This window comes from Serratia sp. CoH_122_TC_1 (genome assembly GCF_058191755.1).
Map to the genome: position 1 here is coordinate 55,613 of NZ_JBXWLA010000012.1, position 115,343 is coordinate 170,955.

At 54.6% G+C, this 115,343-nt stretch carries 100 protein-coding genes and 1 other RNA gene; 71 read left to right on the plus strand and 30 right to left on the minus strand.

The annotated features are described in order from the left end of the window. Positions 1-77: 77 nt before the first annotated feature. Positions 78-977 carry a LysR family transcriptional regulator gene (locus AC2FC2_RS16340; RefSeq protein ID WP_404760686.1) on the minus strand — a complete coding sequence of 300 codons (900 nt, stop codon included), beginning with the start codon at positions 975-977 and terminating at the stop codon, positions 78-80. A 136-nt stretch (positions 978-1,113) separates the two neighbouring features. Here AC2FC2_RS16340 and AC2FC2_RS16345 point away from each other — a divergent pair, with 136 nt between their 5' ends. Further along, positions 1,114-2,034, plus strand: a complete 921-nt coding sequence (locus AC2FC2_RS16345; protein ID WP_490659546.1) for an alpha/beta hydrolase — start codon at positions 1,114-1,116, stop codon at positions 2,032-2,034. Further along, complete coding sequence (locus tag AC2FC2_RS16350; RefSeq protein ID WP_490659547.1) at positions 2,034-2,966, plus strand: alpha/beta hydrolase; 933 nt, start codon at positions 2,034-2,036, stop codon at positions 2,964-2,966. The genes AC2FC2_RS16345 and AC2FC2_RS16350 overlap by 1 nt, the downstream gene beginning before the upstream one ends. 291 nt (positions 2,967-3,257) lie before the next feature. Here AC2FC2_RS16350 and AC2FC2_RS16355 read toward each other — a convergent pair whose 3' ends face one another. From AC2FC2_RS16355 to AC2FC2_RS16370, 4 genes are all read right to left on the minus strand, one after another. After that, a complete protein-coding gene (locus AC2FC2_RS16355; RefSeq protein ID WP_490308303.1) occupies positions 3,258-3,890 on the minus strand; it encodes a LysE family translocator in 633 nt (210 codons plus the stop codon). Between the two features lie 68 nt (positions 3,891-3,958). Next, positions 3,959-4,753 carry an AraC family transcriptional regulator gene (locus tag AC2FC2_RS16360; protein WP_490659548.1) on the minus strand — a complete coding sequence of 265 codons (795 nt, stop codon included), beginning with the start codon at positions 4,751-4,753 and terminating at the stop codon, positions 3,959-3,961. A 188-nt stretch (positions 4,754-4,941) separates the two neighbouring features. Then, positions 4,942-5,892 carry an MBL fold metallo-hydrolase gene (locus tag AC2FC2_RS16365; protein WP_490659549.1) on the minus strand — a complete coding sequence of 317 codons (951 nt, stop codon included), beginning with the start codon at positions 5,890-5,892 and terminating at the stop codon, positions 4,942-4,944. An 84-nt stretch (positions 5,893-5,976) separates the two neighbouring features. Next, positions 5,977-6,720, minus strand: coding sequence for an SDR family oxidoreductase (locus AC2FC2_RS16370; RefSeq protein ID WP_490659550.1), 744 nt, complete (start codon positions 6,718-6,720; stop codon positions 5,977-5,979). A 107-nt stretch (positions 6,721-6,827) separates the two neighbouring features. On the opposite strand from AC2FC2_RS16370, the gene AC2FC2_RS16375 reads away from it, so the two are divergent. Both AC2FC2_RS16375 and AC2FC2_RS16380 read left to right on the plus strand, forming a co-directional pair. After that, positions 6,828-7,721: a LysR family transcriptional regulator gene (locus tag AC2FC2_RS16375; protein ID WP_490659592.1), complete on the plus strand. Its 894-nt coding sequence runs from the start codon at positions 6,828-6,830 to the stop codon at positions 7,719-7,721. A 199-nt stretch (positions 7,722-7,920) separates the two neighbouring features. Continuing rightward, the gene (locus AC2FC2_RS16380; protein ID WP_490659593.1) at positions 7,921-8,268 is read left to right on the plus strand and encodes a DUF6404 family protein; all 348 of its coding nucleotides are present in this window, start codon (positions 7,921-7,923) and stop codon (positions 8,266-8,268) included. Between the two features lie 537 nt (positions 8,269-8,805). On the opposite strand, the gene ssrA is transcribed toward AC2FC2_RS16380, so the two are convergent. Both ssrA and smpB read right to left on the minus strand, forming a co-directional pair. Beyond that, positions 8,806-9,169, minus strand: a transfer-messenger RNA (tmRNA) gene (ssrA, locus tag AC2FC2_RS16385). 49 nt (positions 9,170-9,218) lie between these two features. Beyond that, entirely contained in the window at positions 9,219-9,701 is a 483-nt protein-coding gene (gene smpB, locus AC2FC2_RS16390; protein ID WP_020828274.1) for an SsrA-binding protein SmpB, read from the minus strand. 161 nt (positions 9,702-9,862) lie between these two features. On the opposite strand from smpB, the gene AC2FC2_RS16395 reads away from it, so the two are divergent. Together AC2FC2_RS16395 and AC2FC2_RS16400 are read left to right on the plus strand one after the other, a co-directional pair. After that, positions 9,863-10,309, plus strand: a complete 447-nt coding sequence (locus tag AC2FC2_RS16395) for a type II toxin-antitoxin system RatA family toxin (RefSeq protein WP_037422140.1) — start codon at positions 9,863-9,865, stop codon at positions 10,307-10,309. Further along, positions 10,290-10,574: an RnfH family protein gene (locus tag AC2FC2_RS16400; protein ID WP_404760697.1), complete on the plus strand. Its 285-nt coding sequence runs from the start codon at positions 10,290-10,292 to the stop codon at positions 10,572-10,574. The genes AC2FC2_RS16395 and AC2FC2_RS16400 overlap by 20 nt, the downstream gene beginning before the upstream one ends. A 113-nt stretch (positions 10,575-10,687) precedes the next feature. Here AC2FC2_RS16400 and bamE read toward each other — a convergent pair whose 3' ends face one another. From bamE to nadK, 3 genes are all read right to left on the minus strand, one after another. Next, positions 10,688-11,026 (minus strand): outer membrane protein assembly factor BamE, encoded by a 339-nt coding sequence (bamE, locus tag AC2FC2_RS16405; RefSeq protein WP_037422134.1) that lies wholly within the window; start codon positions 11,024-11,026, stop codon positions 10,688-10,690. Between the two features lie 550 nt (positions 11,027-11,576). After that, the gene (gene recN / locus AC2FC2_RS16410) at positions 11,577-13,238 is read right to left on the minus strand and encodes a DNA repair protein RecN (protein WP_490659551.1); all 1,662 of its coding nucleotides are present in this window, start codon (positions 13,236-13,238) and stop codon (positions 11,577-11,579) included. Positions 13,239-13,324: 86 nt separating this feature from the next. Then, on the minus strand, positions 13,325-14,203 hold the full coding sequence (nadK, locus tag AC2FC2_RS16415; protein WP_209638573.1) for an NAD(+) kinase: 879 nt from the start codon (positions 14,201-14,203) through the stop codon (positions 13,325-13,327). Between the two features lie 124 nt (positions 14,204-14,327). On the opposite strand from nadK, the gene grpE reads away from it, so the two are divergent. Next, positions 14,328-14,900 (plus strand): nucleotide exchange factor GrpE, encoded by a 573-nt coding sequence (gene grpE, locus AC2FC2_RS16420; RefSeq protein ID WP_037422128.1) that lies wholly within the window; start codon positions 14,328-14,330, stop codon positions 14,898-14,900. Positions 14,901-14,952: 52 nt separating this feature from the next. On the opposite strand, the gene ung is transcribed toward grpE, so the two are convergent. Beyond that, positions 14,953-15,636, minus strand: a complete 684-nt coding sequence (gene ung / locus AC2FC2_RS16425; RefSeq protein WP_209638570.1) for a uracil-DNA glycosylase — start codon at positions 15,634-15,636, stop codon at positions 14,953-14,955. Positions 15,637-15,980: 344 nt separating this feature from the next. Here ung and grcA point away from each other — a divergent pair, with 344 nt between their 5' ends. From grcA to AC2FC2_RS16440, 3 genes are all read left to right on the plus strand, one after another. Next, the gene (gene grcA, locus AC2FC2_RS16430) at positions 15,981-16,364 is read left to right on the plus strand and encodes an autonomous glycyl radical cofactor GrcA (protein ID WP_020828267.1); all 384 of its coding nucleotides are present in this window, start codon (positions 15,981-15,983) and stop codon (positions 16,362-16,364) included. A gap of 192 nt (positions 16,365-16,556) precedes the next feature. Next, positions 16,557-17,519 (plus strand): Tle-like phospholipase domain-containing protein, encoded by a 963-nt coding sequence (locus AC2FC2_RS16435; protein ID WP_490659552.1) that lies wholly within the window; start codon positions 16,557-16,559, stop codon positions 17,517-17,519. Continuing rightward, entirely contained in the window at positions 17,512-18,270 is a 759-nt protein-coding gene (locus tag AC2FC2_RS16440) for an ankyrin repeat domain-containing protein (RefSeq protein WP_490659553.1), read from the plus strand. Before AC2FC2_RS16435 ends, AC2FC2_RS16440 begins: the two co-directional genes overlap by 8 nt. 60 nt (positions 18,271-18,330) lie before the next feature. Here the strand turns inward: AC2FC2_RS16440 and srmB are convergent, their stop codons facing one another. Then, positions 18,331-19,656 carry an ATP-dependent RNA helicase SrmB gene (gene srmB, locus AC2FC2_RS16445; RefSeq protein WP_037422118.1) on the minus strand — a complete coding sequence of 442 codons (1,326 nt, stop codon included), beginning with the start codon at positions 19,654-19,656 and terminating at the stop codon, positions 18,331-18,333. Positions 19,657-19,755: 99 nt separating this feature from the next. Between srmB and trmN the strand changes: the two genes are divergently transcribed. After that, the gene (gene trmN / locus AC2FC2_RS16450) at positions 19,756-20,538 is read left to right on the plus strand and encodes a tRNA(1)(Val) (adenine(37)-N(6))-methyltransferase TrmN (RefSeq protein WP_490659554.1); all 783 of its coding nucleotides are present in this window, start codon (positions 19,756-19,758) and stop codon (positions 20,536-20,538) included. A 39-nt stretch (positions 20,539-20,577) separates the two neighbouring features. On the opposite strand, the gene nadB is transcribed toward trmN, so the two are convergent. Beyond that, positions 20,578-22,179, minus strand: a complete 1,602-nt coding sequence (nadB, locus tag AC2FC2_RS16455) for an L-aspartate oxidase (RefSeq protein WP_209638563.1) — start codon at positions 22,177-22,179, stop codon at positions 20,578-20,580. Positions 22,180-22,392: 213 nt separating this feature from the next. Between nadB and rpoE the strand changes: the two genes are divergently transcribed. The 4 genes from rpoE to rseC are packed head-to-tail and all read left to right on the plus strand — an operon-like array spanning position 22,393 to position 25,084. Beyond that, positions 22,393-22,968 carry an RNA polymerase sigma factor RpoE gene (rpoE, locus tag AC2FC2_RS16460; RefSeq protein ID WP_012146382.1) on the plus strand — a complete coding sequence of 192 codons (576 nt, stop codon included), beginning with the start codon at positions 22,393-22,395 and terminating at the stop codon, positions 22,966-22,968. Positions 22,969-22,998: 30 nt separating this feature from the next. Beyond that, complete coding sequence (rseA, locus tag AC2FC2_RS16465; protein ID WP_037422105.1) at positions 22,999-23,652, plus strand: anti-sigma-E factor RseA; 654 nt, start codon at positions 22,999-23,001, stop codon at positions 23,650-23,652. Then, positions 23,652-24,608, plus strand: coding sequence for a sigma-E factor regulatory protein RseB (rseB, locus tag AC2FC2_RS16470; RefSeq protein WP_037422102.1), 957 nt, complete (start codon positions 23,652-23,654; stop codon positions 24,606-24,608). Before rseA ends, rseB begins: the two co-directional genes overlap by 1 nt. Beyond that, entirely contained in the window at positions 24,608-25,084 is a 477-nt protein-coding gene (gene rseC / locus AC2FC2_RS16475; protein WP_209638561.1) for a SoxR-reducing system protein RseC, read from the plus strand. The genes rseB and rseC overlap by 1 nt, the downstream gene beginning before the upstream one ends. On the opposite strand, the gene AC2FC2_RS16480 is transcribed toward rseC, so the two are convergent. Further along, a complete protein-coding gene (locus AC2FC2_RS16480; RefSeq protein WP_265556718.1) occupies positions 25,081-25,920 on the minus strand; it encodes a hypothetical protein in 840 nt (279 codons plus the stop codon). The genes rseC and AC2FC2_RS16480 overlap by 4 nt on opposite strands. A 542-nt stretch (positions 25,921-26,462) precedes the next feature. Here AC2FC2_RS16480 and lepA point away from each other — a divergent pair. The 7 genes from lepA to acpS all read left to right on the plus strand — a co-directional run bounded on the left by lepA (position 26,463) and on the right by acpS (position 32,966). Beyond that, positions 26,463-28,262, plus strand: coding sequence for a translation elongation factor 4 (gene lepA, locus AC2FC2_RS16485; RefSeq protein WP_209638458.1), 1,800 nt, complete (start codon positions 26,463-26,465; stop codon positions 28,260-28,262). A gap of 32 nt (positions 28,263-28,294) precedes the next feature. Next, positions 28,295-29,272, plus strand: a complete 978-nt coding sequence (gene lepB / locus AC2FC2_RS16490; RefSeq protein WP_209638456.1) for a signal peptidase I — start codon at positions 28,295-28,297, stop codon at positions 29,270-29,272. A 182-nt stretch (positions 29,273-29,454) separates the two neighbouring features. Then, the gene (rnc, locus tag AC2FC2_RS16495) at positions 29,455-30,135 is read left to right on the plus strand and encodes a ribonuclease III (protein ID WP_037422087.1); all 681 of its coding nucleotides are present in this window, start codon (positions 29,455-29,457) and stop codon (positions 30,133-30,135) included. Continuing rightward, complete coding sequence (gene era / locus AC2FC2_RS16500) at positions 30,132-31,040, plus strand: GTPase Era (protein ID WP_209638454.1); 909 nt, start codon at positions 30,132-30,134, stop codon at positions 31,038-31,040. Before rnc ends, era begins: the two co-directional genes overlap by 4 nt. An 8-nt stretch (positions 31,041-31,048) precedes the next feature. Next, positions 31,049-31,780: a DNA repair protein RecO gene (gene recO / locus AC2FC2_RS16505; protein WP_209638452.1), complete on the plus strand. Its 732-nt coding sequence runs from the start codon at positions 31,049-31,051 to the stop codon at positions 31,778-31,780. A gap of 74 nt (positions 31,781-31,854) precedes the next feature. Continuing rightward, positions 31,855-32,586 carry a pyridoxine 5'-phosphate synthase gene (gene pdxJ, locus AC2FC2_RS16510; RefSeq protein ID WP_265556717.1) on the plus strand — a complete coding sequence of 244 codons (732 nt, stop codon included), beginning with the start codon at positions 31,855-31,857 and terminating at the stop codon, positions 32,584-32,586. Further along, positions 32,586-32,966, plus strand: a complete 381-nt coding sequence (acpS, locus tag AC2FC2_RS16515) for a holo-ACP synthase (RefSeq protein ID WP_209638448.1) — start codon at positions 32,586-32,588, stop codon at positions 32,964-32,966. Before pdxJ ends, acpS begins: the two co-directional genes overlap by 1 nt. Positions 32,967-33,031: 65 nt before the next feature. Here the strand turns inward: acpS and AC2FC2_RS16520 are convergent, their stop codons facing one another. From AC2FC2_RS16520 to AC2FC2_RS16530, 3 genes are all read right to left on the minus strand, one after another. After that, positions 33,032-33,292 (minus strand): YfhL family 4Fe-4S dicluster ferredoxin, encoded by a 261-nt coding sequence (locus tag AC2FC2_RS16520; protein ID WP_490659555.1) that lies wholly within the window; start codon positions 33,290-33,292, stop codon positions 33,032-33,034. Between the two features lie 129 nt (positions 33,293-33,421). Continuing rightward, on the minus strand, positions 33,422-34,960 hold the full coding sequence (locus AC2FC2_RS16525; RefSeq protein ID WP_490659556.1) for a phosphoethanolamine transferase: 1,539 nt from the start codon (positions 34,958-34,960) through the stop codon (positions 33,422-33,424). Between the two features lie 133 nt (positions 34,961-35,093). Continuing rightward, entirely contained in the window at positions 35,094-35,942 is an 849-nt protein-coding gene (locus AC2FC2_RS16530) for a MurR/RpiR family transcriptional regulator (RefSeq protein ID WP_490659557.1), read from the minus strand. A 166-nt stretch (positions 35,943-36,108) separates the two neighbouring features. Here AC2FC2_RS16530 and murQ point away from each other — a divergent pair, with 166 nt between their 5' ends. From murQ to yfhb, 3 genes are read left to right on the plus strand one after another with little or no spacing between them, the layout of a single operon-like run. Then, positions 36,109-37,002 (plus strand): N-acetylmuramic acid 6-phosphate etherase, encoded by an 894-nt coding sequence (gene murQ / locus AC2FC2_RS16535; protein ID WP_209638441.1) that lies wholly within the window; start codon positions 36,109-36,111, stop codon positions 37,000-37,002. Positions 37,003-37,021: 19 nt separating this feature from the next. Then, positions 37,022-38,383, plus strand: coding sequence for a PTS transporter subunit EIIC (locus AC2FC2_RS16540; protein ID WP_490659558.1), 1,362 nt, complete (start codon positions 37,022-37,024; stop codon positions 38,381-38,383). Between the two features lie 3 nt (positions 38,384-38,386). After that, on the plus strand, positions 38,387-39,043 hold the full coding sequence (gene yfhb / locus AC2FC2_RS16545) for a phosphatidylglycerophosphatase C (RefSeq protein ID WP_209638437.1): 657 nt from the start codon (positions 38,387-38,389) through the stop codon (positions 39,041-39,043). A gap of 42 nt (positions 39,044-39,085) precedes the next feature. Here the strand turns inward: yfhb and yiaY are convergent, their stop codons facing one another. Further along, entirely contained in the window at positions 39,086-40,237 is a 1,152-nt protein-coding gene (yiaY, locus tag AC2FC2_RS16550) for an L-threonine dehydrogenase (RefSeq protein ID WP_209638435.1), read from the minus strand. A 198-nt stretch (positions 40,238-40,435) separates the two neighbouring features. Further along, positions 40,436-41,488 carry a DUF2157 domain-containing protein gene (locus AC2FC2_RS16555; RefSeq protein WP_490659559.1) on the minus strand — a complete coding sequence of 351 codons (1,053 nt, stop codon included), beginning with the start codon at positions 41,486-41,488 and terminating at the stop codon, positions 40,436-40,438. 183 nt (positions 41,489-41,671) lie between these two features. Here AC2FC2_RS16555 and tadA point away from each other — a divergent pair, with 183 nt between their 5' ends. Beyond that, positions 41,672-42,184: a tRNA adenosine(34) deaminase TadA gene (gene tadA, locus AC2FC2_RS16560; protein ID WP_209638432.1), complete on the plus strand. Its 513-nt coding sequence runs from the start codon at positions 41,672-41,674 to the stop codon at positions 42,182-42,184. On the opposite strand, the gene mltF is transcribed toward tadA, so the two are convergent. After that, positions 42,185-43,645: a membrane-bound lytic murein transglycosylase MltF gene (gene mltF, locus AC2FC2_RS16565; RefSeq protein ID WP_209638430.1), complete on the minus strand. Its 1,461-nt coding sequence runs from the start codon at positions 43,643-43,645 to the stop codon at positions 42,185-42,187. It abuts the gene before it with no gap. A gap of 276 nt (positions 43,646-43,921) precedes the next feature. Here mltF and purL point away from each other — a divergent pair, with 276 nt between their 5' ends. From purL to AC2FC2_RS16640, 15 genes are all read left to right on the plus strand, one after another. Then, positions 43,922-47,815, plus strand: coding sequence for a phosphoribosylformylglycinamidine synthase (purL, locus tag AC2FC2_RS16570; protein WP_209638588.1), 3,894 nt, complete (start codon positions 43,922-43,924; stop codon positions 47,813-47,815). 805 nt (positions 47,816-48,620) lie between these two features. Beyond that, positions 48,621-50,057 carry a sensor histidine kinase gene (locus AC2FC2_RS16575; RefSeq protein WP_209638428.1) on the plus strand — a complete coding sequence of 479 codons (1,437 nt, stop codon included), beginning with the start codon at positions 48,621-48,623 and terminating at the stop codon, positions 50,055-50,057. 2 nt (positions 50,058-50,059) lie between these two features. Then, positions 50,060-50,929, plus strand: a complete 870-nt coding sequence (gene qseG, locus AC2FC2_RS16580; RefSeq protein ID WP_265556709.1) for a two-component system QseEF-associated lipoprotein QseG — start codon at positions 50,060-50,062, stop codon at positions 50,927-50,929. After that, on the plus strand, positions 50,926-52,263 hold the full coding sequence (gene glrR, locus AC2FC2_RS16585; protein ID WP_209638424.1) for a two-component system response regulator GlrR: 1,338 nt from the start codon (positions 50,926-50,928) through the stop codon (positions 52,261-52,263). Before qseG ends, glrR begins: the two co-directional genes overlap by 4 nt. A 129-nt stretch (positions 52,264-52,392) precedes the next feature. After that, positions 52,393-54,015, plus strand: coding sequence for an NAD+ synthase (locus tag AC2FC2_RS16590; RefSeq protein WP_490659560.1), 1,623 nt, complete (start codon positions 52,393-52,395; stop codon positions 54,013-54,015). Positions 54,016-54,025: 10 nt separating this feature from the next. Then, positions 54,026-54,364 (plus strand): nitrogen regulatory protein P-II, encoded by a 339-nt coding sequence (gene glnB / locus AC2FC2_RS16595; RefSeq protein ID WP_004847623.1) that lies wholly within the window; start codon positions 54,026-54,028, stop codon positions 54,362-54,364. A 311-nt stretch (positions 54,365-54,675) separates the two neighbouring features. Beyond that, positions 54,676-55,599: a LysR substrate-binding domain-containing protein gene (locus AC2FC2_RS16600; RefSeq protein ID WP_265556707.1), complete on the plus strand. Its 924-nt coding sequence runs from the start codon at positions 54,676-54,678 to the stop codon at positions 55,597-55,599. A 116-nt stretch (positions 55,600-55,715) separates the two neighbouring features. Then, on the plus strand, positions 55,716-57,179 hold the full coding sequence (locus AC2FC2_RS16605) for a gamma-aminobutyraldehyde dehydrogenase (protein ID WP_209638402.1): 1,464 nt from the start codon (positions 55,716-55,718) through the stop codon (positions 57,177-57,179). 61 nt (positions 57,180-57,240) lie between these two features. Next, entirely contained in the window at positions 57,241-58,395 is a 1,155-nt protein-coding gene (ydcS, locus tag AC2FC2_RS16610) for a putative ABC transporter substrate-binding protein YdcS (RefSeq protein ID WP_209638400.1), read from the plus strand. A gap of 205 nt (positions 58,396-58,600) precedes the next feature. Beyond that, positions 58,601-59,629 (plus strand): ABC transporter ATP-binding protein, encoded by a 1,029-nt coding sequence (locus AC2FC2_RS16615; RefSeq protein ID WP_209638398.1) that lies wholly within the window; start codon positions 58,601-58,603, stop codon positions 59,627-59,629. Between the two features lies 1 nt (position 59,630). Further along, a complete protein-coding gene (locus AC2FC2_RS16620) occupies positions 59,631-60,575 on the plus strand; it encodes an ABC transporter permease (RefSeq protein ID WP_209638396.1) in 945 nt (314 codons plus the stop codon). Then, positions 60,565-61,371: an ABC transporter permease gene (locus tag AC2FC2_RS16625; RefSeq protein WP_012146350.1), complete on the plus strand. Its 807-nt coding sequence runs from the start codon at positions 60,565-60,567 to the stop codon at positions 61,369-61,371. Before AC2FC2_RS16620 ends, AC2FC2_RS16625 begins: the two co-directional genes overlap by 11 nt. A 181-nt stretch (positions 61,372-61,552) precedes the next feature. Continuing rightward, entirely contained in the window at positions 61,553-62,977 is a 1,425-nt protein-coding gene (patD, locus tag AC2FC2_RS16630) for an aminobutyraldehyde dehydrogenase (RefSeq protein WP_490659561.1), read from the plus strand. Between the two features lie 234 nt (positions 62,978-63,211). Then, positions 63,212-65,122 carry an NAD(P)-binding protein gene (locus tag AC2FC2_RS16635; RefSeq protein WP_490659562.1) on the plus strand — a complete coding sequence of 637 codons (1,911 nt, stop codon included), beginning with the start codon at positions 63,212-63,214 and terminating at the stop codon, positions 65,120-65,122. Continuing rightward, a complete protein-coding gene (locus AC2FC2_RS16640; RefSeq protein WP_490659563.1) occupies positions 65,119-66,306 on the plus strand; it encodes a c-type cytochrome in 1,188 nt (395 codons plus the stop codon). Before AC2FC2_RS16635 ends, AC2FC2_RS16640 begins: the two co-directional genes overlap by 4 nt. A gap of 161 nt (positions 66,307-66,467) precedes the next feature. Here AC2FC2_RS16640 and hmpA read toward each other — a convergent pair whose 3' ends face one another. Next, entirely contained in the window at positions 66,468-67,658 is a 1,191-nt protein-coding gene (gene hmpA / locus AC2FC2_RS16645; RefSeq protein WP_209638388.1) for an NO-inducible flavohemoprotein, read from the minus strand. A 365-nt stretch (positions 67,659-68,023) separates the two neighbouring features. Here hmpA and glyA point away from each other — a divergent pair, with 365 nt between their 5' ends. Both glyA and AC2FC2_RS16655 read left to right on the plus strand, forming a co-directional pair. After that, positions 68,024-69,277 (plus strand): serine hydroxymethyltransferase, encoded by a 1,254-nt coding sequence (gene glyA, locus AC2FC2_RS16650; protein ID WP_209638386.1) that lies wholly within the window; start codon positions 68,024-68,026, stop codon positions 69,275-69,277. A gap of 155 nt (positions 69,278-69,432) precedes the next feature. Then, entirely contained in the window at positions 69,433-70,584 is a 1,152-nt protein-coding gene (locus tag AC2FC2_RS16655; protein WP_209638384.1) for a 3-phenylpropionate MFS transporter, read from the plus strand. Here the strand turns inward: AC2FC2_RS16655 and csiE are convergent. Next, positions 70,581-71,846: a stationary phase inducible protein CsiE gene (gene csiE, locus AC2FC2_RS16660; protein WP_209638382.1), complete on the minus strand. Its 1,266-nt coding sequence runs from the start codon at positions 71,844-71,846 to the stop codon at positions 70,581-70,583. The genes AC2FC2_RS16655 and csiE overlap by 4 nt on opposite strands. A gap of 144 nt (positions 71,847-71,990) precedes the next feature. Here csiE and AC2FC2_RS16665 point away from each other — a divergent pair, with 144 nt between their 5' ends. Both AC2FC2_RS16665 and AC2FC2_RS16670 read left to right on the plus strand, forming a co-directional pair. Then, positions 71,991-72,659, plus strand: coding sequence for a DUF1007 family protein (locus AC2FC2_RS16665; protein WP_209638380.1), 669 nt, complete (start codon positions 71,991-71,993; stop codon positions 72,657-72,659). After that, positions 72,650-73,672: a nickel/cobalt transporter gene (locus AC2FC2_RS16670; RefSeq protein WP_490659564.1), complete on the plus strand. Its 1,023-nt coding sequence runs from the start codon at positions 72,650-72,652 to the stop codon at positions 73,670-73,672. The genes AC2FC2_RS16665 and AC2FC2_RS16670 overlap by 10 nt, the downstream gene beginning before the upstream one ends. A gap of 106 nt (positions 73,673-73,778) precedes the next feature. Here the strand turns inward: AC2FC2_RS16670 and suhB are convergent, their stop codons facing one another. Beyond that, positions 73,779-74,582, minus strand: a complete 804-nt coding sequence (suhB, locus tag AC2FC2_RS16675) for an inositol-1-monophosphatase (RefSeq protein WP_209638376.1) — start codon at positions 74,580-74,582, stop codon at positions 73,779-73,781. A gap of 119 nt (positions 74,583-74,701) precedes the next feature. Between suhB and trmJ the strand changes: the two genes are divergently transcribed. The 11 genes from trmJ to sseB all read left to right on the plus strand — a co-directional run bounded on the left by trmJ (position 74,702) and on the right by sseB (position 83,768). Further along, positions 74,702-75,436 carry a tRNA (cytosine(32)/uridine(32)-2'-O)-methyltransferase TrmJ gene (trmJ, locus tag AC2FC2_RS16680; RefSeq protein WP_037417502.1) on the plus strand — a complete coding sequence of 245 codons (735 nt, stop codon included), beginning with the start codon at positions 74,702-74,704 and terminating at the stop codon, positions 75,434-75,436. A 193-nt stretch (positions 75,437-75,629) separates the two neighbouring features. Next, complete coding sequence (gene iscR, locus AC2FC2_RS16685; RefSeq protein ID WP_006318200.1) at positions 75,630-76,124, plus strand: Fe-S cluster assembly transcriptional regulator IscR; 495 nt, start codon at positions 75,630-75,632, stop codon at positions 76,122-76,124. A 54-nt stretch (positions 76,125-76,178) separates the two neighbouring features. Next, positions 76,179-77,393, plus strand: coding sequence for an IscS subfamily cysteine desulfurase (locus AC2FC2_RS16690; RefSeq protein WP_209638374.1), 1,215 nt, complete (start codon positions 76,179-76,181; stop codon positions 77,391-77,393). A gap of 24 nt (positions 77,394-77,417) precedes the next feature. Further along, entirely contained in the window at positions 77,418-77,804 is a 387-nt protein-coding gene (gene iscU, locus AC2FC2_RS16695; protein ID WP_012146333.1) for a Fe-S cluster assembly scaffold IscU, read from the plus strand. Positions 77,805-77,928: 124 nt separating this feature from the next. Then, positions 77,929-78,252, plus strand: a complete 324-nt coding sequence (iscA, locus tag AC2FC2_RS16700) for an iron-sulfur cluster assembly protein IscA (RefSeq protein WP_037417508.1) — start codon at positions 77,929-77,931, stop codon at positions 78,250-78,252. Positions 78,253-78,315: 63 nt separating this feature from the next. Further along, positions 78,316-78,837, plus strand: a complete 522-nt coding sequence (gene hscB / locus AC2FC2_RS16705; protein ID WP_209638372.1) for a co-chaperone HscB — start codon at positions 78,316-78,318, stop codon at positions 78,835-78,837. Positions 78,838-78,987: 150 nt separating this feature from the next. Next, positions 78,988-80,838 (plus strand): Fe-S protein assembly chaperone HscA, encoded by a 1,851-nt coding sequence (gene hscA, locus AC2FC2_RS16710; RefSeq protein WP_490659565.1) that lies wholly within the window; start codon positions 78,988-78,990, stop codon positions 80,836-80,838. Positions 80,839-80,840: 2 nt separating this feature from the next. Continuing rightward, the gene (fdx, locus tag AC2FC2_RS16715; protein WP_061808324.1) at positions 80,841-81,176 is read left to right on the plus strand and encodes an ISC system 2Fe-2S type ferredoxin; all 336 of its coding nucleotides are present in this window, start codon (positions 80,841-80,843) and stop codon (positions 81,174-81,176) included. Positions 81,177-81,189: 13 nt separating this feature from the next. Beyond that, entirely contained in the window at positions 81,190-81,390 is a 201-nt protein-coding gene (gene iscX / locus AC2FC2_RS16720; RefSeq protein ID WP_209638368.1) for a Fe-S cluster assembly protein IscX, read from the plus strand. An 83-nt stretch (positions 81,391-81,473) separates the two neighbouring features. Then, positions 81,474-82,769: an aminopeptidase PepB gene (pepB, locus tag AC2FC2_RS16725; RefSeq protein WP_404760714.1), complete on the plus strand. Its 1,296-nt coding sequence runs from the start codon at positions 81,474-81,476 to the stop codon at positions 82,767-82,769. A gap of 168 nt (positions 82,770-82,937) precedes the next feature. Continuing rightward, positions 82,938-83,768, plus strand: a complete 831-nt coding sequence (gene sseB / locus AC2FC2_RS16730; protein WP_209638356.1) for an enhanced serine sensitivity protein SseB — start codon at positions 82,938-82,940, stop codon at positions 83,766-83,768. A gap of 65 nt (positions 83,769-83,833) precedes the next feature. On the opposite strand, the gene AC2FC2_RS16735 is transcribed toward sseB, so the two are convergent. The 3 genes from AC2FC2_RS16735 to AC2FC2_RS16745 all read right to left on the minus strand — a co-directional run bounded on the left by AC2FC2_RS16735 (position 83,834) and on the right by AC2FC2_RS16745 (position 87,612). Continuing rightward, positions 83,834-85,012, minus strand: a complete 1,179-nt coding sequence (locus tag AC2FC2_RS16735) for a MalY/PatB family protein (protein ID WP_404760715.1) — start codon at positions 85,010-85,012, stop codon at positions 83,834-83,836. A gap of 1 nt (position 85,013) precedes the next feature. Continuing rightward, positions 85,014-86,453, minus strand: coding sequence for a Na+/H+ antiporter NhaC (nhaC, locus tag AC2FC2_RS16740; protein ID WP_209638353.1), 1,440 nt, complete (start codon positions 86,451-86,453; stop codon positions 85,014-85,016). Between the two features lie 154 nt (positions 86,454-86,607). After that, positions 86,608-87,612 (minus strand): LacI family DNA-binding transcriptional regulator, encoded by a 1,005-nt coding sequence (locus tag AC2FC2_RS16745; RefSeq protein WP_490659566.1) that lies wholly within the window; start codon positions 87,610-87,612, stop codon positions 86,608-86,610. A 270-nt stretch (positions 87,613-87,882) separates the two neighbouring features. Here AC2FC2_RS16745 and AC2FC2_RS16750 point away from each other — a divergent pair, with 270 nt between their 5' ends. The 13 genes from AC2FC2_RS16750 to AC2FC2_RS16810 all read left to right on the plus strand — a co-directional run bounded on the left by AC2FC2_RS16750 (position 87,883) and on the right by AC2FC2_RS16810 (position 106,637). Further along, on the plus strand, positions 87,883-92,874 hold the full coding sequence (locus AC2FC2_RS16750; protein ID WP_490659567.1) for an alpha-2-macroglobulin family protein: 4,992 nt from the start codon (positions 87,883-87,885) through the stop codon (positions 92,872-92,874). A gap of 61 nt (positions 92,875-92,935) precedes the next feature. After that, positions 92,936-95,260: a peptidoglycan glycosyltransferase PbpC gene (pbpC, locus tag AC2FC2_RS16755; RefSeq protein ID WP_490308274.1), complete on the plus strand. Its 2,325-nt coding sequence runs from the start codon at positions 92,936-92,938 to the stop codon at positions 95,258-95,260. A gap of 182 nt (positions 95,261-95,442) precedes the next feature. Next, on the plus strand, positions 95,443-95,868 hold the full coding sequence (ndk, locus tag AC2FC2_RS16760) for a nucleoside-diphosphate kinase (protein WP_202671266.1): 426 nt from the start codon (positions 95,443-95,445) through the stop codon (positions 95,866-95,868). Positions 95,869-96,165: 297 nt separating this feature from the next. Then, a complete protein-coding gene (rlmN, locus tag AC2FC2_RS16765) occupies positions 96,166-97,362 on the plus strand; it encodes a dual-specificity RNA methyltransferase RlmN (RefSeq protein WP_209638348.1) in 1,197 nt (398 codons plus the stop codon). 87 nt (positions 97,363-97,449) lie between these two features. After that, the gene (gene pilW / locus AC2FC2_RS16770) at positions 97,450-98,199 is read left to right on the plus strand and encodes a type IV pilus biogenesis/stability protein PilW (RefSeq protein ID WP_209638346.1); all 750 of its coding nucleotides are present in this window, start codon (positions 97,450-97,452) and stop codon (positions 98,197-98,199) included. Next, positions 98,189-99,160 carry a cytoskeleton protein RodZ gene (gene rodZ / locus AC2FC2_RS16775; protein ID WP_209638344.1) on the plus strand — a complete coding sequence of 324 codons (972 nt, stop codon included), beginning with the start codon at positions 98,189-98,191 and terminating at the stop codon, positions 99,158-99,160. Before pilW ends, rodZ begins: the two co-directional genes overlap by 11 nt. A gap of 47 nt (positions 99,161-99,207) precedes the next feature. Next, positions 99,208-100,329 (plus strand): flavodoxin-dependent (E)-4-hydroxy-3-methylbut-2-enyl-diphosphate synthase, encoded by a 1,122-nt coding sequence (gene ispG / locus AC2FC2_RS16780; protein ID WP_209638342.1) that lies wholly within the window; start codon positions 99,208-99,210, stop codon positions 100,327-100,329. A gap of 138 nt (positions 100,330-100,467) precedes the next feature. After that, entirely contained in the window at positions 100,468-101,742 is a 1,275-nt protein-coding gene (hisS, locus tag AC2FC2_RS16785; protein ID WP_209638340.1) for a histidine--tRNA ligase, read from the plus strand. A 13-nt stretch (positions 101,743-101,755) separates the two neighbouring features. Beyond that, a complete protein-coding gene (locus tag AC2FC2_RS16790) occupies positions 101,756-102,376 on the plus strand; it encodes a YfgM family protein (RefSeq protein WP_037417556.1) in 621 nt (206 codons plus the stop codon). Positions 102,377-102,387: 11 nt separating this feature from the next. Beyond that, on the plus strand, positions 102,388-103,569 hold the full coding sequence (gene bamB / locus AC2FC2_RS16795; protein ID WP_490659568.1) for an outer membrane protein assembly factor BamB: 1,182 nt from the start codon (positions 102,388-102,390) through the stop codon (positions 103,567-103,569). A gap of 186 nt (positions 103,570-103,755) precedes the next feature. Then, the gene (der, locus tag AC2FC2_RS16800) at positions 103,756-105,240 is read left to right on the plus strand and encodes a ribosome biogenesis GTPase Der (RefSeq protein ID WP_209638336.1); all 1,485 of its coding nucleotides are present in this window, start codon (positions 103,756-103,758) and stop codon (positions 105,238-105,240) included. A 98-nt stretch (positions 105,241-105,338) separates the two neighbouring features. After that, on the plus strand, positions 105,339-106,295 hold the full coding sequence (locus AC2FC2_RS16805) for an AEC family transporter (protein WP_490659569.1): 957 nt from the start codon (positions 105,339-105,341) through the stop codon (positions 106,293-106,295). A gap of 120 nt (positions 106,296-106,415) precedes the next feature. Beyond that, positions 106,416-106,637, plus strand: a complete 222-nt coding sequence (locus AC2FC2_RS16810) for a zinc ribbon domain-containing protein (RefSeq protein ID WP_490659570.1) — start codon at positions 106,416-106,418, stop codon at positions 106,635-106,637. 4 nt (positions 106,638-106,641) lie between these two features. Here AC2FC2_RS16810 and AC2FC2_RS16815 read toward each other — a convergent pair whose 3' ends face one another. The 3 genes from AC2FC2_RS16815 to AC2FC2_RS16825 all read right to left on the minus strand — a co-directional run bounded on the left by AC2FC2_RS16815 (position 106,642) and on the right by AC2FC2_RS16825 (position 109,326). Continuing rightward, the gene (locus tag AC2FC2_RS16815; protein ID WP_209638330.1) at positions 106,642-106,983 is read right to left on the minus strand and encodes a protealysin inhibitor emfourin; all 342 of its coding nucleotides are present in this window, start codon (positions 106,981-106,983) and stop codon (positions 106,642-106,644) included. Beyond that, the gene (locus AC2FC2_RS16820) at positions 106,980-108,008 is read right to left on the minus strand and encodes a M4 family metallopeptidase (RefSeq protein WP_490659571.1); all 1,029 of its coding nucleotides are present in this window, start codon (positions 108,006-108,008) and stop codon (positions 106,980-106,982) included. The genes AC2FC2_RS16815 and AC2FC2_RS16820 overlap by 4 nt, the downstream gene beginning before the upstream one ends. Before the next feature lie 235 nt (positions 108,009-108,243). Beyond that, positions 108,244-109,326, minus strand: coding sequence for a LacI family DNA-binding transcriptional regulator (locus AC2FC2_RS16825; RefSeq protein ID WP_209638327.1), 1,083 nt, complete (start codon positions 109,324-109,326; stop codon positions 108,244-108,246). Between the two features lie 365 nt (positions 109,327-109,691). On the opposite strand from AC2FC2_RS16825, the gene AC2FC2_RS16830 reads away from it, so the two are divergent. Together AC2FC2_RS16830 and AC2FC2_RS16835 are read left to right on the plus strand one after the other, a co-directional pair. After that, entirely contained in the window at positions 109,692-110,999 is a 1,308-nt protein-coding gene (locus AC2FC2_RS16830; RefSeq protein WP_209638325.1) for an MFS transporter, read from the plus strand. Positions 111,000-111,010: 11 nt separating this feature from the next. Beyond that, positions 111,011-113,377: a glycoside hydrolase family 31 protein gene (locus AC2FC2_RS16835; protein WP_490659572.1), complete on the plus strand. Its 2,367-nt coding sequence runs from the start codon at positions 111,011-111,013 to the stop codon at positions 113,375-113,377. Between the two features lie 538 nt (positions 113,378-113,915). Here AC2FC2_RS16835 and xseA read toward each other — a convergent pair. Further along, positions 113,916-115,292 (minus strand): exodeoxyribonuclease VII large subunit, encoded by a 1,377-nt coding sequence (xseA, locus tag AC2FC2_RS16840; RefSeq protein WP_490659573.1) that lies wholly within the window; start codon positions 115,290-115,292, stop codon positions 113,916-113,918. Positions 115,293-115,343 lie beyond the last annotated feature (51 nt).

Below are 115,343 nucleotides of genomic sequence, written 5' to 3' on the forward strand. Positions count from 1 at the left end.
CCTGGTGCCAATCGCGGAGGTTGCAATGTGGTTCATTGGCGGGCTCAGAACGTGAGAAATATCATCACAAGGCGTGGCTAAGCGGATCCCTTATATTTGAGCTCATCAATGAATAAGGAGAAGGCAGAGCCAGGATGGCGCCGGTGTGGATAGTACAGGTGGTATCCAGGCAAATCAGGGGTAAATTTCTCCAGAACGCGAATCAGTTTTTTTTCTTCAATGGCATTTTGTACCTGGTCATAAGGTAGGTAGGCCAGCCCGTGTCCGTTAAGCACGGCATCAACAATCAAATCTAGCGTATTTAGCAGTAGTTGACCTTCCATGTGAACCCGGACTTCTCGCCCCCCGCGGATGAGTCGCCAGCGGTTTGCGGTACCTGATGTCGGAAGATACAGGTTGATAGCCTGGTGATCGACCAAGTGCGCGACAGATGTTGGGGTTCCCCGTCGCGCAAGATAATCTGGCGCACCCACTATCGCCATTGGAATATCAGGCCCAATACGCACTGCAATCATATCTTTGTCCATTTCGCCACCCAGGCGTACACCGGCGTCAAAACGTTCAGATACCACGTCAGTCAGGCCATAATCGATGATGAGTTGTACATTGATTTCGGGGTGAGATTTCAACAAATTGTGCATGGCAGGCAGCAGTATGGTCTTTGCTGCATGTTCAACCGTTGTGATACGTATCGTGCCGGAAGGTCGGTCGCGTAAATCCCCCAGAGAGGCCACGGCAGAATCAAGATCATGCAGCATGGGACCCAGTACGGACAACAGTTGCTCTCCGGCCTCGGTGGTTACAACGCTGCGGGTCGTTCGCGTCAAAAGACGAAACCCCAGTCGTTCTTCAATGCGCCGGACAATCTGGCTTAATGCCGACTGCGCCATATTCAGACGAGACGCGGCCCGGGTAAAACTGCGCTCTTCAGCGACGACCACAAATGCCACCAGATCCGCTATCTCATCACGCTTCATCTCTGCCTTTATTCTCGTTAATTAATCATTTAAATGATAGGTCCTAGCGTGATTTTGGGTCTAATCATCTTAATGGTCAATGACTATAGTGATATCACCAGGCGTTACTGCTAACCGAAGCCCTATGAGGAACCGGATGATGAACCAGAAAATCAGCTTCACTAATACCAATATCCCGACTATTTCTTTATCTGCTGTGATCTATTTCCCCCCAGCATTTGATGAGAACCGTGAGTATCCGGCTATCGTCGTTTCCCACCCGGGTGGCGGTGTTAAAGAACAAACTGCCGGAACCTATGCTGAAAAGCTGGCAGAAAATGAATTTGTGACCATTGCCTACGACGCATCCTACCAGGGGGAAAGTGGCGGTGAGCCGCGTCAGTTAGAAAATCCGTATATTCGTACCGAAGACATTAGCGCTGTGATTGATTATCTGACCACGCTGCCGTATGTCGACAATGCGCGAGTGGGGGCAATGGGGATTTGTGCCGGTGCGGGTTATACCGCAAATGCTGCAATTCAGGATCGCCGCATCAAAGCGATTGGGACCGTAAGTGCGGTAAATATTGGCTCGATGTTCCGTAACGGCTGGGAAAACAATGTGAAATCCATTGACGCACTGCCATACGTAGAGGCGGGCTCAAACGCCCGTACCGGTGATATTACCAGTGGTAACTATACCACCATGCCACTGGCACCCATGAAAGAGTCCGATGCCCCAAACGAAGAATTACGCCAAGCCTGGGAATATTACCATACGCCACGCGCGCAATATCCAACCGCTCCTGGGTTCGCCACGCTGCGCAGCCTGAACCAGATTATTACCTATGATGCCTACTCTATGGCCGAAGTTTATCTGACCCAGCCGATACAGGTTGTGGCGGGCAGCATGGCTGGGAGTAAATGGATGAGTGACGATTTGTATGACCGTGCCTCAAGCACCGACAAGCGCTATCACATTGTGGAAGGCGCTAACCACATGGAACTGTATGACGGTAAAGAGTACGTCGCTGAAGCGGTTTCGGTATTAGCCCCATTCTTTAAAGGAACACTGTAATGAAACATGTGCATATTCAGAATACCGACATGGCCTGGCACATTGCCGCCGATATTCAGTTCCCACTGGATTTTGATGAGTCCAGACAATACCCGACGATTATCAGCGTCCATCCTTTTGGCAGTTGTAAGGAGCAGACATCCGGCAATGTTTACGGCAAAGCGCTGGCTGAAGCGGGTTACGTCGTTATCGCCTATGACGCCAGTTTCCAGGGGGAGTCTGGTGGTACTCCACGTTGGGTAGAAGATCCGACCCAGCGTGTAGAGGATATTAGCCGAGTGATTGATTACGCCGTCACTCTGCCCTACGTCAATGCTGAACTTATCGGCGTGTTGGGTATCTGCGGCGGTGGCGGCTATGCCATCAATGCCACCCTGACAGAAAAACGAATCAAGGCCGTAGTGAGCATTACCGGCGTTAATATCGGCCGACTTTTCCGCGAAGGTTTCAGTAATTACGACCCGATTGGCGCTCTGAATGCGATGGCTGCACAGCGCACAATCGAAGCACAGGGGGGCGAGCTTCACATTAACGAACTGCTACCTGCCAGCCTTGATATGGCGAAAGCCCATGGGCTGACCGAGCGTGATGTCTATGAGGCCACTGACTACTACAAGACATCTCGCGGTCAACAACCCGGTGGCGCAACGCGAATGCTGTTTTCGCATGCTCAGAAAACGCTGGCCTGGGATGCCTTTGCGTATGCTGAGGTGTTACTGACGCAGCCAGTGATGGTCGTTGTCGGAGAGAAAGTCGGTGCCTTTGGCGCCTATCGCGATGGCATGGAGATTTATGGACGAGCAACAATCTCGAAGCAGCGCGAACTGGTTTCCTTGCCTGATTTCTCACATTACGAGCTGTATGACAAAACCGAAGCCGTTCGTGAAGCACTGGCCAGGGTGCTGCCGTTTTTTGCCGCACACCTGGGATAAGACCAGACGCCTCTATGAGTAGGCCGCTGACTAATAGGTGGCACCAGCGGCCGGATTGTTCGCGACCCTGGAAATATTCGACACCCGCACCCGGCAAACCGCCGGGTGATCATGGGCGACGTGTTGAACCCGTCGGTTCTCGAACAGGCCCTGTAGGGGCAGGATCTTGTCTATGCCAACTTGGCGGGGGAGGGCCAGGATCTGATCTTCAGGCGAAGGCCGTGATAGAGGCTCCGGGCTAGATTAAACCTTATCTACCGAACAACGCTGCCAATCTGCCTATTTAAGACCCTAGAGCAATCGCGTGGCCAGAATGGCAACGGCCAATGCCAGAATGACGGCGCCAAAGAACTTATTAATATAGATACCGATTGCCGGGCTGGTTTTTATTTTCAGTGCAATTTTACCTGCCAGAAATACCAGGGGAATTTCAATGAGGAACATAATGACGATGAGCTCAATACCCAATATCAGCATCTGCATACCCGGCATGCCCGCTTCAACCCGAATGAACTGCGGGATAAATGCCAATGTAAAGATGATGGCCTTAGGGTTCAGCAAGTTGGTCAGTAATCCTTGCGAATAAAGTTTATGCAGGCTTTTCCGCTCGCTGTTGTTTTGAAGGCTGATCGCGTTTTTGTTGTTAAAGATGCCAAAGCCTACCCACATAATATAGAGCGCGCCGCCGACGACAAAAAAACCATATAACACAGGCGAAGAGGCGATCAGCGCCGTAACGCCGGCAATCGCAAGACCGATGTGACACGTCACCCCAGTGACAGCGCCAAATACGGTGATTAGCCCCGCTTTCGTTCCCTGGCTGATGGCGTTAGACAATGCGCAAAGCATGTCGGCACCCGGAATAAGCGTTAGCGCGGCAGCCGATAGAGCAAATAAACCCAACGTGGAAAGATCGATGAACATGTTTTCTTCTCGTCGTCAAAAAGGCATATTCTTAGCGCCTCTTCGTCGGTGAGATAGAACGATATTGCTCAAATGCGCCGATCGCGGTAGCTACGCGGCGTGACGCCGTACGTCGACTTAAATATTCTGCCCATGTGCGACTGATCGGCAAATCCGCAAGCGATAGCGATTTCCGCGATGTCTCCGCCCCTGGAAAGCAAGGCCTTAGCCTGTTGCAATCTAAGCTGCCGCTGATAGCGACTCGGCGATAAACCAAATTTTGCCGAGAACTGGCGGCAAAGGTGGAACTTCGATATGCCGACTGCCTGCGCCAGCATATCCAGACGCACTTCCTGCGCATTATGATCGTGCAGATACTCTTTTGCCCTTCTCAAACCTGGCGTGATGTCGCCAGCCTCAGTCAATGACTGCCACGGGGAAAACACCTGGAGCAGCTCCGCCACACAGTGGCTCCAGGCCACTTCACGATCAAAATGGCTAGATTGCATGTCAGTTAATACCGTAGCGGTTTCACACAATTTTTTGGCTAACACCGCATGTTCGATGTGCTTTCCCTTGATCGCCGGTAATTGCATTCCCATGCTCTCCGCTGCGCCGAGCAGCATCTCGTGGCTGGGATAAAACATAAAATAGTGGCAACCCTCTACACCCAGAGTGGTCCCGGCATGCATCTGCCCTGGGGAGATGACGCTGATTTGCCCACGGCAGACGATACCCTCGGCGTCGCCTTTGGCACTGTTGTTATTGGCGCCGCGCAGGACAACGCCAATCGACCAGGTATCATGCCAGTGCACGTCAAATCGGTGGTCCGAAAAATCTGCAATGAGCAGCTCAAGCCCGCTCAACGCGTCAAAACGATGCATGAATGCCGAATTCCCCATAGCCTTTCTACCTGCTTAATCGCTGCCACCGGTGACCAAAATAACACACAACACGCAGCGTGAAAGCCAGCGGTTCAACATTGAAAATGTGTCCTTTGCATCATAAAAAAGGGGCCATTCGGCCCCATAACATCATGTTCGCATTCATTCTTTATTAACTATCGGGCAGATTAATGTTGATTCATTGCGCCGTAGTTTAAAGGATGCCAGCCATAGCCATCACCGCTTTTACTGATGTAGCCCAGGCCAGGGAAGGACAGATGCGCGCCCGCGACAAGTGCTCTTTGCTGAGCAAGACTGTCAAACAGCTTCTTGCGCTGTGCAACGGCGGCAGGGACATCAATATCATAGGCGATAGCGACATTCGGGTCAGGGAATTGTACGGAAGCGACGTGAATCATATCACCCAGTATCACCATCTTTTTCCCTTTGCTTTCGACGGCAAACACGCTGTGTCCTGGCGTGTGCCCACGCGTATCGATAGACGAAATACCCGGTGTTAATTCCTTGTCGCCTTCGAACGTCTTCAGTTTTCCCGCTGTTTCGTAAGGCTTTAATGAAACGGATGCGGCATCAAAGAAGCGCTTATCTTTCTCTTCCGCCTGTTGTTTTTTCTCTTCGCTAAGCCAAAAAGCGACTTCTTCTTTCTCCACTCTGACGATGGCGTTCGGGAAAGCGATTTTATTCTGCGCCATCAGTCCCCCCACATGATCGGGGTGTAAATGGGTTAAATAAATCTCATCCACCTGTTCCGCCTTATAGCCCGAAGCATTTAAATTTTTCATCATCTTGCCCAGCGTTTCGCCATGCAGCATGCCGGTGCCAACGTCGATTAAAATCAACTTGCCTCCGGTGTTAATCAGATAGGCATTCACCGATGTCGGCAAGGGTAACGACAGGTTATTGAGCGCCATCGCCTTTTCGAGCTGCTTCAACTGAGTATTGATCAATATTTTATCTGCGGGCATCGGGCTTATTCCGTCAGACAACGCCGTCACTTCGAAGTCGCCAAGCATTATCCTGTAGAACCCGGGATTTTCTATTTTAGAAAAAGGCGCCATGGCGGTTGAAGCAGCGGAAAAAACGGCGAGAAACGCGCCAATGAGTATATTGCGACGCATAGAAGACCTCGTTAATGTAAGAAAAAATACCTAAGAACCCCTATGAAATAGGGGTAATGAACGTTGAATCTTCCTACCGATGATTTAGAACTCTTGCACTGTCGGCCTGATAACAATTTCACTTACGTCCACGTCCGAAGGCTGCTCGATCGCATACGCTATGGCACGCGCGATTGCATCGGCAGAAATCGCCTGGCTCTGATAGAGCTCGACAACGGCCTTCGAGCTTTCTGCGTGCGAGCTACCCATCTTCAATTCAGTGTCGATCAGGCCGGGAGAGATGGTGGTGGTTCTGATCTTCCCGCCGACTTCATGGCGTAAACCTTCGGTTATGGCGCTTACCGCGAATTTTGTGCCGCTATAGACCGTCCCTCCGGGACTGAATACCTTCTTGCCGGCGATGGACGAAATTGTGATGTAATGACCGAATTGCTGTTTTTCGAACAGCGGCAGCGTCGCGGCGATGCCGTAAAGCACCCCTTTCACATTGATATCAATCATTCGCTCCCACTCATCAACCTTCACGGCATTGAGCGGGGCGATCGACATTAGCCCTGCGTTGTTGACCAATACATCAATCTTGCCAAATTGCTTTACGGCCTGGGCGATCATCGCTTCGACATCCAGGCGGTTTGTCACATCCACCTGCAGCGCTAATGCGCTCCCTCCGGCATCAACGATTTGCTGGACCAACGCATCAAGACGCGCTTTTCTGCGTGCTGCAACGACCACCTTGGCCCCCTTTGCAGCCAGGTGCTTTGCGGTTGCTTCACCAAGCCCACTGCTGGCGCCGGTGATCACGACGACTTTACCTGCAATACTGTTCATCTTTCTTTCCTCCTGTATTTGTCTGTGCGAATACTTTATCCGTAGTTTAAAATCAGTAAATGGAAGTGTTATGCTTTTAGAATTCCATTTTTTGGAATAAAGAGGTGATGGTGCAAAACAGACAAGAAGCATTACGTATTTTCTGCTGTGCCGCAGAGGAGATGAACTTTAAACACACGGCGACCAGGCTTGGTATTTCCCCGCAAAAAGTCACAAGAGCCATCAAAGAGTTAGAGTCGTTGCTCGGGGAGCAGCTATTTCACCGCAGCACCCGAAGCGTAAAACTCACGGATTTTGGCCTCGGTTTTTTTGAGCAGGCAAAAATAGCCATGGAACAGATGAACAGGCTGTTTCAGGAAAAAAAGAAGAGTACAGAAGATATCAATGGCGTTGTACGCATCACGGCACCACATACCTATGGCAGTGAAATCATCATGCCAATATTGGCGGAGATTACACGTTTGTATCCCGCAATTACGCTCGAACTCCACCTGTCAAATATACACAGCGACCTGGTTGATGAAAAAATCGATATCGGCATACGCATAGGCTTTTTGCATGACCAAACCTGCATCGTTCGCCAACCCTGTACCATGCCTTTCCATCTGGTTGCATCACCGAAGCTGCTTGAACATATGCCGCCGCCTGCCAACGTTGATGATCTTGTCCGCCTGCCGATTGTGGCGCTGCTTAACCGTAAAACCGGGCGCTACTGGCCATGGGAGTTTAGTCAAAAACGCAATTTCTATCCGAAATCCGCCGCATTTGTCACTGACACACCCGATATTGAACGCAAAGCGGTACTCGCCGGTTTAGGGTTTGCCCAACTGGCGGGGTATTTGGTAGAAGAGCACATCGCGTCAGGTGAGCTGGTCTCCGTTCTCCGTGACGATGCACCGCCTCCGTGGCCGGTCAATCTCTACCACACACATCAGACCCCTTATCCAATGAGAGTGCGTTTGGTTTTTGATTATCTTTTCAAAAAATTGAGCCAGGGCTAGATGCGTCAAGGTTATCGAACCTCGCGAACCAGGCACGGATTACCCAACCGGCCTGGGCCGGTTCTCGAAGTGCTTCTGACGGTAATATCTGCCTTGCTACAAGAGGGCTGAACGTTCATTCATTTCACGCTATGGCTGACTCTGGATAAGGCCTATTATTAGACGGTCTCTATAGATGCCCAATGAAAGGATTCGGATGATGGTATTTGAAGATAAGAAGAAAAAAGCAATAGCCCTGATGGAAGATAAAAAGATGTGGCGGAGCAATTATGCACCGCCGATCTTGCGCCTGTTTTGGAAGATGGGAGGTAAAATGCCACCTCCACCGTTTGCTCCCTTCTGGCTGAATACGCTGTTCTTCGCCGTCTGGTTTGGCCCGCTATGGGGCATTGTTATGTGGTTTAGTGGCTGGAAAAATCAAGACTTCAGCGTATTACTTGCGCTCTTCACCGCACTCTTTGCCGGTTTGCTGTTTGGTTTATTCATGGCGTTAATCCACTCTTGGCGCAAGCGGGCCAACAAACTGCCTGACTGGAAGAGTCTCTGACAGGGCAATGGTCCAAACGCCAGAAAAAAAAGATTTATAGAAAAATTGTTCTCAGTGCTCACTTTTGGTTTTAGTTTTTTAAAAACAAATAATTAAGCAGTGACCAGTGGGTGATGAGTTTGCCCTGTGGATGGGCAGCAGGGCGAAATTTCAGGCAAAGAAAAGGCCTGCAATGCAGGCCTGAGTAGTTACCGCTACGGGGTTCCCCGGTGTTGGGTGTATGCGGTTTGTACAGTTCGACTACAAGCGGCCCTACGCAACAGCGTCCAATGGGTTCGGCAGATCAATAAAAGTCTATTGATCGGCAAAAACGATCGTAACGTTATTTGCTCAGCGCATTTCGGTATGGGGCAGGGGACCTGTAGTCTGCACTGTGTAAGGGTTCTTCCATGATTGGCATACCTAAACGTATACCAATAACCCGAAGGTTTGATTGGGTATTCTTGGAGAGCTACAGACACAAAAAAGCCCGCAACGTGAATTGCGGGCTTTTTCGTTATTGTCACCCGATCTATCTGGGGTCACCGGTGACCTATTTGGTGGAGCTGGGGGGATTTGAACCCCCGTCCGAAATTACTACACCGTCGGCACTACATGCTTAGTCCAATCTTTACATTCGCCGGTCAGCTGCGGATGGACACGCCACTAACAAACTAGCCTGATTGGATTTAACGCTTCAGCCCCAGGCAGGACATCTGCGCGATCTCTTTTGGGTTTGACCTCTCTTGATCCCCGTCCTAAGAGCGGAGGCTAGGGAGAGAGGGCTCTGAGCAGGGTATTAAGCTGCTAGTGCGTAGTTTTCGTCGTTTGCGACTATTTTTTTGCGGCTTTTTACGAGGCCAACCGCCCCTCGGCATGCTCCTAGGGCTTCGCAAATCCCGTCGAATCCAGAATCAGCCCCAAGTAACTTTGTGCAGTATACCAGAAGTTTAGCCCGTTAAGCCAGAGGCTTATCGGTTTGCGTGCTTCATGATACGGGCTTTCGCCGTCTGCCATTCACGATCTTTGATGTCATCGCGCTTATCGTGTTCTTTCTTGCCTTTGGCTACGCCGATTTTGACTTTGACCCAGGCATTTTTCCAATACATGGACAAGGCAACCACGGTATAACCTTCGCGGTTAACACGGCCGAATAATGAATCCAGCTCGCGTTTGTTCAACAGCAGTTTACGGGTACGCGTCGGATCGCAAACCACATGCGACGAAGCCACGCTAAGCGGCGTGATAGTGGCGCCAAACAGATAGGCTTCACCATCGCGGAATGTTACGTAGCTGTCGCTGAGGTTGGCTTTGCCGGCACGCAGCGATTTTACTTCCCACCCTTGCAGGGACAGGCCCGCTTCGATTTCTTCTTCAATGAAGTATTCGAAACGCGCTCGCTTGTTTTGCGCAATGGTGGCAGAACCGGGTTTGTGTGCTTTTTTCTTTGTCATAGTGTGTTCATTATACTGGATGCGCCAGCGAAAGAAATCCTTTACCGCTCAGCACCTGCGCAATTTTTCGCATTTTTGGCCCCTTCGTTGCATAGCAGATTTTTTGTTTGCTGATAGATAAATGATATGATTTGTATGTTTTGTGTCTCACAGGAAATGATATGCCCCAGATCAGTCGGTCTGCGTTGGTGCCGTTCAGCGCCGAGCAGATGTATCAGTTGGTAAACGATGTTCACTCTTATCCCGATTTTCTGCCTGGTTGTACCGGTAGCCGGGTGATTGACGCGTCCAACAATGAAATGACCGCCGCAGTGGATGTTGCCAAAGCCGGTATCAGCAAAACGTTTACTACGCGTAATACGCTGCTGGATAACCAGAGCATCAATATGCAACTGGTGGATGGTCCCTTCCGTAAGCTGATGGGGGGCTGGCATTTTACGCCGCTCAGCCCGGAAGCCTGCAAGGTTGAGCTGCACCTCGATTTCGAATTTACCAACAAGCTGATCGAGTTGGCATTCGGAAAGGTGTTTAAAGAGCTGGCCGGCAATATGGTGCAAGCATTCACCCAGCGGGCAAAAGAGGTTTACAGTGTCAGATATACGGGTTGAGGTGGTTTACGCCCTGCCGGAACGCCAATATCTGCGCAATGTCACGCTGGCAGAAGGCAGCAGCGTTGAACAGGCGATAATTGCCTCTGGGCTGCTTGAACTGCGTAGTGACATTGACCTGCAAAGTAACAAGGTGGGCATCTATAGCCGACCAGCCAAGTTGGGTGATGTGCTCAACGATGGCGACCGGGTGGAGATTTACCGCCCCTTGATTGCCGATCCTAAAGAACTGCGCCGCCAACGGGCAGAAAAGGCAAAAAAATAAGGCGCTGAATGCGCCTTATTTTTTATCAGAATGTTATCTTCCGAGTTGCAGCCTGTGACTGTCATGAAGAACGTGACGCATCCCTCATGGGCCGGACGATAATTCCCCGCTGATTATTTGGTCAACGCAGGTTTGTTCTGAATATCGGTCAACACGCCAGCGCTGTTGAAGGTCAACGTCAGGGTCTGCTGAGTGATATCTTCATGGCCTGGTTGCTGACGGAACACATAGAACCATGTCTGAGTACCGAACGGGTCCTGCAGCATTGGGGTACCCAATGTGTAAGCGACCTGTTGCTGGGTCATACCTTTCTGAATTTTAGCTACGTCGGTTGACGTCAGGTAGTTCCCTTGGTTGATGTCAGGCCGGTAAACCACCTTCTCAAAAGTAGAACAGCCTGCAGTCAGCATCACAAGAACTACAGCGGCGGCAGTCAGCGTTTTACAGCGCATAGTAATCACATTCCTTTAGGGCATAGGTTGCCGATGATAATAGACCTTGGTGCTGTTGGAAACCCTTATACCCTTCATCTTTCAAGTTGTCGCTGTGTTGGCTGCCCTCGTTCACCCCAGTCACTTAGTTAACTAAGCTCCCGGGGATTCCCTTGGTTGCCGCCTTGCTACAACGTGAAATCTATTGGGTATACCCGTGATCCTTCAAGTTGTCGCGGTGTTGGCTACCCTCGTTTATTCCAGCCACTGAGGTGACTAAGCTCCCGGGGGTTCCCTTGGTTGCCACCTTGCTACCCTCGTTTATCCCAGCCACTGAGGTGACTAAGCTTCCAGGGATTCCCTTGGTTGCCGCCTTGCTACAACGTGAAATCTATTGGGTATACCCGTGATCCTTCAAATTGTCGCGGTGTTGGCTACCCTCGTTGACCTCAGTCACTGAGGGTGACTAAGTTCCCCGAGGGGGCTTAATTGTGACGTTGCCACAATTTGAGGTCTGTCGGGCAAACAGCGCCAAAGTCAGACCTCAAGAAAGTAAAAAAGTTGAGCTTTTTTATGCAGCAAGCAGTTCTTTTGCATTTGCCAGCGTGTTCCGGGTGACTTCACTGCCACCAAGAAGGCGAGCCAATTCCTGTAAACGGGCTCGTTTATCCAATGGCGACATCTGTGTTTCGGTTTCTGTACCGTCGGTCTGCTTGCTGACAAATAGGTGCTGATGACCGCAGCCTGCGACTTGCGGCAGGTGAGTGACGCACATAACCTGCGTGGACTCGCCTAACTGGCGAAGCAGGCGGCCAACAATGGCGGCGGTTGGGCCACTGATGCCGACGTCCACTTCGTCGAAAATCAGTGCCGGCGTTTCCATTTTGCGCGCCGTGATAACTTGGATCGCCAATGCGATACGGGACAATTCGCCACCAGAGGCTACTTTCGCTAATGCCTGTAGCGGTTGGCCTGGGTTGGTGGATACACAAAACTCGGTGCGCGTTGCACCTTCCGCACTCAAATATTGCGGCTCAAAACGCACATCAATATTGAATTTACCGTGCGGCATAGAGAGCGCCTGCATGCTGTCAGTAATCAACGTGGTCAGTTCGGCGGCATAATGCTGGCGCTTCTGGTGCAATTGCTCTGCCAACAGCAGGGCGTGCTGATGGTGCTGCGTGACCGCTTCGTTCAGGTGCTCATGATCGTTTTCTTGCTGCGATAGCAGTTGTTGCTCATCCAGCATCTGTTGGTGCAATTGAGGCAGCTCTTCTGGTGCCACGTGATGCTTACGTGACAGATTAATTTGCCGCGACAGGCGTTGCTCCAGTTCTTGCAGGCGGTTCGGATCCAAATCCATGCGATCGGCATAATGGCGTAGTTCATCACTGGCCTCACTGATTTGGATTGAAGCCTCTTCCAGCATGTCCAGCAGACCGCTTAGCTTTTCATCCATCCCGATCAACTCAACCAGCAAATGTTTGGCGGTATAAAGCTGGCTCAGCATGTTGTTTTCTTCGTCATCGGCCAGTAATTGCAGCGTTTGCTGGCTGATCGTCAACAACTGGCCACTATTGGCCAGGCGTTTGAACTCAGAATCGATTTGTTCAAATTCGCCCGCCTGCGGTGCAAACTCGTTCAGCTCTTTTAATTGGTATTGCAGTAGCTGTTTACGTGCATCACGCTCGATGGATTGTTGCTGATGGTGAGCCAGTTCGCGGCAGCTTTGGTGCCACCGCTGGTAAGCCTGCTGCATCTGGATCAGCAGAGCAGGTTCGTCGGCATAGGCGTCGAGCAGTTGTTTTTGATGCTCGGGCTTGAGCAGTAATTGGTGAGCATGCTGGCCGTGGATTTGAATCAAACGCTGACCGAGTTCGCGCAGTTGCGAAAGGGGGACGGCAGTGCCATTGATAAAACCGCGTGAGCGGCCATCTGCATTGATCACCCGGCGCAGCAGGCACTCATTACTGTTGTCTAATTGATTTTGCTCTAGCCATTGGCGGGCGGACGGGGTGTCTGCCAGCGAAAAGCGAGCACAGATATCGGCACGGGCGGCTCCCAAGCGAACGACGTTACCGTCGGCACGGTTACCGAGGCATAGCCCCAGCGCGTCGATGGCGATCGATTTACCGGCGCCGGTTTCACCGGTAATCGCAGTCATACCCGGTTGAAAATCTATTTCCAACTCACGAACGATAGCAAAATTGCTGATGGTCAATTGCGCCAGCATGGGAACCTTCCTGTGTATAAACACATAACTGTAGTTTCATACAGTATAAACTGGTTTTATATACAGTAAAGAGGCTGGCGCAATTTTTAGAATAATTTTTTTGACCAACCGAGCTTGGTGCTTAACGTATTGAAATAGCTGTAGTCCTTCGGATGAATAAGATTCAAATGGAAATCACTACGGCGTATCAAAACCTCTTCACCTTCCTGAATAGGCAGCGCGATTTGACTGTCGCAGCTGATTTCCAGATCGCTACCAATTTGGGAAAACTTCAATCGGATCGTGCTGTTGCCGTTGATCACCAGCGGGCGGGCCGAAAGGGTGTGCGGGAACATCGGCACCAGCGCAATGGCCTCCAGCGACGGCGTCAGGATTGGCCCACCGGCGGAAAGCGAGTAGGCGGTTGAACCGGTCGGCGTAGCGATAATCAGGCCATCGGAACGTTGCGAGAAGGCAAAGCGATCGTCGATATACACTTCGAACTCAATCATGTGTGCCACTTTGCCGGGGTGCAGTACCACTTCGTTGATGGCGGTGCTGATACGGCACTGTTGGTTCTCTTTGTGCACGATGGTTTCCAGCAGGAAGCGCTGTTCATCGATGTACTCGCCTTCCAGCACGTCGGCCAGTTGCTGCAATGCGTTATCGGGATCGAGATCGGTCAGGAAACCGAGATTGCCGCGGTTAACACCGATCACTTTAATATCGTAACGGGCCAATACGCGCGCAGCGCCAAGCATATTGCCGTCGCCGCCAACGACCACGGCCAAATCGGCCTTTTGGCCAATATCGGCCAGGCTACCGGTTACGGCGTCTTTTAGCCCCAAATCCTGGGCAATCTGCCGTTCAACCATCACTGAATAGCCTCGGGCAACCAGCCAGTGAAATAACATCTCATGCGTTGCCAGCGCCGAAGGGTGACGCGGGTGGCCAACAATGCCAATACAGCCGAATTTTTTATTCATTGTTGTGATTTTCCTCACCGGGACCAGTTTATGCCCCACATTGTGACCGGTTGACTTGAAACCCCGGTTTTGATCCCCATAATAAGCCAAGTTGCGAGATTAATGCTAAAACGCGGAGATATTCATGAGTAGTAAAGAACAGAAGACGCCAAACGAGCAAGTCTCGGAAGAAATGGAACAGCAGGAAGCCCTGCCGGAAGCGGCTGAGGGCGTCGATCTGCGGGATGAGCGCATTGCTGAGCTGGAAGCTCAACTGGCCGAATCCCAGCAGCATGAACGCGACAGCCTGCTGCGTGCCAAAGCGGAGATGGAAAATGTTCGTCGCCGTACTGAACTGGATATCGAAAAAGCGCACAAATTTGCGCTGGAGAAATTCTCCGGCGATCTGTTGCCAGTGCTTGATAACCTGGAACGCGCGCTGGAAATGGCGGATAAAAACAATCCGGAACTGACAGCGATGATCGAAGGTATCGAACTGACGCTGAAGTCCCTGCAGGACGTCGTGCGTAAGTACGGGATCGAAATTGTTGGTGACATTAACGTGCCGTTCAACCCGGACGTGCACCAGGCCATGAGCCTGATGGAATCAGCCGATCACCAGCCAAACCATGTCATGATGGTGATGCAGAAAGGCTATACGCTGAATGGCCGTTTGTTGCGCCCAGCGATGGTTGCGGTTTCCAAAGCCAAGGCTTAAGCGAAATTAAGTAAAGAAAAGGCACCCTCGGGTGCCTTTTGTGCATCTGGTGTTATGCCTGTGGCAGTCGGGGCATCCAGTCGATAGGTTTTAACCCCTGCTGCTCCAACAATTGGTTGGTTTGCGAAAAGTGGTGACAGCCGAGAAAACCGCGATGGGCGGACAGCGGTGAAGGGTGTGGCGCTTTCAACACATGGTGGCGGTTACGATCGATAAAGTTGCCTTTCTTCTGGGCATGCGAGCCCCACAGCAGGAATATCACGCCTTCGCGGTTTTCGTTCAACGCCGCAATCACTCTGTCGGTAAAGGTTTCCCAACCAAGCTTGGCGTGGGAGTGCGCCTGGCCACCTTCCACGGTTAATACCGTATTCAGCAGCAGCACTCCCTGTTCCGCCCAGCTTTGCAGGCAGCCATGATTAGGGCGTTCAAAACCAGGGATATCCGTCGCCAGTTCTTTATACATGTTCACTAACGAAGGGGGGGCGGGAACGCCGGGCAGTACGGAGAAAGACAAACCGTGTGCCTGATTCGGGCCGTGGTAGGGATCCTGACCGAGAATCACCACCTTCACGTCCGCCAGTTCGGTAAAACGGAACGCGTTGAACACATCTTTTTGCGGTGGGTAAATGGTCTTACCGGCCTGGCGTTCAGCAGCAACAAAGGCAAGCGTTTCATGAAAATAGGGCTGCTCTTTCTCCTTGCCGATGACGTCATGCCAGGTGAGGGAGGTGGACATAAACGCTCTCCTTTGTTTTCGTTAACAATTCACTGGGCATAGCTTACCGTTTAGCTTCACACAGTGAAACCCGCTTTTATTTTTACGTTACTGTGGTGAATGCAAAAATTTTTGAAAATTTACAAAAATAATTGCGATGCGCTTTATGGGGAAAATTGACATAAAACATAAACTTGCCCACTTGTGCCCTGTGGGTGCCCCGTAAAAATTGACTTAAATCAAAGAATTGCCCACTCCAGGCTGGTATACAGAACAACAAGACAACAATGGTTTTACCAAATGGCCGAAACCAACATTGGGTTTTTTCGACGTAGAATTTTTCGCCCTTGTACGGAGGCAACAAAATGATTACTGGTATTCAAATTACTAAAGCAAACGACCAGGCGCTGGTGAACTCTTTCTGGCTGCTGGACGATGAAACATCAGAAGCTCGCTGTGTTTGCGCCAAAGCGAACTATGCGGAAGACCAGGTTGTACCGGTCAGCGAACTGGGCCAGATCGAGTACCGTGAAGTGCCGCTGGAAATGCAATCTACCGTGCGCGTAGAAGGCGGTCAGCACCTGAACGTAAACGTACTGCGCCGCGAAACGCTGGAAGATGCGGTGAAGCACCCAGAAAAATACCCGCAATTGACCATTCGTGTGTCTGGCTATGCGGTGCGTTTCAACTCGTTGACGCCAGAACAGCAGCGTGACGTGATTACACGTACCTTTACAGAAAGCCTGTAATTACCCGTATTGTTTACAAGGGAGCTTCGGCTCCCTTTTTTATGTGGTGGTCGAAACCGGACAGAAAGTGAATCCGGATCACATTCCTTGCAAAGATAACCGCCTGCATTACAGAACTGCTCCGACCTGCCGATAGCTACAACAGCACACATAAGGTGCGCTAATTAATAAGTCTATCGACAAGGAGTCGGCATGAGTATGTCTTTGAGCTTTACCTCTGCGGTCAGTCCCTCGGCTATTCAGCTCCCGCCAACACGCACGGCACAGGAACCGCTGAATGCTCCCCAACCTGTTGAATCCGCCCCGGTAAACGCCCCCGCGACCACAGTGTCGTCGCACACTGTAAATGCACAGAATCTACTGAATACGCTGGTGAGCGACATGTCGGTAACGGCGCCGGCTGCAGCGCATTCGGGCGTGACGCGTGGTCAGCATTCGCAACAAGGGGATTACACGCTAGCGCTGTTGGCCAAAGACGTTTACAGCACCACTAGCCAGGGTGTTGACGGGTTCAGCCGCTTGAGCGACAGCGCCTTGCTCGGCGCGGGTATTGATCCTGCCAGCCTGCATGACACAGCATCGGGTTTTCAGGCTGGGATCTACAGTGACAATCAACAGTACGTATTGGCCTTTGCGGGCACCAATGATATGCGCGACTGGCTGAGCAATGTACGCCAAGCGACGGGGTATGATGATGTGCAGTACAATCAGGCCGTCGCGGTCGCTAAGAGTGCCAAGGCGGCGTTTGGCGATGCGTTGGTCATTGCCGGCCATTCACTGGGTGGTGGCCTTGCGGCAACGGCGGCGCTGGCGACGGGCACGGTGGCGGTTACCTTTAACGCTGCGGGAGTGTCCGATTACACGTTGAACCGTATGGGGATTGATCCAGCTGCAGCAAAACAGGATGCGCAAGCCGGCGGGATCCGTCGTTATAGCGAACAATATGACATGCTGACCGGGGCACAGGAATCCACTTCGCTAATCCCTGATGCCATAGGACATAAAATCACGCTGGCCAATAACGACACCTTAAGCGGTATTGACGACTGGAGACCGAGCAAACATGTCGATCGCAGCCTGACGGCGCACGGTATCGACAAGGTCATCAGTTCGATGGCGGAGCAAAAGCCATGGGAGACCAAAGCCAATGCCTGACGGGCGGCGGGCATGGTGGCAGGCGGTGATGATTGCCATAATGGCGCTGATCGCGATTGTCGGTTTACTGATGATGGCTAAGGGACAACAGATGAATCAGGATATGACCCCGTTCAACGGGCACAGCAATGCGGCATTGGCTCTGGCCGTCGCACGTGGCGATGTAAAGGGTATTGCTGAACAGGCAACGCAGGCGCGTTTGCATGAGCAGGGCGATCATCAGGTCACCCTGTTGCAGTGGGCAATACTGTCACAACAACCGCAAAGCCTAAGCGCGTTGTTGGCGCTGGGGGCAGATGCTTCTACCCCGGGTTTGGATGGAAACAGCGCATTGCATACGGCTGCGGCAGTGCAAGACCCACAGTATCTGCGCTTGCTGTTGGCTTGTGGTGTGCCGGTTAACCTACGTCATGCGGTAACCGGGGCCACGCCATTGGCCGTTGCGGTATTGGCGGGAAGGGAGGAGCAACTGCGACTGTTGCTGGTGTCCGGTGCGGATGTCACGCTAAGCGATCGGCTAGGGGATACTCCTTTGCACGTAGCGGCAAAAATCAATGCACCGCAATTGGCGCTGATGCTGTTGCAGGCAGGGGCGGATGCCAAAGCCCGTAATCAGCAAGGGATGAGTTTCCAGTTCTATTTCTCGCAGACGCCGACGGCATTGCAGAATGAGGAAATGCGCGATCGTTATCATCAACTGAATACGTGGCTGAAAGCCCATCAGCAGGCAACGCATTACACGCAGCTATAAACGGGCATAAAAAAACCGCCTTCAGATAACTGGAGGCGGTTTTTATTTACAGCGACGGCATTACTTCGCGCCGTTGTCTTCAGGTTTGGCCTTTGGCTGGCGGCGTTTGCCGACGTTTTTCGCATCGCGATGACGCACTTTTACCTTGGCTTTTTCTTTGTTCTTCTCTTTGTCGGCGGCACGTTTGGCAATCACCTTCTTCGACGGCTTGCCGTTGCTTTTCTCGCTTGGCACTTTGGTCGACGGTCGCAGCTCTTCGATGACCCGTGCTTTCAATGGCTCGTTCAGGTAACGCCCGACTTTGCCCAGCAGCAGGTGGTCATGTGCTTCAACCAGCGAGATTGCCGTCCCCTTGCGCCCGGCACGACCGGTACGGCCAATGCGGTGCAGGTAGGTGTCTGCGGTGCGCGGCATATCGAAGTTGAACACGTGGGTGATATCCAGGATATCCAGACCACGGGCAGCAACGTCGGTCGCAACCAGCACGTTGACGCGGCCATCCATCATGCGTTTTACCGCTTCGTTACGCTTGGCCTGCACCATTTCGCCTTCGAGGTAGCAGGTATTGATACCCGCCTCGCGCAGCCAGGCCGCCAGCTCATGTACACGTTCACGTTTACGCACGAAGATAACGGATTTCTGTACGTCCGGTTGTTGCAGCAAATGCACCAACAGGGCGGTTTTATGCTGCACGTCGTCGGCACGGTAGTACCACTGCAGGATCTTTTTGCGTTCGCGGCGTGATGGATCCGCTTCGACTTCTACCGGCTCTTTCAGAATGCGCTCGGCGAATTCGCGGATAGCATCGCCTTCCAACGTTGCGGAGAACAGCAACGTCTGGTTACGCCAGCGCGTCTCGGCAGAGATCGTTTCGATGTCCTGCGCGAAGCCCATGTCGAGCATGCGGTCGGCTTCATCGAGGATCAGTGTCTCTACTGCGCGGCAGTCAAAGTTTTCTTCTTTAATGTATTGCAGCAGACGACCAGTGGTGGCGACAACCACGTCCTGGTTTTCGCTGAAGACTTCCGCGTGGTTCATGTACGCGACGCCGCCAGTAATGGTGGCGATATCCAGCGAAGTATGAGCAGCCAGTTCACGTGCCTGATCGGCTACCTGCATCGCCAGCTCGCGCGTCGGGGTGAGGATCAGTACGCGCGGTGGCCCGGACTTCTTGCGTGGGAAGTCGAGCAGATGCTGCAATACCGGCAGCAAAAATGCGGCGGTCTTGCCGGTGCCGGTTGGCGCCGAACCCAATACGTCGCGCCCATCCATCGCAGGCGGGATCGCCTCGGCTTGAATGGCGGTTGGGCGTTCGTAGCCTTTATCGCGCAGGGCGTTTATCAGGCGTTCATCGAGTTCGAGCTCGGAAAAATTGGTTACTGTCATGGTCTACCTCTACTTGGGGCGCCGATTATAGACGGGTTGGCCGCTTTCTTCACCTATTTAAGCGGAAAGCATCTCTTTTCCCAAAAATCAGATTGCCTTATGCTACGCCAGTTTTGTATCCAGGTGGTTATTGTGAGCACTCAATCGAAAGCGAATTTTACGCCACGTCGCGGTGGTTTTACCTTTAAACAATTTTTTGTTGCTCACGATCGCTGCGCAATGAAAGTGGGCACGGACGGTGTGCTGCTGGGGGCATGGGCGCCGTTGGTACAGGCACAGCGAGTGCTGGATATCGGCAGTGGCAGCGGATTAATTGCGCTGATGCTGGCGCAACGTTCAAGCGACAGCGTGCTGATCGACGCGGTCGAGCTTGATGAGGCGGCAGCGGGTCAGGCACGTGATAACGTTTTGGCGTCACCGTGGTCGCCGCGTATTGAGGTGCATGCGCAAGACATTCACGATTTCGCGCAGCATCATGCCGGTGAATACGATTTGATCGTCAGCAATCCGCCGTATTTTGAGCCGGCGGTCGCCTGCCGCGATCAGGCACGCCACAATGCACGTTATACGGAGACCCTGACCCACGATGCCTTGTTGGCCAGTGCAGAACAGTTGCTCGCGCCGAACGGGGCTTTTTGCGTGGTGTTGCCGCATGATATTGGTGAAGCTTTCGAAACCAATGCGCATGAGCGTGGTTGGTACACTGCGCAGCGGCTGAATGTCAGCGATCGCGCAGATACGCCGTTGCACCGGGTATTGTTGGCCCTGACGCGTCAGCCGACGGATGCAAATGTAGAGCAGAAGCTGGCAATTAAACTGGCTGATGGCAGTTATACGGATGATTTTCGCCGTCTGATAACTGATTTTTATCTGTTTTACTGAAATGAAAAAGGCGCCATTTCGGGCGCCCTGGTAAAACTATTAGGGTTGCAGAATGGTCGGTAGCGCTTCCGGCAACAGATCCGGGTAGTCCAGCGTATAGTGCAGCCCGCGGCTTTCTTTGCGTTCCATGGCGCTGCGGACGATCAATTCCGCCACCTGCACCAAATTCCGCAGTTCCAGCAAATTGTTGGAGATGCGGAAGTTTGCGTAGTACTCGTCAATTTCCGCCTGCAGCGTATTGATGCGGCGCAGTGCGCGCTCCAGGCGTTTGGTCGTGCGCACAATCCCCACGTAGTCCCACATAAACAGCCGCAGCTCATGCCAGTTGTGTTGGATCACGACCCGTTCATCGGCATCGTCTACGCGGCTTTCATCCCACTGGGGGAGTTGCTTCGCCAACGTGATAAACGGCAGACGCATCTTGATGTCCTCCGCCGCGGACCAACCATAGACCAGGCATTCCAGCAAGGAGTTGGACGCCATACGGTTAGCACCGTGCAGACCGGTGTAGCTGACTTCTCCAATGGCGTACAACCCGTCGAGATCGGTACGGCCGTGCTGATCAACCATAACGCCGCCACAGGTGTAGTGCGCAGCAGGGACGATGGGGATCGGTTGTGTGGTGAGATCGAAGCCCAGCGTCAGCAGTTTTTCATGGATCATTGGGAAATGCTGAGTAATGAATTCAGCCGGTTTATGGCTGATGTCCAAATACATGCAGTCGGCACCCAGACGCTTCATCTCGTGATCGATGGCGCGCGCAACGATGTCACGCGGTGCCAGTTCGCCCCGTGGATCAAAATCGGGCATGAAGCGGCTGCCGTCCGGGCGCTTGAGGTAGGCACCTTCACCGCGCAATGCTTCGGTCAGCAGGAAGTTGCGTGCCTGCGGATGGAACAGGCAGGTTGGGTGGAACTGGTTAAATTCCAGGTTGGCGACCCGGCAACCTGCGCGCCAGGCCATGGCAATGCCGTCGCCAGAAGAAATATCCGGGTTGGTGGTGTACTGGTACACCTTGGCGGCACCGCCGGTAGCCAGCACGACCGTCTTGGCGCGGTAGGTTTCTACCTGTTCCAATTCACGGTTCCAGACATAGGCACCGACAACCCGGCGCGTGCCTGGTAGGCCAATTTTGTTTGATGTGATCAGATCAACCGCATTGCGGCGTTCCATCACGCAAATATTCGGGTGGTTGCTTGCTTTCCCTACCAGGGTGGTCTCTACTTCTTTACCTGTGGCGTCGGCGGCATGCAGAATACGGCGGTGGCTATGTCCACCTTCTCGTGTCAGGTGGTAATGTTCTTCGCCCTGAGCGTTGATTTCAGTGTCGAACAAGACGCCCTGATCGATCAACCATTGCACGCAGTGGCGCGCATTGCCGGCGATAAACTCAACGGCGTCTTTGTCACACAGGCCGGCTCCGGCAATCAAAGTGTCATCAACGTGTGAGGCAATGCTGTCCGTTTCATCGAAAACCGCGGCGATCCCGCCTTGGGCATAAAATGTGGCGCCTTCGTTGAGAGGCCCCTTGCTGAGTACGGTAACCTTGCAATGCTGCGCCAGACGCAACGCCAATGACAGGCCTGCAGCGCCGCTGCCGACAATCAGTACATCGCTAACATGTTCAGATGATGGTTGCATAACGTATGATGTGTGCAGAAGAAGAGTGAAATTCATGTTAGCCTAATTGTCCGGGCAAAAGCCACGGATGGGTGACATCAACATAAAAAACAATGGCAATACGGAACTTCGTGTTCTGTATGAACTCCAAGCGAGTGCTTGCTCAGGAAAATCATGTATGGCTGGCAGTACAATTTTACGCGTGGAGACGGATTTGGGGAGAGTTTACCTCGGATGAGCGAGCAGTTAACGGATCAAGTTCTGGTTGAGCGGGTCCAAAAGGGCGATCAGAAGTCGTTTAACTTACTGGTAATTCGTTACCAGCACAAAGTTGCGAGCCTCGTTTCCCGGTATGTGCCACAAGGCGATGTGCCTGATGTGGTGCAGGAGTCGTTTATTAAAGCCTATCGCGCACTGGAATCGTTCCGTGGGGATAGCGCTTTCTATACCTGGTTGTATCGAATTGCTGTGAATACGGCAAAGAATTATTTGGTTGCTCAAGGTCGTCGTCCGCCATCGAGCGATGTGGATGCCAACGACGCCGAAAATTACGAAAGTGCGGGCGCACTAAAAGAAATTTCGAACCCTGAGAACTTAATGTTGTCAGAAGAGCTGAGACAGATAGTTTTCCGTACCATTGAGTCTCTCCCTGAGGATCTTCGCATGGCGATTACCCTGAGGGAGCTGGATGGTCTAAGCTACGAAGAGATAGCTGCCATCATGGATTGCCCGGTCGGAACCGTACGTTCGCGTATTTTCCGCGCCAGGGAGGCTATCGATAATAAAGTTCAACCGCTGATTCAACGTTAGCAATGGCGGACACAGGAAGGGTACTTAGACATGCAGAAAGAAAAGCTTTCCGCTCTGATGGATGGAGAATCGCTCGACAATGAGCTGCTGAGTTCATTGTCTAAAGACAGAGCGCTTCAACAAAGCTGGCAGAGCTATCACCTGATACGTGACACACTACGGGGTGATATCGGACAAGTGATGCATTTCGATATCGCAGATCGTGTAGCTGCTGCGTTAGAGAAAGAACCGGCACGTCTGGTTCCTTCTGCAGTTCCGGAATCTCAGCCGCAGCCACATACCTGGCAGAAAATGCCGTTCTGGGACAAAGTCCGTCCTTGGGCCAGCCAGATCACACAGATTGGCATGGCGGCCTGCGTGTCGCTGGCAGTGATTGTAGGCGTACAGCAATACAATCAACCGGCTGCACAATCTGGTGCCGCTGAATCACCGGCATTCAATACCCTGCCGATCATGGGGCAGGCGTCACCGGTTAGCCTTGGCGTACCGGCAGACAGTTTCTCAACCGGCAGCGGTCAACAGCAGCAGGTGCAGGAACAACGTAAACGCATTAACGCTATGCTGCAAGATTATGAGTTGCAACGCCGTTTGCATTCCGATCAGCTGCAGCTTGAGCAAAGCACACCACAACAGGCTGCCGTCCAGGTTCCTGGAACCCAGTCTTTAGGAATGCAACAGCAGTAATGAAGCAACTTTGGTTCTCCGTCTGTCTATTGACGGGCAGCCTGCTCTACTCAAACATCGCCCCGGCGCAGCCCACTGCGTCCGGGGCGTTGTTACAACAGATGAGCAGTGCTAGCCGTTCGCTCAATTATGAACTCGCCTATATCAGCATTAGCAAGCAGGGGATCGAGTCGCTGCGTTATCGCCATGCGGTGATCGACCAGCAGCCTCTTGGTCAATTGCTGCATATGGATGGCCCACGTCGCGAAGTGCTGCAACGTGGTGGTGGGATCAGCTATTTTGAACCCGGTCTGGAACCCTTTACGTTATCTGGCGATCATATCGTCGATGCGTTACCGGCCATTGTTTATGCTGATTTCAACCGTCTGGCGAAATACTACGACTTCATCTCCGTTGGCAGCACGCGTATTTCCGATCGTCCTTGTGAAGTCCTCCGCGTGGTTGCACGCGATGGTTCTCGCTATAGCTATATTGTCTGGATGGACGAAGATACCAAGCTGCCGCTGCGGGTGGATCTGATCGATCGCGACGGCGAAACGCTGGAGCAATATCGGGTGATTTCGTTCGTGGTTGGGCCGCAAGTGCAAAGCGCCATGCAGGGGCTGATCAAGGCTAACCTGCCGCCATTGCTGTCACTCCCGGCTGTAGAGAATATCAAGTTGGGGTGGAGTACGGGCTGGCTACCGGCCGGGGTTGATGAGGTCGCGCGCAACCGCCGTAAATTGCCTAATGTGTCGGAACCTGTTGAGTCGCGGCTATATAGCGATGGCTTGTTCAGTTTCTCGGTCAATGTCAGTCCCGCGGGCAGCGGTGCTGGCCAGCAGTATTATCGCCAGGGCCGGCGGACTATTCAGACCGAAGTGCGCAGCGGCAACGAGATCACCATCGTTGGCGAACTGCCGCCAGCGACGGCCAAACGTATTGCTGACAGTATTTCCTTCAAGGTATCACCATAATGATGAAAGAGTGGGCCACGGTGGTTTCGTGGCAGCAGGGTGTGGCGCTGCTGCGTTGTGAGCCGAAAGCAGGATGTGGCAGTTGCACCGCCCGCTCAGGTTGTGGCGCACGTGCATTGAATGAACTGGTGCCGGAAACCGAACACCAACTGCAAGTGCGTATCGAGCAACCACTCGAGCCGGGTCAGCGGGTTGAGGTGGGCATTGCCGAAGGCAGTCTGTTGCGTTCGGCAATGCTGGTTTATTTGACGCCGTTGCTGGGTATGATGCTCGGCGGCAGTGTGCTGCAATATTGGTTGGGCACCGATGCTTCAGCCGCGCTTGGCGCACTGCTTGGTGGCGGCGCGGCCTTTATGTTGGCGCGTAGCCTGGCGCATCGCCTCGGTGAGCAAGCCAATTACCAACCCATCGTTCTGCAAATTGGTTTACCGCCAGGGGCCATGCGCCTGCAAACGGACAACGAACCTCTGCGTTAAAACGGCTGCCGCGTCATCGCCGGGTTATGGTAGGCGGGGATGCGGTTGTAGATCATGTGCTCCAACAGTGCCATAAACAGATCGGCACTGATCAGCGAAAAATAACCTATTGTAAACAATGTATTGCCCTGGTTATCCAGTAGGCGAATGGTGCCGCGTTGCGGGTTATTTTCCATTTCGCGTATCTGTTCTATCGGAATAGCCCCCTGTGAGGTGATCAGCGCTGTCGCACTTAGCCGTAGCGTTTGAGCTGATTGCCCTTTCCGGTAACCAGGAAACATATGGTTCAACCAACGCGCCCCGCAGCGGAGGTAGTGAAAGGACAGCACCTCCCCTTGGTAGAGGGCATTTAACGCCTGTGGCCCGCGTTGCTGGATCTGCTGATTGATAATAGTATCCGCCAGCCGCCAGGAATGAGACAGGTTGCTGAAGACCGGGCACCAAGGCTGATCGGCTGAGGTGCGAAATGCCATCACATCGAACAATCCGCCAAACAGACGCCCCCCTCGGAAACGATAAATATCCTCAATTTTTTCAAAGGGGATAAACCGTTCTTTGTGGCTATGGTCGTTAATCACCCGAACACCTTGTTCGTACAGGCGATAGGTTAGCGCTGGCCGCAGATAGTGGCGCAGCGCCAGCAAAATACAGCCGAGTAAAACAGTGGCTGCGCCGGTTTGCAGTAAGGTCAGAACCGCATTTTCATCCATATTGCTCAGTAGAGGCAGCAATATCAGCGCCGCCCCTGTGGTTAATAGCAGCGCTGCGGCTGCCAGAATGCCCCAATTGACCTTTGAAAAATCGTGCCGGCTCAGCATTTGCCCTTTATCGATCATTGTGCACCTTCCAATCAACATGCAGAGATATGCTGGTGAACCCCGCTGGACGTGCCGATGTAGTGCCCTGAATTATGTTTTATCGCGGTGTTCACCCCCATTTCTATAGAAGCCGTTGGGAAGCGTATATGGGTTTTTTCCTAAACCCCTTGGGTCAAATTACAATTCTAAGATATTGATACGGATATTATTTTATCCATAATTAGGAGCGGGTTTATTGCGTTATTCGCGGTTATGTATTAACGCGGGATCCTGACGATAGCCCCTGAGGGAAGGGAGGCGGTATGGGCTGCTGAAACTTAGCGTTATAACGGCGTTGGGTTTTGTTAACATCCGCTTTCATAACCCGGAGCGCTCTGTAACATTAAAGTCTACATAATAGAATGCCTTCACTGCACCGATCGCTAGGTTTTCAGTGTTGTGACATGTAGAATGCAGCGATTCAGGCGCAAGACGGCCGAACCCATTCACTGTCGCTTTAGGTCCATGCGGGTTTCTATAGGCGAGTAATTCAGAAATACCAAGGCAGAAAAACTTTTATAATGAAGCATATACGAAATTTCTCCATTATTGCCCACATTGACCACGGTAAGTCGACGCTGTCCGACCGTATTATCCAAATTTGCGGTGGCTTGACTGAACGTGAAATGGCTGCGCAGGTGCTCGATTCTATGGATCTGGAGCGTGAGCGTGGCATTACCATTAAAGCCCAAAGCGTGACGCTGGACTATAAAGCGCTAGACGGCCAAACCTATCAGCTCAACTTTATCGACACGCCAGGGCACGTTGACTTCTCCTATGAAGTTTCTCGTTCACTGGCCGCTTGTGAAGGTGCACTGCTGGTGGTTGATGCCGGGCAGGGCGTAGAAGCTCAGACGTTGGCTAACTGCTACACCGCGCTGGATATGAATCTGGAAGTGGTGCCAGTCCTGAACAAGATTGACTTGCCGGCTGCCGATCCCGATCGCGCTGCGCAGGAAATTGAAGACATCGTGGGTATTGATGCGACCGACGCAGTGCGTTGCTCGGCCAAGACCGGTGTGGGTGTGCCCGACGTTCTGGAACGTCTGGTGCGCGATATCCCAGGGCCAGAAGGCGATCCAGACGCGCCATTGCAGGCACTGATCATCGACTCTTGGTTCGATAACTACCTGGGCGTTGTTTCCCTGGTGCGTGTCAAGAACGGCACCATGCGTAAGGGCGACAAGATCAAGGTCATGAGCACCGGCCAAACCTATAATGCCGATCGTCTGGGTATCTTCACGCCAAAGCGTGTCGATCGTGACGTATTGAACTGCGGCGAAGTAGGCTGGTTGGTTTGTGCTATCAAAGACATTCTTGGCGCGCCGGTAGGCGATACCCTGACGTTGGCACGTCAGCCGGCAGACAAAGCCTTGCCAGGTTTCAAAAAAGTGAAGCCACAGGTTTACGCGGGTCTGTTCCCAATCAGCTCTGACGACTATGAGTCCTTCCGCGATGCGTTGGGCAAACTGAGCCTGAACGACGCCTCCCTGTTCTATGAGCCAGAGAGCTCCACCGCGTTGGGCTTCGGTTTCCGCTGTGGCTTCCTTGGCCTGCTGCACATGGAGATCATCCAGGAACGTCTGGAACGTGAATACGATCTGGAGCTGATCACCACCGCACCGACGGTAGTGTATGAAGTGGAAACCACCAGCAAAGAGACTATCTACGTTGATAGCCCGTCCAAGCTGCCTCCGCTCAATAATATCGAAGAGTTGCGTGAACCGATCGCCGAATGTCACATGCTGATGCCGCAGGAATACCTGGGCAGTGTGATTACCCTGTGTATCGAAAAGCGTGGCGTGCAGACCAACATGGTTTATCACGGTAACCAGGTTGCGCTGACTTACGAAATCCCGATGGCGGAAGTGGTGCTCGACTTCTTCGATCGCCTGAAGTCTACCTCCCGTGGCTATGCGTCGCTGGATTATAACTTCAAGCGGTTCCAGACCTCCGACATGGTGCGCGTCGACGTGCTGATCAACAACGAGCGTGTGGATGCGTTGGCGTTGATCACTCACCGTGACAATGCGCAGTATCGCGGTCGCGAACTGGTCGAGAAGATGAAAGAGCTGATCCCACGCCAGCAGTTCGATATTGCCATCCAGGCCGCTATCGGTACGCATATCATCGCGCGTTCAACGGTGAAACAGCTGCGTAAAAACGTGTTGGCAAAATGCTACGGCGGTGACGTTAGCCGTAAGAAAAAACTGCTGCAGAAACAGAAAGACGGTAAGAAACGCATGAAGCAGGTGGGTAACGTTGAGTTGCCACAAGAAGCGTTCCTGGCCATTCTGCACGTTGGCAAAGACAGTAAGTAACAGCGACAAGTTCGCGTAACTAGGGAGTTTGCATGGCGAATATGTTTGCCCTGATCCTGGCACTGGCAACGTTAGTCACCGGGATCATTTGGGCCTTTGAGCGCTTCAGATGGGCGCCGGCTCGCCGGGCGAAAATTGCGGCGGTGAATGCACAAACTGCAGGCGCTGTAGACGATAAAACGTTGGCGAAAGTGGCGAAGCAGCCAGGCTGGGTTGAAACCGGTGCATCCGTTTTCCCGGTATTGCTGTTGGTCTTTGTGGTGCGTTCGTTTATTTACGAACCCTTCCAGATCCCGTCAGGCTCAATGATGCCGACGTTGTTAATTGGCGATTTTATTCTGGTGGAGAAATATGCTTACGGCATTAAAGATCCTATTACCCAGACGACGCTAATTGAAACCGGCCATCCGAAGCGTGGTGATATTGCGGTATTTAAATATCCATTGGATCCAAAGCTGGATTATATCAAACGCGTCATTGGCTTGCCGGGCGACCGTGTAAGTTACGATCCCGTCAATAAGCGTGTGACCGTCCAGCCTTCGTGTAATAGCGGTCAATCATGCGATACCGCATTGGCGGTGACTTACAACGATGCGCAACCGAGCGACTTTGTGCAGCTGTTTAGCCGCAGCGGCATGGGCGAGGCCAGCAACGGCTTCTACCAGATTCCGTTGAGCGACAATGTGCCGCAGGGTGGCATCCGTCTGCGTGAGCGTCAGGAAACGCTGGGGACTGTTTCTCACCATATTCTGACCGTGCCGGGCACGCAGGATCAGGTGGGGGCTTATTACCAGCAGCCAGGTAAACCGCTGGCGGAGTGGGTTGTACCTGCGGGTCATTACTTCATGATGGGTGATAACCGCGACAACAGCGCTGACAGCCGTTATTGGGGCTTCGTACCGGAGAAAAATCTGGTGGGTAAAGCCACGGCTATCTGGATGAGTTTTGAAAAGCAGGAAGGCGAATGGCCTACCGGCGTAAGATTTAGCCGCATCGGTGGAATTCATTAATCAGGCGTCTATTAACGCAGCATTATATTTCCACTCGTTGTAGAATACCGGCTCGAGCGATAAAAAGTTGGCTCCCTGTTGGGAGCCACTGCAAACGAAACAGCTTTGGATTGGCTTTCGGCGAAGCAGGCCTGTTCCGTATGCTGCAAGTTTTTGACGCATTCTTGATCTATTGGTAACTCATGAACCCCATCGTAATAAATAGGCTGCAGCGGAAGCTGGGCTACACTTTTCAACAGCAGGAGCTCTTACTGCAAGCGTTAACTCACCGTAGCGCCAGCAGTAAACACAATGAACGTCTTGAGTTTCTGGGTGACTCTATTCTTAGTTTTGTCATCGCCAACGCGCTCTACCATCGTTTTCCTCGCGTAGACGAGGGCGATATGAGCCGCATGCGTGCCACGCTGGTGCGTGGTAATACGTTGGCGGAGATGGGACGCGAGTTCGATCTGGGAGAATGTCTGCGTCTGGGCCCGGGTGAGTTGAAAAGCGGTGGGTTCCGCCGCGAATCAATCCTGGCGGACACGGTAGAGGCATTAATTGGCGGCGTGTTCCTGGATAGCGATATCCAAACTGTTGAACGACTGATTTTGGACTGGTATCGCAGCCGGTTGGACGAAATCAGCCCTGGTGATAAGCAGAAAGATCCAAAAACCCGTTTACAGGAGTTTTTGCAAGGTCGTCATCTGCCGTTACCTTCTTATCTGGTGGTGCAGGTTCGCGGTGAGGCGCACGATCAGGAGTTTACTATCCACTGTCAGGTGAGTGGTTTGAGCGAACCCGTCGTGGGAACAGGCTCAAGCCGCCGTAAAGCTGAACAGGCGGCAGCGGAACAAGCGCTGAAAAAGCTGGAGCTTGAATGAGCGAAGAAAAACAATACTGTGGTTTTATCGCGATAGTCGGTCGTCCCAACGTGGGCAAATCCACGTTGCTGAACCAACTGTTGGGGCAAAAAGTCTCCATCACCTCGCGTAAACCGCAGACGACCCGTCACCGCATCATGGGTATCGACACCGATGGCGCCTATCAGGCGATTTACGTCGACACCCCGGGTCTGCACATCGAAGAAAAACGCGCCATCAACCGTTTGATGAACCGCGCAGCCAGCAGCTCAATCGGCGACGTCGAGCTGGTGATCTTCGTTGTGGAAGGAACTAACTGGACCCCTGATGATGAAATGGTGGTCAATAAGCTGCGTAGTTTGAAATGTCCGGTACTGCTGGCGATCAACAAGGTCGACAACGTTACCGACAAATCCAAACTGTTGCCGCATATCGCGTTCCTTAGCCAGCAGATGAACTTCCTCGACGTGGTGCCAATCTCTGCCGAGAAAGGCATGAACGTGGACACTATCGCGGCTATCGCACGCAAGTTATTGCCGGAAGCGGAACACCACTTCCCGGACGATTACATTACCGATCGTTCCCAGCGTTTTATGGCGTCGGAAATCATCCGTGAAAAGCTGATGCGTTTCCTGGGTGAGGAACTGCCTTACTCTGTGACGGTTGAGATCGAACAGTTTGTACCGAACGAGCGCGGTGGTTACAACGTACACGGTCTGATTCTGGTCGAGCGTGAAGGCCAGAAGAAAATGGTCATCGGTAACAAAGGTGCGAAGATCAAAACGATCGGCATCGAAGCCCGCCAGGATATGGAACAGATGTTTGAAACCAAAGTGCATCTGGAACTGTGGGTGAAAGTGAAATCGGGCTGGGCGGATGACGAACGTGCGCTGCGTAGCCTGGGCTATACCGACGATCTGAAATAACCTATCCAATGGACGGCTGGGAGCGCGCTTTCGTCCTGCATGGACGACCGTACAGTGAAACCAGTCTCATGCTGGATATGTTCACGGAAGGTCATGGGCGGGTGCGTTTGCTGGCAAAAGGCGCGCGCAGCCGCCGCTCCAATTTAAAGGGTTGCCTGCAACCCTTTACTCCTCTCTTGGTACGCTGGGGTGGGCGTGGCGAAGTCAAAACGCTGCGTAACGCCGAAGCGGTCTCCCTGGGTTTGCCTCTCAGTGGCATGATGTTGTACAGCGGCCTGTACGTGAACGAATTGCTGTCACGGGTGTTAGAACAAGAAGCCAACTACTCGGTATTGTTCTTCGATTACTTACAGTGTTTGCAGGCGCTGGCGGCTGAAGAGGTTTCGCCGGAGCTGGCATTGCGTCAGTTCGAATTGGCGTTGTTGAACCATCTGGGATACGGTCTGGATTTTCTGCATTGCGCCGGCAGCGGGTTGCCGGTGGATGAGGGTATGACCTACCGTTACCGCGAAGAAAAAGGTTTTATCGCCAGTCTGGTGGTAGACCATTACAGCTTTACCGGTCGTGAGCTACGTGCGTTGGCAGAGCGTCAGTTCCCTGATGTGTCGACATTACGTGCGGCCAAGCGTTTCACGCGTATGGCACTCAAGCCTTATCTGGGTGGAAAGCCGTTGAAGAGCCGTGAACTATTTCGTCAGTTCGTCCGTAAACAGCCGGATACCCCGGTCGACGACGCCTGACCTTTTCCCCTTTTGCCGCGCAGCCCCCACGTGTAAACTACGGCCACTGAAAATCAATTCTTTAGAGGGTTGTCATGGCTGATTTGCTGCTGGGCGTCAATATCGATCACATCGCCACGTTACGTAACGCGCGCGGAACCCAATACCCGGATCCGGTTCAGGCCGCATTTATTGCCGAGCAAGCAGGAGCCGATGGGATCACGGTACACCTTCGTGAAGATCGTCGTCATATCACCGATCGCGACGTTCGCATTTTGCGTCAGACCATCCAGACGCGCATGAATCTGGAAATGGCTGTGACGGATGAAATGCTGGATATCGCGATTGAGCTGAAGCCGCATTTTTGTTGCCTGGTGCCGGAAAAACGTGAAGAAGTGACCACTGAAGGTGGGCTGGATGTTGCCGGACAACAGGACAAAATGTCCGTTGCAGTTGAGCGACTGGCGCAGGCCGGCATTTTGGTATCGCTGTTTATCGATCCTGACCATCGGCAGATCGATGCCGCGGTGGCGGTAGGAGCCCCTTACATTGAAATCCATACCGGCGCTTATGCGGAAGCCGAAGGCGAGCTGGCGGTGAAAGCCGAGCTGCATCGTATTGCGGTTGCTGCAACTTACGCGGCAGAAAAAGGCCTGAAGGTGAATGCCGGACATGGTCTGACTTACCATAACGTTCAGCCTATCGCGGCACTGCCGGAAATGCATGAGTTGAATATCGGCCACGCGATTATTGGGCAGGCGGTGATGTGTGGTCTACCTGCTGCCGTCGCGGATATGAAACTGCTGATGCGCGAAGCACGTCGCTAATGGCCGTGCTGGGGCTGGGCACCGACATTGTCGAAATGGCGCGTATCGAAGCCGTCGTCGAGCGCAGCGGCGATCGTCTGGCGCGGCGCGTGCTGAGCGATGCCGAGTGGGCGCTGTATCAGCAGCATCAGCAGCCGGTGCGTTTCCTGGCCAAAAGGTTTGCGGTGAAAGAGGCCGTTGCCAAGGCATTTGGTACCGGTATTCGCAATGGCTTGGCGTTTAATCAGTTTGAAGTTTTTAACGACGGTCTCGGCAAGCCAAATATTCGTCTGCACGCGCGTGCTGCCGAATTGGCACAGGAAATGGGGGTGACATCCATCCACGTTTCGCTGGCCGATGAGCGCCGTTACGCCTGCGCCACGGTGATTATCGAAGGATAACAGCCTGGCTTTGCCACAAAAAAAGGGCGCCTGTTGGCGCCCTTTTCGATCTGGAACCTGGGCCGTTACAGCTGCTCGGCGTGGTGCAGCACCACAAACTTGTCCCACAGCTGTTCGTTGGTTTCGCGGTGCTGAGGGTTAACGACAATGGTATTGTCGATGGGGCACACCTGCTGGCAGGTGGGCGTATCGTAATGACCGACACATTCGGTGCAGCGATCGGCATCAATCTGGTAGATATCATCACCCATCGAAATCGCCTGATTGGGGCATTCCGGCTCGCACATGTCGCAGTTGATGCATTTCTTGGTAATCAGCAGTGCCATTTCAGTTATCTTTTAATCGGTGCACACGAACAGGCGCGCAATCTATCATAGAACCCGTTTTATTGGGCATTTTTCCACCTGCGGCTGCCAATGTGTTGCAGCGGTGAGTTTAGTCGGTTTAGACGGCTGTCATAGTAACTCCGGCGGGTCATTGGCCAACTGATCAAAATCAACCCTTTCCTGACCATTAAAGACTTGTCGCTTATCTGTCCCGGTTACTGTCTGATGCAGCTGTGGTTGTGTGACAACTATGCCTGCCTGCTGGGCAAACAGACTGATAAAATCAAAGGCACTGCGTGGCGCGTCAATGAAGGTTCGTTGTCGATCGGTATCCGCAAGCACTAACAGCGGCACCTCGTAATTTTGCCGGGTATTGCCGCCATGGCGTAGGTACAGTTTACCGTCAACATTGCGGTGAGAAAGGCCGTGATCCGAGAAATAGATTAATTTAAAGGGTTCATGGGTCTCTTGCAGCATATGGTAGGCATGTTCGATAAAGCGGTCCGTTTTGCGGTAAGTTGAAAGGTAACAGGCCAATTCAGCGTTGTTGCTGGTGAAAACCGGTGGCTCGCCGCCGAGCCGTTCGCAAAAGTCAGAATGCGATCCCATGATATGCAGAACATACAAATTCCCGGAACCATGGGTATCCAATGCGGTTTGCAACAAGGGCAGCAGCTCATCGTCGTCGGTGTTCCGCGACTGATAGTCCCCTTTCTTCAGGAACTGATACTCATCGCTGAACAGGGCTATTTTGGAGACAGGTGCATCAAATTGGCCAATCAACCCTTGGTTGGAAAACCAATGAGTACGTAATCCAGCGGCCTTTGCCAAAGTAATAATATTATCTGAAATATAGCTTTTTTTTTCGTCGCTCAATGCCAAAGTTCTTGGCAGTGATTCGAATGTATTCGGCGCAGTAGAAATATAATTACTGTAAAATGTCCCGTTTACTTGATCAAGGAATGGCGTTGTCGGCGTAGGGTAGCCAAATAATGACATATAGTCTCTGCGCATACTTTCACCGACGACAATGACATAATTAGCCTTGTTATTATCAATGCTGTTAATAGTCCAACGGGGTTGGGCTTGCATACCGGCATCAAGTTCCACCATTTGTTGGTTGTAGCTCTGGTACGACGAAAAAAATGAGGAAAAGAAATTCACTAACCTAAGGTTCTCTATGTTCCCGCTGAGTATTCTGACAAATAACAGCAGGATTAAAATCAGCAGAAATGGCAGTGCTTTCCGGACCGGGAGCGGATAGCGCCAGCAATAGCGAACAAGAAGAAACAGCATCAGCAATGTAGCAGAAGGTAATAGATAGCAGCCTACCGGTATGGCGTGCAGGAATTCGACGGCTTCTGCCTTGTTGGTTTGAAACAGCGCCGATACCACGACAACCGAAGGGGGGCCATATATTACACCGACGGGGGCATAGAACGCACATAATATAATATAGGGGATAACCAAAAAGTATCGGGTGAGGGGGATTGCAGATAATAATAGTAACGTAAGTGAAATGAAAAGAATATCAATCCCCTTCGCACCGCCGTAGCCCATCGATCTTATTAAGATAAATGCGGTGGCAACGAAGATTAAAAAGCTGCGGATCGTGGAGGATGTTATAGATATGTGGGATTTATTTAAAGTTATTGTGTGCGTTTTCATTAAGCTCAAATGTCAATATAGTGCTGTCCATGCCTGCTCAAATCGTGGGCGTGATTTAAACAATAAAAGCCACATACTCTATTATTAAACAGGTTTTTATACCTTGGTATTTGTGGCTCGGGCATTATACGGCTTAAACCAACTTTTTCACTAACTGTTCGCTGTGTTTGATGCGGTCTCGTGCGTGATCGAGATCGTGCTGAATCAAGGCCATGAACAGCAGATCGGTAAGCGCATATTGAGCGGTGCTGGAAGAAATAGCGGCGCTGCGGGTGTTGGGTTCTTCGGCGATGGTATACAAACAATGGTCGGCGCGTTGCTGCAGGCCATTGGGCGAGAAACTGGTTAGCGCCAACACTTTCGCGCCAGCCATACGGGCTTCTTCGGCCGCCAGATTGATTTCTCTGCGTTCACCGCTAAACGAAATGGCCAGCAGTAAATCCCGTTTATCCAGTGCCTGAACCGCTGCCAATTGGACGTGCATATCCGGTTCGGCAACGACCATAACACCAATTTTCAGCAGCTTGTAAGAGAAGTCTTTGGCAACCAGCCCGGAAGCGCCAATCCCCAGCAAGATGACCCTTCGCGCCTGGCGCAGCATTTCCAGTCCCTGATGAAGGCGTTCCTCACTGTTGATATCCAGTGTAGCCCGCAGAGCAGCCTGCTTTTCTACCAGTAACTTTTCACCGACGGTTTTCAATGCATCGCTGCTGAGGATCTGGTTATGCACCGTAACGACGGGTTCTGCTTGTGGGTGAGCCAGCGTTTCGCTCAACGCCAGCTTTAGCGCAGGAAAGCCTTTGTAACCCATTTTCTGCGCAAACTTCACGACGCTCGACTGACTGACCCCAGCCAACTGGGCCAGCTTTTGTGAGCTAAGGTGGCGCGCCTGCTCGGCGTTATGCAGTAGGAAATCCGCCAGCTTGCGGTCATTTTGAGCCAGTGTTGGATACATCTGGCGAATACGAAGAAGAGTACTCATTCATCTTTCTCTGGAGGCCAGCGGCCATTCTGCCACGTGGGCGGCGAAAACGCGCAGTGAAAATTTTTGTGACCGAGTCTTTAAAATAGCAAAAAACGCTCGCTTTGTTGAATAAAATATTCAGATAATAAATTAGTTTGTGAATTAAAAATTCAAAGGTGAAGAAATGAACTTAGGCGCATTGGTATCCGAAACCCGCAACCCAGCCACCATGGGGCTGGATGAAATGTCAACGCTGGAGATGGTGAGTTGTTTTAACCGGGAAGACCGAAAGGTGCCAGAGGCAATTGAGAAGGTGTTGCCTGCTATTGCTCAAGCGGTGGATTTGGCTGCGGCCGCGCTGAAGGCTGGTGGCCGGCTGATTTATCTGGGGGCAGGGACCAGCGGCCGTCTTGGCGTGCTGGATGCGTCTGAATGCCCACCGACATTCGGTGTGCCCCATGGCATGGTGATCGGACTGATTGCCGGTGGCCCAGGGGCGTTGCTCAAAGCGGTAGAAGGCGCGGAGGACGATGCCGCACTGGGTGAGGCCGATCTCTTGGCATTGAATTTGACGGCGACCGACATCGTGGTGGGGTTGGCGGCGTCTGGGCGCACACCCTATGTGATCGGTGCGTTGCGCTACGCAAGGCAACTGGGTTGCCCAACGGTAGCCATCTCCTGCAACCCGGATTCACCGATCGCGCATGAGGCGCAGGTGGCAATTTCGCCCGTCGTGGGGCCGGAAGCCTTGACCGGCTCAACGCGCATGAAATCCGGCACTGCGCAGAAGCTGGTGCTGAATATGTTGTCGACAGGTGCGATGGTCAAGCTCGGTAAGGTGTATGAAAATCTGATGGTGGATGTGAAAGCCACCAACGTAAAACTGGTGGATCGTGCCTGTCGCATCGTGATGGAAGCCACCGGAGCCGAGCGCAGTCAGGCTGAAACTGCACTGAAGCAGACCCGCTTTGAGGTCAAACCGGCAATCCTGATGATTCTGGCTGGCGTTGATGCAGATGAGGCGCAGCAGCGCTTACAGCAACATGACGGCTATTTGCGCGCGGCACTGACGCGCTAAACCATACCTGGGGCGGGCGATGGACAAAACAACGGCACTGGCAACACAGATTCTGGCGGGGATTGGCGGTGAGGGAAATATCCTCCGGCTGGAAAACTGCATGACACGGGTTCGCGTTGAGGTTAACGATGAGCAACGTCTTGATTTAGCACTGCTCAAGCAGTTACCGGGTATTAAGGGCTATATCAAGCAAGGCGAACAGCATCAATTCATCGTTGGCCCCGGTGCCGCGGCCAAGGTGGTGGACGCCATGCGTACACTGCTCAGCGGTGCCCCTGCGGCCGCTGAGGACAGTATCGCTCGCAACAAGGCGCAGGCTAAGCAAAAGTATTCGGCACCAATGAGCGGAGCGCTGAAAAAACTGGCCGATGTCTTTATTCCCCTGATACCGGCGTTTATCGCTTCCGGTCTGATTACCGGCATTATCAACGTGCTGAAGCGGCCGGATATTGCCGGCGAGCTGGCGGTGAATTATCCCAACGTGCTGGGGTTGCTGGCGATTTTCGGCAGCGCGGTGTTCGCCATCATGAATATTTTGGTGGGGGTGAATGCCGCACGGGTGTTTGGCGGTTCCCAGGCCATGGGCGGCGTGATGGCCGGTATTCTCTCCAGCCCGGCGTTGGCGCAGATCACTTTGTTTGGCGAAGCGTTGCAACCCGGGCGCGGTGGGGTAATTGCGGTGCTGTTGGTGGTGGCATTGATGTGCTGGGTGGAAAAACGCCTACGCAATTGGCTGCCAGAATCCATTGAGTTGATCCTCAATCCGCTGATTACCACGTTGGTGACGGCGTCGTTGGCCATTGTGATCCTGCAGCCGCTGGGGGGTTACATCTCTGATGCCATTGCCCACGGTGCCAATCTGGCGATCGACAAGGGTGGTCTGCTGGTGGGGGCGGTGTTGTCCGGGCTGTTCTTACCGCTGGTGTTGTCCGGTTTGCATCAAGGGCTGGTGCCGATCCACGTCGAACTGGTGCAGGCCCACGGTTCCAACCCACTGTTGCCGATTTTAGCGATGGCGGGAGTCGGTCAGGTGGGGGCCGCGTTGGCGGTATTAATGAAAACCCGCAATGCGCGCCTAAAAAAGGTGATCAAAGGGGCGTTGCCGGTCGGCATTCTCGGCATTGGCGAACCCTTGATTTTCGGTGTGACGCTGCCGTTGGGTAAACCCTTTATCGCCGCCTGCCTCGGTGGTGCGGTCGGAGGGGCGCTGATCAGCTACTGGAAAGTGGCGACGGTGATCACCTTCGGTATCTCAGGTTTACCTTTGGCGTTAACCATTGTCTCGGGTAAGGTGATGTTGTATCTGGCTGGTCTGGTGATTACCATTGCCGCTGGATTTATTTTCACCTGGATAATGGGATTCAACGATCCTGAGGAGTAGCGTTTGAGCGAGAAGCAAAGCCAACAGGCCGTGGAAGGTCGCCGCGTGGTGTTCTTTGATCTGGACGGGACGCTGCATCAGGAAGATATGTTTGGCAGTTTCTTGCGCTTCTTGTTACGTCATTTGCCGCTCAATCTGTTGCTGGTGGTGCCCTTGCTGCCGGTTATTGGAGTCACGCTGTTGGTGATGGGACGTGCCGCGCGCTGGCCCATGAGTGTACTGCTGTGGGCGATCACCTTTGGTCGAACGGAGGCCAGCCTAAAGGCGCTGGAGCGGCGTTTCGTCAGTGATTTCCGGCAAAGAGTGACGGCTTTTCCGGTGGTGCAAATGCGCTTGCGGCAATACCTCGATGCCCAGGATGCGCAAGTATGGTTGATCACGGGCTCACCAGAACGGCTTGTGGAACAGGTTTATCAGGATTCCGCTTTCTTGCCGCAGGTGCAATTGGTCGGTAGCCGTATTGTACGGCGTTACGGTGGTTGGGTTCTGACTCTACGCTGTTTAGGTGAACAGAAGGTCACCCAGTTGGAGCAGCGTCTTGGCGCACCGCTCAAGCTATACAGCGGCTACAGCGACAGCAAGCAGGATAACCCCTTGTTGTATTTCTGCGAGCACCGTTGGCGGGTCAGTAAGCTGGGTGAGCTGCAACAGTTGGAATAACAGTAAAGGGCGGAATCTCCGCCCTTTACTGTTTCTGATGGCTTACATTGCCGCGCGGAAGATGGCGACAATCTGTTTGTGGGTCGCTTGTATCGGGTTGGTGAAGCCGCAAGCGTCATTCAATGCGTTTGTTGCCAGCGTATCAAAGTCCTGTTCCTTCACCTTTAAATCACGCAGCCCAGCCGGGATGCCGACGTCTTGCGCCAGTAAACGGATGGCGGCGATACAGGCGACGGCACCTTGTTGGCTATTGAGGTGCGTCACGTCGAGGCCCATGGCGGCAGCGATGTCTTTTAGCCGTGGTGCACAAACGCTCGCATTGAACTCCTGCACATGCGGCAACAGCACGGCATTACACACCCCGTGTGGCAGGTCGTAGAAACCGCCGAGCTGGTGCGCCATGGCGTGCACATAGCCGAGCGAGGCGTTGTTGAAGGCCATCCCAGCCAGGAACTGGGCGTAGGCCATGTTTTCACGCGCCTGCATATTGTTGCCGTCGGCGACTGCGTCACGCAGCGACTCGCTGATCATGGTGACGGCTTTCAGTGCGCAAGCATCGGTAATCGGATTAGCCGCGCTGGAAACATAGGCCTCTATCGCGTGGGTGAGCGCATCCATCCCGGTCGCGGCGGTTAGCCCTTTTGGCATGCCAGCCATCAGGTGTGGATCGTTGACGGACAGGATTGGGGTAACGTGTTTGTCGACAATCGCCATTTTGATGTGACGCGCTTCATCAGTAATGATGCAAAAACGGGTCATTTCAGAGGCGGTACCTGCGGTGGTGTTAATGGCAATCATCGGTAGCTGCGGTTTGGCAGAACGATCAACACCTTCATAATCCTTGATGTCCCCACCGTTAGTCGCCAGCAGTGCAATACCTTTGGCACAATCGTGCGGTGAGCCCCCACCGAGCGAGACGACGCAATCGCACTGGTGTTCTTGCAGCAAGGCCAAGCCTTGTTTCACGTTCAGGGTGGTTGGATTTGGATGCGTGCCGTCATAAACGCAGCTTTCGATGTGCTGTGCGGCGAGTAATTGTTGAACCTGGGCGACCACGCCAATGTTATTCAATACTTTGTCGGTCACGATCAGTGCGTAACCCAGCCCCTGTTGTTTCATGGTGTTCGCTGCTTCTTCCAGACAGCCAGAACCAATCATATTGACGGAGGGGATAAAGAAAGTTGAAGCAGCCATAACTCACTCCTTGATAAACGCTTTATTGCTTGCCTCAAACACTACTATGCTAATTATTCAATGTTCATGATCTATCGCAATATCGAGGTGGATAAGTCAGGTGATTGATTTTATTTTGATTTAACCATTTGCAAGGTGTGGACTTGGCTCGTTCCGAACCAAATCCAGTAGTAAATTTAACCGTTAAGCTGGTGGGCCTTAATCATCTGTTTGATCATGAGGTTTACGGCCCAGTTGCCATATCTTCTCTGCGTAATGTCCCAGTGCCCACAGGCTGAGGCCAAGTAACACAAAGAAAATAGCCTTCGGCATGGCATCCCAGAAAAACTCGAAAAAACGCGTGTAGAGGTTAATACCAAGAAAGGTCAGGCCGAACCCGCGCAACATGGCGTCGTCACGTTTGAGTCCCAACCCAATACACCCCACCGCGGCGATACCAAACAACAGACTCCAGTGGAACAGTTCGATCTGGCGTGCGCTGTACCAACTGTCAAGATCGCCATAGTTGCCAAAGATCGACAGTAACCAGAGGGCAATAAATAGGTATAACAACCCCATCGCCAGTGAAACCCGCTCCAGACCACGGCGAGCGAGCTGCGGTTGCAGCAGCAATGCGGCAGCGATCAGTACGGCACCGAAGGCGATAAAGCGAATAGGGAAACTCATGCCCAGCCAGTAGGCACCCCAGCCCGACAGATATCCGGTTTCCGCGCCGAAGGCGTTACCGAGCGACAGCAGAGCAAACCACCACACCAGTCCCGAGCGGCTGAACCAGCCAATCACGCCATACAGCAGGGCGGCAAACATCAGCAGGAGTGAAATTCGGCCGCTGCCATTATCCAGCCAAACGCCCATCTGCCACAGGGCACAGGCGGTCAGCAAGACGGCAACAAATAACGCAGCTTCATTGCCGTAACGTTTTTCCGGATACCTTTGGCGACGTCGCAATGCCCAGGCATAGCCAAGGGCAGCGAGGATGGCGGCAATCGTCATACGCACGGGGGCATCAAAGCGGAACAGCTCACTGAGCCGGTAAAGCAGCGCACTGTCGGCGAATAGGCTACTGATGGCGATAACCAGTGAAACCAGTGCGGCAAGAAACGCATAGCGTGCCAGCCGCCGCCAGTCGAAGGGCTGTACTTCGACATGCTGGAGCAGTTGTTGCTGTTGCTGTGTCGTCAGTGCGCCTTCACTCACCCAGCCGTCCAGTGCTTTACGCACTACGGCGGCATTTTTTTTATTGAATTTCATGTTTCCTGTCCCTGAAAAACACCGTTATTGACTCAGTATATACCCGCTGCAATGCAAGCTGCAGACTTCACCTTGGCACCTGCTTACCGGTGGCGAATATCTTCGCTCCGGTTAACGCGGGCGCAGCATGCAGCGCCCCTAGTGTGTATAATGCCCGCCGCAAAGTGCACGAGGAATGATGCAATGACTGAATATAACGATGAATACTGGATGCGTCAGGCATTGCAGCTGGCCTTGCGTGCGCAAGAAGAAGGTGAAGTCCCCGTGGGGGCATTGCTGGTGCTGGATAACCAGGTCATTGGCGAAGGCTGGAATCGGCCGATTGGTCGCCACGATCCCACGGCGCATGCAGAGATCATGGCTCTGAGGCAGGGGGGCTCGGTATTGCAGAACTACCGTCTGCTGAACGCCACGCTGTATGTGACACTGGAGCCTTGTGTGATGTGTGCCGGGGCAATGGTGCATAGCCGCATTCGCCGGTTGGTATACGGCGCACCCGATGTAAAAACCGGTGCGGCAGGATCCCTGGTGGATATTTTGCGTCACCCTGGTATGAATCATCAGGTGGAAATTCTGTCCGGCGTGTTGGCCGAGGAGTGCGCTGCCACGTTGAGCAACTTTTTCCGCATGCGCCGTGAGCAGCAAAAAGCATTGAAACTGGCACAGCGCACAGGTCTGGATAAGAACCCAGATTAATCAGAAGTTAAGTGCCAGTTCCGGTGTGACGGCCGGATAGCCTTTCCCCAGTTCAGCCTGTTCGGCTGCTTCCTGTGCCGCTTTTCTCTCTTTTTCCAGTAGATAACCCACCAAACTGACCTGATAGCGCCGGATGTTCTCTACGTAGTTATAGGCTTCACGCCCGCGTGCATAACCGTAGGTCAACTGCGGGTAGTAGCGTTTTTGGCTGAGCATCGGCAGCCGTTGTTTAACGTCCACCCAGCTATCCGGGTTGCCTTTTTGCATCTTGGTCAGCTTACGGGCATCAAGCATATGGCCCCAGCCCATGTTGTAGGCCGCCAGTGAGAACCAGATGCGTTCATCTTCCGGCACGCTGTCAGGGACCTTGGCCATCAACCTTTGCAGATAGAGTGCGCCACCCTGGATGCTTTCCTCGGGATCGAGACGATCATTAACCCCCAGACCGTCGGCAGTGGCCCGCGTGAGCATCATGAGGCCGCGTACACCCGTCGGTGAGGTTGCCTGGGGATTCCAGTGCGATTCCTGATAGGCAATGGCAGCCAGCAGTTTCCAGTCGATCTCGTTGGCGTATTTTTCAAACAGCGAGCGGAATGTCGGCAGGACTGAGTCGATAGCTGACAGGAAGGTTTTGGTATCAACGTAATCGAAGCTGCCGACGTGGCCGAGATATTTCTCTTCCAGCCGTGCCAACGTCCCGTCGTCAACCATCTGGCTGTAGAAGTCCAACATGGCTGCATACAGGCTGTCGTCAGTGCCGCGTTTCAAATACCAGGTGACAGGTTCTTCGTCAGTAACATCGAAGGCGACCGCCAGCTGCGGGTGGATACGTTGCAGCAGGGCAATGGTCACTGAATCCCCGAGGGTATAGTCCAGCTTGCCGTCAGCGACCTGCTCCAACAGCTCCTTTGAGGTGAGGTCGCTGGAGGATTCCCAACTGAGGTTCGGGAACTTACTTTGCTTAAGCTGCTTCAGCGTGCTGACGTGTGCGGAGCCAGAGGCAACGGCCAGCTTGCCTTTAATATCGGCAAAGGTTTTTGGCCGCGCTGTTCCCAAGCGGTAGACCAACTGTTGGGAAACGGAATAATACGCCGGACCGGTGCGCGCGCGGCTCAGGCGATCCTGATTGTAGATCAGGCCCGCAGCCAGCAGGTCTGCATCGTCGTCGTCTAAATCGTCAAAAAGGTCATTGATATTCTTATGTGGGATCACCACCAGTTTCACACCCAGATAGTTGGCGAAGCGTTTTGCCAACTCATAGTCGAGACCACTCGGCCCCTGTTTGGTCGTGAAATAGGTTAACGGCGAGTTTAGCGTACTGATACGCAACTCTCCGCGGGATTTAATCTCTTCGAGTTGCCCACCCTGACCGCCGCGCCAGGTAATATTGGGCCACAGGGCGAGCGCCAGAAGCAAGGTAACAACACCGATTAGAATGTAGTTTATTTTAAGGCGTTTCAAATAGTTATCCAGTGGTGGCACACGTACACTGCCGACAGCAAACCAGTATTTTCTTATGGTTAAATCACCAGTGCGGGGGCATTTTGCGCAACAAAACGCCAGCGTGCAACTTTATTGACACGTTATGACAATTCGATGGCGCAAACAGCTTTTATCAATAATAGCTACGCAAACGGTTTCGTCTGCGGCGTAGATTCTCTATAATGGCGCGCGTTTTCCCCCTGTTGCGCCCAATGAAGTGCTGAAGTCAGTTGCTTCGAAGACGAGAGAACTTTGATTATGGAAATACTGCGTGGTTCGCCCGCTTTGTCGGCTTTTCGTGTTACCAAACTGCTGTCCCGCTGTCAGGACGCTCAACTTCCTGTTAGTGATATCTACGCCGAGTACGTCCACTTTGCTGATGTTAGCGCGCCGCTAAACGCCGAAGAGCATGCCAAGCTCCAGCGTCTACTCAAGTACGGCCCCTCTCTCGCCGAACATGCCCCTGAAGGCCGCTTGCTGCTGGTGACGCCGCGTCCGGGCACTATTTCTCCGTGGTCTTCCAAAGCCAGCGATATCGCCCATAACTGCGGTTTGACGCAGGTATTGCGGTTGGAGCGTGGCCTGGCGTTCTACGTCAAAGCGCCGACCTTGACCGAAGCGCAATGGCAGCAGCTTGCTGTACTGTTGCACGATCGCATGATGGAAACCGTCTTCAGCAGTTTGCAACAGGCGGAACAACTGTTCGCTCAGCATCAGCCTGCGCCTTACCAGGCAATCGATATGCTGGGTGAAGGGCGCAGCGCGCTGGAACAGGCCAACATCAAGTTGGGTCTGGCGCTGGCCGAGGATGAAATTGACTATCTTCTGAATGCCTTTACCGGTCTGGGGCGCAACCCGACGGATATCGAACTCTATATGTTTGCGCAGGCCAACTCTGAGCACTGCCGCCATAAAATTTTCAACGCCGATTGGATCATCGACGGTGTGCAACAGCCGAAGTCGCTGTTCAAAATGATCAAAAACACGTTTGAGCAGACGCCGGATTATGTGCTGTCGGCTTATAAAGATAACGCCGCAGTGATGGAGGGATCGCAGGTCGGGCGCTTCTTCGCTGAGTCGGCAAGCGGTCAATATGATTATCATCAGGAAGAAGCACATATTCTGATGAAGGTAGAAACCCATAACCACCCGACAGCAATCTCCCCATGGCCTGGCGCAGCTACCGGCTCCGGCGGTGAGATCCGTGACGAGGGGGCTACCGGTCGTGGTGCAAAACCCAAGGCGGGTCTGGTCGGTTTCTCGGTCTCCAACCTGCGTATTCCTGGCTTTGAACAGCCGTGGGAGCAGGATTTCGGTAAACCTGATCGCATCGTTACCGCACTGGACATCATGACCGAAGGCCCATTAGGCGGCGCGGCATTCAACAACGAATTTGGCCGCCCGGCGCTGGTGGGTTACTTCCGTACCTATGAAGAGCAGGTCAACAGCCATAACGGCGTGGAACTGCGTGGCTACCACAAGCCGATCATGCTGGCGGGCGGTATCGGCAACATTCGCGCCGATCACGTGCAAAAAGGGGAAATCACCGTAGGCGCCAAACTGGTGGTGCTGGGTGGCCCGGCAATGAACATCGGTTTGGGCGGTGGTGCTGCTTCTTCGATGGCGTCCGGCCAGTCCGACGCCGATCTGGATTTCGCCTCAGTACAGCGCGACAACCCGGAAATGGAGCGTCGTTGCCAGGAAGTGATCGACCGCTGCTGGCAGCTGGGTGCACAAAACCCCATCCTGTTTATTCACGATGTGGGCGCCGGTGGCTTGTCCAACGCCATGCCTGAGCTGGTCAGTGACGGTGGCCGCGGCGGCCGTTTCGAACTGCGCGATATTCTGAACGACGAACCGGGCATGAGCCCGCTGGAAGTCTGGTGTAACGAATCTCAAGAACGTTATGTCATGGCAATTGCGCCAGCACAGATGGCGCAGTTTGATGAGATTTGCCGCCGTGAACGCGCCCCTTATGCCGTGATTGGTGAAGCGACCGAAGAACAGCATTTGACGCTGAACGACAGTCATTTCGACAATCAACCGATCGATATGCCTTTGGACGTGCTGCTGGGCAAAACGCCGAAGATGACCCGCGACGTAACGCGTCTGCAGGCCAAAGGCCAGCCGGTACAGCGCGACAACATCACGGTGGCTGATGCGGTCAAACGCGTTCTGCACCTGCCGGCCGTCGCCGAGAAAACTTTCCTGATCACCATTGGCGACCGTACCGTGACCGGTATGGTAGCGCGTGATCAGATGGTAGGTCCGTGGCAGATCCCGGTAGCGGACTGTGCGGTTACGACCGCCAGCCTGGACAGTTACTACGGTGAAGCGATGTCGATCGGCGAGCGTGCACCGGTTGCTCTGCTGGACTTCGCCGCCTCCGGCCGTCTGGCGGTAGGGGAAGCCCTGACCAACCTGGCAGCAACTGAGATTGGTTCGCTCAAACGTGTGAAGCTTTCCGCTAACTGGATGGCAGCGGCAGGTCACCCGGGTGAAGATGCCGGTCTGTATGAAGCCGTGAAAGCCGTCGGCGAAGAGCTTTGCCCAGCGCTGGGTATCACGATTCCCGTGGGCAAAGACTCAATGTCGATGAAAACTCGCTGGCAGGAAGGTAACGAACAGCGCGAAATGACCTCGCCGTTGTCGTTGGTCATCACTGGTTTTGCCCGCGTGGAAGACGTGCGTCACACCGTGACGCCGCAGTTGCGTACCGATAAAGGCGACAGCGCGCTGTTGTTGATCGACTTGGGTAACGGGCATAACGCGCTGGGCGCCACCGCATTGGCACAGGTTTACCGTCAGTTAGGCGATAAACCGGCCGACGTGCGTAACGTCGAGCAATTGGCGGGCTTCTTTAACGCCATGCAAAAACTGGTGGCCGATCGCGCACTGTTGGCCTATCACGACCGCTCTGACGGTGGCCTGCTGGTCACGTTGGCAGAAATGGCATTTGCCGGCCATTGCGGTGTGCAGGCGGATATTAAAGCGCTGGGCGATGATGCACTGGCTGCACTGTTCAACGAAGAGTTGGGCGCGGTGATCCAGGTCACGGCTGACCAGCTTGACGCGGTGCAACAGGTGTTTGCCCAACATGGTTTGACGGACAATGTGCACCACATCGGCAGCGTACAGGCTGGCGACCGCTTTGTGATCGCTCAGGGCGATAAAACGGTGTACAGCGAAAGCCGCGCGACGTTGCGTACCTGGTGGGCGGAAACGACCTGGCAGATGCAGCGCCTGCGTGATAACCCTGAGTGTGCCGATCAGGAGCACAAGGCCAAGCAGGATGAACGCGATCCTGGCCTGAACGTCAAACTGAGCTTCGCGCCAGAAGAAGACATTGCAGCGCCGTACATTGCCAAGGGCGCACGTCCTAAAGTGGCGGTGCTGCGTGAGCAGGGGGTTAACTCCCATGTTGAAATGGCAGCAGCATTCCATCGCGCCGGTTTTGATGCGGTAGATGTGCATATGAGCGATTTGCTCGAAGGGCGCCGCGATCTACAGGACTTCCATACCCTGGTCGCCTGTGGTGGCTTCTCGTACGGCGACGTATTGGGTGCCGGTGAAGGTTGGGCGAAGTCGATTCTGTTCAACGATCGCGTTCGCGACGAGTTTGAATCTTTCTTCCACCGTCCGCAAACCCTGGCATTGGGTGTGTGTAACGGTTGCCAGATGATGTCTAACCTGCGTGATCTGATCCCAGGGGCAGAACATTGGCCTCGCTTTGTACGCAACCTGTCTGACCGCTTCGAAGCGCGTTTCAGCCTGGTGGAAGTGGCGGCCAGCCCGTCACTGTTCATGCAAGGTATGGCGGGTTCACGTATGCCGATCGCCGTGTCTCACGGTGAAGGGCATGTCGAGGTGCGCGATGCTGCACACCTGGCGGCGTTGGAGCACCATGGTCTGGTAGCCTTGCGATTTGTTGATAATATGGGCCATGTGACGGAAACCTACCCTGCTAACCCGAACGGTTCGCCGAACGGTATCACCGCGGTAACCAGCACTAATGGCCGTGCGACGGTGATGATGCCGCATCCAGAGCGTGTATTCCGCACCGTCAGTAACTCATGGCATCCAGAAGAGTGGGGCGAAGATAGCCCGTGGATGCGCATGTTCCGTAATGCCCGTAAACAGCTGGGCTAAGCGATAACGCTGTAGTGCCAAAGGGGGAGCAAGAGATTGCTCCCCCTTTCTCTATCATGATGTCGGTGAGTTGTCTGCATTTTGCGACAGAGGGTATTTTCATTGTCTCTAAAAAGAGACACATAAATTATTGATTTTTAATGGTGAAAAATTAATTGCGTTAAGTTGTCGGGTTTTGGAGACAGGGTGGTGTTTTTTTCCTCATCCAATGCCGTGGTAAAGCGGCCGTTTTAGCATTGAATTAAGTTATTGTTGTTTAATTTCATATGCTTAATAAATTTGTTGAAAAGTTGGCACGATAAGTGCATTATTCTCTTCAGTTGCTCATTCACCTTTTTATGATGGCCCCGTAATTAAACGGAATAGTTGCCTCATAAGCCTCCGAATGATGCCAAAGAAATGGTGCCTATCGTCCAACCAAACCGATAATAGACGCGCAAGCGCTTTATCAAGCATCGGGCGACACGTGGAGTGAGGCACCGCCTGTATCCACCTGTGATGAGTCTTCATCAATTACGGATACTTACGGATGCTATTCGTCCTGTTCGATGCCAGCTTTGTGCTACATCACCCTGGGGACGAGGTTTAAGGGCATCCACACTTTCTTGCGTGGGGCAGTTCTGCCCCAACGTCAAATACCCATCATAGATGCAACGCCAATTATTTTGGGTATCACGATAGCCCCAATCGCAGACATCACTCACGCACGGCACGCTTGCCTGTATTTTCCTGACGCTCCGCTGAACGCCGGGCTTTCCTCTCATCGGCGACTCGGTTAGCATCAAAGCAGACTAGAGACAATGAGATGATTTCGTTGAAAAGATGGCGTTTATTTCCCCGCTCACTGCGTCAACTGGTGCTGATGGCGTTCCTGCTGGTGCTGTTGCCGCTGCTGGTGTTGGCTTATCAGGCCTACCAGAGCCTGGATCACCTCAGCGCGCAGGCGGCTGACATCAACCGCACCACGCTGGTGGATGCGCGACGCAGCGAGGCCATGACCAGCGTGGCGCTGGAAATGGAGCGCAGCTATCGCCAGTATTGTGTACTGGTCGATCCGACCCTGGAGAAGCTGTATCAGAACCAACGAAAACAGTATTCGCAGATGCTCGACGCACATGCCCCCATCCTGCCTGATGAACGTTATTATCAAACCTTGCGTAATTTGCTGACCCAGCTTGCGGCGATCAAATGTCAAAGCAGCGGCCCGGACGCACAGGCGTCGGCACTGCTGGAGTCATTTTCACGCTCAAATGCCGAAATGGTGCAGGCCACGCGTGCCGTGGTGTATTCCCGTGGCCAACAGTTGCAGCAGGCGATTGCCGAACGCGGCCAGTTCTTCGGCTGGCAGGCGCTAATGCTGTTTCTGGTCAGTGTGATGCTGGTGGTGCTGTTTACCCGCATGATTATCGGCCCGGTAAAAGCGGTAGAGCGGATGATCAACCGATTAGGGGAAGGGCGAGCATTAGGGAGTACCGCGTCTTTTAAAGGGCCGCGTGAACTACGTTCGCTGGCGCAACGCATTATTTGGCTGAGCGAGCGGTTAGCCTGGTTGGAATCGCAGCGCCATGAGTTTTTGCGCCATATCTCGCATGAATTGAAGACGCCGCTGGCCAGCATGCGCGAGGGGACGGAGTTGCTGGCGGACGAAGTCGCCGGCCCGTTAACCTCCGATCAAAAAGAAGTGGTGACCATTCTCGATCAGAGTAGCCGTCACTTGCAGCAACTGATCGAACAACTGCTGGATTACAACCGTAAACTGGCGGATGGCCCGGCGGAACATGAGAATGTGGCGTTGGAGGAGATGGTCGAAATGGTCGTTGCTGCGCACAGTTTACCGGCCCGGGCAAAAATGATCCGCACCGAGATCCAACTGGATGCGGAAATCTGCTGGGCAGAGCCTACGCTATTAATGCGCGTACTGGATAATCTCTACTCCAATGCGGTGCACTACGGTAAGGAATCCGGTAACATTTGGATCCGCAGCCGTCAGGTTGGGCAACGGGTACAGATTGATGTCGCCAATAGCGGCACGCCGATCCCCGACGCTGAGAAAATCATGATTTTTGAGCCTTTTTTCCAAGGTAGTCACCAGCGAAAAGGGGCGGTAAAAGGAAGCGGTCTTGGGCTAAGTATCGCGCAGGATTGTATCCGCCGGATGCGCGGGGAGCTGCAGCTGGTTGAAGTCGCTGGCGCAGACGTCTGCTTCCGCATTGAATTGCCATTAACCGCCGAGAATGAATAATAATGTACACATGGTCTAAACGCCTTCGTCTCTCACAGACCGAACGTTCACCGCGTGCCACACTGGGTACGCCGCTCGGCAAGCGTCGTTTTTCCTTTTTAGGCAGCGTTCTTTTTGTCCCTTTTCTACTGGCTGGGTGTGTTGATCGCGCGGTCAGCGGCGGCTTAAGCCAGCCGCAGCAGGAAGCGATCCCGGACACAAAAGTGGTGGATTACCGCATTGCAGCGTGTGACACCCTGTGGCCTCTCGACGAAAAAGATGCGTTGAATAACTCTCTTTACTGGCTGCGCGCCATGGATTGTGCCGATCGTATCGGTTCCACTCAGGCGCGTGCGCTGGCGAAAACCCTGCCCGGAGACAGTTGGGATGGGATTTTCAAACAAAGCATCCTGTTGGGTAGTGCTGAGCCAACCTCGGGTGAGCGCCGCCAGATGATCGATCGCCTGAACAGCTACCGCCTGGAGTTCCCAAGTTCATTGCGCCCGTTATTGCAATTGTGGCGTCAGCAGCAGGTCCTGCAGATAACGCTGTTTGATGAAAAGGCTCGCTACCAACATCTGCAGGAAAGCTCCGACAGCCAGATAGATCAGTTGCGCCAGAGCCAGATACGTTTACAGGCACAGTTGCAGGATACGTCGCGCAAGCTGGAAAACCTGACCGATATTGAGCGTCAGCTCTCTTCGCGCAAGCAGCTGCAAACTGACATCCCGGACAATAGCGCGACGCAACAAAAAACCGACTCCGCGAAGAAAGTGACCCCAAACAAAGCCGCAGAGTCGGACGCGGAACCGGAGAAGGGCACAGCCTTGCCGGTGGAACCGGAAGATACTTATGCGCCGTCCCCTGCTAACAAGGAGTCCCACGCGCAATGACAGCACGCAAACCGGCCAATCTATTATTGGTTGACGACGATCCCAGCCTGCTCAAGCTGTTGGGAATGCGCCTGACCAGCGAAGGTTTTCATGTCACCACCGCGGAAAGCGGTCAGGAAGCGCTGCGCCTGTTAGGGCGCGAAAAAATCGATCTGGTGATAAGCGATCTACGGATGGATGAAATGGACGGCATGGCGCTGTTTGCCGAGATCCAGAAACATCAGCCCGGCATGCCGGTGATCATCCTTACCGCCCACGGCTCGATCCCGGATGCGGTGGCCGCCACCCAGCAAGGGGTGTTCAGCTTCCTGACCAAGCCGGTGGATCGCGATGCGTTGTATAAGGCCATCGACGAAGCGCTGTCATTGTCGTTACCTGCGGGTGATGACAGCTGGCGTGAAGAGATAGTCACCCGCAGCCCGATTATGCTGCGCTTGCTAGAGCAGGCAAAAATGGTGGCGCAGTCCGATGTCAGCGTCTTGATCAACGGTCACAGCGGTACCGGTAAAGAGGTGCTGGCGCAAGCGATCCACGGTGCCAGCCCGCGGGGTAAAAAGGCGTTTATTGCCATTAACTGCGGCGCATTGCCCGAGCAATTGCTGGAGTCTGAGCTGTTCGGCCATGCCAAAGGGGCATTTACCGGTGCAGTCAGCAGCCGTGAAGGGCTATTCCAGGCGGCAGCTGGCGGTACGCTGTTTCTCGATGAGATCGGCGATATGCCGCTTTCGCTCCAGGTTAAACTGTTGCGTGTGCTGCAAGAGCGCAAGGTCCGCCCGTTGGGCAGCAACCGTGACCTGGACATTGACGTTCGTATTATTTCCGCCACTCACCGCGATCTGCAAAAGGCGATGGCGAAAAACGAATTCCGTGAGGATTTGTACTACCGCCTGAATGTGGTGAACCTGAAAATCCCTGCGCTGAATGAGCGCGCTGAGGATATTCCATTATTGGCTAATCATCTGCTGCGCGAGTCTGCCAAACGCCACAAACCCTTTGTCCGTAGCTTCTCTTCGGACGCCATGAAACGCCTGATGACCGCGACCTGGCCGGGTAACGTGCGCCAACTGGTGAACGTAATCGAACAGTGTGTGGCCTTGACCTCCGCGCCGGTGATCAGTGAAGCGCTGGTGGAACAGGCGCTGGAAGGGGAAAACACCGCCTTGCCGACCTTTGTCGAGGCGCGTAATCAGTTTGAATTACATTATTTGCGCAAGCTGTTGCAGATCACCAAAGGTAACGTGACTCAGGCCGCACGTATGGCAGGCCGCAACCGTACCGAGTTTTATAAATTGCTGTCGCGTCATGAACTGGACGCCAACGATTTTAAAGAATGATGTTTTCCGCTGCGGCCTGCTTACGCAGGTTCTCAACAAACGCAGCGGAATGATTTACACTCCGTTCTCTTGTTTGTGGCGCGGCCCAACACAGAGAACCATGGAACGTATTAAGCGGGATCCTAAACAATGAGCAGATCACTATCCATCGCACTGGCCCAGTTAAACCTGCTGGTCGGTGACATTGAAGGCAACACCGAGCGCATGTTGCAAACGGTGCAAGAGCAGCAGAAGGCGGGAGCCGATCTGGTCATGTTCACCGAACTGGCGCTGTCTGGCTATCCGCCGGAAGACCTGTTGTATCGCAATGATTTTTATCAGCGCTGTGACGCGCAGTTGCATCGTTTGCAGCAGGCGTCGGTTGATGTCGCCATTCTGGTCGGCCACCCGTGGCGTGAAGGCGACAAACTCTATAATGCGCTGTCGCTGTTCTCCGAAGGGACGCTGCTGGCGCGTTACTTCAAGCAGCAGTTGCCGAACTACGGTGTTTTCGATGAGAAACGCTACTTCCAGGCGGGTAATGAAACCTGCGTGATCGAGCTGAAAGGCTATCGCCTGGGTCTGCTGATTTGTGAAGATCTGTGGTTCCCGGAGCCGGTCGATGCTGCCAAGGCGGCTGGCGCCGAAATGATTTTGTCGATCAATGCCTCACCCTACAATCGTGAAAAGCCGTATATCCGCAAAACGCTGATGGCCGGCCATTGCCAACGTACCCATTTGCCTCTGGTGTACCTGAACCAGATTGGTGGGCAGGATGAATTGATTTTTGACGGCTGTTCGAAGGTATTTGATGCTGCTGGCAACATGACCCACCGTCTGGCGGCATTCGCCGAACAGGTCACGTTGCTTGAGTTCAATGAGCTGGACGTCGTGCCCATGACGGCACCGGCCGCAGAGTTACCGCAGTTGGCGCAGGTGTACGAAGCCCTGGTGTTGGCGGTGCGCGACTATGTGACGAAAAATGGCTTCAAGGGCGCAGTGCTGGGGTTGTCTGGCGGTATCGATTCGGCGCTAACGCTGGCGATTGCCGTCGATGCATTGGGCAAAGACAAGGTGCAGGCGCTCATGATGCCGTTCCGCTACACCGCGGATATCAGCATTGCCGACGCTAAAGAAGAAGCCGAAATCCTGGGTATTGAATTTGATATCGTCTCCATTGAGCCTATGTTTGATGCCTTTATGGGCCAACTGACGCCAATGTTTGCCGGTACCGAACGCGATACCACGGAAGAAAACCTGCAGGCACGCTGCCGTGGTGTGGTGCTGATGGCGCTGTCCAATAAGCGCCGTAGTATCGTGTTGACGACGGGCAATAAAAGCGAGATGGCCGTAGGTTACGCCACGCTGTATGGTGATATGGCGGGGGGATTCGACGTACTGAAAGACGTCCCGAAAACACTGGTATTCAAGTTATCCGAATACCGCAATACCGTTTCCTACGTGATCCCGCAGCGCGTTATTGATCGTCCGCCGTCCGCTGAGCTGGCGCCGGATCAGCTCGATCAGGACAGCTTGCCTCCGTACGACATTCTGGATGCGATTCTGGAAAGCTACGTCGAACGCGATAAGTCCGTTGCCGATCTGGTGGCTGAAGGCTTCGACGAAGCGATAGTACGCAAGGTTATTCGCCTGGTAGATATTAACGAATACAAACGGCGTCAGGCCGCCGTCGGGCCGCGTATTACCGCCCGCAATTTCGGCAAAGACCGCCGCTACCCAATCACATCCGGCTTTGGCCGCAAAAATTGGTAAAGGAAAGAAGATGAAAAAGATCGACGCTATTATCAAGCCGTTCAAACTGGATGATGTTCGTGAAGCGCTGGCTGAGGTGGGCATTACCGGGATGACCGTCACCGAAGTGAAAGGCTTCGGCCGCCAGAAAGGCCACACTGAGCTGTACCGTGGCGCAGAGTATATGGTCGACTTCCTGCCGAAGGTGAAAATTGAAATCGTGGTGGCCGACGATATCGTCGATACCTGCGTAGAAACCATCATGCAGACTGCGCAAACCGGTAAAATCGGCGACGGTAAGATTTTTGTCTTCGATGTGGCGCGCGTAGTCCGTATTCGTACCGGCGAACAGGACGAAGAAGCGATTTAATGTGATCGTCTACCGAGCACCGCCAGATTGAGCTTGGGCGGTGCTCGGCCTCCTCACGTACTACGTGTACGCCCCAAATATCCCTGAACGTCTCCCGCCTCTCCACCGTTTTGATTATTCTCATCAGAAGCATTCTAAAAAAGCGAAGGCTATCGCGTTTTTGATACTTTTCCCGATCGCTTTACTGCACCCATAGCTACACTTAACTCAATTCCACTATTTTGATTAAGGCAATCCCCAATGAATGTCACGTTGCGGCCAGGCGGCAAGTGCACGCAGACAACAACGCAGTGGCTTGGAAGGCAATGCGGATGATGACGCTGCGCCAAATCCGCCATTTTATCGCCGTGGCCGAAACCGGTTCGATCTCCGCCGCCGCCCAGGCGGTGTTTGTTTCCCAGTCCTCGTTGACGTTGGCTATCCAGCAATTGGAAACCGACATCGGTGTGCGATTGTTCGATCGCCACGCCAAGGGCATGAACCTGACACATCAGGGGCACCAATTTTTACGCCAGTCTTATCTGATCCTCGCCACGGTGGATAACGCCAAACGCAGCCTGCAATTGGGGACTGAAAGCCTGACCGGCAAGCTGACTATCGGCGTGACCAGTCTGGTGGCCGGGTACTTCCTGGTCGAGCTGCTCAAGCGGTTTAAATCGGCTTACCCCAACGTCACCATCCAGATGATCGAAGATGAACGTCCTTATATTGAGCACCTGCTGGTAAGCGGGGAGATCGATATCGGCGTCCTGATCCTGTCCAATATCGAAGACCGTGACGCGTTGCAGACCGAAGTGCTGATGCATTCGCCTTATCGCCTGTGGCTGCCACCGCTGCATCCGCTGCTGGATCACGAAAGCATCAGCCTGGCAGATGTGGCGAAGTTGCCGCTTATCCAGCTTAATGCCGACGAAATGGACGTACATGCGCGTCGCATCTGGACACGCGCGGGATTGAAACCGGAGATCGCCATGAAAACCGGTTCGACGGAGGCGGTACGCAGCCTGGTGGCGGCAGGGATGGGGGTCTCAATCTTGCCGGATATGGCTTACCGCGCCTGGTCGCTGGAAGGCAATATGATTGAAGCGCGTAAGCTGGTGGATCTGCTGGAGCCGCTGGACATTGGCTTGGCATGGCGGCGCGGTAGCGCACGGCCGGAATTGGTCACCCCTTTCCTGACCATTGCGCGTGAGAACGGGAATATGCACGCCGCTGGGCTGAAGCATTCGATTTAATCGAACGCGGCGTTCAGTATTTAGAATTTGTTGGCTGCCTGATGCTCGCTTAGTCTGATTGAAACTAACTTATTTCACATTTAGTTAACGTTTTTGTCACTTAGAGGCGATTCGCGATGGCAGATGTGCACCTCCTTTCAGGTTTATCCTGTCAGCAATTCATTAACGGTCAGTCGGTCGAAGGTGAAGGCCAGCAAGAGTGCATCGTTAATCCGGCTAATGGCGAAACGCTGGTTTCCATCACCGAAGCCTCATCCGCGCAGGTTGGCAGCGCCGTTAAAGCGGCCCAGCAAGCCTTCGGCCACTGGTCGCGCACTACGCCAGCCTACCGTGCATCTCTTCTTCTGCGCATTGCCGACGCCATAGAGCGGCAGGCCGAGCGGTTAGCCGGTCTGGAAGCCCTCAACTGCGGCAAGCCGTTGCATCAGGCGCTCAATGATGATCTGCCGGCGGCCGTCGACGTCTTTCGTTTCTTTGCCGGCGCGGTGCGTACCCAGCAAGGGCAACTGGCTGGTGAATACATTGAAGGGCACACCTCGATGATTCGCCGTGATCCGATCGGTGTGGTGGCCTCGATTGCGCCATGGAACTACCCGCTAATGATGGCGGCATGGAAGATCGCGCCCGCGCTGGCGGCGGGCAACACCGTGGTATTCAAACCTTCCGAACATACTCCCCTGACGATTTTGGCGCTGGTGCCAGCGCTGCAAGATATCTTGCCGCCGGGTGTGCTGAATATTGTCTATGGCGGCGGAGAAGGGGTCGGCAGCCATTTGGTCGGACATCCGCAGGTGCGTCTGGTGTCGGTGACCGGCGATATCGTCACCGGGCAAAAAATCTTGCAGGCGGCAGCTAAAAGCGTCAAACGCACCCACCTGGAATTGGGGGGGAAAGCACCGGTGATCGTCTGCGACGACGCGGATCTGGACGAAGTGGTCAACAGCATCCGCACCTATGGCTACTACAACGCCGGGCAAGACTGCACCGCCGCCTGCCGCATCTACGCGCAGGCGGGGATCTATCCAAAACTGGTAGAAGCGCTGGGTGAGGCGGTGGCCAGCCTGCGTTTTGCCCGCAAACGCGATGAAGATAACGAAATTGGCCCGCTGATCAGTAACCGGCAGCGCGATCGTGTCGCCAGCTTTGTCGAACGGGCGCTCAGTCAGCCGCACATTGAATTGATCACCGGCGCCGCCGCGCATTCGGGCCCCGGTTTCTATTACCAACCCACGCTGCTGGCCGGCTGCCTGCAAAGCGACGAAATCGTCCAGCGTGAAGTGTTTGGCCCGGTAGTGAGCGTTACCCGTTTCGAACATCTGGAGCAGGCGGTCAACTGGGCCAATGATTCCGAATACGGTCTGGCTTCGTCGGTCTGGACGCAAAATATCGATCGGGCGCTGCATATCGCTGCGCATCTGCAATACGGCAGCACCTGGATCAACACCCATTTCACCCTGGCGAGTGAGATGCCACACGGGGGCCTGAAACGTTCCGGTTACGGCAAGGATCTCTCCAGTGATTCACTGCAGGACTACAGCGTAGTCAGACATGTAATGGCGAAGTTTAAAGCCAGCTTTTAATTAGATTAGGGCGGCAGCCGTTCCCTGCCGCATACAGATACGCAACACAGGGGTAATTACGATGGGAAAAACGACCGCAGTCACCACCACAGTTTCCGCGCTCTGTCTCACTGTGCTTTGCAGCCTGGCTCATGCGGCCGAGTTGCCACAGGCTCTGGGTAAAGGCGAAGGACGACTGGATATCATTGCCTGGCCCGGGTATATCGAACGCGGCCAATCCGATAAAAATTATGACTGGGTCACCCAGTTTGAAAAACAGACCAGCTGTGCAGTGAATGTGAAAACGGCTGCCACGTCAGACGAAATGGTCAGCCTGATGGCTAAGGGCGGTTACGACTTGGTGACCGCTTCCGGCGATGCTTCACTGCGACTGATCTTCGGCAAACGGGTGCAGCCAATTAACACGGCACTGATCCCCAACTGGAAAAACATCGACCCGCGCCTGTTGAAGGGCGCCTGGTATACCGTGGACGGTAAAACCTACGGTACCCCCTATCAGTGGGGGCCAAACCTGCTGATGTACAACACCAAAACCTTCCCAACGCCACCGGATAGCTGGGCTGTCGTGTTCCAGCAACAGAACCTGCCAGACGGCAAAACCAATCAGGGGCGGGTGCAGGCCTATGATGGCCCTATTTACATCGCCGACGCTGCGCTGTTCCTGAAGGCGACACAACCCCAGCTTGGCATCAGCGATCCGTATCAATTAAACGAAGCGCAATATCAGGCGGCACTGAAACTGTTACGCACTCAGCATGCGTTGATTCATCGCTACTGGCATGACACCTCAGTGCAGATGAGCGATTTCAAAAATGAAGGCGTGGTCGCCTCCAGCGCCTGGCCGTATCAGGCCAATGCCCTGAAAGGGGAAGGCCAGCCGATTGGCACCGTGTTCCCGAAAGAGGGCGTTACCGGCTGGGCGGATACCACCATGCTGCACGCCGACGCCAAACACCCCAACTGTGCTTACCTGTGGATGAACTGGTCGCTGGAGCCGAAAGTGCAGGGTGACGTTGCTGCCTGGTTCGGTTCTGTACCGGCATCACCGGCAGGCTGTAAGGCCAGTACGCTGTTAGGCGATAAAGGGTGTGAGACCAATGGTTTCAACCAGTTCGACAAGATTGCCTTCTGGAAAACGCCACAGGCGCAGGGTGGCAAGTTCGTACCCTATAGCCGCTGGACTCAGGATTATATCGCCATCATGGGCGGCCGCTAATATCACCTTCATATTTCAAGCTGCCTCTTTGCTGGCTGCCCGCACGAACCCCGGTTGCGTACGACCTGTACGCACTCGGGGATGCGTTGGGTTGTCGCTTTGATGTAGCCCGAACTATTTTGGCGATAGGTCTGTGTCGGGGGTAGCCAAACTGGCTTTGCTGGCTACACCTGATGAGTTTACGCCATGTTTAGGAGAGCAGATCATGACCATTGCCGTGCAGTTTATCGATGTTTCTCGGAGTTTTGGCGATGTTCGCGCCGTGGACAGGGTTTCTATCGAAATACAGGATGGGGAATTCTTCTCCATGCTCGGGCCTTCAGGTTCGGGCAAAACCACATGCCTGCGATTGATCGCCGGTTTTGAACAGCTCAGTGCCGGTTCGATTCGTATTCACGGCCAGGAAGCCGCCAATCTGCCACCGTATCAACGTGACGTGAATACCGTCTTCCAGGATTACGCGTTGTTCCCGCATATGTCAGTGCTGGAAAACGTCGCCTACGGGCTGATGGTTAAAGGCGTGGCCAAACGTGAACGCCTGGCGCGGGCGCAGGAAGCGCTGGACAGTGTGGCGCTGGGATTTGTGGCCGAACGTAAACCGGCACACCTTTCAGGCGGTCAGCGGCAGCGTGTTGCACTGGCGCGCGCTTTGGTCAATCGGCCACGGGTGCTGTTGCTGGATGAACCGCTTGGCGCGCTGGATCTCAAGCTGCGTGAGCAGATGCAGGGCGAGCTGAAAAAGCTGCAGCGCCAACTGGGGATCACCTTTATTTTCGTCACCCACGATCAGAGCGAAGCGCTATCGATGTCCGATCGGGTGGCGGTGTTCAACAATGGGCGTATTGAGCAGGTGGATGCGCCTCGCGAGTTGTACATGCGGCCGAAGACACCCTTTGTTGCCGAGTTTGTCGGTACGTCCAATGTGGTACGCAGCGATCTGGCGCAGCGGTTACTGGGCCAGGCCGCCACCTTCTCAATCCGTCCCGAGCATATCCGTTTAGCCAATCAGGCCGGCGCGGCACAGGGTGACGTCCAGGTGCAGGGCACGCTGCAAGAGATCCATTATCAAGGCGCCGCAACGCGCTATGAAATTGCGTTGAACAGCGGGGAGAAACTGCTGGTCAGCGAGGCGAATCCTCAGTGGCATGCCGACGGGCAGCGACACCTGATCGGTCAACCGGTCACCGCTTGCTGGTCACGCGAGGCGATGGTGCCACTGCTGGAGGAGAGGTGAGATGGAGATGAGCATTGACTATCCCGCGCCGCGCCGCGGTACCTTGCGCGCGCTGTCGACCTGGCTGTATCGCCGACCGACGCTGTACCTGCTGTTGTTATTGGTCCCGCCGCTGTTGTGGTTCGGCGCGGTGTACCTTGGCTCATTATTGACGCTGTTGTGGCAGGGGTTCTACACCTTCGACGATTTCACCATGACGGTGACGCCGGATCTGACCTTCGACAACCTGCGGGCGCTGTTCAACCCGGCCAATTACGACATCATTCTTCGCACATTGACCATGGCGGTGCTGGTGTCCCTGGCCAGCGCGATGTTGGCATTTCCGATTGCCTACTACATGGCACGTTACACCAGCGGCCGCGTCAAAGCGTTCTTCTATATCGCGGTGATGATGCCAATGTGGGCCAGTTATATCGTTAAGGCCTACGCCTGGACCCTATTGCTGGCAAAGGATGGCGTGGCGCAGTGGTTCCTACAGCATCTTGGGCTGGAGCCGGTGTTGGCGGCAATCCTGACCGTACCGGGCGTAGGGGGCAATACCTTGTCGACCTCAGGGTTGGGGCGTTTTCTGGTGTTTGTGTATATCTGGCTGCCGTTCATGATCTTACCGATCCAGGCGGCGCTGGAACGTCTGCCACCTTCGTTGCTGCATGCTTCGGCGGATTTGGGCGCACGCCCGTCGCAGACCTTTCGTTATGTGATCCTGCCGTTGGCGGTGCCGGGCATTGCCGCCGGGTCGATCTTCACCTTCTCACTGACGCTGGGGGACTTTATTGTGCCGCAGCTGGTGGGCCCGCCGGGCTATTTCATCGGCAGCATGGTGTACGCGCAGCAAGGGGCGATCGGGAATATGCCGATGGCCGCGGCCTTTACTCTGGTGCCGATTGTGTTAATCGCGATTTATCTTTCCATTGTGAAACGTCTGGGGGCCTTCGATGCACTCTGAGCGCGCGCCGTTAGGGCTGAAATTGGCCGCCTGGGGCGGTCTGATTTTCCTGCATTTCCCCCTGGCGATTATCGCCATTTACGCCTTCAACACCGAGGACGCGGCGTTCAGCTTCCCGCCGAAGGGGTTCACGTTGCATTGGTTCAGCGTTGCCGCCGGGCGGCAGGACATTATCGATGCGATGCTACTTTCCGCGCAGATTGCTGCATTGGCCACGGCTGTGGCGCTGGTACTGGGCACCCTGGCGGCTGCGGCGCTGTACCGGCGTGATTTCTTCGGTAAAGACAGCATTTCACTGTTGCTGCTGTTACCGATCGCGCTGCCGGGCATTGTTACCGGTCTGGCGTTGCTGGCCGCGTTCAAGGCGCTGAATATCGAACCGGGCGTACTGACCATCGTTATCGGGCATGCCACTTTCTGCGTGGTGATCGTATTCAACAACGTCATCGCTCGTTTCCGCCGGACTTCCCATAGCCTGATTGAAGCGTCAATGGATCTGGGTGCTGACGGCTGGCAAACCTTCCGCTACGTCATGTTACCCAATCTGGGTTCAGCGTTGCTGGCCGGTGGCATGTTGGCCTTCGCGCTGTCGTTTGATGAAATCATTGTCACCACCTTTACCGCCGGGCATGAGCGCACGCTGCCGCTGTGGCTGCTCAATCAGCTCGGCCGCCCGCGTGATGTGCCGATCACCAACGTGGTCGCGCTGTCCGTGATGTTGCTGACCATGATCCCGATTTTGGGGGCTTATTACCTGACTAAGGGTGGCGAAAGCGTCGCCGGCAGTGGCAAATAGAATTCAGGCCTACTGGGCTACTGCGCTTGGCATCCTGAGATTGGGCAGTGCTCGGCCTCCTCACGTACTTCGTGTACGCTCCGGGGCCCTGCGCGCTGTCCGCACTCAGCCTGCCTACGCTCGTTACGCTCAGTGAACCTTAATTAACATTTTGAATTGTAAAATTTAAAAGGATAACCCTATGCAAAGCCAATTGTTGATTAATGGCCAACTGGTGACCGGCCAGGGCACGTTGTTGCCGGTGTATAACCCGGCGAGCGGAGAAGTAGTGTTACAGGTGGCTGAAGCCAGCGCAGAGCAGGTTGATCAGGCGGTGCTGGCGGCCGACGCCGCATTTGCCGAATGGGGACAAACCACGCCGAAAGCGCGTTCCGAATATTTGTTGAAGCTGGCGGATATGATTGACAACCATGCGGAAACCTTTGCTCGCCTTGAGTCGCTTAACTGCGGCAAACCCTACCACTGTGTATTGAACGACGAACTGCCGGCCGTAGCCGATGTTTTCCGTTTTTTCGCCGGTGCGAGCCGCTGTCTGAGCGGGCTGGCGGCGGGTGAATATCTTGCGGGACACACCTCAATGATCCGCCGTGACCCTTTGGGCGTGGTGGCTTCGATTGCCCCTTGGAACTATCCGCTGATGATGGCAGCATGGAAGTTGGCCCCGGCCTTGGCGGCGGGTAACTGCGTTGTGCTTAAGCCATCGGAACAAACCCCGCTAACCACGTTCAAGTTGGCTGAATTGGCCGCCGGCGTGTTCCCGCCGGGTGTGTTCAACGTGCTGTTCGGCCGCGGCGCCAGCGTTGGCGACCGGCTGACCGGCCATGACAAAGTGCGCATGGTGTCACTCACCGGATCCATCGCCACCGGGGAACACATTATTGCGCATACTGCACCCGGCATTAAACGCACCCATATGGAATTGGGGGGGAAAGCGCCGGTGCTGGTATTTGACGATGCCGATCTGCAACAGGTGGTGGACGGGATCCGTAGCTTCGGCTTCTACAACGCGGGTCAGGACTGCACCGCTGCCTGCCGCATTTATGCGCAGAAAGACATCTACCCACAGTTGGTGAAGGCGTTGGGCGAGGCCATTGGCAGCCTAAAGATCGGGCCGCCGGAAGATCAGAGCAGTGAGCTGGGCCCATTGATTACCGCCCAGCATTTGGAGCGGGTTGTGGGCTTTGTCGAGCGAGCAAAAGCCTTGCCGCATGTACAGGTCGTGACGGGCGGTGAGCGGGTCGACGGCCCTGGCTACTATTTCCAGCCGACATTGTTAGCTGGCGCGCGTCAGGAAGATGAGATTGTGCAGCGTGAAGTGTTCGGCCCGGTCGTGACCGTAACGCCATTCGACGATGAGGCGCAGGTGCTGGCCTGGGCTAATGAGTCTACTTACGGACTGGCGTCGTCGCTGTGGACGCGGGATGTTGGCCGGGCACACCGTTTAAGCGCCCGTTTGCAGTATGGCTGCACCTGGGTGAATACCCATTTCATGCTGGTGAGTGAAATGCCGCACGGGGGGCAGAAGCTGTCCGGCTACGGCAAGGATATGTCGATGTATGGATTGGAAGACTATACTGCTATACGGCATGTGATGTTTAAACATTGATTCATTGGGTTTTATCTGCAAAATAACGCGGCTTTCAGGCTGGTTACTACTGGCCTGATAATAATATCCCCTATGGATTTTAAGCTACAGCTAGGCGGCCCAGGTCAGGTAGGGGCGCTGCATGCTGCGCCCGTATCAATTGGGGCGAAGGTATTCGCCCCCTACGGTGAGCAAGTGCAGGTAACCACGCTGTAGCTTTAAATACGACGGGGAAAAACTGAAAGGAAGCCAATTATGAGCATCACCCGACGCGATTTTCTTAACGGGGTGGCGATCACTATCGCCGCCGGGTTGACGCCGATGCAGATCTTAAGAGCGTCGCCGCAAACCGCCAATCAAACCCTTTATTACCCGCCGACGCTGACTGGGCTTCGTGGTAACCATCCTGGTTCATTCGAGCATGCACACCAACTGGGGCGCGATGGCAAGGCCTTCGATTTTGCTTCCGTACCTGCGACGGAAGAGTTTGATTTGGTGGTCGTGGGGGCCGGTATCAGCGGGCTGGCTGCGGCCTGCTTCTGGCAGCAAATGAAGGGCCCGCAGCAACGTATTTTGCTGATAGACAATCACGATGACTTCGGCGGGCACGCCAAGCGCAATGAATTCAGCAGTGAAAACGGCACTATTCTTGGTTATGGCGGTAGCGAGTCATTGCAGTCACCGCGATCCAACTTTAGCCCGGTGGCGATGGGCCTGCTGCAAAAGCTGGGTGTCAGCATCGACAATCTGGAAAAAGCGTTCGATACCACTTTCTACCCGAACCTGAATTTGAGTCGCGGTGTCTATTTCGATCGTAAAAACTTCGGCGTCGACAAGGTCGTGAGTGGCGATCCGGGCCGCATGGTTGCCGACGACATCCCGCACGATCGTCTTAATGGTCGCTCCTACGAAGCCTTTATCGGTGATTTCCCACTGCCGGAAACTGATCGTCAGGCGCTGATTGCGCTGCACACGGTGGATAAGGATTACCTGCCGGAGATGAATCAGGAACAGAAAAGTGAATGGCTCGACAAGCACAGCTATACCGAATTCCTGCGTGATAAGGTCGGCCTGAGCGAAATGGCGATCCGTTATTTCCAGCAAACCACCAGTGACTTCCAGGCTGTGGGCATTGATGCGACATCATGCAGTGACGCACGCATCTGCGACTTGCCTGGGCTCAATGGCATGAATTTACCGCCGCTGGACGAAGAGTCGCAGGCGGATCTCGACGATCCCTACGTGTTCCATTTCCCTGACGGCAACGCCACATTGACGCGCTTGATGGTGCGTCATTTGATCCCGGCGGTTTCACCGGGCGGTAAGGACATGAATGACATCGTGTTGGCGAAGTTCGACTACAGCCAGCTTGATCGCGCGGCGTCACCGGTAAAACTGCGGCTCAATAGCACGGGCCTGCATGCGGCTAACGTCGGCGACAAGGTTGAAGTGACCTATATGACCGGCGAGAAAATGACCAAGGTACGCGCCGGACAGGTCGTGATGGCCGGGTACAATATGATGATCCCGTATCTGGTGCCGGAAATGTCGTCGGAACAGCAAGAAGCGCTCAAGCAGAACGTGAAGTCACCGTTGGTGTACAGCAAAGTGGTGATCCGCAATTGGCAGCCATTTATCAAACTGGGTGTGCATGAGGTGTACTCGCCAACGGCACCGTATTGCCGCGTGAAGTTGGATTACCCGGTGAGCATGGGCGGCTATCAGCACCCGCGCGATCCGAACCAACCGATCGGCCTGCACATGGTGTATGTGCCGACGCTGGCGGGGAGCGGGTTAAGCCCACGTGAGCAGTCTCGCAAGGGGCGCGCCTTACTGCTGGGCACGCCGTTTGAGGTGCATGAGCAGATGATCCGTGAGCAGCTACAGGGCATGCTCGGTTCTGCCGGGTTCGATCATCAGCGAGATATTGAAGCCATTACCGTAAACCGCTGGTCACATGGCTATTCCTACTTCCTCAATGGGCTGTTTGATGATGAGGATGAAGCAAAGAAAATCATTGCGACAGCGCGTAAGCCGATCGGCAAGATTGTGATTGCCAACTCGGACTCTGACTGGAGTCCGTATGCCAACTCGGCGATCGACCAGGCATGGCGTGCGGTCAATGAGTTGGCCTTCAGCCATGTTGCGGCGAAGGAGGGAGCATGAGAATGCGTTCACTGTATTTGCTGACCTTACTGGCAGCGGGCGGTTCGGCCCAGGCAATGTCGGCGGGGGAGTATGTGGCTAAGGCCGGGGACTGTACCGCCTGTCATACCACGCCGGGTGGCGCTCTGTTTGCTGGTGGGATGAAGTTCCCTACGCCGTTGGGCAACATTTACGCCACCAATATCACCCCGGACAAACAGCAAGGCATCGGTGGCTATTCTTTTGACGAGTTTGATCGCGCTATGCGCCAGGGGATCGCCAAAGATGGCCATCGGTTGTATCCCGCGATGCCGTATACCTCTTACGCCAAAATGAACGCGGAAGATATGCGTGCGCTGTATGACTACCTGATGAAGGAAGTCCCGGCGCAGAATACGGCCAACCGTGCTAGTGATATCAGCTGGCCGTTGTCGATGCGTTGGCCGCTGGCGGTCTGGAACCAACTGTTCCATGACGATACGCCTTACAAGCCGGACAGCAGTCAGAGTGCCGAATGGAATCGTGGTGCTTATTTGGTGCAAGGGGCTGGGCACTGTGGCAGTTGCCATACGCCGCGCGGCTGGGCGATGCAAGAGAAAGGGCTGGGCAGCAAAGAACCTGCCTTCCTGAGTGGCGCTGAGCTGGATGGTTGGTACGCATCGGGATTACGCGGTCTGAAGCAGGACGAGGTGGTGTCTTTGCTGAAAACAGGGCGCAGCCAACATGCTGCGGTCGCCGGGCCGATGAGTGAGGTGGTAAGCCACAGCACGCAGTACCTCACGGACGGCGATCTGAATGCCATTGCCACCTATTTGCACAGCCTGGAGGCAGAAAAACCGTCGGCGGAAAAACCTGTCGCAATGGCGGTCGACAACTGGAAAGCGGGGCAAAGCACCTACGCCATGTACTGTTCAACCTGCCATGGCAATAAGGGCGAGGGGAGCGACAACACCATTCCGGCACTGGCGGGCAATGCGACGGTCACGGCGGAGAACCCACTCACCGCGCTGCGCGTGGTGTTGGAAGGCGCGCATACGCCTATCACACAACACGCCACGGCGATCGCCATGCCGGGTTACGCTTGGGCATTGGATGACCAGCAAACTGCCGATCTGATGAGCTATTTACGAGGAAGTTGGGGCAACCAGTCGGCACCGGTTACGGCGCAGCAGGTGCAGGAGACGCGCAAGCTGGCGGAGAAATAACCAGACACTGTCCTATTTGAAGCGGCTTCATTGTTGACTGCCTGCGCTTCCCCCGTCATGGACTATTTGTACGTTCTTGGGGATTCGCTGGGGTGCCGTCGCGAGGCAATGCCAATTATGCGCAATACGGGCGCGGCTCATAGGGGCCGCGCCCTTTTCAATTACATCACTTTATGTGGGCCGAAGCATTCGTAGTGGATGCGATCGGCATCTACCCCCATCTCCAGCAACTGCTTGGCCACATACTGCATGAAGGGGACCGGGCCGCAGAAATAGTAATGCATCTGTGGGGTGCTGAGCGTTTCGCGTAGAGCACTCAGATTCATCAGACCACGGCTCTGGTAGTCACGGCCTTCTACATCGTCTGCACCTGGTTGGTTGTACCACACGTGACGGCTCAGGTTTGGCATACGTTTGGCAATATCCGCAACTTCATCGGCAAAGGCGTGAACGCTGCCGTTTTCCGCTGCATGCAGCCAGTGTATATCCGCCGGATGCTGGCTATCGTGCAGGGTATTTAGCATGCCGAGCATCGGGGTCTGGCCAACACCGGCGGAAATCAGCGCCACAGGTGTTTCCGGCTGCGCGTCGAGGAAGAAGTCCCCGTGCGGTGGGGCGAGGTAAATCACGTCGCCTTCTTTGGCTTGCTGATGCAGGAAGTTAGAGACTTTCCCCTGATCTTCACGTTTGACTGCGATACGGTAGTATTCGCCGTTAGGTGAGGTGGTCAGTGAGTATTGGCGTATTTCCTGGTTTTCCATGCTGTCATGTTTGATGTAGACCGCCAGATATTGGCCCGGCTTGAAGTCGATCACTTTGCCGCCGTCAACGGGCGCCAAGACGAAACTGCAAATCACGTCGCTTTGCGGCTGTTTTTTGACGATGCGGAAAGCTCGCAGGTCACGCCAGCCACCGTTGGCGGTTGCACTGGCCTGATAAATTTGGTCTTCGCGCTGGATAAACACATTCGCCAACACGCCATAGGCTTTGCCCCAGGCATCCAGTACCTCTTGGCCCGGGCTGAACATTTCGTCCAATGTGGCCAGCAGATGACCGCCGACAATTTGATATTGATCCGGTTGAATATTCAGGCTGGTGTGTTTGTGGGCAATACGCTCTACGGCAGGCAGCAGGGCCGCCAGATTTTCGATATTCGCGGCGTAGGCACAAATTGCGTCGAACAGTGCCTGGCGTTGATCGCCATTGCGCTGGTTGTTCATGTTGAACACATCTTTTAATTCGGGGTTGTGTTCGAACATGCGGTCGTAGAAATGCGCGGTCAGTTTCGGCCCGGTAGCGGCCAGCAGGGGAATAGTAGATTTTACGGTGGCGATGGTTTGGCTATCCAGCATGGTAGCGCTCCTTGGTCGATCATTATTGGTGTTTTGTAATGATGTATTTTAAATGCATCTTTAAGTTTGAATGCATCCTAGCGGTTTCTGTTGCGGCTGTAAATACCCCTGATTTTTTTGCGGGGTCGCTCAGCGGCGATCCCGCTCACAGAACATGAAAAAACCGCATTCTTAGCATGAGTAAAAGTCCGTTGCCCAATGGCACTGTTTATCGGATCAAAACCTTGCTGCGCCTAAAGCCAATCGTTTGCGTAAAAACCTCTGTCAAGACCTATCCTCGGTAGGGGGAAACAGTTTACACTGTGTCCCAGAGCCCAAACGGGTGGTGATTTTTTAGTTAGCCGATTTAAGTCAGGAGAAGCCGGATGTTAAAGCGTGAAATGAACATTGCTGATTACGATGCCGAACTGTGGCGTGCAATGGAGCAAGAAGTTGTGCGCCAGGAAGAGCACATTGAGCTGATTGCGTCTGAGAACTACACCAGCCCGCGTGTTATGCAGGCTCAGGGTTCCCAGTTGACCAACAAATACGCTGAAGGCTATCCAGGCAAGCGTTATTACGGCGGCTGCGAATACGTGGATATCGTTGAGCAACTGGCTATCGACCGTGCTAAAGCACTGTTCGGTGCCGATTATGCCAACGTACAGCCGCACTCCGGCTCTCAGGCAAACTTTGCTGTTTATACCGCGCTGCTGCAGCCGGGCGACACCATTTTGGGGATGAACCTGGCACACGGCGGTCACCTGACTCATGGTTCACCTGTCAACCTGTCCGGCAAGCTGTATAACGTGGTGCCTTACGGCATCGACGAAAAAGGCCAAATCGACTACGCAGATCTGGCCAAACAGGCACAGACTCACAAACCAAAAATGATCATCGGTGGCTTCTCGGCCTTCTCCGGTATCGTTGATTGGGCAAAAATGCGTGAAATCGCCGACAGCATTGGTGCTTACCTGTTCGTTGACATGGCGCACGTTGCAGGCCTGATCGCCGCTGGCGTTTATCCTAACCCGGTACCACACGCACACATCGTTACCACCACAACGCATAAAACCCTGGCGGGTCCGCGTGGCGGCCTGATCCTGGCGAAAGGCGGTGATGAAGAGCTGTACAAGAAACTGAACTCTGCAGTGTTCCCTGGCGGCCAGGGTGGCCCGCTGATGCACGTGATTGCCGGTAAAGCGGTAGCGCTGAAAGAAGCGATGGAGCCTGAGTTCAAGATTTACCAGCAACAAGTGGCTGATAACGCCAAAGCCATGGTGCAAGTGTTCCTGGACCGCGGCTACAAAGTGGTTTCCGGCGGTACGCATAACCACCTGTTCCTGCTGGATCTGGTTGACAAGAACCTGACCGGTAAAGAAGCTGACGCAGCCTTGGGCCGTGCCAACATCACCGTGAACAAAAACAGCGTGCCAAACGATCCTAAGAGCCCATTCGTCACCTCCGGTGTGCGTATCGGTACGCCAGCAGTGACTCGCCGTGGCTTCAAAGAAGCTGAAGTGCGTGAATTGGCGGGTTGGATTTGTGATGTGTTGGACAACATCAACGATGAAGCCACCATCGAACGTACCAAGAAGAAAGTATTGGATATTTGCGCCCGCCTGCCGGTTTACGCATAACTCTGCTTTCCCTTTAAAAACCCGCTTCGGCGGGTTTTTTTATACCTGTTGCAGACAAACTGTGAACTACCTAGCACTCTACCCCCTAGACGGTGAATGTACATTGCTAGCCAGTGTGACCTCTGTCAAAGTATCGCCTTCACACCGGAGGGATCATGGTTTTGCAATCAACGCGTTGGCTCGCTCTTAGCTATTTCACCTACTTCTTTTCTTATGGCATCTTCTTACCTTTTTGGGGCGTTTGGTTAAAAGGTGAGGGCATACCGCCTGAAACTATCGGTATTCTGCTTGGCGCAGGTCTGGTTGCACGTTTCCTGGGAAGTTTGCTGATAGCCCCCCGGGTAAAAGATCCCTCTCATCTGGTGACGGCACTGCGCCTGCTGGCATTGCTGACACTGGCTTTCGCCATCGGGTTTTGTTTTGGTAATGGCTGGGGCTGGCTAATGTTAGTGATCGCCGGCTTCAATCTGTTCTTTTCGCCGTTAGTCCCGCTTACAGACGCGTTGGCCGGTACCTGGCAAAAACAGATCGCTATGGATTACGGTCGTGTCAGGCTGTGGGGATCGCTGGCGTTTGTGATTGGTTCGGCGTTGACCGGTCAGATGGTTTCCGTTTGGGGCCATAACGCTATTCTCTACAGCTTGATTATCAGCATATTAGCCATGCTGTTGGGCATGATGCTGAAACCGAGCGTGATGCCACAGGGCGAAGCGCGTATCCACAATGAAGCAGATCGTTCATTGCGGGAGATGCTTAAAGAAGGGCCGGTTTGGCGCTTCTTGTTGTGCGTAACCCTGTTGCAAGGTGCACACGCCGGTTATTACAGTTTTGGGTCCATTTATTGGCAAGAGGCAGGTTATTCGGCATCGACCATCGGTTACTTGTGGTCGCTGGGCGTCGTGGCAGAGGTGATCATTTTCGCCAGCAGCAATTTCCTGTTCCGTCGCTGGAATGCGCGCAATTTGCTGCTGCTTTCCGCCTGTTGCGGAATATTGCGCTGGAGCCTGATGGCCACCAGCACCGAGTTGGGGTGGCTACTGGTGATTCAGATTCTGCACTGCGGCACCTTTACGGTTTGCCATCTGGCGGCAATGCGCTTTATCGCGGCGCGCAAAGGGCCGGAAGTGATCCGCCTGCAGGCGGTTTACTCGGCACTGGCGATGGGGGGCGGGATTGCGATTATGACCGTGATTGCCGGCTTCCTGTTCGAGCATCTGCATGGCGGGGTGTTCTGGGTGATGGCGGCAGTGGCGTTGCCGGCGCTGTTTATTCGTCCGCCGGCCGTTGCAATCAGCGGCAACCGCTAAGAGGTTTCCAGCAGCGCACGTATGGCTTTGCGCTGCTGGCGTTCTAGCGGTAATTCAGTGTAAATCAGTGGCGGTTGCAGTGCACCGTGCTCCGTGGCGTACGGGGTGATGACCAGCGTTACCCCCTGTGGGGCACCGGAGTGCAGGTAATCACGCAGCGGTAAATATTTGATATTCAATGGCAGTAGCGTTAATTCGCGAATTTGATATTCCACTTCCTCTTCCAATTGCGGATTGTCCAGCGTCAGCAACAGTACCTGCTTTTCTTGTAACGCATTGCCTTGCATCAACCAGGCACCAAAACTGATCGCAACCAGCCCGGCTTCTTCACTGGAGAAGTGAATGCCGTACTCCTGTTCAAGGGGGGCCAGCGCTTCCTGGGCAGTACGCATCAGGCGCGGATATTTGCGTTCGACCTCTTCCAGCAGTGTGTTGTCGATACCAATTTCAAAGCGACAACGCTCCACCGCTGGTGCCAGATGCGCAAACAGCTGGCTGATCAAATCGTCTTTACTGCTGAAGGTCATACCGGATATCTGTTGGAAGCGTTCGACCATATTTTCAATCGCAGCCATCAGCCGCAGGTCTTCTGCAGAGTCGTTACTGTGATAGCTGTGGTTTTTCAGCATGGTGAACATCAACACAAGAAAGTCGCTTTCGCTGTCTTCGGGTTGCAGGGCAAAAAGCTGATTCAGCGATTGAAGCAACCTGCTCGCCACCTGATGTTCTGGCTTCTGATGAAGCCAGTCGCGCTGGGCAGGATTAAACATGGGATGCCGCTGGCTCCGAGCTTCCCACGCGCAATACAGAAGGTAGTGCTGCAAGAACTGACGATCGCGCCGATCAAAGCTGCGGTTGATCAGCGGTTCACATGCACTGATGTATTGCTCCAACGGCGTGGTCAGATCCTGGCTTATTCCCAGCGCCTGCCGTAGCCAGGGGGAAAAATGCCGCTCGATAAATTCTGGGCTACAGCGCAGAGCTCGTCGCAGCCAGTGGAGCAGGCAGAGGCGTTGATTGAGCGTAGTGCCCCGAATCCGGTATCCCTCGTCGGGATTGCCGTCGATCTCCAGATGGTGGAAACGCTGGATTTCACTGGCAACCTCGGCTATATCTTGCCGGGTGATAGGGGGGGCGACGCCATTAATTTGGCTGATGGTCTCCAGTTGTACTGCGGGCACCGGCGCATACAGCATCAATAGTAGATGGCAGCGTCGTTGTTGACCGGAGAGCTCAGGCACAGGGGCAGTGTCCAGGCTCATATCACCTTCAGGCAGGTAACGTTTAAATTATGAATAAGCATAGCAAAAGGCGATGCGCGGCGTGGCTACGGCACCCGGTTTTACTTCGGCTTACAACTTTCGTCACAATTATTGGGCGGAATAGCGGTGGTTTAAGATTGGTTGATGTTACTTTATAACAATAATGAGTATCGTTTGATGATGAAGTTACGTTTTATTCTGGCTGGTTTTCTACTGTTATGCAGTGCCGGCGCTGTCGCTCACCCGCACAGCTTTATTGATATGAACACCACCTTTGTGGTGAAGGATCAACAGCTGGTTGGCTTGAAAATGGTTTGGGTTATGGATGAAATCACCTCGGCAGATTTGCTGTACGACGCGGAGAATGCCAAAAGCGATTCAGAGGTATGGAAAAAGCTGGCAGCGCAGGTCATGGCCAATGTACTTGGTCAGCATTATTTCACGGATATGTACCGCGACGGTAAGCGGGTGAAATATTTGAATTTGCCGACGGAATACCATTTGTCACGCCAGGGGCACCAGGCGGTGCTGGAGTTTGTGTTACCGCTGGCCGAGCCGCAACCGCTGGCGGGCAAACCGTTTGAAATCTCTACGTATGACCCAACCTATTTTGTCGATATGACCTACAAAGATAAGGCCGCACTGCACTTGCCGCCAGAAATGGCATCGCAATGCAAGTTCAAGCTGATGACACCTAAACCCAATTCGTCTTTGCAGGCCTATGCCTTGTCCCTCGATAAGAACGATTCACCCGGCGAAGATATGGCGCTGGGGCAACAGTTCGCCCAACGGGTCAGTCTGCAATGTCAATAAACCTCAGCCAGCAGGCGGCGCGTAAGCGACACTGGGCTTTCAGTCTGTGGCCATTGCTTTTGTTTGCACTGTTGCTGGCGTTGGGTGCGCAGTTGGCGTGGCACTATTGGCCGCAGTTGTTGATGCAAAGTGTGGTGTGGCAGAAAGGGCTGCACCAGCAGTTGGCCGGTCTGCTACAGCAGGTAAAAGCTGCACCGCAGCAGGCCGGGCTGGTGTTGATGCTGTTTAGCCTGAGCTACGGCGTGCTGCATGCGCTGGGGCCTGGTCACGGCAAGGTGGTGATTGCCACCTATTTGGCTACCCATCCGGCACGGCTGAAAAGCAGCCTGAAACTGACCTTTGCTGCGTCGTTGGTACAGGGGTTGGTGGCGATTGCACTGGTGACGCTGATGCTGATGGTGTTGCAACTGTCATCACGGCAACTGCACCAAAGTAGCTTCTGGCTAGAGAAGGGCAGTTTTATTCTGGTGATGCTGCTTGGGGTATTACTGAGCTGGCGTGCCTTGAAGCGACTTTACCGCGCGGTGAAAACCCTGCGTCCGTCGCCGTCGCTGCGAATTAACAGCCTGCAACCGTTGCCGGCGGATCACGTTCACGATGAACATTGCGGCTGTGGCCACCGGCATATGCCAAGCGACAGTGAATTACAGGCGGGCAGCGACTGGCGCACACAGGCCGCTATCGTGCTGGCTATGGGGATGCGCCCATGTTCGGGGGCGATATTGGTGTTGCTGTTTTCCAAAGTGATTGGTGTCTTTATCTGGGGCGTTGTTTCGGCGTTGGCGATGGCGCTGGGCACCTCGCTGACCATTTCATTGTTGGCTCTACTGGTGCATTACAGCCGTCGACTGGCGGTGCGCCTAAGCCGTTCACGTGCCCCTGCTGCCTGGAGTGCCGTGGCGTGGGGGTCGTTGGCACTGGCCGGTGGTTTGATTTTGTTATTCGCTGGGCTGCTGTTATACGTCAGTGCCCAACCGGAGTTCGGTGGCGGTATCCGGCCTTTCTCCCGCTAACGGGCATAAAAAAAGCGCTGCAATCATTGCAGCGCTTCAATATTCAAAACAGGTTCAGGCGTCGTGAGCGCCGGCAGTTTGCGGACGGCCAGCGTAATAGCCTGAATTAACGCTTCAGCGCTTCGCTCAGTTCTTCACGCATGGTAGAAAGCATGGCTTTCACTACGCGCGGGTTACCCGCTACCACGTTGCCGGAGCTTAAGTGGTTGTGGCCGCCGACGAAGTCGGTCACCAGGCCGCCAGATTCACGCACCAGCAGTTCGCCTGCGGCGAAATCCCATGGCTTCAGGCCAATCTCGAAGAAACCGTCAACGCGACCGGCAGCCACATAGGCCAGATCCAGCGCGGCAGAACCGGTGCGACGGAAGTCGGCACACTGCGTGAACAGTTTACCCACGATGTTGATGTAAGGTGTTGCGTGCTGCTTAACCTTGAACGGGAAGCCGGTAGCCAGGATGGTGCCATCCAAATCTTTGGCATTGGTGCCACGCAGGCGGTAACCGTTGAGCTGCGCGCCCTGGCCGCGAGTTGCGGTGAACAGTTCGTTACGCATTGGATCGTATACCACAGCGACTTCAGTACGGCCTTTAATGCGTACGGCGATGGAAACTGAGAAGTGTGGGAAACGTTTGATGAAGTTTGATGTGCCATCCAGTGGATCGATCACCCATTGTACATCTTTGTCTTCGCCGACCAATTCGCCGCGTTCTTCGGTAACAATGCTATGTTGCGGATAGGACTTGCGGATGACGTCGATGATCAGATGCTCTGCATCGCGATCGACGTTAGTGACGAAGTCATTGGTCCCTTTCTGGCTCGCTTCTACAGCGTCCGGGGTTTCGTAGTTTTTGGCAATCAGGTTACCGGCCTTGCGCGCAGCGCGCACGGCGATAGTCAGCATCGGATGCATGGGTATCTTCCAACTAGGATGTTAAAGAACAGGAAACGGCGCGAAGTATAGCAGGTGTTCGGCAAATTGCCTATGGCTGTGTTAAGATGCTGTGATTTTCCGCTACGCTCAGAGTTTGTATGCTGCATAACATCCGCATTGTTCTGGTAGAAACTTCCCATACCGGCAACATGGGCTCGACCGCCAGAGCCATGAAAACCATGGGGTTAACCAACCTTTATCTGGTTAATCCACTGATAAAACCTGATTCTCAGGCGATCGCCCTGGCCGCAGGGGCCAGTGACGTGATTGGCAACGCCACTATCGTTGATACGTTAGATGACGCCATTGCCGGCTGTAGCCTGGTGGTCGGCACCAGCGCGCGTTCACGTACCTTGCCGTGGCCGATGCTGGAACCGCGTGAATGCGGCGTACGCGCCGTGCACGAAGGTGAGCACGCGCCAGTCGCGTTGGTATTTGGTCGTGAACGTGTCGGTCTGACGAATGATGAGCTGCAAAAATGCCATTATCACGTCGCCATTCCGGCTAACCCAGATTACAGCTCGCTGAATTTGGCGATGGCAGTGCAGATCCTGGCGTACGAAGTCCGTGTGGCTTACCTCGATCGCCAACAGGCAGGCGTGCCGCCGTTGGAAGAGACGCCATATCCGCTGGTGGACGATCTTGAACGTTTCTATCAGCATCTGGAACAAACGCTGCAGCACAGTGGCTTTATTCGCCCGTCACATCCGGGGCAGGTCATGAGCCGTTTGCGTCGTTTATTCACCCGCGCGCGACCAGAAGCGCAAGAGCTGAATATCCTGCGCGGTATGCTGACGTCGATCGAGAAACAGGACAAACATCAAGGTAATTAATTTGATGCGTTGTAACGGCTCGCGGTAATAGTATTAGTTATCCAATGGTTATAATATGTATTTTTTATGCATATTATCTAGCTTAGTTCAAAATGTGCTAATACTTGAGTAAATTACTAGGTTAAATAGTTGACTGATTTACTCGGGAATGTCAGACTTTCGGCCATGTTTGACCAACAGGTAACCATTAGCTATGAGACTGACATCCAAAGGCCGTTATGCCGTAACCGCTATGCTTGACGTGGCATTGCACTCCCAGGAAGGGCCCGTACCTCTGGCGGATATTTCTGAGCGCCAAGGTATCTCGCTCTCTTATCTGGAACAATTATTCTCCCGTCTGCGTAAGAATGGCCTGGTGGCCAGCGTACGTGGGCCGGGCGGTGGTTATCTGCTGGGGAAAGACGCGAGTGAGATTGCCGTTGGTGCAGTCATCACTGCTGTCGATGAATCGGTAGATGCAACCCGTTGCCAGGGTAAAGAAGGCTGTCAGGGTGGCGATCGCTGCCTGACCCATACCCTGTGGCGCGATCTGAGCGAGCGCATCAGCGGGTTCCTGAACAACATTACGCTGGCTGAACTGGTGAACAACCAGGAAGTGCTGGTGGTGGCGGATCGTCAAAATAATGATACCCGTCGCACGGCCAACGGTCGTCCGCAAGAAACTATCAACGTTAATCTGCGCGCATAAGCAGCTGGCGATATTTTTTTAGTTTTTGGAAGTGATGTACGGAGCACAAGAGCAATGAAATTACCGATTTATTTGGACTACTCAGCAACGACGCCGGTTGATCCGCGCGTTGCTGAGAAAATGATGCAGTGTTTGACTCTGGACGGGACTTTCGGTAACCCGGCTTCCCGTTCCCACCGTTTCGGTTGGCAGGCGGAAGAAGCGGTAGATATCGCCCGTAACCAAATTGCTGAACTGGTTGGCGCTGACCCGCGTGAAATCGTGTTCACTTCCGGGGCAACCGAATCCGACAACCTGGCGATCAAAGGTGCGGCCAATTTCTATCAAAAGAAAGGCAAGCACATCATCACCAGCAAAACCGAACACAAAGCCGTGCTGGACACCTGTCGCCAGCTCGAGCGTGAAGGCTTTGAAGTGACCTACCTGGCACCGCAGAGCAACGGTATCATCAGCCTGCAGGATCTCGAAGCGGCGATGCGTGAAGACACCATTCTGGTCTCTATCATGCACGTGAACAACGAAATTGGCGTGGTGCAGGATATCGAAGCCATCGGCGAAATGTGCCGTGCACGCGGTGTCATTTATCACGTTGATGCGACCCAGAGCGTAGGTAAATTGCCTATCGACCTGAGCAAATTGAAAGTCGACCTGATGTCGTTCTCCGGCCACAAAATTTATGGCCCGAAAGGCATTGGTGCGCTGTACGTGCGTCGTAAACCACGTATCCGTATCGAAGCCCAGATCCACGGCGGTGGCCACGAGCGCGGTATGCGTTCCGGCACGTTGCCTGTGCATCAGATCGTCGGTATGGGCGAAGCTTACCGTATCGCCAAAGAAGAAATGCCGACAGAAATGGCACGCTTGCGCACGCTGCGCGATCGTCTGTGGAACGGCGTGAAAGATATGGAAGAAGTGTATCTGAACGGTTCGCTGGAGAACGGCGTTCCTAACATCCTGAACGTCAGCTTCAACTATGTTGAAGGTGAATCGCTGATCATGGCCTTGAAAGACCTGGCCGTATCTTCGGGTTCTGCCTGTACCTCCGCTAGCCTTGAGCCATCTTACGTGCTGCGCGCGTTGGGAATGACCGACGAGTTAGCGCATAGCTCGATCCGTTTCTCTCTGGGGCGTTTCACCACAGAAGAAGAGATCGATTACACCATTCAACTGGTGCGTAAATCCATCGGCCGTCTGCGCGATCTGTCTCCACTGTGGGACATGTTCAAGCAGGGCGTGGATATCAACAGCATCGAATGGGCACATCATTAATTCTCAGGATTCAGGAGCAAGGTCATGGCTTACAGCGAAAAAGTAATCGATCATTATGAAAACCCGCGTAACGTGGGTTCCTTCGACAACGAAGATCCTAGCGTTGGCAGCGGCATGGTGGGTGCACCGGCCTGTGGCGACGTGATGAAGTTGCAGATCAAGGTCAACAATGAAGGTATCATTGAAGACGCGCGTTTCAAGACTTACGGCTGCGGTTCCGCCATCGCTTCCAGCTCGCTGGTGACCGAATGGATGAAAGGCAAGTCTCTTGATCAGGCTGAAGCGATCAAAAACACCCAGATCGCCGAAGAGCTGGAATTACCGCCGGTAAAAATTCACTGCTCTATCCTGGCTGAAGACGCCATTAAAGCAGCGATTGCCGACTACAAGAGCAAACATAGCGCCAAGTAATCATTGTGTAGGGGCGTTGCATGTCGCGCCCGCATTCAGCGGGGCGAGTCTATTCACCCCCTGCACCGGTTAGCTCCCCACACCTGTTTTGCTACGGGTTGGGGATATTAAGTATGAGGTTGTGATGTCAATTACCATGAGCGACAGCGCTGCACAGCGCGTTCAGGCATTTATGGATAACCGTGGCAAAGGCCTTGGCCTGCGTCTGGGGGTGAGAACCTCTGGCTGCTCCGGGATGGCGTACGTGCTGGAATTTGTTGACGAAATGAACGATGACGACATCGTTTTTGAAAACAAAGGCGTTAAGGTGATCATTGACGGCAAGAGCCTGGTCTACCTTGACGGCACCGAGCTTGATTTCGTTAAGGAAGGTCTGAACGAAGGCTTCAAGTTCAACAACCCAAATGTCTCAAGCGAGTGCGGCTGCGGCGAAAGTTTCAACGTCTGACAGTCCATCGTGCTCCCCCGCCAGGCGCGGGGGAACTTCATCCGATAACGCCCAGAGCACGCTATGGATTACTTTACTTTATTCGGGCTGCCAGTTCGCTATCCCGTGGACGGCAGCCTGCTTGCATCTCGCTATCAGGATCTGCAGCGCCAATTCCATCCCGATCGTTTTGCCAGTCAGCCAGAACGCGAACGCCTGATGGCGTTGCAACAGGCGGCAACGATCAATGAAGCCTACCAAACGCTGAAGCACCCATTAAAACGCGCGGAGTATATGCTATCTTTGCACGGTTTTGATTTGAGCAACGAGCAGCACACTCTGCGTGATACCGCGTTTCTGATGGAACAGCTTGAGTTACGTGAAGAGCTCGATGCCATTGAGCGCAAAGCGGACGCAGAAAGCCTGTTGGCCAGCTTTGGTGCACGGGTGAACGAGACGGTCAAACAGCGCAGTGCGCTGATGGTGCAACAGCTGGATAGCCAGCAGTGGGTTGATGCCGCCGATACCGTGCGTAAGCTGCGCTTTTTGGACAAACTCCAGCAACAGGTTGAACAACTCGAAGAAAAACTGCTGGGTTTTGAGTAATTCTTTTCATTTATACCCAAAATAATTGGCGTTGCATCAAGGCGGCAAATTTGTGAGTCCCCAGGAACGTAGGTCACTGTGTGACGGGCGCGAATAAATGCAGCCAACAAAGATGCAGCTTCAAGTATGAAGGATATGGGAAGCTTCAATATGGCCTTATTACAAATTAGTGAACCCGGCCTCAGCGCCGCGCCACACCAGCGTCGTCTGGCAGCCGGTATTGATCTGGGCACCACCAATTCTCTGGTCGCTACCGTGCGCAGTGGGCAGGCGGAAACGCTGGCGGATGCCGAAGGGCGCGATTTGCTGCCGTCGGTGGTGCACTACCAGGCAGACAGGTTGCGTGTTGGCTGGGATGCCCGTCAGCAGGCGGCACAGGATCCTGCCAACACTATCAGCTCAATCAAGCGCATGATGGGCCGCTCCCTGGCCGACGTGCAGCAGCGTTACCCGAACCTGCCGTACCAGTTCCAGGCCAGCGAAAATGGCTTGCCGATGATCCTTACCGCCGCCGGTTCGGTTAACCCGGTTGGCGTTTCCGCCGATATCCTCAGAGCGCTTGCCGCTCGCGCACAAACCGCGCTGGAAGGGGATCTCGATGGCGTGGTGATCACGGTTCCTGCCTATTTTGATGATGCACAGCGTCAGGGGACCAAAGACGCGGCGCGTCTGGCCGGGCTGCACGTACTGCGTTTGCTGAATGAACCTACGGCTGCGGCAATTGCCTACGGTCTGGATTCTGGGCAAGAAGGCATCATCGCGGTTTATGATTTGGGCGGTGGTACCTTTGATATTTCTATTCTGCGGTTGAGCCGTGGCGTGTTCGAAGTGTTGGCTACCGGCGGCGATTCTGCGCTGGGCGGCGACGACTTTGATCATTTGCTGGCCGACTGGCTGCGTGAGCAAGCCGGTGTGGCTGACCGTAGCGATCACGGTGTGCAGCGCCAATTGTTGGATGCCGCCATCGCCGCCAAGATTGCGCTGAGCGATGCCGACAGCACCACCGTTGAGATCGCCGGCTGGCAGGGGGAAGTGACCCGCGCGCAGTTTGACGCGTTAATCGCCACTCTGGTTAAGCGCACCCTGATGGCCTGCCGACGTGCGCTGAAAGACGCAGGTGTGAGTGCCGAAGACGTGTTGGAAGTGGTGATGGTTGGCGGTTCTACCCGCGTGCCATTAGTGCGTGAGCAGGTAGGTATGTTCTTCGGCCGTACGCCGTTGACGTCGATCGACCCAGATAAAGTGGTCGCCATTGGCGCCGCGATCCAGGCTGATATTTTGGTGGGTAACAAGCCAGACAGCGACATGCTGCTGCTGGACGTGATCCCATTGTCACTCGGTCTGGAAACCATGGGCGGTCTGGTTGAGAAAGTGATCCCGCGTAACACCACCATTCCGGTGGCGCGTGCGCAGGAGTTCACCACCTTTAAAGACGGCCAAAGCGCGATGATGATCCACGTGCTGCAGGGCGAGCGTGAGCTGGTGCAAGATTGCCGTTCGCTGGCCCGCTTCTCGCTGCGTGGTCTGCCACCATTGCCTGCTGGCGGCGCGCATATTCGCGTCACCTTCCAGGTGGATGCCGATGGCTTGCTGAGCGTCACCGCGATGGAGAAATCCACCGGCGTTGAGGCATCGATTCAGGTGAAGCCGTCGTATGGCCTGTCTGACGCCGAAATCGCCGGGATGATCAAAGATTCGATGGCCAATGCGCAGAGCGACGTTGGCGCACGCATGCTGGCCGAACAGCGGGTCGAGGCATCCCGGGTGCTGGAAAGCCTGCAGGGTGCACTGGCTAGCGACGCCGCGTTGCTGAGCGACGCCGAAAGTACGGCAATTACCGCAGCGGTGGAAGCGTTGCAACAGGCGACGCAGGGCACCGATCCTGCCGCTATCGAAGCCGCAATAAAAACACTAGATGCACAAACGCAAGACTTTGCCGCGCGCCGCATGGATGCTTCCATTCGCCGTGCGCTGGCTGGCCATTCTGTGGATGAGGTTTAATCATGCCTAAAATTGTTTTCCTGCCCCATCAAGATTTATGCCCGGAGGGGGCAGTACTGGAAGCCGAACAAGGGGAGTCAATCCTCAACGTTGCGCTGCGCAACGGTATCGATATTGAGCACGCCTGTGAGAAATCCTGCGCCTGCACCACCTGTCACTGCATCGTGCGTGAAGGTTTCGATTCTCTCGAAGAGAGCAGCGAACTGGAAGACGACATGCTGGACAAGGCCTGGGGGCTGGAGCCGGAAAGCCGTCTGAGCTGTCAGGCGCTGGTGGCTGACGAAGATCTGGTGGTTGAAATGCCACGCTACACCGTCAACCATGCGCGTGAAGGGTGAGGAGACAGTAGAAATGGGACTGAAGTGGACCGACAGCCGTGACATCGGCGAAGCCCTGTACGACCAATACCCGGATACCGATCCGAAAACCGTACGTTTTACCGACATGCACCAGTGGATTTGCGATCTGGAAGATTTTGACGACGATCCACAGGCTTCCAATGAAAAAATACTGGAAGCGATCCTGCTGGTCTGGTTAGATGAAGCGGAGTAAATAGCGTAACGGGCTGCCAATGGCGGCCCGTTTATTTTGTATCCGACACTATTAATAAAAGAATAATCCGGAGTAAGAAGGCTATGACAACTGAATTCATGCTGGTAACGCTGTCGAACCAACCTGCCGACGCTCGCTGGGGCGAAAAAGCGCTGCTGAGCACCGGTGCAGAAGGGATGACCATCCATCTGACCGGTAACGACAAACTGGGTGGCATTCAACGTGCCGCCCGCAAGATCGACGGCCAGGGCGTCAAAAACGTCAAACTGGCGGGAGAAGGCTGGGATCTGGAAAACAGCTGGGCTTTTTGGCAGGGTTTCCGTGGGCCGAAAGGCAAGCGCACCGTTGAGTGGGCAGAGCTGCCGGAAGCAGACCGCAAAGAGCTGGAACAGCGCCTGAAGATCGTTGATTGGGTGCGCGACACCATCAATATGTCGGCAGAAGAGTTGGGGCCAGAGCAACTGGCTACCCGTGCGGTCGACTTGATGTGCGACGTCGGTTGCGACGCCGTCAGCTACCGCATTACCAAGGGTGAGGACCTGCGTGAGCAAAACTACGCCGGTATTCACACCGTGGGCCGGGGTTCTGATCGCTCACCTGTGCTGTTGGCGCTGGACTTCAACCCGACCGGCAACCCGGAAGCGCCTGTGTTTGCCTGCCTGGTGGGTAAAGGTATCACCTTTGACACCGGCGGCTACAGCCTGAAACAAAGCGCCTTTATGGACTCCATGAAAGCGGATATGGGCGGTGCGGCGACCATTACCGGTGCATTGGCGTTGGCGGCGGCTCGTGGTCTGAAGCAACGTGTGAAACTGTACCTGTGTTGTGCCGACAACATGGTCAGCGGTAACGCCTTCAAACTGGGTGACATCATCCGTTACCGTAACGGCAAAACCGTTGAAGTGATGAATACCGATGCAGAAGGGCGTCTGGTGTTGGCCGACGGTCTGATCGACGCGTCTGAGCAAAACCCACAGCTGATCATCGACTGCGCCACTCTGACCGGGGCGGCGAAAACGGCGGTGGGTAACGACTACCATGCGCTGTTCAGCTTTGATGACGCTCTGGCACAAGAACTGCTGGCCAGTGCTGCCGCTGAGCAAGAGCCTTTCTGGCGTCTGCCGCTGGCTGAGTTCCACCGCAGCCAACTGCCGTCTAACTTTGCTGAATTGAACAACATTGCCGGTCCTGCCTACACTGCGGGTGCCAGCACCGCTGCCGCATTCCTGTCACACTTCGTGAAAAACTACCAGCAAGGCTGGGTGCACATCGACTGTTCTGCGACTTACCGTAAAGGCGCGGTGGAGCAATGGTCAGCGGGCGCAACCGGTTTGGGTGTCCGTGCCCTGGCCAACTTGCTGCTGAGTAAAGCCAAATAATTGAATGCCCACCCAGGTGGGCGTTATACCCGTCATCTTTCACGTTGCAGCGTTGTTACCTGCGCTAGCTGGGCGCCAGGCTGCAAAATGAAAGCTATAAGGTATAGAATGCCGTTTACCCTCGGGGCCCAGCATGCTGGGCCCCGTTATTTGATTGCTGGAGTTTGCATGAGTTCTCACCATCACGATACCGCCGCAGGCGAAAACGAACTTGAACGCCTGTTGAAGCTGGCGGTGTCAGAGCCGGCCCACCGTCCGGCATTCTTCCGCGAATTGCTTGACGCTACGGTACTGATCCTCGGTGACAGCGAACAGGTACAGCAGGGTGGTGACATCACATTGAACGCCGATACACCGGTGAATATTCAACACTGGGAGAAACAAGACGGCGGGAGCATCATTCCATTCTTTACCTCGGTCGACGTGCTGCAAAAGGCCGTTGAGGATGAACAGCCGTTCATCGCTATGCCGGCCCGGGTATTATTTGAGATTACCCAGGGTGCGGATCTGTTCCTCAACCCGAAGGCCGAGTACGGCAAAGAGTTTTATCCTGAAGAAGTGGCAATGCTGTTGGCGACTGGCGGTGTCAGCAAACCCGCAGAACGCTATATCGACAAGGATACGCAGATCCTGCTGGGCCAGCCGGAAGAGTACCCGTCGGCGATGATCGATGCCTTGACCACGCTTTTCAGTCAACGCAAGCCGGTACGCCGCGCCTTTTTGGCACTGATGCATGATCAGGCGGTGGATGAAAAACCGAATCTGCTGATTGGGCTGGAAGTGGATGGTGAGCAAGGCGATATCGAAGCACTGATCAACGAAGCGGGTAGCGTAGCCAGCGAAACGGCGCCTAATGATGAACCCGTGGATTTTTGTCTGGTGTCGGAAAAGGAGCGCGGGGTCAGCCACTACCTGATCACCCACACTCAGCCTTTCTATCAACGCCGCTGGGGCAGCTGGTTGCGTAACATTATCCCGTCGACCGATAAGACGCAGTAACCTCTTTGGCCTACCGAGCGGCGCGCAGGCCGCCGGTAGCCGTTATCTCGTTGTACCAAACGGCATTAAGGTTTTAACCGGGCAAGCCCCTCAATGGCCCTTTCAAGATATTGACGCGGGCAACCGAGGTTGATGCGTATAAACCCTTTTCCCTGCTCACCGAAGCTGATGCCCATTGAGGCGGCGATCTTTGAATGCTGGATCAGCGCTTGTTGTAGGGCGTTATCATCCAGGCCCAAAGCGCGACAATCCAGCCAGGCAAGGTAAGTGCCTTCGGCTCGAGTCATTTTGCACCATGGCGCGGTATGGGCTAACGCTTGTTCAAACCAACGCCGGTTATCGGCCAGATAACCTTGCAAGTCATCAAGCCAAGCTTCGCCCTGTTGATACGCGGCCGTTGCGGCGGTCATCGACAGCGCATTGAATACATCTAAGCCATGCGCATTGAGGCGTTCGATAAACGCATTTCTGGTGTGAACATTGGGGATGAGGAAGTTTGAGATACGCAGTGACGACAAGCCGAAGCTCTTGCTGGCGGACGTCGCCGAAATCAGATTGTCATGCCAAGCGTTGTCCAGATGCAGTACCGAGGTGAAGGTCTCGCCCGGCAGCAATAAATCGGCCCAAATTTCATCGGAAATAACCGTTACGCCATAGCGGCTGCACAGCGTCATCAACTGAGTCAGTTCACTATGGGTCCAGCAGCGCCCCGTCGGGTTATGCGGGTTGCAAAGCAGCAGCAGCGGTGGTTTCCGCTGCTCGAAACAGGCCTCCAGATGATCGAAGTCGAACTGATAGCCTTGTGCGCTTTCTCTCAACGGATTTTCAAGGACTTCTCGGCCATTCATGGAAATTATTTTGGCGAAAGATCCATAGTAAGGGCCCTGGATCACGACTGGATCTCCAGGCTGGCTGAGCAGTTGGATCAAGATCGCCAAGCCTGGGACGACACCCTCGATAGAAGTGAACCACTCACGTTGCAAAGGCAGATTGTGCCGGTTAGCGAACCAATCCATAGCTGCCTGGTAGTACTGAGCGTCACGTTCACTGTAGCCAAATATGCCGTGTTCAACACGGTTGTACAGCGCTTGCCGGACTTCCATAGGGCACTGGAAGTCAAAATCAGAGACCCACATCGGCAAAAGGTCTGTTTCATCGAGTTGCAGATAGCGATCGATAAAGTCCCATTTCACCGATCCGGTATTATGGCGGTTGATGATCTGATTAAAATCGGTCTGTTTCACGTCAGGCTTCCTCACGCTGTAAATCGTTCTGTGGCTGTATTTTGGCAATCCCGAATCCGGTAAACCCATAAATCAAAGCGAATACCACAGCGGCGTAGCATTGGATTGCCCAAGGGAGTAAATCCAGTGTGCTGACACCCAAGGTAGTTGCCATATAAATGCCGGCGGCGGTCCATGGGATTAAAGGTTCGATGACGGTGCCTGCATCTTCCACGGTTCGTGACAGATTCTTATTGTCTAAACCCATGCGGCGATAGGCTCCTTTGAAAAGCTCGGCAGGGATGAGCAAGGCCAGCTTTCCATCGCTAGTGGCACCGGTAACCAGGATCGTGGTCGCAACCGTTGCGGCGATCAGTTGGCCGGTGGTATGAACCACTTTCAGCAACCGATTGATGATCACGGTCAGCGCTCCGGTTAGCGTTAATGCACCCGCAAAGGAAAATGCGCAGAAGACCAGCAGAATGGTGCTCATCATGGAGAACATACCGCCCCGGTTGAGCAGACGTGGAACATCCTCGACGATGCCGGTAATGCTTTGCCCCTGCACTGTAAACATTGAAAGATTAAAACCATCCATCAACGCGTTTAGGCCTTGTTGCAGATTGAACCCCTGAAGGAATACACCAATGGCAATCGCCAGAGTGCAGGCCGCCAGCATGACGGGGATCACGGGACGTTTGGTGACGGCGCCCCACAGTACTAAGGCCGGCGGCAAGATTAACAGCAAGTTGAAGTGATACAGACCTTCCAGCGCCGTGACGATCTCGGTCACTTTTTCCGGCGTAGCCGCGCTGCCAACGGCGCTGGTGTGCCCGGCGATCAGATACACCACCGCGGCTAAAACGAAACTCGGTAATGTTGTATACATCAGGTGCTGAATATGGCTGTAGAGATCGGTATCCGCGACGATAGCCGCGAAATTGGTGGAGTCAGACAACGGGGAGATTTTGTCGCCAAAGTAGGCGCCGGAAACCACTGCGCCGGCAGCGGCGGCCAAGGGCACATCCAGGCCGGCAGCGACGCCCATCAACGCGACCCCTACGGTCCCTGCGGCGCCCCAGGACGTCCCGGTACATACGGAGATCACACTGGTAATGAAGAACGCGGCGATCAGGATATATTGTGGGCTGATCAGTTTTAAGCCCCAATACACCATGTAAGGAATGGTGCCACTGAACATCCAGGTACCGATCAGCCCACCAACACAGATCAATATCATGATCACCGGCATTGCCTTGGCTAACTTGGCAACGATAGCGTCAATAATGTCGTTCCATTCGTATCCTTGCCAGTAGGCCAGGGCGGCGGCGATACCGGCGGAGACCAACAGTAACGGCTCGATACGCAGGCCAAACTGACCGTAGCCTACGATGAGCAGCAGTAGCATCGCCACAATGGGCAGCATCGCTAGCCCCAGGTTGAGTTTCTTCTTGTCATTCATTTACAACTCCGGTTAGGGATGAGGGTGTGATGCAAGCCTAGTGAATTCGTTATGAATGAATTGTGAGCGCGGGCAACTGTCCATGTAATCGGTTTCATGGCGTGGGGTTCTGTGAGCCATCTCTCGCTTAATGACCTTGTTTTCTTGATTTAGCCTATTTTTCGAGGGAAGCGACCGAGTCTCGCAGGATAAGCTCAGCGGTAAACATGTTGTTCTGGGGGGGTACAGCGGTACCGGAATTAAGCTGCAGTGCCAAATTAGCTGCGCGTCGGGCCATTTTTTCAACTGGGTAATGCACGGTGGTGAGTGACGGATGAAGGTATTTTGCTAAAGCGACATCATCAAACCCGACGATCGAGAGATCCCCTGGCAGGTTCATGTGATGTTGGCGGAAGGTGCGCATCATGCCAGCGGCCATCACGTCATTGAATGTCAGTGCTGCGGTGAACGGGTGCTTGCTGGCCCGTATTTTTTCCGCGGCTAATTCACCCCCCTGTTCGTTGAAGGGGACGCTGATGATCCAAGAACCCGGTACCGAGATCCCGGCATGGGCCATGGCCCCTCGATACCCTTCCAGACGCTGTTTTCGGTCATCGATCGGTAAGTCTGTGGTGATACAGGCGATATTCCTGTGACCATGCTCGATAAGCATTTGGGTGGCGGCCCGCGAGGCACTGACATTGTCCAGCCAAATGCAGCGATTGGCGATGGCGGGCAAATAGCGATTAATCACCACCATGGCAGGGGTATGGGCGGCGTAGCGCAAAACGTCGGCATCGCTCATTCGAGTAACGTGAGCAACAATGGATTCGCAACCCTGATTAATCAGAAAGTCGAGGCCGTTCTTCTCCAGCTCGGCTTGATGCCCCCCACTGCAGACCATCAGTTTTACACCGCCTCTGCGGGTGACATCCTCCACACCTCGTGCGAGCCGTGAAAAAAAAGGGTCGTCGAGATTACCGGTCAATAAACCCAGCATATTCCCACTTCTTTTGGCCAGAGCCAGCGCGGCGGCATTACGGTGGTAATTAAACTCACGCATGGCCTTCTCAACGCGCTCGCGGGTTACCGGCTCAACATAGGCGGTGTTATTGATCACCCTGCTGACGGTGGCTGTTGATACGCCAGCGCGTCGGGCAACCTCTTTCATCGTGGCCATATCGTCTCCTGCACAAGGCTGTGGTTGCGCTTTCCATTAAAGGGGAAATTGGGCTGGGTCTGATGCTAACAGCACTGCTATTATTCATCCATATTCGGATATTGCGTATACCCGTCATATTTCAAGCTGCATCTTTGTTGGCTACGCTTGCTCACCCGAATCACTTACTTGCGTAAGTTCATCGGGCCTCGCGCTCTTGCCGTCTCGATGCAACTCGAACTATTTAGGGTATAGATCTATGTCGCGCAAACGCTGCCAGGGAGTTAAACGATGAAACCATGCCGTTCAGGGGCATTCGCATCAGGCAAGAAACTTTGTCAGGGGATCGCATTGGCGGGGGGCCTGCTGCTGCTGGCCGCCTGTGATGACGGTGGTAAAACGCCAACAGCAGCGCAAGCTGATGCACAGGCAAGCGGCGTCACGCAGGCCAAACGGCCTGATGCTGCTGCGCTGGCGGCGTTGGCGAAGCGCGATGCCGGCAAGCCACTGACGTTGCTTGATGCCTCCGAACTGCAACTCGACGGTGCGAGTGCCATGGTGTTGACGTTTTCTTTGCCGTTGGAGCCTAATCAGGATTTTGCCGCACGCGTCCATTTGGTCGACAGTGTCAGCGGTAAAATTGACGGTGCCTGGGAACTGTCAGACAACCTGATGGAGCTGCGGCTGCGTCATTTGCAGCCTAACCGCAAACTGGTGCTGACCATTGAGAGTGGCCTTAAAGCGGTCAATGGTGCTGAGCTGGGTAAACAGCAGGAACAGACCATTGCCACCCGCGACATCAAACCGAGCGTCGGTTTTGCCGGGAAAGGTTCATTGCTGCCGACTAAGTTGGCTGCAGGTTTGCCGGTCATGGCGTTGAACGTCGACAATGTCGACGTTAATTTCTTCAGGGTGAAAGCGGATGCCTTACCGGCATTTCTGGCTAACTGGGAATACCGCAACGCGCTTTCCAGCTGGGAGTCGGAAGAGCTGCTGAAAATGGCCGATCTGGTCTACAGCGGTCGGTTTGATCTTAACCCGCAACGTAATACCCGCGAACGCCTGCTATTGCCGCTCAGTGGCATCGAAGCCTTGCAGCAGCCAGGGGTTTATCTGGCGGTGATGCAACAGGCCGGGCATTACGGTTATACCAATCCGGCGACCCTGTTTACCCTCAGTGATATCGGCGTTTCACTCCACAGCTATCACGACCGTCTGGACGTGTTCACCCAGGCGCTGGACGGCGGCGGCGCATTGGGTGCCGTTGAACTGCGCCTGTTGGATGAAAAAGGCCAAACGCTGGCTCAAGGTTCCACCGATAAGCAAGGGCATGCTCAACTGGCGAAAAGCAGTAAGGCGCGTTTGTTGTTGGCTACCCAGCAGGGCCAGACCAGCATGATTGATCTGTCGACGCCGGCATTGGATTTGGCTGAGTTCGACATTGCCGGGCCTGAAGGTTACAACAAGCAGTTCTTCGCCTTCGGTCCGCGCGATTTATACCGTCCAGGTGAAACACTGATCGTTAATGGCCTGCTGCGTGACGCTGACGGCAAGCCCTTGCCGGCTCAGCCGGTGAAGGTGGATATCGTCAAGCCGGACGATCAGGTGGCGCGGAGCTTTGTCTGGCAGCCGCAGGATGGCCTGTACCAATACCAATATCAAATCCCCGAAAATGGGCCGACAGGCAACTGGTCACTGCGCTTTAATCTGGGCGATAACCAGCCGCGGTTGTACAGCTTTAAGGTAGAGGATTTCCTGCCGGAGCGTATGGCGCTGGACATCACCGCAGAGAAAACCCCGCTGAGTCCTGACGCGCAGCTGGTGTTCGATATTACCGGCCGTTACCTCTACGGCGCTCCTGCTTCGGGCAATCGCCTGCAAGGGCAGGTATTCCTGCGGCCACAGCGTGAAGCGGTCAGTAGCCTGCCGGGGTATGAATTCGGGTCGGTGACAGAAGAAAGCCTGTCACGCAATATGGATGAGTTCGATCAGGCGTTGGATAATGCCGGCAAGGCACAGGTGGCGATAGACAGCAGCTGGGCAGAGGTGAAATCCCCACTGAAGGCCATCTTGCAGGCCAGCTTGCTGGAGTCTGGGGGGCGTCCGGTAACCCGCCGCGCCGAGCAGGCGATCTGGCCTGCCGATGCGCTGCCTGGCATTCGGCCATTGTTCAACAAACAACAGATTTATGATTATCGTAGCAACAGCTATCAGGCCCAGCCCGTGGTGGATGAAAATACCCAGGCCGGTTTTGATATCGTCTATGCCAATGCTGCCGGTGAAAAGCTGGCGGTCAATGGATTGAAAGCCCGCTTGGTGCGTGAACGTCGCGACTATTACTGGCAGTGGTCAGAAGGTGAGGGCTGGCAGTCGTTGTACGACAAGAAAGATCTGCCGTTGGCGGAGCAAACCATCGATATTGCTGCCAATGGCAGCGCCAAGGTCAGCTTCCCTGTGGAGTGGGGCGCCTATCGTATTGAGGTGGTGGATCCACAAAGCAATCTGATCAGCAGCCTGCGTTTTTGGGCTGGCTACAGCTGGCAGGACAACACCAACGGCAGTGGCGCAGTGCGCCCGGATCAAGTGAAGCTGAAGTTGGATAAGCCGGCCTACAAGCCGGGCGAAAAAGTGAAACTGCATATCGAAGCGCCCGCCGCCGGTAAGGGGTATCTGCTGGTGGAATCCAGTGACGGCCCGTTGTGGTGGCAGGAGCTGGACGTACCTGTCAAGGGGATTGATGTTGAGGTGCCAATCAACCAAGACTGGAAACGCCATGATCTGTATCTCAGTGCATTGGTGATCCGCCCGGGCGATAAACAACAGCAGTCGACGCCGAAACGAGCCGTAGGGTTGTTGCATCTGCCATTGGTGGATGAGGGGCGCAAGCTGGCGCTGACGCTGGACGCTCCGCAGCGTATGCGCCCGAACCAGATGCTGACGGTAAAAGTGAAGGCCGCTCACAGCAATGGTAAACCGCCGCAACAAATCAACGTGCTGCTTTCCGCGGTGGACAGCGGCATCCTCAATATCACTGACTATGTGACGCCGGATCCGTATCAGGCCTTCTTTGGCCGCAAGCGCTACAGTGCCGATCAGTACGATGTTTACGGCCAACTGATCGAAGGCAAAGGGCGTCTGGCTAACCTGCGTTACGGCGGCGACGGCGATGACGAAGATGCATTGTCGCGTGGCGGGAAAAAGCCGATCACCGCGGTAACCATTGTCGCCCAGCAGGCGCAGCCGGTTAAGCTGGACGCCAACGGTGAAGGTGAAATCCAGATCGCGATTCCGGACTTCAACGGTGAATTACGCCTGATGGCGCAGGCGTGGAGCGACGAAGACTTTGGCAAGGCGGAAAGCAAGACCGTTGTTGCCGCACCGGTGGTGGCCGAATTGGCGACACCGCGCTTCCTGGCGGGGGGCGATACCACCCAATTGGCGCTGGATGTCAGCAACCTGTCCGGGCAACCGCAAACCTTGGCGGTAAAATTGGCTTCCAGTGGGTTGGTGGCATTGCAGGGGAGCGCGGAGCAACAGGTTAGCCTGGAAAATGGCCAGCGCACCACGCTACACATTCCTGTGCAGGCGTTGGCGGGCTTTGGGCAGGGCGACGTGTCGCTGACGGTCAGCGGTTTGGTGCTACCGGGAGAAACGTTAAAAGACTACCAGCATACCTGGAAGATTGGCGTGCGGCCGGCCTATCCGGCACAAACCCGCCAGTTCGCCAGCGTCATTCATGCCGGTGAAAGCTGGGGTCTACCGGCAGATGCCGCAGCAGGGCTTGTGCAGGCGACAACGGAAGGGCAGTTGTTGTTGACCAGCCGTCCTCCAATCAACCTCGCCCGCTATATCAGCGAGCTTTATGCTTATCCTTACGGCTGCCTGGAACAAACGACCAGTGGGCTTTATCCGTCGCTGTATACCAACCGGGCACAGCTTAGTGCGCTGGGCATCAAATCCGGCAGCGATGAAAGCCGGCGCAGCAGTATCGATGCAGGCATCGAGCATCTGCTCAGCATGCAGCGCTATAACGGCGGTTTTGGCTTATGGGACCGCGACAGCCAAGAGGAGTTTTGGCTGACGGCTTATGCCACTGATTTCTTGTTCCGCGCCAGTGAGCAAAACTACAGCGTACCGGCTGACGCCCTGACGGCGGCCAACAACCGCCTGCAGCGCTATTTGCAGGATCGCAGCCAGATCGACGTTGCTTCCACTCAGTACCCGGATCACACCCGGTTTGCTGTGCAGGCCTATGCTGGTTTGGTACTGGCGCGCCAGCAACAGGCTCCTCTGGGTGCGCTGCGACAGCTGTACGAACGCCGTGCGGACGCTCGCTCTGGCCTGCCGTTGGTGCAACTTGGCGTGGCGCTGAAGTTGATGGGGGATATGCCGCGAGCCAATCAGGTGATCGAACAAGGGTTGGCTACGCAGCGTAATGCCAAGGATTACTGGCTGGAAGATTACGGCAGTCCATTGCGTGATGATGCGATGATCCTGGCGCTGTTGACCGAAAATAATCTGCTGCCGGCCGAGCGTGACCAGCGTTTACTGACGTTGTCAGAGCGGCTTAACGGTGAACGTTATCTGTCTACGCAGGAGAGCAATGCGTTATTCCTGGCTGCGCGCAACCTGATTGGCAGTGCGGAAACGCCATGGCAAGCGCAAACGGCGCAGGGCAAGACCCTGTCTGGCAGCCAGGCGCTGACGCAGAACCTCTCTGCGGAACAACTATCCGCCGGATTACCGCTCACAAATACCGGCAAGGGTACGCTGTACAGCCGCGTTGATCTGGTCGGTTATCCGCAGCAAGCACCACAGCCGCAAAGCAATGTGCTTAACATTCGTCGTGAGTTCCTTGGGCTTGACGGCAAAGCGGTGGATCTGACCCAACTGAAAAGTGGCCAATTGATCTTGGTACACCTGGATGTCTGGGCAGATAACCAGGTACCGGATGCGCTGGTGGTTGATCTGCTGCCCGCCGGGCTGGAACTGGAGAACCAGAACCTGGGCGACAGCAGCGCCAGCTTGGGTGAAAGCGCCAGCAGCGTGACTGAGCTGTTGCAGGACATGCAGCAGGCCGACATCAAACATCAGGAGTTCCGTGACGATCGCTATGTGGCGGCGGTGAATATTGACGGTTACCGTCATACCACGTTGCTGTATTTAGCGCGTGCGGTGACGCCGGGCAGTTATCTGGTGCCAGCACCGCAGGTGGAGTCGATGTATGTTCCTGCCTGGCGTGCGCTGGGTGCGACGCCGCAACGGCTTGATATCGCCCAATAATCCCTTTTGCCCCGCCCCGGTAGCTTCTCCGGCGGCGGGGTAAGAGAGTGATGCCTTATCGATGAAACGATTTTTCACCCCTCTACGTCGCCGTAGCGCAATCGGGTTGCTGGCGATTTTCCTGCTGCCCGCTTTGCTGTGGCTGGCGGACCGGCTGTGGCCGCTCCCCTTAAAAGATGCCGAGATGGCGCGCGTCGTCGTCGCGGAAGACGGCACGCCATTGTGGCGTTATGCAGACAGTGACGGCGTATGGCGTTATCCGGTCAGCCTGCAACAGGTATCGCCCTATTATCTGCAGGCGCTGTTGACCTATGAGGATCGTTGGTTCTATCAGCACCCAGGTATTAACCCCTTGTCGCTGGCCCGTGCGGCCTGGCAGGATTTGCGCAATGGACAAATTGTCTCTGGCGGCAGCACCTTGTCGATGCAGGTTGCGCGTCTGATTGATCCCCATTCACGTACGCTGGGCGGTAAAATGCGGCAGGTGTGGCGCACAGCGCAGCTTGAATGGCATTTGTCGAAGGATCAGATCCTCGAAATCTACCTGAACCGCGCACCTTATGGCGGCACGTTGCAGGGCATCGGTGCCGCGAGTTGGACTTATCTGGGCAAGCCCCCCTCGGAACTGACACGCGGTGAAGCGGCATTGCTGGCGGTACTGCCCCAGGCACCCAGCCGTTTACGGCCGGACCGCTACCCGGAGCGGGCACAGGCTGCGCGTGACAAAGTGTTGGAACGGCTGGCGTATTACCAGGTTTGGCCGGCTCAGCAAGTGGCTGAAATTCGTCAGGAAGCATTGTGGCTTGCCCCGCGTCAGGTGCCGCAATTGGCTCCGTTACTGGCGAGGCGCATGACACAGGGCAACCACAATCAGGTTGTCACCACCACGCTGGATGCCACGTTACAGCGGCGGCTGGAGGAGTTGGCGCGCGGCTGGAAGAGCCAATTGCCTGAGAAAACCTCTGTGGGCGTGCTGGTGGTTGATCACGCCAATATGAAAGTGCGTGCCTATCTGGGCTCGTTAGACTTGAACGATAACAGCCGTTTTGGTCATGTCGATATGGTTTCAGCCTGGCGTTCGCCGGGATCAACGCTCAAACCGTTTTTGTATGGGTTGGCGATGGATGACGGCCTGATCCACGCCGAGTCGTTGTTGCAGGACGTGCCACGCCGTTTTGGCGACTATCGGCCCGGCAATTTTGATACCGGTTTCCACGGCCCGGTCAGCGCCAGTGACGCACTGTCGCGTTCGCTTAATCTGCCTGCGGTACAACTGCTGGAGGCCTATGGGCCGAAACGCTTTGCTGCCAACCTGCGTAATGTAGGCGTTGAACTGCGCCTGCCTGCGCACGCCGACCCGAGTCTGGCATTGATTTTGGGCGGGGCCGGTGCACGGTTGGATCAGTTGGTCGCCGGGTTCAGTTCTCTGGCTCGGCAAGGCAGGGTGGCACCGCTGCGTTTTACGCCTCAGCAAGGGTTGTCTGATCGTCAATTGATGTCACCGGGGGCCGCCTGGATTGTGCGGCGAATCCTGGCGGGAGAGGCTCGCCCGTTGCCGGATGATGCATTGCCCGCCACTGTCCCCCTGGCATGGAAAACCGGCACCAGTTACGGGTATCGCGATGCCTGGGCCATCGGTGTCAATGCGCGCTATACCCTGGGGATTTGGGTGGGGCGGCCTGATGGGACACCCGTCGCCGGGCAGTTCGGCTTTGCCACGGCGGTGCCACTGCTGAATCAGGTCAATAACCTGCTGCTGACCTCCTTACGGCAGCGTGGCGAAGGGATCCCGGTGGATCCACGCCCTGCCAGCGTCAGTCGTGCGGTGATTTGCTGGCCGGGCGGTCAACCGCTCCCCGCGGGTGACAGTAACTGTCGCCAGCGTCGCCTGAGTTGGATCCTTGACGGAACTATTCCCCCTACGTTGCCCGCACCGGGCCAGGAAAGCATTCTGGGCAGCCAACCGCTGGTATGGTTAAACCCGCGTGGACAACGGGTTGCCGCAGATTGTCCAGGGGCAACGCCGCGGCGGTTGGCGCTGTGGCCCACGCCATTGGAACCCTGGCTGCCTTTGGCTGAACGCCGTGCTCAGCGTTTACCGGCGGTTGATCCACAGTGCCCGCCGTTGCAGCAGCAGGAAGCGCCACCGTTACTGATGCTGGGTGTGCGCGACGGCGCATTGCTGCGTCGCTTGCCCGGTAAGCACGCGCTGGATTTGCGGGTCAGCGCTCAGGGGGGCAGTGGGCAGCGTTGGTGGTTCCTGAACGGCCAGTTAGCCGGGGAAGGGGAGTCGTTGTTGCAGACACTGACACAACCGGGCCGCTATCAGCTCAGCGTGTTGGATGAAAGCGGCCAGGTCGCGCTGCGTGAATTTACGCTCGATTAGGCGGGGTTTTGGCAACCTGGGCGTTGGGCCGCAAAGTGAAGAATGAAGATAATAATTTTTTAATGAAATGTTGATTTTCCCGTAGGCAAGCGTTAACAGCACACATATAATCTGCGCCACTTGAGAAGGCCGGCACCCTGTTTGCAGACCGGTCTATTTTGGAAGTTATTATAGAGGCCATCATGACTGTAGAACGTACCTTTTCCATCATTAAACCAAACGCTGTAGCTAACAACGACATCGGCGCAATCTATGCGCGTTTTGAGCGCGCAGGTTTCAAAATCATCGCATCCAAAATGCTGCGTCTGACTCGCGAGCAAGCAGAAGGCTTCTACGCTGAGCACAAAGGTCGCCCATTCTTCGATGGTCTGGTTGAGTTCATGACTTCTGGCCCGATCGTGGTTCAGGTTCTGGAAGCGGAAAACGCAGTACAGCGCAACCGTGACATCATGGGCGCAACCAACCCAGACAACGCACTGGCTGGCACCCTGCGTGCTGACTACGCGGACAGCTTCACGGCTAACGCCGTGCACGGTTCTGACGCAGTAGAATCTGCTCAGCGTGAAATCGCTTACTTCTTCAACGAAAGCGAAATCTGCGCACGTTAATATAGCCGCCGCCCTTCAGGCCGCGGGAGCGAAGATATTCGCCCCGATTGGCACGGGCGCAGCCTGCAGCGTCTCCACTCAACAAGGCATTCACCGGCTGAAACAATAAAAATGCCTTGAATGCCTTTCAGACGTGGAAAGCTGCTACTAAAATTTGTACAATGCCGCGCCCCTGATGAGTCGTCTTGTCAGGGGCGCGCTTTTAGCGCCGTCTCCGCAATCTATGCGGGTTGAACGACGCACTTACTTTCAACTCTTTCGCGCCATAAAGTGTAACAACGAGGCCAGAGATCAATTATGTTAGAACCCATCACGTCCGAGCACATCGTGTCTGAAAATAATTCGCTGACTACTCAATCCGTTAACGCGGAAACACCGGCTGTGGCCAAAATTAACCTGCTGGATTTGAACCGTCAGCAATTACGTGAATTCTTCGCCAAAATGGGCGAGAAACCCTTCCGTGCCGATCAGGTAATGAAGTGGATGTACCACTATTGCTGCGATGATTTTGAGCAGATGACCGACATTAACAAGGTCCTGCGCAATAAATTGCAAAGCGTTGCCGAGATCCGCGCACCTGAAGTGGCGGAAGAACAACGTTCAGCCGATGGCACCATTAAATGGGCGATCAAAGTTGGCGACCAGCAGGTCGAAACCGTGTATATCCCGGACGGCGACCGTGCGACCCTGTGTGTGTCTTCCCAGGTGGGTTGTGCACTGGAATGCAAATTCTGTTCGACTGCGCAGCAGGGCTTCAACCGTAACCTGCGTGTGTCCGAAATCATTGGCCAGGTGTGGCGTGCGGCGAAAATCATCGGTGCACTGAAAGTCACCGGCGAACGCCCGATCACCAACGTGGTGATGATGGGCATGGGCGAGCCATTGCTCAACCTGAACAACGTGGTTCCGGCGATGGAAATCATGCTGGACGACTTCGGTTTTGGCCTGTCCAAGCGCCGCGTGACCCTGTCTACTTCGGGTGTGGTGCCTGCGTTGGATAAATTGGGTGATATGATCGACGTTGCTTTGGCGATCTCCCTGCATGCGCCGAACGACAAGATCCGCGATGATATCGTGCCGATCAACCGCAAATACAATATCGAAACCTTCCTGGCTGCGGTCCGCCGTTATTTGGAAAAATCCAATGCAAATCAGGGGCGAGTGACGGTCGAGTATGTCATGTTGGATCATATCAACGACAGCACTGACGACGCTCACCAACTGGCGGAAGTCCTCAAAGATACGCCGTGCAAGATCAACCTGATCCCATGGAACCCGTTCCCTGGCGCACCTTATGGCCGCAGCTCCAACAGCCGCGTGGATCGTTTTTCCAAAGTGTTGATGGAATACGGCTTTACGACTATTGTTCGTAAAACCCGTGGTGATGATATTGATGCCGCCTGCGGGCAATTGGCGGGTGAAGTGATCGACCGCACCAAGCGTACCCTGAAAAAGAAAATGGCCGGGGAACCTATCAACGTGCGTGCGGTCTGAATCCTATAGCATGATTTTTTTGTTATCTTACAGTCTGTTATGCGAATGGACGCCAAGGTAACATTAGACAAGGAAATGAATGCAGGCATGAAGCTGACTCTGTGGGGTACGTTGCTGGCGGCTGGTTTACTGGCTGGCTGTTCCGGTTCAGCACCGGAAGAAAAAAACGCGCAGCCGGAAGCGGGCCAAACGCGTTTGCAACTGGGTTTGGAATATCTGAAGCAGGGCGATTTAAATGCCGCGCGACAGAATCTGGAGAAAGCGGCGGACGCTGCCCCACAGGATTACCGGACCCAATTGGGGATGGCGCTCTACGAGCAGCAGATTGGCGAGAATGTCGCAGCTGAACAACGCTATCAGCAGGCGCTCAAACTTGCGCCGGGCAATGGCACTGTGCTGAATAATTACGGTGCGTTTCTTTGCAGTTTAGGGCAGTATGTACCGGCACAACAGCAGTTTAGCGCTGCGGCAGTAGCACCGGATTACGGTCAGGTTGCCGACAGCCTGGAAAACGCAGGTTACTGTTTTCTCAAGGCCGGACAGAACGACGAAGCACGCATCTTGTTGACGCGTGCGCTGAAGGTCGATCCGGACAAAGGCACTCCACTGTTGGTGGAGGCAGAAAAGCAATTTGGAGAAGGGAAGCGCGCGCAGTCGCAACTTTTATTGGATAGTTATCAACATGTTTTGCCGGCTAGCGCCGACAGCTTATGGTTACAGATTCGTTTCGCCGCGTTAGCCGGGCGCCAAGATAGCGTGCAACGCTATGGCAAGCAGTTATCGCGAAGTTTTCCACAATCCAAACAGTACCAGCAGTTCTTAGCTAATGAATACTGAAGCCTCCCAAGATAAAACCGTATCAATGACGACAGGCGAACGTCTGCGTCAGGCCCGTGAACAACTCGGGTTGAGTCAACAGGCCGTTGCAGAACGCCTGTGCCTCAAAATGTCTACCGTGCGCGACATCGAAGAAGACAATCTTTCCGCAGATTTGGCTTCTACGTTTGTGCGCGGTTATATCCGTTCTTACGCCAAGCTGGTGCGTTTGCCAGAGGATGAACTGCTGCCGATGCTGGCCAAGCAGGCTCCGTTGAAGGTGGCAAAGGTTGCGCCAATGCAGAGCTTCTCATTGGGCAAGCGTCGCAAGAAACGCGACGGTTGGTTGATGAGCTTCACGTGGTTGATCGTGTTCGTGGTGGTTGGCCTGACCGGCGCCTGGTGGTGGCAAAACCACAAGGCCCAGCAGGAAGAGATCGTCACGATGGCTGATCAATCCTCTGCCCAGCTTTCACAAAACAGTGAAGGCCAATCAGTGCCGTTGACCGACAGCAATGCGGACAACAGTGCACCTTTGGCTGACAATGGTTCTACGCCGGTTGATACCGGCGTTGTTTCACAACCGTCACAGACTCCGGCCGTTACCGGCGGTGCAACTGCGCAGCAGCCTGCTGTCGTTTCACCAAGCCAGACGACGCTGCCTGAGACAACGCCTGCAACGCCAGCCTCACCGTTGCCGACCGCAGACGCGGGCGTGGCTGCAGCGGCTGTTGATCCTAACGCATTGGTGATGAACTTTACCGCCGATTGTTGGCTGCAGGTGACCGATGCTAGCGGTAAAACGCTGTACAGCGGCAGCCAGAAGAATGGCGGCAAGCTGAGCCTGGCAGGCACCGCGCCGTACAAATTGACCATCGGCGCACCGGCCGCAGTACAGATTCAATATCAAGGTAAGCCGGTTGATTTAAGCCGGTTTGTTAAGTCAAACCGTGTTGCTCGTCTGACCGTTGCCGCGCAGTAATTGCGCGGCCATTGTCGTTGAGTCAGGGCAACAATGGAGAGTAAGTAATGCATAACCAAGCGCCCATCAACCGTCGAAAATCAACGCGAATTTACGTCGGCAATGTGCCTATTGGTGATGGTGCGCCGATTGCCGTGCAATCGATGACTAACACCCGTACCACCGATGTTGAAGCAACGGTTAATCAGATCAAAGCGCTGGAGCGTGTGGGCGTTGATATTGTCCGCGTTTCAGTTCCCACCATGGATGCCGCTGAGGCGTTCAAGCTGATCAAGCAGCAGGTTAACGTGCCGCTGGTCGCTGATATCCACTTCGATTACCGCATTGCGCTGCAAGTTGCTGAATACGGCGTTGACTGCCTGCGCATCAACCCAGGCAATATCGGTAACGAGTCGCGTATCCGTTCAGTCGTGGACTGCGCACGCGATAAAAATATCCCGATCCGTATCGGGGTAAATGGTGGCTCGCTGGAAAAAGACATCCAGGAAAAGTACGGCGAACCTACGCCGGAAGCGCTGCTCGAATCTGCCATGCGTCACGTGGATATCCTCGATCGTCTCAACTTTGACCAGTTTAAAGTTAGCGTCAAGGCATCCGATGTGTTCCTGGCCGTGCAATCCTACCGCCTGTTGGCCGCACGCATCGATCAACCGCTGCATCTGGGCATCACCGAAGCGGGCGGTGCTCGCAGTGGCTCAGTGAAGTCGGCAATCGGTTTGGGGCTGCTGCTGTCAGAAGGCATTGGCGATACCCTGCGTATTTCATTAGCCGCCGATCCCGTAGAAGAAGTGAAGGTCGGTTTCGACATTCTGAAATCTCTGCGTATTCGCGCTCGCGGCATTAACTTCATCGCGTGCCCAACCTGTTCACGCCAGGAGTTTGACGTTATCGGCACGGTGAACGCGCTGGAACAGCGTCTGGAAGACATCATCACCCCGATGGACATTTCAATTATCGGTTGTGTGGTCAATGGCCCGGGCGAAGCGTTGGTTTCCACGCTGGGTGTGACCGGTGGCCATAAAAAGAGCGGCTTCTACGAAGACGGTGTGCGTCAGAGAGAACGCTTTGACAACGAACAGATGATTGACCAACTGGAAGCCAAAATCCGCGCCAAGGCGTCGATGATGGATGAAAGCAATCGCATCGCGGTCAACTTGCTGGAAAAATAAGCATTATATCGATACGGCGGGCTTTTTAGCCCGCTTGTTTATGAACCCGGGAGCAGAACGCTGTATTCGCGTTGAATACAGGGCGGCAAAGTCCCTATAATCGGGTTCATTTTTATAGACAACGGACAGAGAACTCACGTGGCAAAGAACATTCAAGCCATTCGCGGCATGAACGACTACCTGCCGGAAGAAACGGCATTATGGCAGCGTATTGAAGGCATCCTGAAACAGGTGCTTAGCGGCTACGGTTACAGCGAAATCCGCTTGCCGATTGTAGAGCAGACCCCGTTATTCAAACGCGCGATCGGCGAAGTGACCGACGTCGTAGAAAAAGAGATGTATACCTTCGACGATCGCAACGGCGAAAGCCTGACGCTGCGTCCAGAAGGGACTGCTGGCTGCGTACGCGCCGGCATTGAACATGGTCTGCTGTACAATCAGGAGCAGCGTCTGTGGTACGTCGGTCCGATGTTCCGCTACGAGCGCCCGCAAAAAGGCCGTTATCGCCAGTTCCATCAATTGGGTGCAGAAGTGTTTGGCCTGCAAGGCCCGGATATCGACGCCGAGCTGATTTTGCTCAGCGCCCGCTGGTGGAAAGCCCTGGGTATCTCCGAGCACGTCAAGCTGGAGCTGAACTCTATTGGTTCGCTGGAAGCGCGTGCGAACTACCGTGATGCTTTAGTGGCGTTCCTGGAACAGCATCAAGAGAAGCTGGACGACGATTGCAAACGCCGCATGTACAGCAACCCGCTGCGCGTTCTGGACTCGAAAAACCCGGAAGTGCAGGCGCTGTTGAACGACGCGCCACGTCTTTCAGAGTACCTGGATGAAGAATCCAAGGCTCACTTCGACGGCCTGTGTGAACTTTTAGCTCAGGCGGGTATCCCATATACCATCAATGAACGCCTGGTGCGTGGTCTGGACTATTACAACCGTACCGTATTTGAATGGGTGACCAACAGTTTGGGGGCTCAGGGTACGGTGTGTGCCGGTGGTCGTTATGACGGGCTGGTCGAACAACTGGGCGGGCGTGCAACGCCGGCTGTCGGTTTCGCGATGGGCCTGGAGCGTTTGGTGCTGCTGGTTCAGGCAGTTAACCCAGAGTTTAAAGCCGCGGCGACCATTGACGTGTACGTGATCTCCTCCGGTGCCGGTACCCAAAGTGCGGCGATGCAGTTGGCTGAACGTGTGCGTGATGAGGCGCCACAGCTAAAACTGATGACCAACTACGGTGGCGGCAACTTTAAGAAGCAGATCACCCGTGCAGACAAGTGGGGCGCGCGTATTGCTCTGATCCTGGGCGAGAACGAAGTCGCGGCCCAGCAGGTTGTCGTCAAAGACCTGCGCAGTGGTGAACAAGAAACGCTGGCGCAAAGCGAAGTCGCTGCGCGCCTGGCTTTGATGTTAGGTTAAGGAGAAGGACACCGTGGAAGTCTATACCACTGAAAACGAACAAGTCGACGCCGTGCGTCGGTTCTTTGCCGAAAATGGCAAAGCGCTGGCAGTGGGCGTGGTGCTCGGAATTGGTGCCCTGGTCGGCTGGCGTTACTGGCAGAGCCACGAAAATGCCAACATGATGGTTGCGTCCCAATCCTATCAGGAAGCCAGCGATCGTCTGGCTGACGGTAAGCCGGACGACGTGGCCGCTGCGCAGAAGTTTGCTCAGGCCAACAGCAACAGCTACGGCGTGCTGGCCTCGCTGGAGCTGGCGAAGCATTTTGTTGAGCAGAATGACTTTGCCAAAGCGGATCAACAACTGGTGCTGGCTCAAGGTCAGACCAAAGACGAAAACCTGCTTGCGATAATCAATCTGCGTCTGGCTCGTGTTCAGATGCAGGAGAAAAAGCTGGATGACGCGCTGAAAACGCTGGATGGCGTGAAAGGCGAAGGCTGGGCGGCGATGGCGCAAGATACGCGCGGCGACGTGCTGTTGGCTAAAGGTGACACCAAAGGTGCACGCGAGGCTTACAGTAAAGGCATTGAGTCTAACGCTTCTCAGGCGCTGCAGGTTCTGCTGCGCATGAAATTGAATAACTTGTCCAGCTAAGGGGAATTCCCATGCAATTGCGTAAAACACTCTTGGTCGGACTGGTTTCCGTTGCCTTGCTGAGTGGTTGCTCACTGTTTAACAGTGAAGAAGACGTGGTTACCATGTCGCCGCTGCCGAAAGTTGAAAATCAGTTCACGCCAAGCAAAGCGTGGAGCACCTCGGTGGGTGATGGTATTGGTGAGTTTTATTCTCACCTGCGTCCCGCTTTCCAGGACAACACTATTTATGCCGCCGATCGCCATGGCATCGTGAAAGCGCTGGACGCGGACAGTGGTAATGAAAAGTGGAAGGTCGATCTCTCTGAGAAAACCGGTTTCTTGTCCAGCAACCTGCCGGCGCTGCTGTCAGGTGGCATGGCGGTAGCCGGCGACAAAGTCTATGTTGGCAGTGAGAAAGCCGTCGTTTACGCACTCAATACCGCAGACGGTAAAGTGGCGTGGCAGACCAAGGTTGCCGGTGAAGCGATTTCGCGTCCGGTGATCAGTGACGGTATGGTACTGATCCACACCTCGAACGGTTTGCTGCAGGCGCTGAACGAATCTGACGGTGCGGTGAAGTGGACAGTTAATCTGGATATGCCTTCGCTGTCACTGCGTGGTGAGTCTGCACCGGCCGTTGCCTTTGGCGCAGCCATTGTTGGCGGTGATAACGGCCGCGTCAGCGCAGTGCTGATGCAGCAGGGCCAGTTGATCTGGCAGCAACGTATTTCTCAACCGAGCGGCGCGACTGAAATCGATCGTTTGAACGATGTCGACACGACGCCGGTGATTGTTGAAGGCGTTGTCTACGCATTAGGTTACAATGGTAACCTGACGGCGTTGGATCTGCGTTCCGGTCAGATCATGTGGAAGCGTGAACTGGGCTCCGTGAACGATTTCATCGTTGATGCCGGTCGCATCTACCTGGTGGATCAAAACGACCGCGTAGTGGCGTTGAGCACCGAAGGCGGCGTGACCGTGTGGACGCAGAGCGATTTGCTGCACCGCAACCTGACCCCGCCAGTCATGTATAATGGTTTCCTGGTGACGGGTGACTCTGAAGGTTACTTGCACTGGATCAACACCACGGACGGCCGTTTTGTTGCTCAGCAGGAAGTGGACAGCTCCGGCTTCCTGTCTGCACCGATGGTCGCTGGCGATAAGCTGGTCATCCAGGCGAAGGGCGGAAAAGTTTACGCTTTCACCCGATAACGCCGATCGTCGCAACCTTTTCAGTACCCAAAATTTCGGGGTGCAGTCAACGCCGCTGCGACACGAAAGATAAAGGGGAAAACGGCTCCTGAGGGTTCAGGGGCCGTTTCGTATTTTATAAGCTGCACTCTTGGTGTCTATCCATAGTGCAGTAACGCATTGATTATTAAGTAATGAGGCTTCACAATGATACCTGTCGTCGCGCTAGTTGGGCGCCCGAATGTGGGTAAATCCACCTTGTTTAACCGTTTAACACATACGCGCGATGCGCTGGTGGCGGATTTCCCCGGGCTAACGCGAGACCGCAAGTATGGTCGTGCAGAAGTTGAGGGTAATGAATTTATCATCGTCGATACCGGCGGTATTGACGGTACCGAAGACGGCGTTGAAACACGCATGGCCGGTCAGTCGCTGTTGGCGATCGAAGAAGCAGACATCGTGCTGTTCATGGTCGATGCCCGCGCCGGTCTGATGCCTGCCGATCTCGGCATTGCCCAGCACTTACGTAACCGCCAGAAGGCCACCTTCCTGGTCGCGAACAAAACCGACGGTATGGATCCTGACATGGCCACCGCCGATTTCTACTCGCTGGGCCTGGGTGATGTGCATGCGATCGCCGCTTCCCACGGCCGTGGTGTCGCGCAGTTGATCGAACACGTGCTGGTGCCGTTTGTTGGTGAAAAGCCGGAAGAAGTTGAGCTGACTGAAGAAGAGGCTAACGCCGCTTATTGGGCTGAGCAAGAAGGTGAAATACCAGCAGACGAAGAAGAGCCGGAAGACGACTTCAACCCGCAAGATTTGCCGATCAAACTGGCTATCGTTGGCCGCCCTAACGTGGGTAAGTCCACACTGACTAACCGTATCCTCGGCGAGGAACGTGTTGTGGTGTACGACATGCCGGGCACCACTCGTGACAGCATTTATATCCCGATGGTACGCGACGAACGCGAATACGTGTTGATCGACACCGCCGGGGTGCGCAAACGCGGCAAGGTAACGGAAACCGTAGAGAAATTCTCAGTCATCAAAACCCTGCAAGCGATCGAAGACGCTAACGTGGTATTGCTGGTGGTGGATGCACGCGAAGGCATCTCCGATCAGGATCTCTCGCTGCTTGGCTTTATCCTCAATAGTGGGCGCTCACTGGTGATTGCGGTCAACAAGTGGGACGGCATGAGCGAGGAAGATCGTGATCACGTGAAAGAGATGCTTGATCTACGCCTGGGCTTTGTTGATTTCGCCCGTATTCACTTCATTTCTGCGCTGCACGGTAGCGGTGTTGGCAACCTGTTCGTATCGATACTGGAAGCCTACGAGTGTGCGACCCGTCGCGTGAACACCTCAATGCTGACCAAAATCATGCAGATGGCTGCCGACGATCACCAGCCACCGCTGGTGCGTGGCCGCCGCGTGAAGCTGAAATATGCGCACGCCGGTGGTTATAACCCACCGATTGTCGTGATCCACGGCAACCAGGTGACGGATCTGTCCGATTCGTACAAACGTTACCTGATGAACTACTTCCGTCGTTCTTTGAAGGTGATGGGTACGCCAATCCGCATCCAGTTCAAAGAGGGTGAGAACCCGTTTGCCGGCAAGCGTAACCTGCTGACGCCGAACCAGATGCGCAAGCGTAAACGCTTGATGAGCCACCTGAAGAAAAGCAAATAATCAGTATGAGGGGCGCGGTAGTGATACCGCGCCCCTTTTTTATTGGTCTGAAATCGTTTTATTATCCGTAGATTATCGCCATCAGCTGAAGGAACGCCATGTCCTGGGAAACCTGGAGTTTTGCATTCAACGTCACCGTACCGAATCTCTTAATGATGTTGTTGGGCATACTGTTACGCCATTGGCGTTTGATGGACGATCGCTTTATCGACGGTGCTACCAGGTTGGTGTTCAATTTGGCGTTGCCCTGCCTGCTGTTCTTTAGTATCGCCACCAACCACCCGCAATTGTTGGGCAACCTGCCGCTGGTGATCTTTGGCGCGGTTGGGACCTTGGCCACTTTCTTGTTACTGGAGATGGCGGCGGTGTGGTTGGTTAAGGAGCCGCGCGAACGGGGTGTGTTCGTGCAAGGTGGCTTCCGCGCCAATACTGCCATTGTTGGATTGGCATACGCCATGACGGCCTATGGCAGCGAAGGGATCGCGCTGGGCTCGCTATACCTGACGGTGACGGTGATCCTGTTCAACGTACTGTCTGTGATTACGCTGACGCGCAGCTTACAAGGCGGGCAGGGCAAGCGCATCAGCCGCTTATCGCTGTTGCGCAGCATAGTGACTAACCCGTTAATCATCGGTTTGGTGTGCGGTCTGGTGTATGCGCAGACGGGCTTGGGTATTCCGCCAGTGATCAAGCAGACCGGCAGTTATATCTCTGCACTGTCGCTGCCGCTGGCGTTGCTGTGTACCGGTGCCAGTCTTGATCTACGCGCCATGTTCCGTTCTTCCAATGTGGCGGCGCTGTCTTCATCGGCCAAGCTGTTCGTGGTGCCCATGCTGATGACCCTCGGCGGTTGGTTGTGCGGTTTTCACGGCGCGGCGTTAGGGATTATTTTCCTTTTCTCGGCCACGCCAACCGCCTCCGGCAGTTATGTGATGACGCGCGCTATGGGTGGCAACGCGACCCTGGCAGCAAACATTATCGCCATCACCACGGTGGGTTCGTTTTTCACCACCGCGCTGGGGATATACTTCTTACGCTCATGGGGCGTGATCTAACGCCTGCACACCAGGCTATTTTAATGGCCACTCTGGGATTGCGGTAGCGCTCGCGACGGGCTGCCCGCACTCAAATTGGCTGCGACAATGACGCCTATTGATTAGGCTTCGGGAGTTTTTATGGAAGCGCACTGTCCGCAATGCGATCAAACGATGGAGTGGGTGAAGGGTCACTACCATTGCGCCGCCTGTAACAGCGACTATCAGCAGTTGGCCACTTGCCCGGATTGTAGGCAGCCGTTGCAAGAGCTGAAGGCCTGCGGTGCGGTGGACTACCTGTGCCAGAACGGCCACGGGCTGATATCCAAAAAGCGGGTGTTATTCAGTTATCAGCCGTTGTAAGTATTCACTCATCCACTTGTCCGGTCTTCCACAGATCGACCAGCGCCTGTGGGGCGTTGGTTTCAGGAATCAACAACACGATTTCGCTGCTCAGCGTTTGGCTGTAATAGTTTATCTGCACGCGAAAATAACGTTGGTCACCGCAGCCGGGCGAATCCGGTTTGCCTTCTTCTTGTGCGTAGGGCAGCGTCTGGTTCAACAACTGGTTTAGGCGCTGCCGTTGTTCCGGCGTAATGTCGGCCAGCGCAATGCGCCGCTGGCCTGCCAATTTGGGAATAAAGGCAAAGCCGCCTTCACGCGCCAGCTCAATGACGGTGTCCTGATTGAGCGCCGGTAAAGGTTTCACTCTTCCACTCCTACCTGGTGCCAAGCCTGCTGTACCTTGTCCGCAACCGTGCTGTCGAAGCGCTGTTTAGCCTGTTTCACCGTGGTACGCGCAAAGGTGGCGAAGTCAGCGTCCTGCGGCAGTGCCTTATCGCAAAGCGTGTCATACCAGATATAACCGGCTTTCTCCCAGGCAAAACCCCCCAGGGCGGTTGCCGCCAGATAAAAAGCACGATTGGGAATGCCGGAATTAAGGTGGACGCCGCCGTTATCTTCTTTGGTCTGGATATAGTCTTTCATGCTGGCCGGCTGCGGATCTTTCCCCAGCAGTGGATCGTCATACGCGGTGCCAGGTGCCGACATTGAACGCAGGCCTTTACCGTTGATGCCTTTTGCCAACAGCCCCTCGCCAATCAGCCAGTCGGCTTTGTCAGCAGTTTGCTGCAGATGGAACTGTTTGACCAGGGAGCCGAACACGTCAGACAGAGACTCATTCAGCGCGCCGGCCTGCTGGAAGTAAATCAACCCGGCTTCGCTTTCAGTCACACCGTGCGCCAGTTCGTGGCCAACCACGTCGATGGCGATGGTAAAGCGGTTAAAGATCTCCCCGTCACCGTCGCCGAAGACCATCTGCTGGCCGTTCCAAAAGGCGTTCTGGTATTCCTTACCGTAATGCACACTACCGGTCAGCGGCAGTCCCTTATTGTCCAACGAGTTGCGCTTGAATGCTTGCCAGAAGAAATCGTAGGTGACACCCAGATAGTCATAGGCTTCGTCCACCGCCACGTCATGATTACTGGCCTGGCCCTCATTACGCACCTGTTTGCCGGGCAGTTGAGTGCCGTTTTCGGCATCAAAAATATCGCGGATGACGACGCCGGCGCGGGAGGTTTTCGCACCGGGTGCGCGCAGCGGCTTGTTACCGAACAGGCTCTGGACATGGTTCAGGGTGTGCAATGCGCAGTCGCGCTGCGGCAGGCTGCCGTGTTCAATGATGCGTCGCAACATATAGGGGGGGATGACCGATCGCGCTGTCAGGCTTGGCATATTGGCTCTCCTTAGGCAAAAGAATTCCCGGTTGTCTTTCTAGCGACTGCGTTTACATCTGTTCCCGACAGATTTGTCGCCCCAGTTACTGTTGGGGGCGAATAAATTCGCCCTGATGAGTGTGGGGGCAGCATACAGCGCCCCAACATTAAAATATGAAGATAAGCGAGCTGATCGCCGGGCTGTCGCGTGAAAGCTATAGGGTATCTATAAAGATTCTGCCACTAAGTGTAGTTCAGACATCGTAAAGGCGGTGATCGTGAGTGCTCACCGCCGGGCTGGTTTTATGGGCACTGATGCGTTTGACCGACGCGCGTACCGCCAGCTTGCCGTGCAGCAGCAGGTTGCACGGTGGTGCATCGGCCCGCAGCATGCGGCGCTGGAGTAGCTGAATGGCCTCATAGCCCAGTTCGTCGCGTGGTACATGTACCGAGGTGAGGGGAACGTCGTGAATCTCTGCCAGATTAAAACCATCGGTGCTCATTACCGAAATATCGCCTGGCACGCTCAACTGCAATGTGTTGAGTGCCTTGACTGCGCCAACGGCCATGTAATCGCCGCCGGCGAGAATGGCTGTGGGTAGCTGCGAACGGTCGCTGACCCGGTTGATAAAGGTGGTAAGCGCTTGTTCAGCCTCTTCGCTGCCAAAACCAGAAGTTGTCACCAGATGGCGCCCATCATCAAAGGCGATATTATGCCGCGCGAAGGCGTGCTTAATGCCTGTCAGCCGCAGCTCCATGGTGTGTCGGCGCAGGCATTGCAGGTTAAGAATATGGCTGTGTCCCTGCTGGATCAGATAGTTGGCAGAAAATTCCCCAATCAGTTGATGGTCGGGTGAGACGCTATCGAGCCGCATTTGGCGGTCTGTGCAGTTAATCAAGACGCAGGGTTTGTTCAGGTCGGCGGCCAATTGATGAATGTGTTCATCATCGATGCCGATAATCAGCGCGGCTTGTGTCTGCGGATCGCTCATTTTTTCCAAAAACAGTGCGCCGTCGCTGTGCAATTCTTCGAGCCCGCAATAGCGGATACGCACCTCATGTTCCGCCAATGCGGCGGTGATCCCCTGGATCACCTTGTAGTAAAAGATGTCTGTACGAACGTCAAAAGCACGTTGTGGGGCAAAGACCATGACGCTGTTCAGCATCAGTCGCCCGCTGGATATCCCTTGCAGGATGCCATTTTGTTGCGCGCAGGCCAGCACCTTCTGGCGGGCCTCGGCGCTGGTGTTGGATTTGCCCGCGAGTACGCGTGAAACGGTGCTGATCGATAGCCCCGTTTGATGGGCGATTTCCTGTATTTTCAGCTTTCCGTTCATTCTGTGATCTCCTTCAAATTTAGCTGTGAAAATATTTTCACAGTGTTTTTTCAGCGTACTGTCAGGTTTCTCTCGCCATTATGGCGATCTTTCAGCCTATGCATGAAAATTTTTGCAAAAAACTACGTTTCGCTCTCGTTCTCTGCTAGATAGTCTGAATTGGTATGCCAACTTTATAGATTTATCAGTCCAATTACCCGACTGAATTATAAATAAAATGAAAATAAATCATGTGGTTGTGATCATGGTGCACCCGTCTTTCTGAAGTGCAACGCCGTTTTCACCGATCCATACCTTCAATACCAAAACGTACCCTACCAAAAAACGCGCTGTTTCACCGGGCAGCCGTTGTGGAGAGCAGACAGATGAGTGTGGAAATTAATCAGACGGCCGTGGCGAGCGGTCGGCGCAAATTTAAATCTCTGCGCTGGTGGATGCTGGCGCTATTTTTACTGGGTGTAACGGTTAACTACATCACCCGCAACTCGCTGGGTATTCTGGCACCAGAGTTGAAAACCAGTCTGAATATGACCACCGAGCAATACTCCTGGGTCGTTGCGTCTTTCCAATTGGCCTATACGGTGTTTCAACCCATTTGTGGCTGGTTGATCGACGTGATCGGCCTGAAAATGGGCTTTTTAATCTGCGCCAGTATCTGGGCAGTGGTCTGCATGATGCATGCCGGGGCGGGTACCTGGGTGCAGTTGGCTATCTTGCGGTTCTTTATGGGCGGCGCGGAGGCGGCGGCGACACCTGCTAACGCCAAAGCGATTTCTGATTGGTTCCCCAAAAAGGAACGGCCAATTGCCGCCGGTTGGGCGGGGGTCGGTTTTTCTATTGGTGCCATGTTGGCACCGCCGATCATCGTGATCGCTCACGTTTCTTTTGGTTGGCAGGGGGCCTTTTTGTTCTCTGGCGCGTTGGCGCTGATCTGGGTGGTGCTGTGGTGGCTGTTCTACCACTCACCGCAACAACATCCCAATTTGAGCCAGCAGGAGCTGGATCTGATCCGCGAAGATAACGAGCCCGTGTTACCCAGATTACCCTTCTTCAAGTCTCTGGCCATTTTGTGCCGTAACAAGAAGTTTTACGGCATCGCTATACCAGCCTTTCTCGCCGAACCCGCTTGGGCGGTGTTCAGTTTTTGGGTGCCGCTCTACCTGGCCACTGAACGCGGCATGGACTTAAAACACATCGCCATGTTTGCCTGGTTGCCATTTCTGGCGGCGGATATCGGCAGCGTTGCCAGTGGTTATCTCACGACGCTGTACCGCAAATGGTTCGGCTGTAGCCGGGTCAACTCGGTGGTTGCCAGCTCGGTCACTGGCGCATTTATGATGGTTTCGCTGGCGTTTGTCGCGATCACTAAAGATCCCTACGTGGCGATCGCCCTGATCTCGATCGGCGGTTTCGGCCATCAGGTGATCTCCTGCATGCTCAGTGCGTTGGTGGTGGAGTCGTTCGATAAAAACCAGATGGCGACCGTCAACGGCATGCGCGGCTCCAGCGCCTGGATCGCCAGCTTCCTGTTCACACTGCTGATTGGTGCCGTCTCCGATACTGTCGGCTTCAATCCGCTGTTTATCGCCATGGGCTTCTTCGACCTGATAGGCGCCCTGTTCCTGATTGCTTTGATCGCCGAACGCGGCGGCAAAAAAACACGTAATAGCTAAGTTGGATGCCTATGAAAACCTTAAAGAATTGGACGTTGGCGGGTCAGTACACCGATCGCATTGAGTTGTTGGTCGACGAGCGCCACTTATTTTGCCTGTACGTGCTGGAAAACAACCTGTTTCGCGTGTTGATCAAACGCAACGGGGAGCTGGCACTGGATCGTACCTGGAGCATTGCGCCGGAAAATGATGTGCCGTGGGAAGGGCGCGATCGGTTAAGCGTGGCGGGTTTCGGCTTGCCGGGTTATCAGATGCAGCAGCAAGGCGATCGTTTGGTCGTGGCAACGCCAATGTTACGCGTTACCGTACATCAGCCGCTGTGGCTGGAGTGGGAACATTGCAACGCCGCCGGAGAATGGCGGCCATTGGCGGCCGATCGCCCCACCAGCGCTTACCTGCTTAATCCACAGGGTGACGGCGTGGCTCATTATCAGCGCCGCTATGCCCGCGAGCGTTACTATGGCTTGGGTGAAAAGGCCGGAGACCTGGAGCGCAGTGGACGCCGTTTTGAAATGCGCAACCTGGACGCGATGGGGTATAACGCAGCCAGTACGGATCCGCTGTACAAGCATATTCCGTTCACCATCACCCGTGGTGAAGAGGCCAGCTTTGGGTTGTTTTACGACAATCTGAGCAGCTGCTGGCTGGATCTGGGCAACGAGATAGACAACTACCATCTGGCTTATCGTCGTTACCAGGCCGAAGCGGGGGATCTGGATTATTACCTGTTCCTCGGGCCAAGGGTGTTGGATGTGACCAAGGCATTTGTGCGCCTGACGGGGAAAAGCCACTTCGGGCCGAAATGGAGTCTGGGCTACAGCGGTTCCACCATGCACTACACCGATGCGCCGGACGCCCAGCAGCAGTTGCAGCAGTTCATCGCCTTGTGCAAGCAGCACGATATTCCCTGCGACTCGTTCCAACTGTCTTCGGGCTACACCTCGATCGGCAACAAGCGCTACGTGTTCAACTGGAACTACGACAAGGTGCCGCAGCCGAAGCTACTGAGCCAGGCGTTCCACGACGCCGGGTTAAAACTGGCAGCTAACATCAAGCCGTGCCTGTTGCAGGATCACCCGCAGTATCAGCAGGTGGCAGAGCAGGGGTTGTTTATTCGCGATTCTGAATACGATCGGCCGGAGCGCTCCAGTTTTTGGGATGATGAGGGGTCACACCTCGACTTCACTAACCCGGCGGCGGTGCACTGGTGGCAGCAGGGCGTGACGCAGCAGTTGCTGGAGATGGGGATCGATGCCACCTGGAATGACAATAACGAATACGAAGTGTGGGACGGGGAAGCACGTTGCCAGGGTTTCGGCCGACCGATTGCCATCAAGCATATTCGGCCGGTGATGCCGTTGCTGATGATGCGCGCGTCGATGGAGGCTCAGCAGCGCTTTGCCCCCACGCTGCGCCCCTACCTGATCTCACGCTCCGGCTGTGCAGGCATGCAGCGCTATGTACAGACCTGGAGCGGCGACAACCGCACCAGTTGGCAGACCTTGCGTTATAACATACGCATGGGATTGGGGATGAGCCTGTCCGGGCTGTATAACCTGGGGCACGACGTTGGCGGTTTCTCTGGCGACAAGCCGGACGCCGAACTCTTGGTGCGTTGGGTACAAAACGGCGTGATGCATCCGCGTTTCACCATTCACTCCTGGAACGACGACGCCACGGTTAACGAACCCTGGATGTACCCGGCTGCCACCCCGGCGGTGCGCGAGGCGATCAACCTGCGTTACCGATTGATGCCGTATTTCTACACGCTGCTGTGGCAGGCCAGCGCGGATGACGAACCGATGCTGCGCCCGACCTTCCTGGACCATGAGCATGATGAACAGACGCTGAAAGAAACCGATGACTTTATGATTGGCCGCGATCTGCTGGTGGCTAGCGTCGTGGAGCAGGGGCAGCGTCAGCGACCGGTTTATCTGCCGGATAACGACGATGGCTGGTATTGCTTTTACAGCGGCCAATGGTTCACTGGCGGCCAGACGGTGGTGTTGGAAGCCCCGCTGGAACGTTTGCCGTTGCTGGTCCGTGCTGGCGCGGCATTGCCGCTGTCATTCCGGTTGGCGCATGTTGACGTGGAGGCAGACGATCGACGTGAGCTTAAACTGTATCCGCTAAAAGGCTGTGGCAGCACTTCAGGGCTGTTATTTGAAGATGACGGGGAAAGTTATGGCTGGCAGCGGGGCGACGCGCTGTGGCTGCGCTGGGAGATGCTCAGTGACAATCAACGCATCATGCTGAACATCACCACCGAAGGGCGGTTCAAACCGGCATGGCGCACTTTGACCTTCAGTTTGCCTGCCGGAGAAACGCGCGAGCTGTGGATCAACGGTGTACCGGGCGACAGTTTTACGTTGGAATAGGGCGGTTATTGGGCTGCGCGCTTCTTGCGTAATGCTGGTCAGTTAGCGTTTTTCTGCAGGTATACAGGTATTAGTGACGTTTTCGGTCGATAAAGGTGATATGCACCCTGAGGCTCACGCGCCTCGACCGAGCAAGGGCCGTAGGCGCGGCCCTTGCAACCCGCGCCTTTGCCCTGTCAGACGGTTGGCTGCGCCAACTTCCCTCCCTTCGTCACGTCGCATCACGGCCGGCTACGACAGGCGTCCCTGCCTGTCTCGCCTGAAACCGCCGTCCATGGCGGTTTCGCCTATGCGCCGCGCCTGCGTTCGGCGTCTTCAAGGGCGGCCAACACCCTGCTCATCTCACTATTTTCACTGCCTTTCATCACGCAATATCAAACGAAGAGGATAAGGTGCCCGGTGGCTGCAAATTCGGATGTTGACACTGGCACGCATCACCGGCTGCCGCTCATTGCGGCAGCAGAGAAATTCGGTGTATTTACGGCACTGCTTCCTGCACGAGACGCACAGAGATGGGATAAAAAAATGCCAGTCAGGCTTAACTAACTGCGCGCTTCTTGCGCGGCTTCTTGGCGACGATGACGGTTTTCACCTCACTTTCCACCCAGCCATCCTGCAGACGGGTTTTCAGCAATTCCCCCACCTGCGCCTGCTGGGTGGTTTTTAGCAGTTCGCCGCGCGGAGTTTGCGTTACGCTGTAGCCACGCGCCAGCGTGGCCAGCGGGCTGACCGCCTCAAGCTGGCTGCAGGCCACGCCAAAGCGCTGGCGCCAGGCGTTGAGCTGGCGATCCAGGGCCTGTTGCAAACGGTACTCCTGCTGTTGTACGCGCTGCTGGTAGCGGTGAATGCGTGCCTGCGGTTGCATTTGCGCCAGGCGCTGTTGCGCGCGTTCGCTGCGGCGTGAGGACAGACGCAGTTGGTTCTGCATACCCTCTTCTAACCGGCGTTGCAGTTTGAACAACAACGTTTGCTGACGCGCCAGACGCAGGTGCGGATGCTGTTGCTGCAAACGGTGGTTGATGCGGGTGAACTGCTGCTGGCGCTGCGCCAGATAGTAATCCATCGCCATTTCCATACGCTGCTGCTGGGCCTGCAATTGGCGCAGCAGCTCCAACTGATTGCGGCTGACCAGTTCGGCGGCGGCAGAAGGGGTTGGCGCACGCAGGTCAGCGACAAAATCGGCAATGGTGACGTCGGTTTCATGGCCGACGGCGCTGACGATCGGAATACGGCTGGCGAAAATCGCGCGTGCCACACGTTCGTCGTTGAAACTCCACAGATCTTCCAGCGAACCGCCACCACGGCCGACGATCAACACGTCACATTCGTCGCGGCGGTTGGCCATTTCGATGGCGCGCACTATCTGCAAGGGCGCTTCTGCACCCTGCACTGACGTCGGGTAAATAACGATAGGCAGTGAAGGATCTCGACGTTGCAGTACCTGCAGCACATCGTGCAGCGCCGCACCGCTGGCGGAGGTGATCACCCCGACGCGCTTGGCCGGGCTGGGCAGAGGCTGTTTGAACTGCTGATCGAATAACCCTTCAGCGCTCAGGCGTGCTTTCAACTGTTCGAACTGTTGTTGCAACAGGCCGTCGCCGGCAGGCTGCATGCTTTCGGCAATAAGCTGATAGTCGCCCCGCGGTTCATACAGCGTGATGCTGGCACGAACCAGAACCTGCTGGCCATTTTGTGGACGGAAAGTGGTGCGGCGGTTGCTGTTGCGGAACATGGCACAACGTACCTGCGCGCGGTCGTCTTTCAGCGTGAAATACCAGTGGCCGGAAGACGGCTGGGAGAAGTTGGAGATCTCGGCGGAGAGCCAAATCTGGCCCATTTCCATTTCCAGCAGCTGTCGAACCGTCTGATTTAGGCGGCTTACGGTAAAAATAGACGGCGAAACAGGTAGCGACATGTGACCCAGATCAAATTTCAAAACAAGCACTTAATTGGTCGATACTACATG

Coding starts and splice junctions, on each gene's coding strand:
- rseA (WP_037422105.1), top strand. CDS start 22,999: ATGCAGAAAGAAAAGCTTTCCGCTCTGATGGATGGAGAATCGCTCGAC.
- rnc (WP_037422087.1), top strand. CDS start 29,455: ATGAACCCCATCGTAATAAATAGGCTGCAGCGGAAGCTGGGCTACACT.
- srmB (WP_037422118.1), bottom strand. CDS start 19,656: ATGACAGTAACCAATTTTTCCGAGCTCGAACTCGATGAACGCCTGATA.
- yiaY (WP_209638435.1), bottom strand. CDS start 40,237: ATGGCTGCTTCAACTTTCTTTATCCCCTCCGTCAATATGATTGGTTCT.
- pilW (WP_209638346.1), top strand. CDS start 97,450: ATGAAGCTGACTCTGTGGGGTACGTTGCTGGCGGCTGGTTTACTGGCT.
- csiE (WP_209638382.1), bottom strand. CDS start 71,846: ATGAGCCTGGACACTGCCCCTGTGCCTGAGCTCTCCGGTCAACAACGA.
- AC2FC2_RS16525 (WP_490659556.1), bottom strand. CDS start 34,960: ATGAAAACGCACACAATAACTTTAAATAAATCCCACATATCTATAACA.
- AC2FC2_RS16530 (WP_490659557.1), bottom strand. CDS start 35,942: ATGAGTACTCTTCTTCGTATTCGCCAGATGTATCCAACACTGGCTCAA.
- smpB (WP_020828274.1), bottom strand. CDS start 9,701: ATGACAAAGAAAAAAGCACACAAACCCGGTTCTGCCACCATTGCGCAA.
- rseB (WP_037422102.1), top strand. CDS start 23,652: ATGAAGCAACTTTGGTTCTCCGTCTGTCTATTGACGGGCAGCCTGCTC.
- bamB (WP_490659568.1), top strand. CDS start 102,388: ATGCAATTGCGTAAAACACTCTTGGTCGGACTGGTTTCCGTTGCCTTG.
- AC2FC2_RS16435 (WP_490659552.1), top strand. CDS start 16,557: ATGAGTATGTCTTTGAGCTTTACCTCTGCGGTCAGTCCCTCGGCTATT.
- AC2FC2_RS16655 (WP_209638384.1), top strand. CDS start 69,433: ATGGTTTTGCAATCAACGCGTTGGCTCGCTCTTAGCTATTTCACCTAC.
- pdxJ (WP_265556717.1), top strand. CDS start 31,855: ATGGCTGATTTGCTGCTGGGCGTCAATATCGATCACATCGCCACGTTA.
- ung (WP_209638570.1), bottom strand. CDS start 15,636: ATGTCCACCTCCCTCACCTGGCATGACGTCATCGGCAAGGAGAAAGAG.
- AC2FC2_RS16665 (WP_209638380.1), top strand. CDS start 71,991: ATGTTACTTTATAACAATAATGAGTATCGTTTGATGATGAAGTTACGT.
- murQ (WP_209638441.1), top strand. CDS start 36,109: ATGAACTTAGGCGCATTGGTATCCGAAACCCGCAACCCAGCCACCATG.
- AC2FC2_RS16575 (WP_209638428.1), top strand. CDS start 48,621: ATGATTTCGTTGAAAAGATGGCGTTTATTTCCCCGCTCACTGCGTCAA.
- patD (WP_490659561.1), top strand. CDS start 61,553: ATGCAAAGCCAATTGTTGATTAATGGCCAACTGGTGACCGGCCAGGGC.
- AC2FC2_RS16350 (WP_490659547.1), top strand. CDS start 2,034: ATGAAACATGTGCATATTCAGAATACCGACATGGCCTGGCACATTGCC.
- hscA (WP_490659565.1), top strand. CDS start 78,988: ATGGCCTTATTACAAATTAGTGAACCCGGCCTCAGCGCCGCGCCACAC.
- grpE (WP_037422128.1), top strand. CDS start 14,328: ATGAGTAGTAAAGAACAGAAGACGCCAAACGAGCAAGTCTCGGAAGAA.
- glrR (WP_209638424.1), top strand. CDS start 50,926: ATGACAGCACGCAAACCGGCCAATCTATTATTGGTTGACGACGATCCC.
- ispG (WP_209638342.1), top strand. CDS start 99,208: ATGCATAACCAAGCGCCCATCAACCGTCGAAAATCAACGCGAATTTAC.
- AC2FC2_RS16690 (WP_209638374.1), top strand. CDS start 76,179: ATGAAATTACCGATTTATTTGGACTACTCAGCAACGACGCCGGTTGAT.
- recO (WP_209638452.1), top strand. CDS start 31,049: ATGGACGGCTGGGAGCGCGCTTTCGTCCTGCATGGACGACCGTACAGT.
- era (WP_209638454.1), top strand. CDS start 30,132: ATGAGCGAAGAAAAACAATACTGTGGTTTTATCGCGATAGTCGGTCGT.
- lepB (WP_209638456.1), top strand. CDS start 28,295: ATGGCGAATATGTTTGCCCTGATCCTGGCACTGGCAACGTTAGTCACC.
- nadB (WP_209638563.1), bottom strand. CDS start 22,179: ATGCAACCATCATCTGAACATGTTAGCGATGTACTGATTGTCGGCAGC.
- AC2FC2_RS16745 (WP_490659566.1), bottom strand. CDS start 87,612: ATGGCCACGATGAAAGAGGTTGCCCGACGCGCTGGCGTATCAACAGCC.
- ydcS (WP_209638400.1), top strand. CDS start 57,241: ATGGGAAAAACGACCGCAGTCACCACCACAGTTTCCGCGCTCTGTCTC.
- hmpA (WP_209638388.1), bottom strand. CDS start 67,658: ATGCTGGATAGCCAAACCATCGCCACCGTAAAATCTACTATTCCCCTG.
- AC2FC2_RS16805 (WP_490659569.1), top strand. CDS start 105,339: ATGTCCTGGGAAACCTGGAGTTTTGCATTCAACGTCACCGTACCGAAT.
- AC2FC2_RS16750 (WP_490659567.1), top strand. CDS start 87,883: ATGAAACCATGCCGTTCAGGGGCATTCGCATCAGGCAAGAAACTTTGT.
- AC2FC2_RS16380 (WP_490659593.1), top strand. CDS start 7,921: ATGGTATTTGAAGATAAGAAGAAAAAAGCAATAGCCCTGATGGAAGAT.
- tadA (WP_209638432.1), top strand. CDS start 41,672: ATGACTGAATATAACGATGAATACTGGATGCGTCAGGCATTGCAGCTG.
- iscU (WP_012146333.1), top strand. CDS start 77,418: ATGGCTTACAGCGAAAAAGTAATCGATCATTATGAAAACCCGCGTAAC.
- nhaC (WP_209638353.1), bottom strand. CDS start 86,453: ATGAATGACAAGAAGAAACTCAACCTGGGGCTAGCGATGCTGCCCATT.
- AC2FC2_RS16370 (WP_490659550.1), bottom strand. CDS start 6,720: ATGAACAGTATTGCAGGTAAAGTCGTCGTGATCACCGGCGCCAGCAGT.
- AC2FC2_RS16340 (WP_404760686.1), bottom strand. CDS start 977: ATGAAGCGTGATGAGATAGCGGATCTGGTGGCATTTGTGGTCGTCGCT.
- glnB (WP_004847623.1), top strand. CDS start 54,026: ATGAAAAAGATCGACGCTATTATCAAGCCGTTCAAACTGGATGATGTT.
- AC2FC2_RS16540 (WP_490659558.1), top strand. CDS start 37,022: ATGGACAAAACAACGGCACTGGCAACACAGATTCTGGCGGGGATTGGC.
- iscX (WP_209638368.1), top strand. CDS start 81,190: ATGGGACTGAAGTGGACCGACAGCCGTGACATCGGCGAAGCCCTGTAC.
- pepB (WP_404760714.1), top strand. CDS start 81,474: ATGACAACTGAATTCATGCTGGTAACGCTGTCGAACCAACCTGCCGAC.
- AC2FC2_RS16830 (WP_209638325.1), top strand. CDS start 109,692: ATGAGTGTGGAAATTAATCAGACGGCCGTGGCGAGCGGTCGGCGCAAA.
- qseG (WP_265556709.1), top strand. CDS start 50,060: ATGTACACATGGTCTAAACGCCTTCGTCTCTCACAGACCGAACGTTCA.
- AC2FC2_RS16635 (WP_490659562.1), top strand. CDS start 63,212: ATGAGCATCACCCGACGCGATTTTCTTAACGGGGTGGCGATCACTATC.
- bamE (WP_037422134.1), bottom strand. CDS start 11,026: ATGCGCTGTAAAACGCTGACTGCCGCCGCTGTAGTTCTTGTGATGCTG.
- AC2FC2_RS16640 (WP_490659563.1), top strand. CDS start 65,119: ATGAGAATGCGTTCACTGTATTTGCTGACCTTACTGGCAGCGGGCGGT.
- AC2FC2_RS16355 (WP_490308303.1), bottom strand. CDS start 3,890: ATGTTCATCGATCTTTCCACGTTGGGTTTATTTGCTCTATCGGCTGCC.
- pbpC (WP_490308274.1), top strand. CDS start 92,936: ATGAAACGATTTTTCACCCCTCTACGTCGCCGTAGCGCAATCGGGTTG.
- iscA (WP_037417508.1), top strand. CDS start 77,929: ATGTCAATTACCATGAGCGACAGCGCTGCACAGCGCGTTCAGGCATTT.
- AC2FC2_RS16820 (WP_490659571.1), bottom strand. CDS start 108,008: ATGCCAAGCCTGACAGCGCGATCGGTCATCCCCCCCTATATGTTGCGA.
- AC2FC2_RS16605 (WP_209638402.1), top strand. CDS start 55,716: ATGGCAGATGTGCACCTCCTTTCAGGTTTATCCTGTCAGCAATTCATT.
- fdx (WP_061808324.1), top strand. CDS start 80,841: ATGCCTAAAATTGTTTTCCTGCCCCATCAAGATTTATGCCCGGAGGGG.
- rpoE (WP_012146382.1), top strand. CDS start 22,393: ATGAGCGAGCAGTTAACGGATCAAGTTCTGGTTGAGCGGGTCCAAAAG.
- AC2FC2_RS16555 (WP_490659559.1), bottom strand. CDS start 41,488: ATGAAATTCAATAAAAAAAATGCCGCCGTAGTGCGTAAAGCACTGGAC.
- AC2FC2_RS16810 (WP_490659570.1), top strand. CDS start 106,416: ATGGAAGCGCACTGTCCGCAATGCGATCAAACGATGGAGTGGGTGAAG.
- AC2FC2_RS16360 (WP_490659548.1), bottom strand. CDS start 4,753: ATGCATCGTTTTGACGCGTTGAGCGGGCTTGAGCTGCTCATTGCAGAT.
- sseB (WP_209638356.1), top strand. CDS start 82,938: ATGAGTTCTCACCATCACGATACCGCCGCAGGCGAAAACGAACTTGAA.
- AC2FC2_RS16440 (WP_490659553.1), top strand. CDS start 17,512: ATGCCTGACGGGCGGCGGGCATGGTGGCAGGCGGTGATGATTGCCATA.
- AC2FC2_RS16835 (WP_490659572.1), top strand. CDS start 111,011: ATGAAAACCTTAAAGAATTGGACGTTGGCGGGTCAGTACACCGATCGC.
- acpS (WP_209638448.1), top strand. CDS start 32,586: ATGGCCGTGCTGGGGCTGGGCACCGACATTGTCGAAATGGCGCGTATC.
- lepA (WP_209638458.1), top strand. CDS start 26,463: ATGAAGCATATACGAAATTTCTCCATTATTGCCCACATTGACCACGGT.
- AC2FC2_RS16600 (WP_265556707.1), top strand. CDS start 54,676: ATGATGACGCTGCGCCAAATCCGCCATTTTATCGCCGTGGCCGAAACC.
- AC2FC2_RS16375 (WP_490659592.1), top strand. CDS start 6,828: ATGGTGCAAAACAGACAAGAAGCATTACGTATTTTCTGCTGTGCCGCA.
- AC2FC2_RS16590 (WP_490659560.1), top strand. CDS start 52,393: ATGAGCAGATCACTATCCATCGCACTGGCCCAGTTAAACCTGCTGGTC.
- iscR (WP_006318200.1), top strand. CDS start 75,630: ATGAGACTGACATCCAAAGGCCGTTATGCCGTAACCGCTATGCTTGAC.
- trmN (WP_490659554.1), top strand. CDS start 19,756: ATGCTACGCCAGTTTTGTATCCAGGTGGTTATTGTGAGCACTCAATCG.
- trmJ (WP_037417502.1), top strand. CDS start 74,702: ATGCTGCATAACATCCGCATTGTTCTGGTAGAAACTTCCCATACCGGC.
- AC2FC2_RS16670 (WP_490659564.1), top strand. CDS start 72,650: ATGTCAATAAACCTCAGCCAGCAGGCGGCGCGTAAGCGACACTGGGCT.
- rodZ (WP_209638344.1), top strand. CDS start 98,189: ATGAATACTGAAGCCTCCCAAGATAAAACCGTATCAATGACGACAGGC.
- glyA (WP_209638386.1), top strand. CDS start 68,024: ATGTTAAAGCGTGAAATGAACATTGCTGATTACGATGCCGAACTGTGG.
- recN (WP_490659551.1), bottom strand. CDS start 13,238: ATGCTGGCGCAATTGACCATCAGCAATTTTGCTATCGTTCGTGAGTTG.
- AC2FC2_RS16625 (WP_012146350.1), top strand. CDS start 60,565: ATGCACTCTGAGCGCGCGCCGTTAGGGCTGAAATTGGCCGCCTGGGGC.
- rlmN (WP_209638348.1), top strand. CDS start 96,166: ATGTTAGAACCCATCACGTCCGAGCACATCGTGTCTGAAAATAATTCG.
- AC2FC2_RS16620 (WP_209638396.1), top strand. CDS start 59,631: ATGGAGATGAGCATTGACTATCCCGCGCCGCGCCGCGGTACCTTGCGC.
- der (WP_209638336.1), top strand. CDS start 103,756: ATGATACCTGTCGTCGCGCTAGTTGGGCGCCCGAATGTGGGTAAATCC.
- AC2FC2_RS16365 (WP_490659549.1), bottom strand. CDS start 5,892: ATGCGTCGCAATATACTCATTGGCGCGTTTCTCGCCGTTTTTTCCGCT.
- grcA (WP_020828267.1), top strand. CDS start 15,981: ATGATTACTGGTATTCAAATTACTAAAGCAAACGACCAGGCGCTGGTG.
- rseC (WP_209638561.1), top strand. CDS start 24,608: ATGATGAAAGAGTGGGCCACGGTGGTTTCGTGGCAGCAGGGTGTGGCG.
- AC2FC2_RS16345 (WP_490659546.1), top strand. CDS start 1,114: ATGATGAACCAGAAAATCAGCTTCACTAATACCAATATCCCGACTATT.
- AC2FC2_RS16615 (WP_209638398.1), top strand. CDS start 58,601: ATGACCATTGCCGTGCAGTTTATCGATGTTTCTCGGAGTTTTGGCGAT.
- ndk (WP_202671266.1), top strand. CDS start 95,443: ATGACTGTAGAACGTACCTTTTCCATCATTAAACCAAACGCTGTAGCT.
- AC2FC2_RS16480 (WP_265556718.1), bottom strand. CDS start 25,920: ATGATCGATAAAGGGCAAATGCTGAGCCGGCACGATTTTTCAAAGGTC.
- xseA (WP_490659573.1), bottom strand. CDS start 115,292: ATGTCGCTACCTGTTTCGCCGTCTATTTTTACCGTAAGCCGCCTAAAT.
- nadK (WP_209638573.1), bottom strand. CDS start 14,203: ATGAATAAAAAATTCGGCTGTATTGGCATTGTTGGCCACCCGCGTCAC.
- AC2FC2_RS16395 (WP_037422140.1), top strand. CDS start 9,863: ATGCCCCAGATCAGTCGGTCTGCGTTGGTGCCGTTCAGCGCCGAGCAG.
- AC2FC2_RS16520 (WP_490659555.1), bottom strand. CDS start 33,292: ATGGCACTGCTGATTACCAAGAAATGCATCAACTGCGACATGTGCGAG.
- AC2FC2_RS16825 (WP_209638327.1), bottom strand. CDS start 109,326: ATGAACGGAAAGCTGAAAATACAGGAAATCGCCCATCAAACGGGGCTA.
- suhB (WP_209638376.1), bottom strand. CDS start 74,582: ATGCATCCGATGCTGACTATCGCCGTGCGCGCTGCGCGCAAGGCCGGT.
- hscB (WP_209638372.1), top strand. CDS start 78,316: ATGGATTACTTTACTTTATTCGGGCTGCCAGTTCGCTATCCCGTGGAC.